Below are 84,492 nucleotides of genomic sequence, written 5' to 3'. Positions count from 1 at the left end.
TGATGACCATAGCGAGGTGGTCCCACTCCTTCCCATCCCGAACAGGACAGTGAAACGCCTCAGCGCCGATGATAGTGCGGGTTCCCGTGTGAAAGTAGGACATCGTCAGGCTACATTACCCCCCTAGGCCCTCGCCCCTCCACGGACGAGGGCCTTTTTGTTTGCTCGGGCGGAATACTCGAGTTCGCGAGTGGTCGCGCCGCGCAATAATTACTTGCTCGGGAAAGGCCGCCCTGTACCCCAGGCTTGGCGTCACTGCTTCTGAGCGCGTAATCGACCGGGCGTGCCGCGAGCTTTGTGCCTGTTCACACGGCGGCGGGACAGCGTGGCGGTCGGCCTGGTCTGAGCCGGCTCGAGACGACCCGGAGAGTAGGAGCAAACCGCGAGGCAAAGGCCCAGCCGATCGCGAGGGACCTGTGGTTGTTGGGGCGGAGCCGTTGGCGGCGATCCTCCACGACACATGCGATGGACCGACGGTGCCGCTTTTCGCGCGCTGGCCAGTGGCTCGCCGCGCCGGCCCCCACTCGTAGCGGCACCACCGCCTATTTCCGCAAGGCGCGGAAGCTGGAGGCGCCTTCGCTTCCACCCGCACTGGACGCGAAGCCCCTTCCCACCGCAGGTTGGGAGCCCGGATGCGGCTCATCAACCAAAATCCCTGGATGCTCCCCCAGCGCACCCTCAAGTCGATGACCCGCGCGGTCGGCGTCGGCGTGCACGGCGGACAGCGCGTCGAGATGACACTGCGGCCAGCGGCGGCTGACAGCGGCATCGTGTTCCGGCGCGTCGATCTGCCGGTCGCGGTGGAGATCAAGGCGCGCGCGCTGGCGGTTTGCGACACCCGAATGGCGACCGTGCTTTCTGCCAACGGCGAGCCCGACGGCCCGCAGGTGCGCACGGTCGAGCATCTGCTCTCGGCGTGCGCCGGGCTCGGCATCGACAACCTTGGCGTCGACATCACGGCCGAGGAAGTTCCGATCCTCGACGGCTCCTCGGCAGCGTTCGTCTACCTGCTACAGAGCGCAGGAATCGTTCTCCAGTCGGCACCGAAGCGCTTCATGCGGATCACCCGGGCGGTCGAGGTGCGCGAAGGCGAGGGTGCGTCGCTCAAGTGGGCACGCGTCGAGCCATTCGACGGCTATCGGCTTGCCTTCGAGATCGACTTCAATCATCCGGCGGTGAACCAGACCGGGCAGCGCGTCGTGTTCGACATGACCCCGCGAAGCTACAAGGCCGAGATCGCACGTGCGCGCACGTTCGGGTTCACCAAGGATGTCGAGCTGATGCGCGCGCGCGGGCTCGGGCTCGGCGGCAGCCTCGACAACGTGGTCGTGGTCGACGACGTCAAGGTGCTCAACAGCGACGGCCTGCGTTACGGCGACGAGTTCGTGAAGCACAAGATCCTCGACGCCATCGGCGACATGTCGCTCGCCGGCCATCCGCTGCTCTGTGCCTACAGCGCGTTCAAGTCGGGGCACGCGCTCAACAACGCACTGTTGCGCAAGCTGCTCGCCGATCCGGGCGCCTACGAGATCGTCACCTTCGAGAACGCGGCCGACGCGCCGAGCGGATTCGCGGAGTTGGCGCCGGCCTGGTAGCGAGCGACGGCGAAGATCGTCGAGAGGTGGGCGGTATCGCCCGTCGCATCCATGGCGCGAGCATCGAATCGTCGACGTCGCCAAGCTGACCCGGCGTGTCACGGGCCTCGACAATCCCAACACTGCTGTTCGGCGCGGCACCGACAGCAGCGCATCCATGGCGCAGGATGGCGCACCGTCGCGTCAATACAACCCCCGCAGCGTCCGTCAGCGCGAGACACCCGCAGCGTCCGTCGCGGCACGACCTCCCGCGCTTCGTCAGCTTCCCGGTCGCTGCCGCCGTACGCCATCATCATCGGCACTGCTCGCTGAACGCCCCGGCAGCCCTCTCACCCCCGCGGCACCTCTAGCCCAAGAAAGCCGATCACCTCCGGCAGGTGCTCCTCGAACTCGCTGATCGCGTGGTCGCTGCCCTCGAGCAGCTTGACCTGGCAGCCGGCGTAGCGCGCAGCCATCTCCTCCCACGACAGCACCTCGTCACCCTTCGCGATGATTGCCAAGTAGCGCTCGAGCCGCGTCAACGCTCGCGGATGAATCGTGCGCAGCTCGTCGACGTACTCGGGCCGGAACTCGAACGGCTGCTCGCTGTGCCATGCCTCGGTCACGCCGACATGGGCCTCGAGGTCGCGCGCCGGCTCGATCGCCGGGTTCAGCAGCACCGCACGGCAGCCGGTGCGCTCGGCATACGCGGTCGCGTAGAAGCCGCCGAGCGAACTGCCGATGACGGCGCTGCGCTCTGCCGGCCAGTCCCCCGTACCGTCGACGATCAGCGCCATCGCGTCGGCGGGCGACGCCGGCAGCTGGGGGCACCACCAGACGACGTCGGGCCGGTTCTCGGCGAACCACGCGGCCATGCGGCGCGCCTTGGTCGACTGCGGCGACGACTTGAAGCCGTGCAGGTAGAGAACGTGGCTGACCGGAGGTTGCATCGCGGTCGCTCCTGGCTTCATGCGGCGCGCGCGGCGAGCCGCTCGAGCAGCCGCGCGTGGATGCCGCCGAAGCCGCCGTTGCTCATGCAGAGGATGTGGTCGCCGGGACGTGCCGCGGCCGCCACGCGAGTGACGAGGTCGTCGATCGACGAGCCGACCGCCGCGCGGGCGCCCATCGGCGCGAGCGCCTCGACCGCGCTCCAGTCGAGGCCGCCGGCGTGGCAGAACGCGAGGTCGGCCTCTTCGAGCGCCCATGGCAGCTGCGCCTTCATGCTGCCGAGCTTCATCGTGTTCGAGCGCGGCTCGAACACCGCGACGATGCGTTCGGCGCCGACCTTGCGGCGCAGGCCGTCGATGGTCGTGCGGATCGCCGTCGGGTGGTGTGCGAAGTCGTCGTAGACCTTGACGCCGTTCACCTGGCCGCGCAGCTCGAGGCGACGCTTCACGTTGCCGAAGCTCCCCAGCGCCTTCGCGGCGACAGCCGGCTCGACGCCGACGTGGTCGGCCGCGGCGATCGCTGCGAGCGCGTTGAGCTGGTTGTGCTCGCCGAGCAGCGCCCACTCGATGCGCGCGACCTTGAGCGCGCCGCGCAGCACGTCGAACGCGTGCGGCTCGCCCCGCGCACGCAGCGCGCCGGGCTCCTCGCGCCGCGCGCCGAAGCGCAGCACCTCGCTCCAGCAGCCCATCTCGAGCACGCGCTGCAGGCTCGCGTCGCGCGCGTTCACCACGACGCGACCGCGCGCGGGGACGGTGCGCACGAGGTGGTGGAACTGGCGTTCGATCGCGGCGACGTCGTCGAAGATGTCGGCGTGGTCCAACTCGAGGTTGTTCAGCACTGCGGTGCGCGGCCGGTAGTGCACGAACTTGCTGCGCTTGTCGAAGAACGCGGTGTCGTATTCGTCGGCCTCGATCACGAACGGCGCACCGGCGGCAGGCGTCGATGTCGTGCCGACTCCACCGAGCCGCGCCGAGACGTCGAAGTTGAACGGCACGCCGCCGATCAGGAAGCCCGGCGCAAGCCCGGCCTGCTCGAGGATCCAGGCCAGCATGGCCGTGGTCGTGGTCTTGCCGTGGGTCCCGGCAACCGCGAGCACGTGGCGCCCCCGCAGCACGTGGTCGGCGAGCCACTGCGGGCCGCTGACGTACGGCGCGCCCGCGTCGAGGATGGCCTCCATCAGCGGGTTGCCGCGCTTGACCACGTTGCCGATCACGAACTGGTCCGGCTTGATCGCGAGCTGGCCGGCGTCGAACCCTTCGGTCAGCTCGATCCCGAGACTCTGCAGCTGGTCGCTCATCGGCGGGTAGACGTTGGCGTCGCAGCCGGTCACCGTGTGACCGCTCTCGCGCGCGAGCGCGGCGAGGCCGCCCATGAACGTCCCGCAGATGCCCAGGATATGGATGTGCATCGATCGATTCTAGAAAGGGCGACGCCGACGGGGGCCGCCGCGCGGGTGCAGCGACGTGCCTTAGTCGCCGAGCAGCGCGAAGCTCTCGCGGGCCGCCGCGAGGGTCGCCTCGATCTCGGCGTCGCCGTGGGCAGCACTCACGAAGCCAGCCTCGTAAAGCGCGGGCGCGAGGTAGACGCCGCGCTCGAGCATGGCGTGGAAGAAGCGGTTGAAGCGCGCCGCGTCGGTCGCGATCACCTGACCGTAGTTCTGCGGCAGCTCGGAGGTGAGGAAGAAGCCGAACAGGCCACCCTCGCTGTCGCCGGAGAGCGCGACGCCGGCGTCCTGCGCGGCGGCGCGAAGGCCGTCGACGAGCTGACGCGTACGCGCCGCGAGGCTGTCGAAGAAGCCAGGCCGCGCGATCTCGCGCAGCGTGGCCAAGCCGCAGGCGGTCGCGATGGGGTTACCCGACAGCGTGCCGGCCTGATAGACCGGCCCCAGCGGCGCGAGCCGCTCCATGATCCCGCGCCGCGCGCCGAAAGCCGCGAGCGGCATGCCGCCGCCGATCACCTTGCCGAACACGCTGATGTCGGGAACGAAGCCGGGGACCGCCTTTTCGTAGACGCTCTGTGCACCGCCGAGTGCGACCCGGAAGCCAGTCATCACCTCGTCGAAGATCAGCAGCGCGCCGTGCGTGTTGCAGAGCTCGCGCAGTCGCTTCATGAACGGCAGCGAGGCGCGCACGAAGTTCATGTTGCCGGCGATCGGCTCGACCATCACGCCGGCGATCGCGTCGCCATGCAGCGCGAACGCCTCCTCGAGCTGCTCGACGTTGTTGTATTCGAGGACCAGCGTGTGCTGCACCGTCTCGGCCGGCACGCCGGCGCTGGTCGGGTTGCCGAACGTGGCCAGCCCCGAGCCCGCCTTGACCAGCAGCGCGTCGGCGTGGCCGTGGTAGCAGCCCTCGAACTTGACGATGCCGTTGCGTCCGGTCGCGCCGCGCGCCAAGCGGATCGCGCTCATCGCCGCCTCGGTACCCGAGCTCACCAGCCGCAGCTGGTCGATGCTCGGCACCTGCGCGAGCACCGCCTCGACGAGCTCGGTCTCGCGCGCCGTCGGCGCCCCGAAGGAGAGGCCGTCGCCGAGCGCCTCGCGCACCGCCTCGAGCACGGCCGGGTGGCCGTGGCCGAGGATCATCGGGCCCCACGAGCCGATGTAGTCGACGTAGCGCTTGCCCTCGACGTCGATCAGCCACGCCCCTTCGGCGCGAGCGATGAAGCGCGGCGTGCCGCCGACCGCGCGGAACGCGCGAACCGGCGAGTTCACGCCGCCGGGGATCACGCGCTGGGCGCTGGCGAACAGCTGGTCGTTGAGGGAGCCGCTCGCGGCGACGTGGGGATCAGGCATGGCGGGTCTCGCGGTGCGGGCGGCCGGCGGACCATCGCGTGCGGGCGAGCGCACGCGGCCGCGGCGGCGCTGCGTCAGTGGACGTGGCGCGGGTTCTTCGGCGCGTCGGCGGCGGCTTCCTCGGCGGCCGGCGCCTCGTCGTCCTCGCTTTCCTCGGGCGGCAGCGCCCAGAAGAAGCGGTCGGGAATGACGTTGCCCATGCCCGGTCGGAAGCCCGCATCGAGCGCCTGGTCGAGAAAGGCGAGCGCCTCGCCGACCGCCGCATGCAACTCGACGCCGGTCGCGAGCAGCGCGGCGAGCGACGCCGACAGCGTCTCGCCGGCGCCGACGAAGCTCGCCTCAAAGCGCTCGAACTTCTCGCCGGTGATCGGGCCCTGCGACGACGCGAGCACGTTGTCGAGGTACTGATCGGGCAGCGGAATGCTGGTGACGAGCACGAACCGAGTGCCCTGCTCGTTGGCGGCGACCGCGAGCTCGCGCGACGACGGCGGGCGCTCGCCCTCCCAGTCGGGCAGCAGGAAGTCGGTGAGCGTCTGGTGGCTGCCGACCAGCACTTCGGTCTGCGGCAGCACGAGCTCGCGGAACGCATCGAGGTAGGCCTGCTGCTCGTCCTCCTCGACCCACGAGAGGTTCGGCAGGTAGGCGACGAGCGGCACGTCGGGGTAGTCCGACAGGATCTCGGCGACCGCCGACACGCCCTCGGTCGAGCCGAGGAAGCCCACCTTCCAGGCGGCGATGGTCACGTCCTCGAGGACGCTGCGCGCCTGCTCGACCACCACGTCGGCGTCGATCGGGTGGTGGTCGAACACCTCGGCGGTGTCCCGCATCACGATGCTGGTGACGATGGGCAGCGCGTGCGCGCCCATCGCCGCGATCGTCGCCACGTCGCCGGCGACGCCGCCGGCGCCGCTCGGGTCGCTCGCGTTGAAGCTCATCACGCAGGCCGGCGCAGGCTGCTCCGGCAGCGTCTGGGTGTCGGCTTCGGAAGCCGTCGAGGGAGCGGTCATGGGGGCGCGGGGAGGCTGCGGGGCAGGCACCTCAGGGGCTCGGTCGAACCTCTAGGCGAACGTGAAGAATGTTGCGTATGTGCCTACGGCCGTTTGGCTTTCTCGAAGAGGCCGTGCATACAATCTGGCTGCATTGTAGTGAAGGCAACGACGTGAACGTGAGCGAGCCAAAGACCTGGATGTGCCTGATCTGCGGCTGGATCTATGACGAGGCAACCGGCGATCCCGAGCATGACATCGCGCCCGGCACCCGCTGGGCCGACGTGCCGATGAATTGGACCTGTCCCGAGTGCGGCGCCCGTAAAGAAGACTTCGAAATGGTCGAAATCTGAGGCGACGCTTTTGTTGCGCGCTGCGCACCGTCGCCGAGGAGAACGTTCGTGAGCAATCCGGCCCCTGCCGAATCCGCTGGTCTGAAGGTGCTGGTCATCGATGACAGCAACACGATCCGGCGCAGTGCCGAGATCTTCCTGAAGCAGGGCGGTCACGAGGTCCTGCTCGCCGAGGACGGCTTCGATGCCCTCTCGAAGGTCAACGACCACGACCCCGACCTGATCTTCTGCGACATCCTGATGCCGCGTCTCGACGGCTATCAGACCTGCGCGATCATCAAGCGCAACCAGAAATTCGCCACTGTGCCGGTGATCATGCTGTCCTCGAAGGACGGGCTGTTCGACAAGGCGCGCGGTCGCATGGTCGGCTCCGAGGACTACCTCACCAAGCCGTTCACGAAAGACCAGCTGCTGCAGGCCGTGCAGCAACACCGGCGCAGCGCCTGAGCGCTGCCTGCGCCGTCGCGGCCTGCCGGGCCGCCGCTCCCCATCGAGGAACATTCATGCCGATTCAGAAGATTCTGGTGGTCGACGATTCGAAGACCGAGCTGCACCACCTGTCCGAGCTGCTCGGCAAGCGCGGCTTCAGCGTGCGCGTCGCCGAGAACGGCGAAGAGGCGATGAAGCGCCTGGGCGAGGAAACGCCCGACCTGATCCTGATGGACGTCGTGATGCCGGGGCAGAACGGCTTCCAGCTGACCCGCTCGATCACCCGCGACCCGCGCTATGCCGGCGTGCCGGTGATCATGTGCACGAGCAAGAACCAGGAGACCGACAAGGTCTGGGGCATGCGGCAGGGGGCGCGCGACTACATCGTCAAGCCCGTCGACGCGGCCGACCTCTTGGCCAAGATCCGCGCGTTCGACTGAGCCGCACGGGACTGCGATGGCCAACAAGCAAGCGCTGCGCGACCTGCAGAGCCGGCTCGCCGAGCGGCTGCAGACCGTCAAGACCGAGACCCGCGGCAGCAAGTCGTGGCTCGCGGTCGAGGCGGGTGGCGCCGGCTTCCTGTTCCCGCTGCGCGATGCCGGCGAGATCTTCCCGCTCGCTCCGGTGCTGCCGGTGCCGCACAGCCAGCGCTGGTTCCTGGGCGTCGCCAACCTGCGCGGCCACCTGCAAGGCGTGGTCGAGCTCGCGGGCTTTCTGGGCCTGCCGGCCGACGACGCGCGCGACCAGGCGCGGCTCGTCGGCTTCAACCCCGCACTCGACATCAACTGCGTGCTGATGGTCGACCGCCTCGCCGGGCTGCGCGGGGAGGACGAACTGACGAGCCACGACGCGCCAGGCGGCGCACGCCCGGCGTTCGCCGGCCCCGGCTACCGCGATGGCAACGGCCGGGTGTGGCAGGAGCTGAGTCTTGCCGAACTGGCGCGCGACGAATCGTTCCTGCGCATCGTGAATTGAGAACCTGAAGAGGTCGCTGATGAGCTTCAAGGACAAGATCAAGGGTTGGAACACGCGCGGCCCCGCCGGCGAGTCCGACACGATCGCGGCGGCGTCGGTCGACCCGTACGCGAGCGGCGTGGCCGACGAGGTCGAGACGGTCGAGCGGCCGGACGCCGGCGCGGCCCATGTCGGCCTGCCGGCGTTCGATCACGGCACGTCGATCATCTCGCCGGCGGCGTCGTCGGCCGGCGCGACGGACTTCGCCGACGTCTCCGACGCCGCCGAGCCGGCGCCGGCGGAGGCCGCCAGGCCGCTGCCGGTGATCGGCAAGCGCCCCATCGCCGAGCAGCAACGGATCCTGCTCGGCATGATCGCGCTCGGCGTGATCGGCGCGATCGTGCTCGCGATCCTCGCCTTCGCGACCGCCAGTCGCGGCTCGGCGCAGGTCGCGGCGACCGGCCAGGCGTTGATGCAGTCGCAGCGCCTCGCCAAGTCGGTGTCGCAGGCGCTGATCGGCAACCCCGCGGCATTCCCCGAGCTCAAGGACAGCGTCGACGTGCTCGCGACCAACGTGCGGGGCCTCAAGAGCGGCGACGCCAACATCGCCGCGGTGCCGTCGGGCGTGCAGGAGTCGCTCAACAGCGTGGTGCCGCTGGTCGACCAGAGCGAGAAGGCGGCGCGCGTCGTGCTCGCGCAGCAGAAGGCGCTGACCGACGTCAGCCAGGCGCTGCGCAGCATCAACCGGCAGTCGCAGGAGCTGCTCGAGGCGACCGAGTCGATCGTCGCCCTCAAGCTGCAGCGCGACGCCGGCTCCAGCGAGGTGGCCGTGCTCGGCCAGCTGCAGATGCTGACCCAGCGCATCGGCAAGTCGGCCAACGAGTTTCTCACCGGCGAGGGCGTCAACCCGGAGGCCGTGTTCCTGCTCGGCAAGGACCTCAACGCGTTCAACGAGATCACGAAGGGCCTGCTCGAGGGCAACCCCGGCATCGGCCTCGCGCCGACGCGCGACCCGCAGATCCGCGAGCGCCTGGTGGCTCTCTCGCGCCTCTACCAGGAGACGCGCACCCGCGGTGGCGTCATTCTCGACAACCTGCCGGCGCTGAACGCCGCCCGCGAAGCACAGAACACCATCATCCGAGACAGCGAGCCGCTGCGCCGCGGCCTGCAGACGGTGCAGGACCGGCTCGGCTCCGAAGCCGGCGTGGGCACGCTGACGCCGCTGCTGCTGGTGCTGTCGGTCGCGCTGGTCGCGCTCGGCGGCGCCGGGTTCCTGCGCCTCTTCGTGACCGAGCAGCGCCACCGCGCCACGCTCGCGCAGAACCGTCGCCTCGAGGCCGAGAACCAGGAGCAGGAAGCCAAGCGCGTCAACGACGCCAACCAGGCCGCGATTCTTCGCCTGATGAACGAGCTGCAGGGCGTCGCCGAGGGCGACCTCACGCAGCAGGCCACCGTGACCGAAGACATCACCGGCGCGATCGCCGATTCGGTGAACTACACCGTCGAGGAGCTGCGCACCCTGGTGGCGCAGGTGCAGGGCACGGTGAGCCGGGTGACCGCGACCACCGAGCAGGTCGAGGCCAACTCGACCGAGCTGCTCGCCACCTCGTCCGAGCAGCTGCGCGAGATCCGCGACACCGGTGAATCGGTGCTGCAGATGGCGCATCGCATCAACGACGTGTCGGCGCAGGCGCAGGAAAGCGCCAAGGTCGCCCGGCAGTCGCTCGAGGTCGCGAACTCGGGCCTGCGCGCGGTGCAGAACACGATCGGCGGCATGAACTCGATCCGCGACCAGATCCAGGAAACCTCCAAGCGCATCAAGCGCCTGGGCGAGTCGTCGCAGGAGATCGGCGAGATCACCGAGCTGATCTCCGACATCACCGAGCAGACCAACGTGCTCGCGCTCAACGCGGCGATCCAGGCGGCGTCGGCCGGCGAAGCGGGCCGCGGCTTCTCGGTGGTCGCCGAGGAAGTGCAGCGCCTGGCGGAACGCTCGGGCGATGCGACGCGGCAGATCGCGGCGCTCGTCAAGACGATCCAGACCGACACCCAGGACGCGGTGGGCGCGATGGAGCGCTCGACGCAGGGCGTGGTCGAAGGGACGCGCCTGTCGGACGCAGCCGGCTCGGCGCTCGCCGACATCGACCGCGTGTCGCGGCGCCTGGCTGACCTGATCGAGCAGATCTCGAGGCGCGCCCTGGCCGAAGCCGAGGAAGCCAACGTCGTCGCGTCGAACATCCAGCACATCTTCGCGGTGACCGAGCAGACCGGTGAGGGCACGCGCTCGACCGCGCAGATGGTGCGCGAGCTGTCGCGTACCGCCGAGGAGCTCGCGCAGTCGGTCGCCCGCTTCAAGATCGCCTGAGCCCGATGACCTTTCGCAGCGCCGACCGGCGCGCCCACGGACGGCGCGCCCACCCTTGAACACCGAGGTCACGATGGACAGCAGCCGCGACGACGCATTCGAACTCGAGGCACCCGCGGCGGCGTCGACCCACGACGACCTCAGCGCGGTCGCCTGGGTTCATGAGGAACTGCGCAAATCGCTCGACGGCGCGCACAAGGCACTGCGCCGGTTCCTCAAGGACAACGACACCGTCAGCGGCTCGGACATCGGCTCGGTCGAGCCCGGCATCCTGCGCACGGCGCGCGCGCAACTGCACCAGGGCGTCGGCGCGCTCGAGCTGGTCGGCCTGCCCGGCCCGGCCACGGTGCTGCGCGCGAGCGAGGCGGCGGTCCAGCGCAGCATCGCGCGCCCGCGCACGCTGAGCGCCGAACTCGTCGGCGACATCGAGCGCTCGTCGTTCGCGCTGCTCGACTTCCTGTCGCGCCTGCTCGCCGGCAAGCCGGTCTCGCCGCTTTCGCTGTTCCCGCAGTACCGCGCGGTGCAGGAGGCGATCGGCGCCGAGCGCGTCCATCCGGCCGACCTCTGGGCCGCCGACTGGCGCTGGCGCGACCTGCCGGACGACGACACGGCCCAGCCGCGCGCGGCGGATGCCGCCACCCGCGCCGAGCTCGAGGCCCAGCTGCTCGGGCTGATGCGCGGCGCCGCGCCGACCGAAGCGGCCACGCGCATGAGCGAGCTCTGCGCCGGCCTCGGCGTCACCGCCGCCGACCCGCAGGTGCGCACCTTCTGGAGCCTTGCCGCCGCGATGTTCGAGGCGCAGGGCGTGGGGCTGCTCGGCTTCGACGTCTTCAGCAAGCGCGTCGCCTCGCGCCTGCTCGCCCAGTTCCGCATCCTGCAGCGCGGCGACACCGACGTGTCGGAGCGCCTCGCGCGCGACCTGCTGTTCTTCTGCGCGCAGAGCGCCGCGCCGACGCCGGCGCAGCCGGCGCCGCGCCTCGCCCGCGTGCGCGACGTCTATGCGCTGCCCGACCCCGAACCGGTCGACTACCTGGCGAGCGGCCTTGGCCGCTTCGACCCGGCGACCATCACCCACGCGAGAAAGCGCCTCGCTGCCGCGAAGGAGGCGTGGTCGGCCGTCGCCAACGGCGAGACGCACCGCCTCGCCGGCCTGGCGGAGCCGTTCTCGCTGGTCGGCGATTCGCTGCGGCGCCTGTTCCCGTTCGGCGACGCGTTCGCCGGCGAGCTGCTGAACGCGGTCGCGCAGACCCAGCGGACCGACGGGGGGCCGCCCGCCGAGCTCGCGATGGAAGTCGCGACCAGCCTGCTTTACGTCGAGGCCGCGCTCGAGGACGGCGACTTCGACAACCCGGCGCACGCCGAGCGCGTGCAGCGCCTGGCCGAGCGCCTGGGCGCGGTGCGCCGCGACATGCCCTCGGAGCCGCTCGAGCCCTGGATGGAGGAGCTCTACCGCCGCGTCTCCGATCGCCAGACGATGGGCAGCGTGGTGCAGGAGCTGCGAGCCTCGCTCGGCGAGGTCGAGGCCTCGATCGACCGCTTCTTCCGTGATCCGTCCGACCCGGCGCCGCTCGCGCCGGTGCCGGCGCAGCTCTCCTCGATGCGCGGCGTGCTGTCGGTGCTCGGCATGGACCCGGCATCGAGTGCGCTGCTGCGCATGCGCGACGAGGTCGACGGCCTCGCCTCGACGCAGGTCGACCCGGAGCGCGTGCGCGCGGCCGGCGTGTTCGACCGCATCGCCGGCAACCTCAGCGCGCTCGGCTTCATGATCGACATGCTGAGCGTGCAGCCGCAGATGGCCAAGTCGCTGTTCGCGTTCGATGCCGAGTCCGGCATGCTCGCGCCGGTGATGGGCCGCAGCGCCGCCGCTCGGCCGACGCGACCGGCCGCCGCGCCGACCGGCCCGCGGCTCATCGAGCAGGCCCAGCAGATCGCGTCGATCTCTGCGCGCGACGACGTCGCCCTGCAGGATCTCTCGCTCGACCTCGAGCGCCTCTCGCACGAGGCGCAGGCCGCCGACGAGCGCGGCCTCGCGGCGGCCGTGTCGAAGGCCCAGCAGGCGTTGCACCGCGCCGGTGACGATGGCGAGGCCGCACGCGAAGAGCTCTCGGGCGCGCTCGGCGACTTCCTGGCCCACGCGAGCGCGCTCGACACGCAAGGCCCGCTCGGCGGGCCCGTCGCGCTGCCGCCGACGGCGCCGCCGCGTGCCGTCGAGAGCGTCGAGGACGACGTCGAGATGCGCGAGATCTTCCTCGAGGAAGCGCGCGAGGTCATCGGCGATGCGCAGACGGCGTGCGGCGAACTCGGCCACGCGCCGGACAACATCGCCCTCGTCACCACCGTGCGGCGCGCCTTCCACACGCTCAAGGGCAGCGCGCGCATGGTCGGCCTCGTGGACTTCGGCGAAGCCGCCTGGGCCGGCGAGCAGATCTACAACGCGCACCTCGCCGAGCAGGGCGCCGCCGCGCCGGCGCTGATCGAGTTCACGCGCTGGAGCCTCGGCTACCTCGCGGGCTGGGTCGACGAGATCGCCGCCGGCAGCGTGAGCGCGCACGATGCCGCGACCGTCAAGGCCGCCGCCGAACGACTGGCGGGTGCCGGCGAGGCGCCGTCGGCGCTGCCGGTTGCCGCGACGCCTTCGGCGTCCGAGCTGGCCGCCGAAGGCGACTGGACGCTCGAGAACTTCGATTTCGACGCGCCGATGGAAACGGTCGAGGCGGCCGCCGAGCCCGCCGATGCGGAGCCGACCGCACCGGCCGATCCGCTGTTCGCGCCGTTCGAGCTCGCCGACGCCGCGCCGGCCGCGCCCGAACTGCCCGCGTCGGACGCCCCGGCGCCGCGCGCCCCGGCACCGGTCGAAGTCGCCTCGCGCGGCGCACGGCCCTCGCTGCTGCTGCCGCCGGATCTGCCGAGCGCCGCCGACCTCGAGCTCGGCACGCCGCCGGCGGCGCCGGGGGGCGGCCGCGTGACGCTGCCCGAACCGCTGCCGGAAGTGGTCGAGATCGGCGAGAACGTCGAGTTCGAGCTCGATCTCGCCGGCCTCGAAGCCACGCCGGCCGGGCCGGCCACGCCGGTCGCGCGCACCGAGTTCATCGACGTGCCGGCGCTCTACAGCCCGTTCGAAGACACGCCCGTGCCGCCGCTCGAGCGCACCCTCGTCAACCCGCGCTTCGCGGATTCGTCATCGGTCGACCTCGACCTCGGCGAGTTCGGCGTGCCGCCGCTCGTCGAGCCGCTGACGCCGAGCGGTTCCGGCGACGCGCTGCCGACCCAGAGCGGCCTGCTGCTCGACCTTGGCAGCGGCGAAGCGAAGCCGGCGTCGACGGTCGACCTGCCGACCGCGTTCGACGACGCCGCCGCCCAACACGTCGATCTGTCGATCGGCGCCGACACCGCGCCGGCCGACGACGCGGTCAGGACGGTGGGCCCGCTGCGCATCGGCATCCCGCTCTTCAACATCTACCTGAACGAGGCCGACGAGCTGTCGCGTCGCCTCTCGACCGAACTGGCCGAGTGGGCGCACGAGGTCGATCGGCCGGTCGGCGAAACCGCGATCGCGTTCGCCCACTCGCTCGCCGGTAGCTCGGCGACGGTCGGCTTCGCCGATCTGTCGCAGCTCGCGCGCACGCTCGAGCACAGCCTCGCCCGTTCGCAGGCGATCGGTCACGGCGACGAGGTCGAGGCGCAGCTCTTCAACGACACCGCCGACGAGATTCGCGGGCTGCTGCACCAGTTCGCCGCCGGCTTCCTGAAGGCGCCGAGCCCTGAGCTGCTGGTGCGCCTGGCCGCGCACGAGCGCGATTCGGCGCTCGCGCTCGAAGCGAAGGCCGCGGCGTCGGAGCTGGAAGGCTTCGACACGCGCGCGGGCGTCGACGCCGCGATCGCGGCCGAGGACTCGTTCCTGATCTCGCTCGACCTGCCCGGGGAAGGCACGACCGATCCGGCGCACGTCGACGACGTGCGCGCGGCCGCTGCGGCTGCAACGAACGAAGCGCCGCCGGCCGCCGCGGCGGCGGATGACGAGCTGCGCGCTGCGACCGACATCGATGCGGCCGCGAGCGACGCGCGCACCGGCGCCGACGCGCTACAGATCGAGGCGACGCCGGCCGCGGCGGACCTGCACGACGACGCACCGGCCGGCAGCGACGCCGCGCCGATGGTCGACGCTGACGCCGACGCGCTCGAATTCGAGCTGTCGGGCCTTTCCACGCTGGAAAACGGGATGCCGGTCACCGAGCCGGCCGCGGTCGATGCCGCGGGCGAGCCGGCCGGAGCCGACCTGCCGGAAGCGGTCGACGGCTTTGCCGACCTGCCCGCCGAGGCTTTCGCCGCGCTCTTTGCCGGAGCACCGGTGGCCGATGCCGTGCAGCACGGCGCGCCGCGGACGAGCGGCGCGGTCGCCGACGCGAGCGCCGAGCGGCCGTCCGCCGATCACCCGGCCGAGCAGCCGACGATGGATCGTGCGGACGAACCTTCGTCGATCGATCTCGCCGACGGGCAGCTCGCGAGGGCCGCGACCGACGCGGCGCCGACCATGGCCTCGGGCGACGCGCAGCTCGAGGGCGCCGCTGAAGCGCGCGCCGACACCGCCAGTGCGCCGGTCGCCGATGCCGTGGCCGGCTCGTCCGATGAAACCGCCGCCCCGGCCGACGCGACGGCCGCACCCGTCGAGACCGCCACCGCGACCCCCGACGAAGCCACCGTCGACGCCGCCTTCGACCGCCTCGGCATGACCGAGCTGAAGCCGCTCGGCGCGCTGCCGGTCGAGCCTCAGCATGCCCCGCTCGAGCACTGGAGCGCGGCCGACGACGACGACGAGATCGACGCCGTCGACGCGGTGGACGACGAGCTGTTCGAGATCTTCGAGGAAGAGGCGATCGAGCTGCTGCCGCAGCTGGCCGCGCATCTGCGCGAGTGGGCCGACGAGCCCGCCGTCGGCGCTCACCCTGCCGCGTGCATGCGCACGCTGCACACGCTCAAGGGCAGCGCGCGCCTTGCGGGCGCCATGCGCATCGGCGAGATGGCGCACCGGCTCGAATCGGGGGTCGAACGCATCGCCGCGAGCGGCAAGGCCGACGCCGCGGCGATCGAGCCGCTGCAGGCCAGGAGCGACGCCATGTCGGCGGCGTTCGAGGCACTGCGCCAGGGCGGCGCGGTGCCGGTCGAGCCCGCCGAGACGCCGCGCAGTGCGGCCTTCGATGTCGAAGTGCCGGCGGCGAGCGAGCCGGCGCGCGCGGCGGCGGCGCCCCGCGCCGAAGCAGCCGCCGCCGGGCCGCTCGAGCCGCGCGCAGCCGCCCCGTACACCGGCGACGTGCAGCCCCTGCCCGCGATCGACTGGGCGCGCTTCCTCGACGTGGTGCCGGCCGAGAAGGTCGACGAGCGCCAGTCGGCGGCCTCGCAGTCGGCCGTGCGCGTGCGCGGGCCGCTGCTCGATCGGCTGGTCAACCAGGCCGGCGAGGTGAGCATCACGCGTTCGCGCATCGAGGCGGGCGTCGGCCAGATCAAGAGCTCGCTCGCCGACCTCGCCGAGAACCTCGAGCGCCTGCGCGGTCAGCTGCGCGACATCGAGCTGCAGGGCGAGCTGCAGATGACGTCGCGGATGGAAGCGGCCAAGGCCGCATCCCAGGAGTTCGACGCGCTCGAGTTCGACCGCTTCACGCGCTTTCAGGAGCTGACGCGGATGATGGCGGAGTCGGTCAACGACGTCGCCACGGTCCAGCGCACCCTGCAGCGCGGCCTCGAGAACACCGAGGACGAGCTGGTCGCGCAGGCGCGTCTCACGCGCGGGCTGCAGGACGACCTGCTGCGCACGCGAATGATCGAGTTCGAGGGCCTCTCGGACCGCCTCTATCGCGTGGTGCGCGTCACCGCCAAGGAAACCGGCAAGCAGGTCCGCCTCGACATCGTCGGCGGCTCGATCGAAGTCGACCGTGGCGTTCTCGACCGCATGGTCGGCGCCTTCGAGCACCTGCTGCGCAATTGCGTGACGCACGGCATCGAGACGCCGGCCGAGCGCAGCGCCGCCGGCAAGGACCCGACCGGCAGCATCGTGGTGGCGCTCTCCCACGAGGGCAACGAAGTCGGCGTCGAGTTCCGCGACGATGGCGCCGGGCTCGACCTCGAACGCATCCGCGCCAAGGCGGTCGCGATGGGACTGATCGGCGCGGCGAGCGAGCTCGACGACGCCGCGCTCGCCAACCTGATCTTCACGCCGGGCTTCTCGACGGCGTCGACCGTGACCGAGCTCGCGGGGCGCGGCGTCGGCATGGACGTCGTGCGCTCCGACGTGATCGCGATGGGGGGCCGCATCGAGACCGCGACCGAGCGCGGTCAGGGCACGTCGTTCAAGCTGATCCTGCCGCTCACGACCGCGGTCACGCAGGTGGTGATGCTGCGCTGCGGGTCGAGCCGCATCGCCGTGCCGTCGACGCTGGTCGAGATCGTGCGGCGCGCCGACGACGACGTGCTCGAGGCCTCGTATGCGAGCGGCGCCTTCGTCTACGAGGAGCGCGCGCTGCCGTTCTTCTGGCTCGGCGCGCTGCTGCAGATCAGCCCGCGTCCGGCTGAGCTCGGCGGGCGCACGAAGCCGATCGTGATCATCCGCAGCGCCCAGCAGCGCATCGCGGTGCACGTCGACGACGTGCTCGGCAACCAGGAAGTGGTGGTCAAGAACCTCGGCCCGCAGCTGTCGCGGCTGCCGGGTCTCGCCGGGGTGACGCTGCTCGCCTCGGGCGAGGCGGCGCTGATCTACAACCCGGTCGCCCTGGCGACGCTTTACGGCGATTCCGCCCGCGCCGCCTCGCGCATCGCCAGCGGCGCGCTGCCGCAGCATCCGGCGGCGCTGCTGCGCGCCGACGACGTGCGGCCGGCTGCCCCGCTGGTACTGGTGGTCGACGACTCGCTCACCGTGCGCCGCGTGACGCAGCGCCTGCTCGTGCGCGAGGGCTACCGCGTGGTGCTCGCCAAGGATGGACTCGACGCGCTCGAGCGTCTTGCCGAGGAAACGCCGGCGGTGGTGCTCTCGGACATCGAGATGCCGCGCATGGACGGTTTCGATCTGGTGCGCAACATCCGCTCGGACGCACGCTGGCCCGACCTGCCGATCGTGATGATCACCTCGCGCATCGCGCAGAAGCACCGCGACCACGCGGCCGAACTCGGCGTCGATCACTACCTCGGCAAGCCCTACTCGGAGGACGAGCTGCTCGCGCTGGTCGGGCGCTACGCCGGGAAGGCGCGCGCCGAACGCGCGCTCGCTTGAGGGATCGGGCACCGAGCGCCGGGCGCTTCGTGCGTCCGGCGCTCGTCTGCTGCAAAGGGCGCGCGTCCGGACCGCCTCGATCTTCCAGTCCGTCGATGGTTCGGTCGACGCTTACGCCCCGGGCCCTCGTCCCGCACGCCGGCTCGGATCAGCGCTTTTCCCTCACCACCGCGTAGCGCGCCAGCGTCTTCGCGCGCGCCTCCTCGTGATCGACCACGGGCTGCGGGTAGTCGCGGCCGAGTTCGAGGCGCGCCGCCTCGAGGTCGATCGGGCGCGCCAGCCAGGGCGCGTGGATCAGGTCGTCGGCGAGCCCGGCGAGCTCGGGCACGTACCGCCGGATGAACTTGCCTTCGGGGTCGAACTTCCGGCTCTGGGTGACCGGGTTGAAGATGCGGAACCACGGCTGCGCGTCGCAGCCGCTCGACGCCGCCCACTGCCAGCCGCCGTTGTTGGAGCCGAGCTCATGGTCGATCAGCTTGTCGGCGAAGTAGCGTTCGCCGGCGCGCCAGTCGATGCCGAGGTCCTTGATCATGAAGCTCGCGGTCACCATGCGCAGCCGGTTGTGCATGTAGCCGGTCTGGTTGAGCTGGCGCATGCCGGCATCGACGAGCGGGTAGCCGGTGCGGCCCTCGCACCAGGCGGCGAACAGCTCGTCGGCGTGCTTGCCGTGGGCCCAGCGGATGCGGTCGTAGGCAGGCTTGAAGCTCGCGCCGACGACGTGCGGGTGGTGGTGCAGCACCTGCTGGTAGAAGTCGCGCCAGATCAGCTCCGAGAGCCATACCTCGGCGCCGCGCGCCTTGGCGGGCGGCGCTGCCTCGATGCGGTCGAGCGCCATGCGCGCCGCCTCGCGGATCGAGAGCGTGCCGAAGCGCAGGTGCACCGAGAGGTAGCTCGGCCCCTTGATGGCGGGGAAGTTGCGCGCCACGTCGTAGTCGTCGATGCGGGTGCGGAAGTCGTCGAGCAGTGAATGCGCGGTCGCGCTCCGACCGTCGACGTGCCAGGCGTGCAGGTCGGTGGTCTCGAAGCCGATCGCGGCGAGCGGCGGCAGGAACCACGCCGCCTCGGGCGGTACCGGCGCGAGCGCGCCGGCATGGCGCGCGACCGGATACGCCGTCACGTAGAACGGCTCGAGCTTGTCGAGCCACGCGGTCTTGTACGGCGTGAACACGCTGTAGGGGCTGCCGCTCAGCGTGAGCACCTCGCTGCGCTCGAAGATCACGTGGTCCTTCGACGTGTGCAGGGCGATGCCCGCGCCGGCGAGCATGCCGCGCACCGCGGCGTCACGCTCGAGCGCGAACGGGTCGTCGTCGTGGTTGGTGTAGACCGCCTGCACGTGCAGTGCCTCGGCGATCCGCACGATCTCGTCGCGGCCGCGCCCGTGGCCGACGATCAGGCGCACGCCGTCGCTGCCGTTGTCGCGGCCGAGCCTCGCGAGCGCCTGGTCGAGCGCCGCGCAGGCGTCGTGGATGAACTCGACGCGGCGGTCGGCCCGCGGCAGGGGGTCGAGGATCTCCGTGTCGAAGACGAACGCGCACCAGACCTTGCGGGCCGCCTTGAGCGCGTGGAAGAGGGCTGCCTGGTCGTCGGCACGCAGGTCGCGGCGGAACCACACGAGTGCCGCGTCGAGCGGTTTGTCCATCCGGAAAGCGCCCTTTCAACGGCGAGGTGAGCGGCTGGCAGGGCAGCAAGCGGCAGACCCGCCCGCGATGCCCGAGCGCCGCGTCGGCTCGGCGGCGGACTATAAAATGCCCCGATGGCCCGCTCGTCGATCAACCTGACCAATCAGTTCCTGATCGCGATGCCCGGCATGGGCGACGGTACCTTCGCCGGCAGCGTGATCTACCTGTGCGAGCACACCGACAAGGGCGCGCTCGGGCTGGTGATCAACAAGCCGATCGACATCACGCTGAAGAACCTGTTCGAGAAGGTCGAGCTCTCGCTCGACCGCGAGGATCTCGCCGACGAGCCGGTCTACTTCGGCGGCCCCGTGCAGACCGAACGCGGCTTCGTCCTGCACGAGCCGCTCGATGCATCGGGCGATGGCTCGACGCGCTACAACTCGTCGCTGCGCATCGAGGGTGGCCTCGAGATGACGACCAGCAAGGACGTGCTGGAGGCACTCGCGAACGGCGCCGGCCCGAAGAAGGTGCTGGTCACGCTCGGCTACAGCGGCTGGGGCGCCGGCCAGCTCGAGGAAGAGATCAGCCGTAACGGCTGGATCAACGTCGGCGCCGATCGCGGGATCATCTTCGACACGCCGGTCGACCAGCGCTACGACAAGGCGCTCTCGCTGCTCGGCATCGATCCGCGCATGCTCAGCCCCGAGGCGGGGCACGCGTGAGCGAGGCGACAGCGGCTCCTGCTGTTCGCGCCGGCGCGCTGCCGCGCCTTATCGGTGGTGTCGTTCCGCTCGTCCTGCGCGCTGCGGCGCGCCGTCTCGCGTGAGCGCCCGCCCGGCGAGCGAGCCGATGAGCGAGCGCTCCTTTCTCGCGTTCGACTTCGGCACTCGCACCGTCGGCGTGGCGAGCGGCAACACGCTCACCGGCACCGCGACGCCGCTGACCAGCCTTGCGCTGCAGGGCGACGCGCGCTGGGGCGCGATCACCCGGCTGCTTGCCGAGTGGCGCCCCGACGCCATCGTCGTCGGCGTGCCGTTCCATCCCGACGGCGCGGCGCACGTCAACACGCGGCGCGCGCGCCGCTTCGCCGCCGACCTGGCGAGCCGCTACGGCCTGCCGGTGCACGAGGTCGACGAGCGCTACACCACCACCGCGGCACGCGAGCGCGGGGCGACGGACCTCGACGCGGCGGCCGCCGCGATCATCCTCGAGCAGTTCCTCGCGAACGGCTCATGAGGCCGCATGAACGCCGCCGCCCTCGACCCCGAAGCGCTCTACGCCGACCTTCTCGCGCGCGTGCGGCCGCTGGTCGCACCCGAGACCGCGCTGGTCGGCGTGTGGTCGGGCGGTGCCTGGATCGCCGAACGCCTGCAGCGCGATCTCGGCCTCGCCGGCGATGCCGGCGTCGTGTCGAGCGCGCTGCACCGCGACGACTTCTCGTCGCGGGGGCTCAGTGCCGGCGTCGAGCCGACGCGCCTGCCGTTCGACGTCGAGGGCCGCCGCATCCTGCTGATCGACGACGTCCTCTACACCGGCCGCACCATCCGCGCAGCCATCAACGAGCTCTACGACTTCGGCCGGCCGGCCGCGGTGACGCTCGCGGTGCTGGTCGACCGCGGCGGCCGCGAGCTGCCGATCGAGGCGCAGGTCGCCGTCGCGACGGTCGAGCTCGCGCCGGGCGAGCGTCTCTCGCTGGTGCGCGACGCCGCCGGCCGTTTCTCGTTCGAGCTCACCTGACCGCGCGCATGCCGCAAGCCCGCAACCCGCAGCTCAACGCTCACGGCGAGCTGATCCATCTGCTGTCGATCGAGGGCTTGCCGCGCGAGGTGCTGCACCACATTCTCGACACTGCGGGCACCTTTCTCAGCGTCAACGACCGCGAGGTCAAGAAGGTGCCGCTGCTGCGCGGCAAGAGCGTCTTCAACCTGTTCTTCGAGAACTCGACGCGCACCCGCACCACGTTCGAGATCGCCGCCAAGCGGTTGTCGGCCGACGTCATCAACCTCGACATCGCGCGCTCGTCGACCGCCAAGGGCGAGAGCCTGCTCGACACCATCGCCAACCTGTCCGCGATGCACGCCGACATGTTCGTGGTGCGGCACGGCGAGAGCGGCGCGCCGTACCTGATCGCCAAGCACTGCGCGCCGCACGTGCACGTGGTCAACGCCGGCGACGGCCGCCACTCGCACCCGACCCAGGGCCTCCTGGACATGTACACGATCCGCCACTTCAAGAAGGACTTCCACCAGCTCACGGTGGCGGTGGTCGGCGACATCGTGCATTCGCGCGTCGCCCGCTCGGACATCCACGCGCTGACGACGCTCGGCGCGCCCGAGATCCGCGCGGTCGGCCCGAAGACGCTGGTGCCCGGCGACCTGAAGGAGATGGGCGTGCGGGTCTGCCACGACATGGCCGAAGGCATCAGGGACGCCGACGTCATCATCATGCTGCGCCTGCAGAACGAGCGGATGAGCGGCGCGATGCTGCCGAGCGCGAGCGAGTTCGCCAAGACCTACGGCCTCACGCCCGAGAAGCTCGCACTCGCCAAGCCCGATGCCATCGTCATGCACCCCGGCCCAATCAACCGCGGCGTCGAGATCGATTCGGCGGTCGCCGACGGCGGCCAGAGCGTGATCCTGCCGCAGGTCACCTTCGGTATTGCCGTCCGCATGGCGGTGATGTCGATCATCGCGGGCAACGTCGCATGAAGCTCGCCGTCACCGGGGCACGGATCGTCGACCCGGCGAGCGGGCACGACGCGGTCGGCGACCTCGCGATCGACGACGGCCGCGTCGTCGCGCTCGGCACGCTGCCCGACGGCTTCGCCGCCGACCGCACGCTCGACGCGCGCGGCCGCGTGGTCGCGCCGGGCCTGGTCGACCTCGCGGTGCGCCTGCGCGAGCCGGGCCACGAGCACGAGGGCATGCTCGAGTCGGAAATGGCCGCCGCGGTCGCCGGCGGCGTCACCAGCCTGGTCTGCGCGCCCGACACCGACCCGGTGCTCGACGAACCGGGCCTCGTCGAGATGCTCAAGTTCCGCGCGCGCGGCCTCGACCTCGCGCGCCTGCATCCGCTCGGCGCACTGACGCGCGGCCTCAAGGGCGAGGCGCTCACCGAGATGGCCGAGCTCACCGAGGCCGGCTGCGTCGGCTTCTCGCAGGCCGACGCCGCGGTGCGCGACACCAACGTGCTGCTGCGCGCGCTGCAGTACGCCGCGACCTTCGGCTACACGGTGTGGCTGCGCCCGAACGATCCGTGGCTCGGCGGCGGCGTCGCCGCCAAGGGCGCGCTCGCGACGCGGCTCGGCCTCTCGGCGGTGCCGGTGATCGCCGAGACGATCGCGCTGCTGACGATCTTCGAGCTGGTGCGCGACACCGGTGCGCGCGTGCACCTGTGCCGGCTGAGCAGCGCGGCGGGCGTCGACCTGCTGCGGCGCGCCAAGGCCGAGGGGCTGCCGGTGAGCGCGGACGCCAGCATCCACCAGCTGCATCTGATCGATCACGACATCGGCTATTTCGACGCCGCGATGCGGCTGACGCCACCGCTGCGTCAGCAGCGCGATCGCGACGCGATCCGCCGCGCGCTCGCCGACGGCACCATCGATGCGCTGGTCAGCGACCACACGCCCGTCGCCGCCGACGCCAAGAACCTGCCGTTCGCCGAAGCCGAGCCGGGCGCGAGCGGGCTCGAGCTGCTGCTCGGCCTCGCGCTCAAGTGGGGCGACGAAACCGGCGAGCCGCTCGTGCGCACGCTCGCCACCGTGACCAGCCGTGCCGCCGGGGTGCTCGGCCGCAGCGGCCCGGACGCGGCCATCGGCCGGCTCGAGGTCGGCGCGCGCGCGGACCTCTGCGTGTTCGACGCCGGCGAGCGCTGGCGCGTCGACCCGTCGACGTTCGCGAGCCAGGGCCGGCACACACCGTTCGCCGGCCACGAGCTCCCCGGCCGCGTCGCGTTCACGCTGATCGGCGGCCGGATCGCGTTCGAGCGCGCGCGCTGAGCGGCGCGCCGGCGACTGCGTCCGATGAGGCGGCTGCGCGCCGTCTGGCGCCTTGCCCGTGCGATCGCCGAAGCGCTCGGCGGCGCCGTCATCTGTCTCGTGGTGTTCCCGTGGATCGATGCCGCCGCGCGCCGCGCTCACGTCGCGCGCTGGTCGCGCCGTGTGCTCGGCGTGCTGGGCGTGCGACTCGAGGTGAGCGGAACGCCGGCCGCGGGGCCGGTGCTGCTGGTCGCCAACCACGTGTCGTGGCTCGACATCCTCGCGATCGACGCCACCGAACCGGCGCGCTTCGTTGCCAAGGCCGCGCTGCGGCGCTGGCCGATGCTCGGACGCATGGCCGCCGCGGGGGGCACGCTCTTCATCGAGCGCGAGAAGAAGCGCGACGCGCTGCGCGTGGTGCACCAGGTCGCCGCCGCACTCGGCCACGGCGACCGCGTTGCGGTGTTCGCCGAAGGCACCACCAGCGACGGTCGCCAGCTGCTGCCGTTCCACGCCAATCTGCTGCAGTCGGCAGTGGCGAGCGGCGTCGCGCTGCAGCCGGTCGCGCTGCGCTACGCCGATGCAGCCGGTGCGTTCAGCGCTGCCGCGCCCTATGTCGACGACATGACGCTGGTCGAGTCGGCGTGGCGCATCGCCGCGGCCGAGGGCCTGATCGCGTCCGTGACCTACCTGCCGCCTTTGCCGACGCGCGGCGCCGATCGGCGCTTGCTCGCGGCGGCGTCGCGCGAGGCGATCGCCGACGCGCTCGGTTTGGCACCGGGCGACTGAGCCGGCACCGGGCGCATCCCGGCTGGCGCTGCTGGCGGCACGGCTCGTTGCGAACGCTCCGGATGCGCGAACGCCCGCGACAGCGGGCGTTCGGATCGTGTCGCGCCGCCGAGGCGCGGCGCCTCAGCGCGCCGGCTGAGCCGCGGCGCCCCCCCGAGCCGCAGCGACGGCGGCTTCGTCGAGGTAGTAGCTGCGGATCGGTTGCAGCTCGGCGTCGAGCTCGTAGACGAGCGGGATGCCGTTCGGGATGTTGAGGCCGACGATGTCGCTGTCGGACACCTTGTCGAGGTACTTCACGAGCGCGCGGATGCTGTTGCCGTGGGCGGCGATCAGCAGGCGCCTGCCGCTGCTGATAGCCGGCGCGATCTCGGCGTCCCAGTACGGCAGCACGCGCTCGACGGTGTCCTTCAGGCATTCGGTGAGCGGGATCTGCTCGGGCGAGAGGCGCGCGTAGCGGATGTCGCCGCGCTCGCTGCGCGCGTCGCCCGGCTCCAGCGCCGGCGGCGGCGTGTCGTAGCTGCGCCGCCACGCCAGCACCTGGGCATCGCCGTACTCGCGCGCCGTCTCGGCCTTGTTCAGGCCCTGCAGCGCGCCATAGTGGCGCTCGTTGAGGTGCCAGTCGGCGGTGACCGGCAGCCAGGTGCGGTCCATGCCGTCGAGCGCGTGCCAGAGCGTCCAGATCGCGCGCTTGAGGACCGACGTGTACGCGGCGTCGAAGTCGAAGCCGGCGGCCTTGAGCCACTGCCCAGCGGCGCGCGCCTGCTCGACGCCGGTCGGCGTCAGGTCGACGTCGGTCCAGCCGGTGAACCGGTTCTCGAGGTTCCAGGTCGATTCGCCGTGGCGCAGCAGGACGAGCTTGTGCATGTGAAGAGGGGAAAGGGAGGAAGGAGGCCCTGCGGACGGCAATGCCCGGCCGGGCAGCGCGACGGGAGCGGAATTCTATAATCGCGGGCTTCGCGCTTCCTCGACTGCCGCCCGTGAGCTTCTTCCTCGAGAACTGGTATCTCTTCGCCGTGGCGCTGGTCTCGGGCGGGCTCCTGATCTGGCCCATGCTGACGCAGGGCGCCGGCGGTGCCGCGGTGAGCGCGGCCGACGCGGTGCAGCTCATCAACCGCGAGCGCGCCGTGCTGATCGACATCAGCGAGCCGGCCGACTACGCGGCGGCGCACCCGGTCGGCGCCAGGAGCGTTCCGCTCTCGACGCTCGAGACGTCGCGCGATCTGCCCAAGAACAAGGCGCTGCCGGTGGTGGTGGTGTGCCGTACCGGCACGCGCGCACCCGGGGCGGTGGCGGTGCTCAAGAAGCTCGGTTTCGAGAACGCCCGCGCGCTCGCCGGTGGCCTTGCGGCCTGGCGCGCCGCCAACCTGCCCGTCGAGAAGACGGCCTGACGGAGATCGCCGTATGCAACCGGTCAAGATGTTCAGCACGGGCAGCTGCCCCTACTGCATTCGCGCGAAGGCGCTGCTGCGCGAGCGTGGCGTCGAGTCGATCGACGACATCCGGATCGACCAGCACCCGGAGCAGCGCGCGACCATGGTCCAGCTGACGCGCCGCTACACGGTGCCGCAGATCTTCATCGGGGACACCCACGTCGGCGGCTGCGACGATCTGGTCGCGCTCGACCGCCGCGGCGAGCTCGTTCCGCTGCTCGCCGGCACGCGATAATCCCGCGCCGGGCGAGCCCGCCCGGCTCCGCACTCCCCTCACGGACGACCCTCCGCGTGCATCGCGCAGCCGGGGCCTGCCCGTCCCACCTGCATCGAGACCCCCATGGCTGACGACACCCAGAACAACCCCACTTTCCAGATCCAGCGCATCTACCTGAAGGATCTGTCGCTCGAGCAGCCGAACTCGCCGCAGGTGCTGCTCGAGCAGGGCCAGCCGCAGGTCGAGATCAACCTCGCGCTCGGCGCGCAGGGCGTCGGCGAGGGCATGTACGAGGTCACGGTGACCGCGACCGTCACGACCAAGGTCAACGACAAGGTGCTGTTCCTGGTCGAGGCCAAGCAGGGCGGCATCTTCGAGATCCGCAACATTCCCGACGACCAGCTGCAGCCGATCATCGGCATCGCCTGCCCGGGCATCATCTATCCGTACCTGCGCGCGATCGTCTCCGACATCTGCACGCGCGCCGGCTTCCCGCCGGTGGTGCTGTCGGAGGTCAACTTCCAGGCCATGTACGAAGCCCAGCTCGCCCAGCAGCAACAGCAGGGTGCCGCGAGCGGGATCATCATGACCAACGGGTCGGGCGCCGCGAACGCCTGATGAACGTCGCGGTCCTCGGCGCAGGCGCCTGGGGCACCGCACTCGCGTCCCACGCAGCCGCGCGCCAGCCGACCCGGCTGTGGGCGCGCGACCCGCAGCAGGCGGCGCAGATGCGCGCGCTGGGCCGCAACCCGCGCTACCTTGCCGAGGTGGCGCTGCCGTCGGCACTCGAGGTCGGCTCCGACCTCGACGCCGCGCTCGCCCATGCGGCGGACGGCCTCGTCGTCGTCGCGACACCGATGGCGGCGCTCGCCGAGATGCTGCAACGCATCGGCAACCGCGCCGCCCGGCTCGTCTGGCTGAGCAAGGGTTTCGGGCAGCCCGGCGGGCGCCTGGGCCATGAAGTCGCGCGCGATCTCGGCTACACGCGTCCGTTCGGCGTGCTCTCCGGCCCGAGCTTCGCGCTCGAGGTCGCACGCGGCCAGCCGACCGCGCTGGTCGCGGCGAGCAGCGACCCCGCGCTGGCGTCCGCGGTCGTCGACGCGCTGCACGGCGCGGCGCTGCGCATCTACACCTCGAGCGATCCGGTCGGCGTCGAAGTCGGCGGCGCGGTCAAGAACGTGCTCGCGATCGCGACCGGCATCGCCGACGGCATGCAGCTCGGCCTGAACGCTCGCGCCGCACTCGTCACCCGGGGCCTGGCCGAAATGACGCGGCTCGGCGTCGCCCTCGGCGCCCGGCCGGCGACCTTCATGGGCCTCTCGGGGCTCGGCGATCTGGTCCTCACCGCGACCGGCGACCTCTCGCGCAATCGTCAGGTCGGGATCGCCCTTGCCGGCGGTCGACGCCTTTCGGAAATCCTCGCCGACCTCGGTCACGTCGCCGAGGGCGTCAGCAGTGCGCCGATGGTGCTGCGCCGTGCGCGCGACCTCGGCGTCGAGATGCCGATCACCGAAGCGGTGGTGCGGGTGCTCGACGGCGCGGTGAATCCGGCCGACGCGCTCGACGAGCTGATGCAGCGCGAGGTGCGCGCGGAGGGTTGAGCGTTGCGCGGCGGCCGCGGAGCGCATCGCGCACCCGGACGTCGGCCGATCGGGGTGCGCGTGGCCCGCTCGGCCCGGCGCGTTGCAGGGATCCCGAAGGCGGCAGCGACTCGTCGCCGTGTCAGCTGCCGCCGGCGTAGCCCGCCTGCCGCCACGCCTCGAACACCGCCACCGCCACCGCGTTGCTGAGGTTGAGGCTGCGCTGGCCGGCTCGCATCGGCAGGCGCAGGCGCTGCCCGTCGGCAAGGGCATCGCGGATCGCCGCCGGCAGGCCCGCCGTCTCGGAGCCGAAGACCAGCCAGTCGCCAGGTTGCCATGCCACCGCGTCGAAGCGACGCTCGGCCCGGGTCGTGAACGCGAACAGGCGCGCCGGCTGCGGATTCGCGCTCGCGAGGAACTCGCCCCACGATGCGTGCCGACGCACCTCGGCGTACTCGTGATAGTCGAGCCCGGCGCGCCGCAGCAGGCGGTCGTCCATCGAGAAGCCGAGCGGCTCCACCAGATGCAGCGCGCAGCCGGTGTTGGCGGCGAGTCGGATCACGTTGCCGGTGTTGGGCGGGATCTCCGGATGGACGAGGACGATGTTGAACATGGCAACGGGCGAGGGCTTCAGTCGCCCGGACGCGGCGTGCGCGCGAGCACCGCGACGCGCACGCGCCGGGCGCCGCTGCGCAGCAGCTCGCGTGTCGCTTCGGCCGCGGTCGCTCCGGTCGTCATCACGTCGTCGACGAGGACGACGTCGCGGCCGGCAAGCGCACTGCGCCGCCCGGGGTCGACCGCGAACGCGCCGCGCACGTTGGCGGCGCGCTCGGCGCGCGGCAGGGCGAGCTGGTGGGGGTTGTCGTTGACGCGCAGCAGGGTCGCGGCGTCGGCGCGGCAGCCGGTCGCGCGTGCGATCCGGCGCGCCAGCTCCCAGGCCTGGTTGTAGCCGCGTTCGCGCAGGCGCGCGGCACCGAGCGGCACCGGGATCAGCAGCGTCGCCGCATCGATCTCGCGCTCCAGGCTCCGCTGCATGAGGCGCGCGAACGCCGGCGCGAGCTCGAGCGCGTCATGGAACTTGAAGCGCGCGATCAGGCGGTCCCAGGGCGCGCCGTACGCGAAGGCGGCCCAAGTGCGCTCGAACGGCGGCGGGTCGACCGCACAAGCGGCGCAGGGCGGCTCGGGGGCGTTGTCTGCCGGCGCCGAACCGTTGCCGCCGACGCGGTCGAGCGCGCAGCGCGGGCAGGCGTGCCGTGCGGGCGCGAACCGCGCCTCGCAGGCGTCGCAGACGCGCTCGTCGGCCCAGTCGCGGCAAACCTCGCAGAGCGTCGGCAGCCGCCAGCGCGAGCCGAAGGGGCGGGCGGCGGCAGCGGACGGGTTCGGCACCGGGTCAATATACTGGCCCGATGCTGCCTTCGACCCGAGCCCGCGATGGCCGAGCCTGACGCGGGCCGGGCTGGCGAGCGTGGCCTCGCGAGCGCGGACCCCGGTGCAGCGCCCGCTCGGCGTGCTCGCATCGATGCCCGTGCGGTCGAAGCCCAGCGGCGTCGCCTCGCGCGCGTCGAGTCGCCGCCCTGGCTCCAGTCCGAGGTCGCGCGCCGCATGGGCGAACGCCTGCAGGTGATCCGCCTCAAGCCCCAGCGCATCGTCGACTGGTGGGGCGGGCTCGGGGCGAGCGCCGAGGTCCTCGCCAGCGCGTATCCGGACGCTCAGCGCGTGGCGGTCGAGCCCACACCCGAGTGGCTCGCGCGGGCCCGTCGCGCACAGGTACGGCCGTGGTGGAAGCCGAACCTGCGTCGCAGCGGCCCGCAAGCGTGCGCCGAGAACGAAGTCGCCGGCCCCGCACAGCTCGTCTGGGCCAATCTGGTGCTGCATGCCGTCGAGGATCCGCCGGCGCTCTTCGCGCGCTGGCATGCGCTGCTCGCGGTCGACGGTTTCGCGATGTTCTCGTGCCTCGGGCCGGCGACGCTGCAGACGCTGCGCGAGCTCTACGCCGAACTCGGCTGGGGAGCGCCGACGCTCGGCTTCATCGACATGCACGATCTCGGCGACATGATGGTCGAGGCGGGCTTCGCGGATCCGGTGCTCGACCAGGAGACGCTGACGATCCGCTGGGCCAGCAGCGAGCGCCTGCTCTCCGACCTGCGCGCGCTCGGCGGCAATGTCGCGCCGGATCGCTTCGCCGGTCTGCGCACGCCGCGCTGGCGTGCGCGCCTCGCCGATGCGCTCGAACAGCGCCGCGACGGCGATGGCGCGATCACGCTCGCATTCGAGGTCGCGTACGGGCACGGCTTCAAGGGCGCACCGCGCCTCGCGGCCGGCGCGCCCACCACCGTGTCGCTCGACGACATGCGGGCAATGGTGCGGGCCGGCCGACGCTGAGCGGGTACGCTAAAATCGCGGGTCTTGTCCGAGGGTCGCTTCGACCCGAGGCCGTGCTGCGCTCGTCGCAGCGTTGCTCCCTCAGGTCCAGTCCAGCGGCGATGTCAGCACTCAGTTCCCACGCTCCCCGCGGCTTCGCGCCGGCGCCGGCGCCGCTGCGGTTCGGGCGCGAGTCGGCATCGGGCGATGGCTCGGTCGAGTGGCTGCTCAAGCGCAACTGCTCGATCGCGCCGCGCCAGCTGCTCATGTTCTATCTGTCGCTGAGCGCGCTGTCGCTCGCGATCGCCACGTTCTTCTGGGTGCGCGGCGCACCCCTCGTGATGCCGTTTGCCGGCATCGAGATCCTGTCGGTCGGCGCGGCGCTCCTCGTCTATGCGCGCCACGCCACCGATCGCGAGCGCGTGCGTCTCGCAACCGACGTGCTCACCGTCGAGTGCACCATCGGCCTGCACACGGTGGCGGTCGAGCTGTCGCCGAACTGGGTGCGCGTCGAGCCGGAGCACGGTGACCGCTCGTGGATCGAGCTGTCGGATCGTGGCCGTCGCATCACGATCGGCCGCTTCATCCGCCCCGAGCACCGTCGCGCCTTCGCCAGCGAGCTGCGCTGGGCGTTGCGGCGCTGGCAATACGAATCACGCGCCGCCTGCTGAGCGCGCACGGCACGCACCGAGATCAATCGAATCACCCGAATGCCCAACATGAAGACGATGACGAAGCTCGCGAAACACCTGGGCCGCCTCGGCCCTGCCGTCGTCGCGAGCCTTGCCGCCATGGCGGCGCAGGCCGCCAACGACCTGCCCGGCGGCCCGGCGAACAATCAGCACGGCTTCCCGACGCCGTTCTCGCGCATCGCGGTCGAGCAGCAATGGCTGCACAACTTCGTCATGTTGATCTGCATCGTGATCTTCATCGGCGTGTTCGGCGTGATGTTCTATTCGATCTTCAAGCACCGCCGGTCGAAGGGAGCGCGCGCCGCCAACTTCCACGAGAGCACGACGGTCGAGGTCATCTGGACGGTGGTGCCGTTCCTCATCGTGATCGGCATGGCGCTGCCCGCGACCAAGACCGTCGTCGAGATGAAGGACACCACCGCGCCCGACCTCACCGTCAAGGCGACCGGCATCCAGTGGAAGTGGGGCTACGACTACCTGAGCGGCGAAGGCGCCGGCATCTCGTTCCTGTCGACGCTCGACCCGACGCACCGCGCAATGTCCGATTCGGGCCGGCCGTCGAACATCGACGACTACCTGTTCCGGGTCGACAACCCGCTGGTGGTGCCGGTCGGCCGCAAGGTCCGCGTCATCACCACGGCCAACGACGTGATCCACGCGTTCGGCGTGCCGTCGCTCGGCGTCAAGCAGGATGCGATCCCCGGCTTCGTGCGCGACACGTGGTTCCGCGCCGAGAAGGAAGGCGACTACTACGGCCAGTGCTACGAGCTCTGCGGCAAGGAGCACGCGTACATGCCGATCCACGTCAAGGTGCTGTCCCAGCAGGCGTACACCGCGTGGGTCGATACCAAGCGCAAGGAGGCCGCGGCCGCGGCCGACGACCCGTCGAAGGTGTGGGACCTCGCCGGGCTGCAGGCGCGCGGCGCGCAGGTCTACGCGGCCAACTGCCAGGTCTGCCACCAGGCCAACGGCAAGGGCGGCGGCGCGATCAAGGCGCTCGACGCGAGCCCGGTGGTCCTCGACGCCGACAAGTCCAAGCAGGTGCTCGTGGTGCTGCACGGCCAGAACAACGGCGCGATGCCGGCCTGGAAGCAGCTGAACGACACCGAGATCGCCGCCGTCGTCACGTACACCAAGAACCACTGGTCGAACGCGACCGGGCAGATCGTGCAGCCGGCGGAAGTCGCCGCGCTCCGCAAGTAAACGAGTACACAGCAAGGAACGCACGCCATGAGCGCAGTCATCGGTCATCCGGGCAGTCACCCTGCGCCGCACGATCACGCACACGACCACGACCACGACCACCACGCCCCGACCGGCTGGCGGCGCTGGGTCTATGCGACGAACCACAAGGACATCGGCACGATGTACCTGTTGTTCTCGTTCACCATGTTCATGCTGGGCGGCGTGCTCGCCCTGGCGATCCGCGCCGAGCTGTTCCAGCCCGGCCTGCAGCTCGTCAACCCGCACCTCTACAACCAGCTTGTCACCATGCACGGGCTCGTGATGGTGTTCGGCGCGATCATGCCGGCGTTCGTCGGCTTCGCGAACTGGATGATCCCGCTGCAGATCGGCGCCGGCGACATGGCGTTCGCGCGGATGAACAACCTGAGCTTCTGGCTGCTGATCCCGGCGGCGCTCATGCTCGCGACGTCGTTCTTCTTCCCGGGCGGTGCCCCGGCGGCAGGCTGGACGATCTATGCGCCGCTGACCCTGCAGATGGGGCCGTCGATGGACTCGGCGATCTTCGCGCTGCACATCATGGGCGCGAGCTCGATCATGGGCTCGATCAACATCATCGTCACGGTGCTGAACATGCGCGCGCCCGGCATGACGCTGATGAAGATGCCGCTCTTCTGCTGGACCTGGCTGATCACCGCCTACCTGCTGATCGCCGTGATGCCGGTGCTCGCGGGTGCGATCACGATGACCCTGACCGACCGCCACTTCGGGACCAGCTTCTTCAACCCGGCCGGCGGTGGCGACCCGATCATGTACCAGCACATCTTCTGGTTCTTCGGGCACCCCGAGGTCTACATCATGATCCTGCCGGCGTTCGGGATCATCAGCGCCGTCATTCCTGCGTTCTCGCGCAAGCGCCTGTTCGGCTACACCTCCATGGTCTACGCCACGGCGTCGATCGCCGTGCTGTCGTTCATCGTGTGGGCGCATCACATGTTCACCACCGGCATGCCGGTGACGGGCCAGCTCTTCTTCATGTACGCGACCATGCTGATCGCGGTGCCGACGGGCGTGAAGGTGTTCAACTGGATCGCCACCATGTGGCGCGGCTCGATGACGTTCGAGACGCCCATGCTGTGGGCCGTCGGCTTCATCTTCGTGTTCACCATGGGCGGCTTCACCGGCCTCATCCTCTCGGTCGCGCCGATCGACATCCAGCTGCAGGACACGTACTACGTCGTCGCCCACTTCCACTACGTGCTGGTCGCCGGCTCGCTGTTCGCGATGTTCTCCGGCTTCTACTACTGGGCACCCAAGTGGACCGGCGTCATGTACTCCGAGACGCGCGGCAAGATCCACTTCTGGACTTCGATCGTCTTCTTTAACGTCGCCTTCTTCCCGCAGCACTTCCTCGGTCTGGCCGGCATGCCGCGCCGCTATGCCGACTACCCGCTGCAGTTCACCGACTTCAACATGCTCTCGACGATCGGTGCCTTCGGCTTCGGTCTGTCGCAGGTGTACTTCCTGGTCGCCGTCATTCTGCCGGCGATGCGCGGCCGCGGCGCTCCGGCTCCGCAGCGCCCGTGGGACGGTGCCGAAGGCCTCGAGTGGGAAGTGCCGTCGCCGGCGCCGTTCCACACCTTCGAAACGCCGCCGCGCCTGAACGCGTCGGCGACCAAGGTCCTGCCGGGAGCCGCCGCGTGAAGACCGACGAGCAGCGCAAGAGCAATCTGCGGCTGGGCCTGATCCTGGCGTCGATCGCGCTCGTGCTGTTCCTCGGCTTCATCGCCAAAGGCGTCTGGCTCGCGTCGTGAGCCGGCCTGCCTCGAACCGCCATGACTCGCCCTGACCCGGCCGCCCGGGCTGACTCGATCCTCCGGTCCGACAACCGGCGCATCTTCACGAAGCTGGTCGTCATCACCGTCCTGATGTTCGGCTTCGGCTATGCGCTGGTGCCGATCTATCGGGCGGTCTGCAATGCGCTCGGGATCAACGTGCTGTCGGTCGCCGAGATCACCAAGTTCGGCAGCCGCCAGCCGGTGAACGGGCAGGTCGACGCCACCCGCACGGTGACGATCGAATTCGACGCGAATGCGCGCGGCCCATGGGAGTTCAAGCCCGCGCAACGCACGCTCGACGTGCATCCGGGCGAACTCGCCACCGTGATCTACGAGTTCCGCAACCCGCAGGACCGCACGATGGTCGCGCAGGCGATCCCGAGCTACGCGCCGCTGCAGGCTGGCTCGCACTTCAACAAGCTCGAGTGCTTCTGCTTTTCGGAGCACACGCTCAAGCCGGGCGAGTCGCGCCAGTGGCCGGTCACCTTCGTCGTCGACAACAAGCTGCCGCGCGACGTGCGCACGATCACGCTGTCGTACACGTTCTTCGAGGTCGGCGGCAAGGTGCCGCCGGCGCCCGACCAGGCGGCACGCACCAACGTCCCGGCGCCGGCGGGAGCACCGTCGTGACCGCCGATCACCCGCACGGGCAGCCGGCCGACACGTCGGCCGATTCGGGCGCCCGCACGCCCACGCCGCGCCGCAAGTCCTTCCTCGGCACCATGGCCACCGTTCCGTGGGCGTTCTTCGGCGTCGGCAAGTCGGCGACCCACAAGGACGAGTCGAACCCGATCAACCCCGTGCACGTCGTCGTGGCCGGGTTGATCGGTGCTGCGCTGTTCGTGCTAGTGCTGGTACTCCTCGTCAACTTCGTGCTGTCGAGCGGAGTCGCCCGCTGACCGCACCGTCCACGTTCCAGATCCTCAACCTTCCGTCGCGCCCGTCGCCGGTCCCCCTTCGAACCCCGTCCCAGGAGCAACCATGTCGGCCCTGACGCAGACCCAGCCCCACTATTTCATTCCATCGCCGTCGCGTCATCCGGCGATGCTGGCCTTCTCGATGCTGCTGGTGATCTTCGGCGCCAGCCGCTGGGTCAACGGCGCCGGCTGGGCCGGATGGCTCGTGCTCGCCGGTCTCCTGTTCTGGGCCTGGGTGCTGTTCCAGTGGTTCCGCGACTCGGTCGGCGAGAGCGAGGGCGGCCTCTACAGCAAGCGCATCGACGTCTCGTTCCGCTGGAGCATGAGCTGGTTCATCTTCTCGGAGGTGATGTTCTTCAGCGCGTTCTTCGGCGCGCTGTTCTACATGCGGGTGATCACGCTGCCGACGCTCGGCGGCCTCGACAGCGCGGTGCTCTGGCCCGACTTCAAGGCGGTCTGGCCGTCGGCCGCGCCGGGTTACACCGCTTCGCCGGGCAAGACCATCGAGGCGTTCGCGACCATGGGCCCGTGGCCGATCCCGACCATCAACACGCTGCTGCTGCTGTCGTCGGGCGTCACGCTCACCATCGCGCACCACGCGCTGATCGCCAACCGGCGCGCCCGCGCCGTCACCTGGATGTGGTTCACGGTGCTGCTCGGCATCCTGTTCCTGAGCCTGCAGGCCTACGAGTACTTCCACGCCTACAGCGAGCTCAACCTCAAGCTCAGCTCGGGTCCGTACGGTTCGACGTTCTACATGCTCACCGGCTTCCACGGCTTCCACGTGCTGGTCGGCATGCTGATGCTGCTGTTCATCACGATCCGGCTGATGCGGGGGCACTTCACCCCCGAGCGTCACTTCGGCTTCGAGGGCGCGGCCTGGTACTGGCACTTCGTCGACGTCGTCTGGCTCGGCCTGTACATCGTCGTCTACTGGCTTTGATCCGGCGCGGCGCTGCGCGCCGCGCCGTCTTCGCTGGCGGCGCCTGGGGCGCCGCCTGTTCGTTGGGTCAGCGGCCCAGCGGAATGCCGCTCGGCTGGATCCAGCCGAGTGCATACGCGGCGAGGATGCACAGCACCAGCAGGATCGACAGGCCGACGCGGACGGCGAGCGCGCGCATCATGTGGCCGCCCTTGGAGCCTTCGCCGCCGCCGCGCAGCATGAAGAAGCCGGCAGTTCCGAGCGCAGCGAGGATGGCGACGAACGCGAGGCCGACGATGATCTTCATGCGGCCGGATTATCGGCGCCGCCGCCTCGCGCGGTCGGAAGCGGCTTGAGCACCCCCGAGCCACGCTGGCGGCGTTGGACCGTGCTGGTCGCGACCGTGCTGGTGGTCGCGCTCACCGCGCGCCTGGGCATCTGGCAGCTCGATCGCGCGGCGCAGAAGACCGCGCTTCACGAGCTGCTGACCGCACGCGCCGCCCTGCCGCCGCTGCGCACCGCCGAGCTGGCCCACGATCCGCTCGGAGCGGCCGCGCAGCACTATCGGCCCGTGCAGCTCGAGGGCCGCTGGGTGCCCGAACACACGATCTACCTCGAGAACCGGCAGCTGAACGGTGTGCCCGGCTTCTTCGTCGTGACCCCGCTCCTGCTGGCGAGCGGCGACGCGGTGCTGGTGCAGCGCGGCTGGGTCGCGCGCAACTTCGCCGACCGGGCAGCCGTGCCGCCGGTGCCGACGCCCGCCGGTACGGTGACCCTCAGCGGGCGCGTTGCACCACCGCCGGCACGGCTTTACGACTTCGCTGGGGTCGCGAGCGGGGTGATCCGTCAAAATCTCGACCTCGCGCAGTTCGCCGGCGAAACCTCGCTGCGCCTGCTCCCGCTGTCGGTGTGGCAACTCGACAGCACCTCGACGCCGAGTGACGGTCTCAAGCGCCAGTGGTCGCTGCCCGTCACCGATGTCGACAAACACCATGGCTACGCCGCGCAGTGGTTCGCCCTCAGCGCGCTCGCCGCAGGACTCTATGTCTGGTTCCAACTCGTCAGGCCCCGGCGGCGCGCACGCGCCTGATCCGGGCCCGCTGCTGAGTTTCAGCGTGCATGCCGCTCCGTCGGTCGAGGCCGACGCAATGGCGCAGCGCACCGCCGGGGGCCGGCTGCAGATGGCGTTGGTGCTGCTGATCTGCGCGGCACCGGTGATCGCGTCGTACCTTGCGTACTTCGTGATCCGTCCCGACGCCCGCACCAACTACGGCGAGCTGATCGTGCCGCCGCGCGCCCTGCCGGCCGACCTGGTGCTGCGCGATCTCGACGGGCGCGCGGTTCCGGCGACCACGCTGAAGGACCAGTGGCTGCTCGTCGTGGTGTCCGACGCGGCGTGCGACGCGCGCTGCGAGCGCCACCTCTGGGTGCAGCGCCAGCTGCGAGAGATGGCCGGCCCCGATGCCGGCCGCATCGACAAGGTCTGGCTGATCGCCGACGCTGCGGCGCCGCGTCCCGAAACGCTCGCCGCGGTACGCGCCGGCGTGCCGGCGACGGTGCTGCGCGCGCCGCGGGAGGCGCTGGCGCGCTGGCTCGCGCCCGCGGCCGGTCATTCGCTCGACGAGCACCTCTACATCGTCGACCCGATGGGCAACTGGATGATGCGCGAGCCGATCGATGCCGACCCGAACAAGGTCAAGCGCGACCTGCAGCGCCTGCTCCGCGCGTCGTCGAGCTGGGACCGCGAGGGCCGCTGACGTGAACCTCGCGCCGCCGTCGTACGACTTCGGGCCCGCCGCCGCGATCCTCGCGCTCGGCCTCGCGCTCGCCTGCATCCCGATCGTCTCGGTCTGGCGGCGCCACCGCTCAGCCGAACGCCGCTCGGTGCTGCGCGCGCTGACGCTGGTCACGCTGTTCCTCACCTTCGACCTCGTCCTGCTCGGCGCCTACACGCGCCTCTCGGATTCCGGCCTCGGCTGCCCCGACTGGCCGGGCTGCTACGGCCACGCGAGCCCGCTCGGCGCCATCAACCACATCGACGCGGCGGCGACGCTGAGCCCCGACGGCCCGGTGACGCGCTCGAAAGCGTGGATCGAAATGGCGCACCGCTACATGGCGACTGCGGTTGGCGCGCTGATCGCGGCGATTGCCGGCTTCAGCTGGTTCTCGGCGCGCCGCCATCCGATCGGCGTCTCGCCGTGGTGGCCGACGCTGACGCTGTTCTGGGTCGCGCTGCAGGGCGCGTTCGGCGCCTGGACCGTGACGTGGAAGCTCTACCCGCTGGTCGTCACCGCGCACCTGCTCGGCGGCGTGCTGCTGGTGGCTCTGCTCGCCGCGCAGAGCGAGCAGTACCGGCTGGAGCCGCTCGCCGTGTCGCCGGCGCTGCGCGCCGGGCTGGTCGCGGTCGGCGTGCTGACGCTGGTCCAGGTCGCGCTCGGCGGCTGGGTCAGCACCAACTACGCGGTGCTCGCCTGCGGCAGCGACTTTCCCTCGTGCCTCGGCTCGTGGTCGCCGCCGATGAACATGCAGGAAGCGTTCACGCTGCGCCGTGAGCTCGGGCGCTCGGGCGATGGCGACTTCCTGCCCTTCGAGGCACTCACCGCCATCCACGTCACGCACCGCATCGGCGCGCTGATCGTGCTGCCGGCGCTGATGCTGCTGGCGTGGCGGCTGCGCGCGACCGGCGACCGCGCCGCGCGCCGCTTCGCCGGCGGGATCGTGGCCATTGCCGGCTGGCAGCTCGCGACCGGGGTCGGCAACTTCGTGCTGAGCTGGCCGCTGCTGGCGGCGGTGGGCCACACCGGAGGGGCGACGGCGCTTGTCGCACTGCTCGCGATCCTGCTGGTGCGCCAGTCGCGGGTGACGGCGAGCGTGGCGTCGCCGGCACCTGCTGCGCACAGGGTCTCCACCCAACCGGCGCGCTGACCGAATCGTGGAATCATCCGCCTCGACCATGACCGAGACCGTCGCCTCCCGCGCCGCGGCGCTGTCGATGCCCTCGCGCGCGCGTCAGTACGTCGTGCTGACCAAGCCGCGCGTGGTGCAACTGATCGTGTTCTGCGCGGCGATCGGCATGCTGCTCGCGAGCCCCGGGCTGCCCGACTGGCAGCCGGCGCTGGCCGGGGTCGCCGGCATCTGGCTGGTGGCGGCGGCTGCCGCCGCATTCAACTGCCTCGTCGAGCAGCGCATCGACGCGACGATGGCGCGCACCCGGCGCCGCGCCACCGCGACCGGCGAGCTCACCACCGGTCAGGCGCTCGCCTTCTCGGTGCTGCTGTGCGTCGTCGGCAGTGCGCTGCTGTGGGTGTTCGTCAACCCGCTGACCATGTGGCTCACGTTCGCCACCTTCGTCGGCTATGCAGTGATCTACACCGTGGTGCTGAAGCCGCGCACGCCGCAGAACATCGTGATCGGGGGCGCGTCGGGCGCGATGCCGCCGGTGCTCGGCTGGGCCGCGATCCGCGGCGAGGTCGGGCCCGAGGCGCTGATCCTGTGCCTGATCATCTTCCTTTGGACGCCGCCGCACTTCTGGGCACTCGCGCTCTACCGCGCCGAGGACTACCGGCGTTCGGGCCTGCCGATGCTGCCGATCACGCACGGCTCCGACTACACGCGGCTGCACGTGCTGCTCTACACGCTGATCCTGTTCGCGGCGAGCCTGCTGCCCTTCGTCTACGGCATGAGCGGCGCGATCTACCTGGCCGCGGCATGCGTGCTGGGCAGCATGTTCACCGCGTACGCGTGGCGGCTCTGGCGGGCCTACTCGGAACCGCTCGCGCGGCGCATGTTCCGCTTCTCGATCGTCTACCTCGCGCTGCTGTTCGCCGCGCTCCTGCTCGACCACTACGCGGCACCCGTCCTGTGCGAAGCCATCTACGACACCTCCTGCTGGGTCTGACCGTCGCGGCGGCAGCCGTCGCGAGCGGGTGCGACCGCCTCGGCGCCGCGCGCGCGCCGCAGTTCAACGGCACCGACATCACCGGCGCCGAGTTCGCGCGTCGGCTCGAGCTCCCCGATGCGTCCGGCAAGGTGCGCACGCTGGCCGACTGGAAGGGCAAGGTCGTGGTCGTGTTCTTCGGCTTCACCAACTGCCCCGACGTGTGCCCGACGACGATGGCCGAGCTGGCCCAGGTGCGCCAGGCGCTCGGCGCCGACGGCGGCCGGCTGCAGGTCGTCTTCGTCACACTCGATCCCGAGCGCGACACGCCCGAGGTGCTGCAGCGCTACGTGACCAACTTCGGGCCCGACTTCGTCGCCCTGCGCGGTACGCCCGAGCAGACCGCAGCGGTGGCCAAGGAGTTCAAGATCTTCTACGGCAAGGTTCCCGGCAAGACGCCGGGAAGCTACAGCGTCGACCACACCGCGGCATCGTTCGTGTTCGACCCACAGGGCCGCGCGCGCCTTTTCGAGAGCTACGGCCGCGGTGCCGAGGCCCTCACCGCCGATCTGAAGGCGCTGCTGGCGTCGAGCTGACCTCCGCTCGGTCGCCTCACGACCTTCCGGCACCATTGATAACGGCCCCCGCAGGGGCCGTTTGTCCACGCGCGCAGCCCCCCGATCAGGCGACCTCGGCGAGCGCCTTGCGCATCTTCTTCATGGCCGCGACCTCGATCTGGCGGATCCGTTCGGCGCTCACGCCGTACTCGCCCGCGAGTTCGTGCAGCGTCATGCCGCCCGAGTTGTCGTCGCGCACGTTGAGCCAGCGCTCCTCGACGATGCGGCGGCTGCGTGCGTCGAGCGAGTCGAGCGCGAGTGCGATGCCGTCGCCCGCCAGCCAGTCGCGGGCCTTCGACTCGATCACGCGGGTCGGCTCGGTCGCCTCGTCCGCCAGGTAGGCGATCGGGGCGTAGCTCTCCTCGCTGTCGTCGGTCTGCGGGTCGAGCGCGACGTCGCCTCCCGAGAGGCGCGTCTCCATCTCGAGGACTTCCTCGCGCTTGACGCTCAGCGTCTCCGCCAGCGAGTCGACCTCAGCCGGCGTGAGCGTCGAGCGGTGCGTGTCGGCCTCGGCGGCTTCGTCCTTCAGGCTCTGCTTGAGCGAGCGCAGGTTGAAGAACAGCTTGCGCTGGGCCTTGGTCGTCGCGACCTTGACCATGCGCCAGTTCTTCAGGATGTACTCGTGGATCTCGGCCTTGATCCAGTGGATCGCGTAGCTGACCAGGCGAACGCCCTGATCGGGGTCGAAGCGCTTGACGGCCTTCATCAGACCGACGTTGCCCTCCTGGATCAGGTCGCCGTGCGGCAAGCCGTAGCCCAGGTACTTGCGCGAGATCGACACCACCAGGCGCAGGTGCGACAGCACGAGACGGCTCGCCGCTTCGAGGTCGCCGTGGTCGCGCAGGCGCCGCGCCGCATCGACTTCCTCGGCGTGAGTCAGCAGCGGCACCCGGTTCGCGGCCGCGATGTATGCGTCCAGATTCCCCAGTGACGGGAGCATCGCCCACGGATCGCGGAGGGCGACAGCAGTGCTTGTGTTGTTCATGGCGGTTCTGACCTAGGGAAACCCCTTTAGTTCCGTCAGATATTAGCACTCGGGTCCCGAGAGTGCTTAACGAATGGCTGTCGCTTTGATTGTTTGGCCCAATCGTCCCGCTGAAGTGATTGCTGCCACGCGCAGGCCCGTCAGACTGACTGCACGGGAGTGAGTTCCCTAATGGAACGTCGTCTCCATGGCACCGAGCAGCTCATCGACCACGCCGAGCAGCTCGCCGACGTTGACGGGCTTGGTGAGGTAGTGCGCGGCGCCGGCCGCGAGCGCATCGGCGATCTGCTGCGTCAGCGCGTCGGCCGACACCACGACGACCGGCACCGTCGAGGTCGCCGGGTCGGCACGCAGCTCCCTCAGCAGGTCGAGGCCGTTGGCGTCCGGCAGATGCATGTCGAGGAGGATCAGGTCCGGACGCGTGGCGCGCACCACCGCGAGGCCCTCCCGCCCTGTCGTCGACACCGTCATGTCGATCTGCGGTCGCTGCGCGAGCACGCCGCGCATCACTTCGACGTTGGTTTCGTTGTCCTCGATGTAGTGGACGACGCGACGGTGGTACTCGGCGGATGCGCTCGCCAGCGCGTCCTCGAGCGAGTCGGCGAGCAGCGACTGCGCGGCCCCCGGCAGCGCGAGCACGAACGACGAGCCCTCGCCGGGCGCGCTCGCCGCGCGGATCGAGCCGCCCATCAGTTCGGCGAGGCGCTGGCTGATGACGAGCCCGATGCCGGTGCCCTGCAGCGCCGTCTTCTCGCGGCCGAGCCGGTTGAACGGCTGGAACAGCTCGCCGACCTGCGCCGGCGTCATGCCGAGCCCGCTGTCGCTGATCGCGACCTCGACCATGCCGCCGGCGCCACGGCCGGCCACGTGGATGCGGCCGCCGTCGACGTTGTACTTGACCGCATTGCTCAGCAGGTTGGTGAGGATCTGCTTGACCCGGGTGGCGTCGCCGAGCAGCCGGCTGCGGCCGGGGTCGAACTCGCGCGTGATGGCGATGCCGCGCTTCTCGGCGTCGCCCGACACCATGGCGACGCTCGATGCGACCAGGTCCTCGACCTCGAGCGCGACGATCTTCAGACGCAGGTTGCCCGACTCGATGCGCGAGAGGTCGAGCACGTCGTTGATCATCTCGAGCAGGTGCCAGCCGGCGCTCTGGATCTGCGCCACCCACGGGCGCTGGCCGGGCGCCAGCGGCGTGCGCTGGTCGAGCTCGAGCAACTGGGCGAAGCCGAGCATCGCGTTGAGCGGCGTGCGCAGCTCGTGGCTCATGCGCGAGAGGAAGTCGCTCTTGGCGCGGTTCGACGCCTCGGCCGCCTCGCGGGCGCGCTCGGCTTCCTGCAAGCGCAGGTGCTCGGTGATGTCCTCGACCACGCCGACGATGCGCCACGGCTGGCCGAGCGCGTCGCGCAGCAGCGTGACGGTGGTGCGGGCCCAGACCAGCGAGCCGTCCTTGGCGACGAAGCGCTTCTGGCGCCGGTACATCGGGATTTCGCCGAGCACCAGCCGGCTGGTCAGCTCGACGTCCTCGGCGATGTCCTCGGGGTGCGTGTAGTCGTGCGGCTCGAGACCGAGCAGCTCGGCCTCGCTGTAGCCGGTCATCTCGCAAAAGCGCGGGTTGGCCTGGATCACCCGGCCCGGCAGGTCGCTGTAGACGACGCCGATCGGCACGTTGTCCACGATGTTGCGAAAGCGCTGCTCGCTTTCGCGCAGCGCGGCCTCGGCGACCTTGCGCTCGGCGACCTCATTGACCAGCGCCGCGGTGCGCTCGCTCACCGCGCTTTCGATGCGGCGCGCGCGTCCGGTCACCGTGAGCAGCGAGGCGCCGAGCATGGTCGCCGACACCAGCCCGACCAGCGCCGCGGCCCAGGCGCTGCGATCGAAGCCGACCGGCAGGGCGCCCGGCCGCGCCGACACGTGCAGCTCCCAGTTGCGGTCGGCAAAGCGCAGCGGCTTGACCCGGCTGGTCGCGCTCGGCGTGGTCTCGCAGCCGGGCGGACCGGCCAGGCGCCGCGGCGTGCCCTCGGCATCGGCATCGACGACGCAGACGCGCAGGTACGGCGGCAGCTCGTTGGCGATGCTCGCCAGCTGGGTGTCGACCGGCACCGCGACGAAGGCGACGCCGCGAAATGCGTCCTCGCGCTCGGCTTCGTTGGTCGGGTTGCCGGCGTAGACCGCCTGCACGACCGCCACTCCGACGCGCTGCTCGCCCGGTCGACGGCTGCGCAGCTGGAAGCCTGCGCTCGCAATGGGCATGCCGCTGCGGATCGCCGCTTCCACGGCGTCGCCGGCGGGCTTCACCGACAGGACGTTCAAACCGAGCAGCTGCGGCCGCGTGCCGCGCGGCTCGGCGTAGCGCACGGGCAGCATGTCGCCGTTGGAGCGCTGCGCAACCGGGGGGATGCGCGCCGGCGCGTTGCCCGCGGACAGCAGCGACGCGTCGGCGAAGCGGTCGTAGACCCGCAGGCCCGCGTTGCCCTCGCCTCGCGCACGCGCCTCGAACGTTGCCACCTCGTCGCCGGGCACTCGCTCGGCCCAGCCCATCGCGCCGAGAACGCCGCCGCGCAGCCAGTTACGCGAGGCCAGCTCGACCGCGTGCTCCGAAAGCGCGGTCGAGACGTTGACGACGCTCTGCAGCGACTCGAGGGCGTGCAGCGGCTCCTGCAGGCGGGTGCGCAGGACGAGCGCGGCACTGTTGACGTCGTGCTCGAACCCGCGCTCGAAGCGCTCGGCGTTCCAGCGGCCCACTTGGATCACGGCAAGCGCGAGTGAGGCCGTCACCAGCGTCAGCGTCAGGCCGACCGACAGGCGCCGCGACGCCCACTCGCCGCGAGGCCGGCCGATCAGCGTGAGCGTGATCGGCGTCGCGATCAGCAGCCCCGCGAGGTCGCCGGCCCACCAGACCCCGCCGTTCAGCAGCAGTTCGCTGCCGCGGAGCGTGCCCGTCGCGGCGAGCGCGCTCGTCGCGAAGAGGGCGCTGATCCAACTTCCGACGGTGCACGCCAGGAAGAAGCGGCCGACGTCGCTCGGTGCCGTCAGCGTGAGCGGCTGGCTGACCCAGCGCCGGATCAGTGCGGCGACGCACGCGGTCTGAAGCGTCGCGCCGACCGCGGCCGCAAGCGGCAGCAGCGCGTGCACGCTGTCGACCGCGTCGTGGCGCGCCCCGTTGACGAGCGCCGCGGCGACGAACACGGCGACCAGCATGCGCGGGCCGTAGACCAGCACGCAGGCCAGACCGATGCCGGCGGCAGGAAAGAGAGGCGACGCGTGCCCTGGCGGCAAGGCGAGCTCGAGGGCGAGGACCCCGGCAACGAGGTAGGCGGCCGTTGCGACGACGGTCGCGAGACGCCAGCGGCGCCGTTCGTAAGGCATCAGCGCGCGCGCCACTCGGACTCGCTTCCCTGGGAGGGCGCGGCAGGAGGTGGCAGGGCGCTCGCGACGCGCCGCCCGGCTGCGGTGGCCGGCGCGGCCGGCCCTCGCACGAGGTCGATCTCGGGACGGATCACGCTCGTCGCGCCCGAAGGCAGGTGACCGCCGGCACCCGTGCGGCGGCTACACGTTGAACAGGAAGTTCAGGACGTCGCCGTCCTTGACGAGATAGTCCTTGCCTTCCGCGCGCATCTTGCCCGCTTCCTTGGCGCCCTGTTCGCCCTTGCAGGCGATGAAATCGTCGAAGGCGATGGTCTGCGCACGGATGAAACCGCGCTCGAAGTCGGTGTGGATCACGCCGGCAGCCTGCGGCGCGGTGTCGCCGACGTGGATGGTCCAGGCGCGGACCTCCTTCTCGCCGGCCGTGAAGTAGGTTTGCAGGCCCAGCAGCTTGAAGGCGGCGCGGATCAGGCGGTCGAGGCCGGGCTCGCTCTGCCCCATCTCCTCGAGGAACATGGCGCGGTCGGCCTCGTCCATGTCGGCGAGCTCGGCCTCCGTCTTGGCGCAGATCGCGACCACCGGGGCGTTCTGCGACTCCGCGTAGACGCGCAGGCGGTCGAGGTGAGGGTTGTCCTCGAAGCCGTTCTCGTCGACGTTGCCGACGAACATCGCGGGCTTGGCGGTGATCAGGCAGAGCGGCTTCAGCACCGCAAGCTCTTCCTTGCTGAACGCGATGGTGCGCACCGGCCTGGCGTCGTTGAGCGCAGGCAGGCACTTCTCGAGCACGTCGACGAGGCGCTTGGCCTCCTTGTCGTTGCCGGACTTGGCGACCTTGGTCTGGCGCGCCAGCGTCTTCTCGACGGTCGCGAGGTCCGCCAGGCACAGCTCGGTCTGAATCACCTCGATGTCGGAGATCGGGTCGACGCGGCCGGCGACGTGGACCACGTTCTCGTCGTCGAAGCAGCGCACCACGTTGACGATCGCGTCGGTCTCGCGGATGTGAGCCAGGAACTGGTTGCCGAGCCCTTCGCCCTTGGAGGCTCCCGCCACGAGACCCGCGATGTCGACGAACTCGACGATCGCCGGCACCACGCGCTCGGGCTTGACGATCGCCGCGAGCTGGGCGAGCCGCGGGTCGGGCACCTCGACCACGCCAACGTTCGGCTCGATCGTGCAGAACGGGTAGTTCTCGGCGGCGATCCCGGCCTTGGTAAGCGCGTTGAAAAGCGTCGACTTGCCGACATTGGGCAGGCCGACGATGCCGCATTTGAGACTCATGGGAAAGCGCGCCTTGGGGCAGGGTGGGTCGGCGATTTTACGACCCGCACCTACACTCGCCGGATGACAATCGACGCACCCACCCCCGGCGCCGAAGACGCCGCGTTCGCGCCCATCAAGCCGCACCAGAAGGACCTCGGCGGCGGATTTACGGTGCGGCGCCTGCTGCCGGCGGCATCCCGGCGCGCGGTCGGCCCGTTCGTGTTCTTCGACCACTTCGGGCCGATCAACGCGGCGCCGGGCGACAACCACGACGTGCGCCCGCACCCGCACATCGGCCTCTCGACGGTGACCTACCTGTTCGAGGGCGCGATGATGCATCGCGACTCGACCGGCGTGGTGCAGCGCATCGAGCCGGGCGCGCTCAACTGGATGACCGCCGGGCGCGGCATCGTGCACTCGGAGCGCACGCCGAAGGACCTGCTCGACCGGCATCGCCGCACCCATGGCCTGCAGCTCTGGACCGCGCTGCCGGCGGAGCACGAGCGTGTGGCCCCGTCGTTCCAGCATGCCGCGGTGGCCGACATTCCGGAGCGCCGCGACGACGGCGTGACGGTGCGGGTGCTGGTCGGGCGCGCGTTCGACCTGGAGTCGCCGATTCGCACCTGGTCGCCGACGCTGCTGGTCGACCTCGGCTTCGAGCGCGGCTCGGGTGCCGAGATCGTGGTCCCCGACGCCGCCGACGAGCGCGCGCTCTACGGCCCCGACGAAGGCTTCGAGCTCGACGGCAGCTACGTGCCGCCGCAGACGCTGGTGCCGCTCGCGCCCGGCCGCACGCCAGTACTCGCGTCGCCCCGCGGGGGCCACGTGGTGCTGCTCGGCGGCGCGTCGGTCGGGCCGCGCTTCATGGTGTGGAACTTCGTCGCCAGCGACCGCGAGCGCATTCGCGAGGCCGAGGCCGACTGGCTCGCGCAGCGCTTCGACCCGGTGCCGGGCGAGACCGAGTTCATCCCGCTGCCCGAGCGGCGCGTCTGACGCGCCACCTGCTCGGCAAGCGCCGCCCGCCCCGAGAGCGGGCCGGCGGCGCCCCGCGCGTCACTCGCCCTTGAACCCGGTCGCCTTGACCACCGCGGCCCAGCGCGTCGCTTCCGAGCGCACCATCTTCTCGGCATCGGCGCGGCTGGTGCCGAGCACCGAGAAGCCCGCCTCCTCGAGTTTCTGACGAACCTCGGGCGTGCGCGTCGCCGCGACGATCTGACGGTTGAGGGTGTCGAGCACCGGCGCCGGCGTTCCGGCGGGCACGAAGAACGCGAGCCACGCCGAGAAGTCGATCTTGGGCATGCCGAGCTCGGCAAAGGTCGGCACGTCGGGCAGCAGCGGCGAGCGCTGCTGCGCGGTGGTGGCGAGCGCGCGCACCTTGCCGCCCTTGACCTGTGCGCTGCCGAGCGCGGTGGTGACGAACGCGCCCTGCACGTCGCCGGCGACGATCGCGGTGACCGCATCGCCGGTCGAGCGATAGTGGATCGGCTCGATCTTGAAGCGGCCGGCCTCGGCGAACATCTCGGCGCCGAAGTGGCCCGGGGTGCCGGCACCGAAGGTCGCGAAGTTGGTGCGGTCCGAGCGGCTCTGCGCCGCCTTGATGAACTCGGCGACCGTCTTCACCGGCGAATTCACCGGCACCACCAGCAGGAAGTCGGCGCGCGCCACCTCGGAGACGATCGCGAGCTCCTTGGCCGGGTCGTACGGCAGCTTGCTGAAGGCCGGCGGCGCGATGCTGATCGAGCCGACTTCGCCGAGCAGCAGGTTGTAGCCGTCGGGCGGGCTCTTCGCGACCGCCTGCGCGGCGATCTGGCCGCCCGCGCCGGCACGGTTGTCGATGACTATTGGCTGCTTCAGGTTCTCGCCGAGCTTCTGCCCGACGAGGCGCGCCACGACGTCGGGCGCCGTGCCCGGCGGGAAGCCGACGATCAGCCGGACCGAACGATCCGGATAGGTCTGCGCCTGCGCGAGGCCGGTTGCGCCGACGGCGCCGATCAGGGCCGCGGCGACGAGGCTGCGGCGGCGGGCCGAGAACCGGCGGGGGCGGGTGGGGTGCTGGGTCATCGTCGTCTCCTGGGGTTGATCGTTGGCGTCGGCGCGGTGCTCGTGCTCGCCGCGACGTACTGGTCGATGGTCGGCCGGATCGGGTTCAGCGCCCGGTGTAGTTCGGCGCGCGCTTTTCCATGAACGCGCGCGGTCCCTCGCGCGCATCGTCGGACGCCATGACCATGCGCTTGCTCTCGTCCTCGAGGCGAAAGCCTTCGGCGAGCGGCAATCCGCTCGCGGCGACCGCGGTGTGCTTGACGCGCTGCACCGCCAGCGGCGCGTTGGCGGCGATCCGGCGCGCGAGCTCGAGCGCCTTCGGCATCACCTCGGCGGCGGGGACGATGTGGCCGACGAGGCCGATGCGGCGCGCCTCGGCCGCATCGATCGGCTCGCCGACCAGCAGCAGCTCCATCGCCGCAGTCCAGCCGATCTGCCGCGGCAGGCGGACCATCGACCCGGCGAACGGCAGCACGCCGCGCCGCACCTCGGGCAGCGCGAACGTCGCGTGCTCGGCGGCGACGCGGATGTCGGTGCCGAGCACCATCTCCATGCCGCCGGCCATGCAGGCGCCGTTGATGGCGGCGATCAGCGGCTTGTCGATCGGGAATTCGCGCAGCGACGCCGCCGCCATCACGAACGGCTCGTCGAGAACGCGGCGGTCCCACTCGTCGGCCGGCGCGCGGTCGCCGCTGATCAGCGGCAGCATCGATCCGAGGTCGCCGCCGGAGCAGAACGCCTTGTCGCCGGCCCCGGTGAGGATGCCGACGCGCAGGGCCGGGTCGGCGACGAAGTCGGCCACGGCGTCGGCGAGGCGGCACACGAGCTCGGGCGTCAGCGCGTTGCGCGCGGCGGGGCGATTGAGCGTGAACGTCGCGATCGCGCCGTCCTTCCGGTACAGCAGCGGCAGCATCTCGCTCACGGCGTCACCTTGCTGCCCGACGCGCCTTCGAGCTCGGCGACGAAACCGTCGCGCAGCTCGAACTTGCGGACCTTGCCGCTCGGCGTCAGCGGAAAGCTCTCGACGAAGCGGAAGTACTTGGGCAGCTTGTGCCGGCTCATGTTGGCCTTGCAGTGGTCGCGCAGCTCGTCTTCGGACAATTGCATGCCGGCGCGCAGCTGCACGAAGGCGGCGGCCTCCTCGCCCATGTACGGATCGGGCACGCCGACCACCTGCGCCTGCTGGATGGCCCGGTGGCGCATCAGGAAGTTCTCGACCTCGGCCGGGTACACGTTCTCGCCGCCGCGGATGATCATGTCCTTGATGCGGCCGACGATGCGCACGTAGCCGTGCGCGTCGATGGTGGCGAGGTCGCCGCTGTGCAGCCAGCCGTCTCCGTCGATCGCCTCCGCGGTCTTCTCGGGCATCCTGTAGTAGCCGCTCATCACGCTGAACGTGCGCACCAGCAGCTCGCCGGGCGTGCCGAGCGGCACCACCCGACCCTCGGCATCGACGATCTTCAGCGCGATGTGCGGCAGCGGGATGCCGACCGTCGCCGACTTGAGCCCGAAGCTGTCGCTCGCCAGCGTGCCGGTGACCATCGGCCCGGCCTCGGTCATGCCGAAGCCGATCACCGGGTCGGCGCCGAAGCGCGCCTTGACCTGCTCGAGCACCGGCACCGGGATCGGCGTGCCGCCCGAGATGACGATGCGCACGCTCGAGGCATCGAACTCGGCGACGCGCGGGTGCTGCAGCATCGCGATGAGCATCGTCGGCACGCCGTGCAGGATGGTCGCGCGCTCCGCGGCGACGAGCTCGAGCAGCTTGAGGGCGTCGAAGTGGATCGCCTTGATCAGCGTGGCGCCGTGCACCAACAGGCCGAGCACGTCGACCACGTTGCCGGCGGTGTGGAAGAACGGCATCGCGGTGACCATGCGGTCGCCCGGCTGCAGACCCGCGCGCATCCCGAACAGGCGCGCGTTGTTGATGGTGCCGCGATGCGTGATCATGGCGCCCTTGGGCGCGCCGGTGGTCCCGCTCGTGAACTGGATCTGCGACGTGTCGCGCGGTCGCACCGCAGCCTGGCGCTCGCGCAGCACGCCCGCGTCGACCGCGTTCCCGGCCTCGAGCATGGTCGCGAACGGCATGAATCCGGCGCGCTCGCGTTCGCCGAGCAGCACGGCGCAGCGCAGCTGCGGAAAGGCGTCGTTCGCGATCGGCTGCCGCAGCGGCTCGTCGATCGCCGCGAGCTCGGGCACCAACGCGGCCAGCGCGTCGGCATAGGCGTTGCCGCGGTACTCGGCCATCAGCACGATCGTGTGCACGTCGGCCTGGCGCAGCAGGTACTCGAGCTCGCTCGAGCGCACATTGGTGTTCACCGTCACCAGCACGGCGCCGATCTTCGGCACCGCGAGTTCGAGCAGCAGCCACTCGGGCACGTTGGTCGCGAGCACCGCGACCTTGTCACCGGCGCCGACGCCGAGCGCGATCAGGCCCCGCGCGACCGCATCGACGCGCTCGCGCAGTTCGCGAAAGCCGAGTCGCAGGTCGAGGCCGATCTCGGGGTAGCGATAGACCACCGCCTCGCGGTCGCCGAGCGCCTCGGCCTGGCGGTCGACGAGCTCGCCCACGGTGAGGTCGAGCAGCTCGACGCCGGCGCTTTCGGCGTCCCATTCGGAGCGGTTGTCGCGGATGGCCATGGTGCGGAAGTGTGGGTGCTCGAGGCGCCGTCGCGCCTCAGCGCTGCGGCATGTCCTTGACCGAATAGCCGAGGCTCACCGTCGCGTCGGCGGGGATCGGCGGCATCGAGTCGTTCCAGCGCTGCCAGTGGTCGCGCATGCGAGCGAGGCGCTCGGGCTCGAGCGGCGCGCGATTGGCGCGCTCGCGCTCGTCGGCGTCGATGTCGAACAGGTATTCGTGGCCGTCGACCTGCAGGTACTTCCAGCGCCCATGGCGCAGGGCGCGCTGGCCGCGGTGATTCATGCGCCAGTGCATCGGCCGCTCGAACTCGGGGCCGCCAGCGAGGACGTCGAGCAGCGAGACGCCGTCGAGCGGATGCTCGGGCGCCGCGGCGACACCGGCGGCGTCGAGGAGCGTCGCGCTCCAGTCCATCGTGAGGCAGTGCTGCGCGCTGACGCGGCCCGGTCCGATCAGCGCCGGCCACTGGGCGATCCACGGCACCCGGATCCCGCCTTCGGTGAGGTCCATCTTGCCGCCGACGAGCGGCCAGTTGTCCGAAAAGCGCTCGCCGCCGTTGTCGCTGGTGAAGACGACGAGCGTGTCGTCGAGCACGCCGGCGTCGGCGAGCGCGCCGAGCACGCGGCCGATGCCTTCGTCCATGTGGTGGATCATCCGGCGATAGGTGTGGATGTTGCCGCCGGCGAGGTCGAACAGGTTGTCGCGAACGACCAGCGCGCGGCCGGCGTCGTCGCGCGTTTCCCACGGCCAGTGCGGCGCGGTGTAGTGGAGGCTCAGCAGGAACGGCGCGTCACCCGACGCGAACTCGCGCACCGTCACGACCGCGCGGTCGGAGAGCAGGTCGGTGAGGTAGCCCTCGTGGTGGACTTCTTCGTCGCCGTCCCAGAGGTCGTGCACGCCGTTGCCCGAGCAGTGGCTGAAGTAGTCGACGCCGCCCGACATGGGTCCGTAGAAGTGCTCGTAGCCCGAGCGCAGCGGTCCGAAGTGCGGCGGCAGGCCCAGGTGCCACTTGCCGACCAGCGCGGTGCGGTAGCCGGCGTCGCGCAGCAGCGACGCGATCGTCGGCTGGTCGGCCGGCAGGCCCAGCGTGGTGCTGCCGCGCGAGTTGTTGCGGATCGGCTCCTCGGCGGCGCCGCGCAGCCGGTACTGGTAACGCGCGGTCATCAGCGCGAAGCGGGTCGGCGAGCACACCGGCGAGTTGGCGTAGCCCTGCGTGAAGCGGATGCCGTTCGCCGCCATGCGGTCGAGCGTGGGCGATACCGGTCCGAAGTCGGCCGGCCGGCCGCCGTAGCAGCCGAGGTCGGCGTGGCCGAGGTCGTCGGCGACGATGAACACGACGTTGGGGCGGCGAGCGCTGCGCGGGCGGACGGTCATGGCGATCGGTGTTCGGCGTGGCGGGCGAGCGGCCGGTCGCCGCTCGGCCCGCAAGGCTACCCCGAGGCGTCAGCTGACTTCGCAGCTGAAGCTCGCCGCCGACTCGATGCTGCCGCTGCCGCGGTACTTCGCGAAGGTCGGATACGGGCAGAGCGGCCGCGTGCGGTTCGGGAACCATGCGTGGTTCGCGGGCGCGCCGGCCAGCAGCGAGTCGGGCGCGTTGCCCTTCTCGACCCACTCGACCATCGGCGTCAGCAGGTCGACGAGGTCGGTCGAGCGGCCTCCGGGGCCGTGCACCGCGCCCGGCATCAGGAAGAGGCGCACGAACGCCTGCGCCGCCGTCATGCCGCCGTTGTTCGCGGCGAGCCGCTCGACGTAGTCGACGGTGTCCTTGGCCGAGAAGATCGGGTCGGCGAGGCCGTGCACGAACATCAGCTTGCCGCCGCGCGCCTTGTACGCCGTGAGGCGGTCGTCCCGATAGGTGTCGTAGATCGACGAGGTCCACGCCATGCGCGCCGGGTCGGTGTCGAAGTTGAAGGCGAGGCCGTTGAAGGTCGGGTCGGGCGGGGTGAAGAACTCCCAGCGCAGCGCGTCCTGCATCAGCGTGACGTAGCGCGAGTCGGGCGTCGCGGTGGTCGACGAGCCCAGCGCCCAGGCGCGCCAGCCCGCGGTCGAGATGCCGGGGTCGGTGACCTGCCCGACGTAGAGCGAGGTGCCGGCGGAGTTCACCGGTCCGCTGAAGAGGCGCCGCAGCGCGGTGACCTGCGGTGCGGTCAGGCAGGTCGCCGTCTTGGCGCCCGGGCACTGCAGCACCACGGGGTCGAAGTGGCAGGCCTTGAAGTTGTTGACCATGCCGTCGGCCGTGCCGTCGAGCGCATCGCACTGCTCGAGGATCTTGGCCGCCGTAAGGTTGAGGTCGGCGTCGCTGTACGCCTTGCTGAGGATCGGCGCGCCGTTCTCGACCGGCGCGATCGCGGTGAACTGGATGTGGTTCCACATCGCGCCGATGGTTCCGCCGCTGGCCACGCGCATTGCCGGGTACGACGCGATCACGCCGTCGAAGTAGCTCGGGAACCGCTGCGTGAACATCATCCCCTGGCGCCCGCCGCCGGAGCCGCCGATGAAGTACGACTTGTCGGGTCCGCGGCCGTAGCGCTTCGCGATCAGCGCCTTGGCGTTGACCGCGGTCACGTCGAACGCGTTGTAGGCGTGGTCGACGCGGGCGATCGAGTCCGAGCCGAAGTCGGCGCCGGCGCCGCCGGTGTGGCCGCCGTCGGTGCTGACGACCGCATAGCCCTGCTGGATCGCCGGCACCATCGCCGTGATCGGGCCGACGTTCGGGCCGACCGCGTTGCCGACGCTGCCGTCGTTGCCGCCGCCGCCGACGAAGACCAGGCGGCCGTTCCAGTTGTCGGGCATGCGCAGGCGAAAGCCGATCTGGAACGTCTTGCCGTTGATGCCGATGCGCTCGTTGGTCTTGCCGTCGACCACACAGTGCGCGTTGAGGGCGGTGCCGGCCACCGTGGCAGCGCCGTCGGCGTTGTGCTGGGCGGCAAGCGTGGTCGCCGCGAGACCGGCGCTCGCAACGTTGGCGCACGCCTCGGTCGCGTTCAGCGGCACTGCCGCGGCGTCGTCGTCGCCGTCGCCGCCGCCGCAGCCGGCGAGCGCGGCGAGGATCGAAAGGCCGAGCACGGCCGGGGAAAGGTGCAGGCGGGTCATGGTGTTGCCTCGTCGAACAGGTGGCCACGGATGCTAGGGAGGCATCGCGCGGCGCCTGTCATCCCGGAGAACGACAGGGAAACCCCGAGGCGCGGCGCCGCTCGGCGCGGCCTCCGCCCGCCACGGCTGGCAAGCGCGGTGGCGGATCCGCGCCCAGTTGCGGAGCCGCTGCCGCAACCAGGCTGTGTCGAGCGCGTCGGGCGCGGCGGCGTGCCGCCACGGTCAGTGCGTCGGCTCGCCCGTGTGCATCGCGAGGCTGAACAGCTCGCTGCGGAAGTGGATGCCCAGACGATCGAACGCGCGATTGCGGTAGGTCTTGACGGTCGCAACCGACAGGCCCAGGTCGCTCGCGATGCCGTCGTGACTCCAGCCGCGCAACAGGCGCTCGCAGATCTGGGTCTCGCGCGCGGTGAGGCCGGGGCAGCGCCGGCGCAGCCGCTCGAGCGCGTGGGCGAGCGGCGCGACCGCGGGCTCGTCGGCCTCCGGGCACGCCTCGACGCCGAGCCGCGCCGCCAGCTCGATGTGCCGCGTCACGCAGGCAAGCAGCCAGCGTGCGGCCGATTGCGCCCATTCGAACTCGGCGTCGTCGAAGCGGCGCTGGTGCTCGTGGCGATAGAGGTTGACGGACATCAGCCCGCCGTCCGGCTCGGCGAGGATCAGCGAAAGGCGCTCGCGCATGCCGTAGCGCAGGTAGATCTGCTCGCGGTGCGCCGCGCCGAGCTCGTCGGCCGACCAGTGCGTCATGATCGCCGGAGCGCCGGGCGCCGCCTCATGGACGGGGTCGAAGCTCGCGTCGGCCTGGTAGAGGCCGGCGCGATAGACGCGGAAGCACTCGCCGGTGGTGTCGGGGATGCCGAAGCTGCCCGACGCGTGCAGGCGCGGCGGCTGGTGCCGGTGCACCCGGTAGATCGACCACGAGTCGACCGGCAGCGCGGCATTGAGGCTGGCGAGCGCCTCGGTGCCGAAGTTCGCGGTGCCGATGCTGCCGATCACGCCGGCCAGCGCGTCACCGGGCGCGCGCGCGGCATGGGCGCGCGCGGGGGCGCCGTCGGCGTCGAGGATCCATCGGTGCATGCGTCGTCTCCGCGTCGTGCGGCCGGCCCACGACGGCCGCGATCGACGAGCTCTGCGAGCCGGGAGCCGGGCGCTCCGCTCGCGACCGGTCGTTCTACCACGGCCCGCCCCCCTCGCGGTGCGCTCGACGACGGCTTGGCGCAGGCGGGCGCGACGCTCCGCAGGTCGCAACGGCGCGCCGCGTCGCGGGGGCCGGCTCGGCCGCTTCCTACAATCGCCGGGTGACGACGGCCATCGATGTGCAGGTGCGGGGCAGCGGGATCGTCGGCAAGGCGCTCGCGCTCGCGCTCGGCCGAATCGGCGTGACGGTCGCGCTGCAGGCCGAGCCGCGCCGCGCCGACGCTCCCGAGGACGTGCGCGCCTATGCGCTCAACGCCGCGTCGGTGCGGCTTCTCGCCAGCCTCAAGGTCTGGGACGCGCTCGCCCCGGGCGACGCGACGCCGGTCTACGACATGCGGGTGCGCGGCGACGACGGCGCGAGCGCGCTCGAGTTCTCGGCCTGGCAGCAGCGCGTCGGCGAGCTCGCCTGGATCGTCGACGCCGCCGCGGTCGAGCGCGAGCTCGACAGCGCGCTCCGCTTCGCGCCGCACGTGAGCGTCGGCACGGCGCTGCAGCCCGCGGCGCTGACCGCGATCTGCGAGGGGCGGGCGTCGGCCGGGCGTGCCGAGCTCGGCGTCGCCTTCGACGAGCATCCCTACGGCCAGCGCGCGATCGCCGCGCGCCTGACGGCGAGCGCGCCGCACGCCGGCACCGCGCTGCAGTGGTTCCGCTCGCCGGACGTGCTGGCGCTGCTGCCGATCGACAAGCCGCGCGGCGGCGCCTCGTACGCGCTGGTCTGGTCGCTGCCGGACGCGCGCGCCCGGGCGCTGCTCGACGCCGACGATGCCGGCTTCGTCGCCGAGCTGATGGCGGCGACCGGCGGCGCAGCCGGCGAGCTCGCGCTCGCGTCGCGGCGCGCGGCCTGGCCGCTGAGCGTGGGGCAGGCGCGCAGCTGGTGCGGGCCGGGCTGGGTGCTGCTCGGCGACGCCGCGCACGTGATCCATCCGCTCGCCGGGCAGGGCCTCAACCTCGGCCTCGCCGACGTGGCGGCGCTCGTCGACGTGATCGCCGCGCGCGAGCCGTGGCGGCGCCTCGGCGACGAACGGTTGCTGCGCCGCTACGTGCGGCAACGCGCCGCGCCGACGTGGGCGATGCAGCGCACCACCGACGCCCTGTGGCGTCTCTTTTCACACGATGCCGACGCATTCAAGGGCCTTCGCAACCAGGGCATCGGCGCCGTCAATAGAATCACGCCGCTCAAGCGCTGGCTGACCGCCCAGGCGCTCAACTCCTGAAAGCGCCCCATGTCCAAGACCCTTCGCTGGCTCGCCGTCGCCGCTGCCGCGGCCCTGCTGGGGCAACCCGGCTTCGCGCAGGACGCGCAGATCCGCAAGGCCATCGCCGAGCGCCTGCCCGACTTCCCGCGCATCGACGAGATCACGAAGACGCCGATCCCCGGCATCTACGAACTGCGCGTCGGCACCGACGTGCTCTACACCGACGAGCAGGGCACGTACCTCATCGAAGGCCAGCTGATCGACACGCGCACGCGCGCGAACCTTACCGAGCAGCGCATCGCCAAGCTCACCGCGATCGACTTCTCGAAGCTGCCGCTGAAGGACGCGATGGTCTGGAAGCAGGGCAACGGCTCGCGCAAGATGGCCGTCTTCGCGGACCCGAACTGCGGCTACTGCAAACGTTTCGAGCGTGACCTGCAGCAGGTCAAGGACGTCACCGTCTACACCTTCCTCTATCCGATCCTCGGCCCCGACTCGTCGGAGAAGTCGCGCAACATCTGGTGCGCGAAGGACAGCACCAAGGCGTGGCGCGACTGGATGCTCGAGGGCACGCCGGCGCCGGCCGCCAACTGCGACACCTCCGCATTGCAGCGCAACACCGCGCTCGGTCAGCGCCATCGGGTGCGCGGCACGCCGGGCCTCGTGTTCGAGGACGGCACCCACCTGCCAGGCGCGGTCGGCGTCGAGCAGATCGAGCGCCAGCTGCTCGCGAGCCGCTCGAAGGGCGAGCTCGGCGCGAGCGCCGGCCGGCCGGTCATCCCGAACTGACGCCGGCGCCGCGTCAGCGCCAGGCAGCGCTGCAGCGACCGTTGGCGCCGCGCCGACGCCGTGGCGCCCCTGCCCGACGGGCAGTGCACGTCACCCTCGTCGGCTGCGGCCTTGCCGAGCGCCGAGGCTGCTGAGCCGGCGACCTGGGCGTTCAGCGCAAGCCGAGCAGATAGTCCGCCATGAGGCGCGCGTGCGCCTCGCCGACGCCGAGGTTGGGCATCGCGGTGCGCGGGTCGATGCCGCGCGGATCGCGGATCCAGCGCACCAGGTTCTCGGACGTGTTCGGAAGACCGCCCGCAAGCAGGCTGCGGCGGGCAAGGCCGGCGAGCGGCGGCCCGACCTGCAGATTCGACCCGGCGATGCCGGGCACCACGTGGCAGGCGGTACAGGCGTACTGCTGCAGCGCGATGCGCGCGGCGTCGTCGCGGCTGGTCGGCGTCGACGGCGTCGAGGCGGTCGCACTGCCTTCGCTTTCCTCGCAGCGCGCGGGCTCCGCGACCGCGGCGGCGTAGGCGCTCGGCGACAGCAGCGGCAGGCGCTCGACGAACGCCACGGTCGCCCAGATGTCGTCGTCGGCAAGGCGCAGCGCCCACGCCGGCATGCCGCTCATCTTGATGCCGTTGCGGGTGATCCAGTAGACCTCGGCCGGGCGCCAGTGGCGTGCGGCGTCGATCAGCGAACCCGGTAGCGGCTGCATGCTCTTGCCGACGGCGCCGGGCGCCACGCCGGGCGCGCCGTGGCACTGCACGCAGTGCTCGCGAAAGCATGCGGCGCCGCGCGCGACCACCGCCGGCGCGGTCAGGTCGGGCACCGCGATGTCGCGCGCGCGCAGCTGCACCGACCGGCGCATCGTGGTCTCGAGCAGCGAGTAGACGCTCTGCGTGTGCGCCGTCGTCGCGCTGATGTCATAGAGTCCGCCGTACACCACCGCCGCGGCGGTACCGAACCCGAGGGCGGCGCCCGCCGCCAGAACGATCAGAAGAGTCTTCATTGGCGGTCATTTCCAGGCGCGGAGCAGGTCGGTCGACGGACGGAGGGCGCGGCGCGTCATGGCCGTGCCGCCACGCCGCTCGCCGGTGCGCGGCCGCGTGACGCCGCATTCTTGCCGCTCGCGCGCGCTCGCGGCGCTGCTCGCGGCGGCGGCGCTTGCCGGCCTCGCCGGTTGCGAGCGCCGTCCGCTCGCCGACGCACGGTTCACGCAAGTCCCCGAAGCCGACCCGACGCGCGGCCAGGCGCTGCTCGCGCAGTACCAGTGCGGAAGCTGCCACGCGATCCCCGAAGTGCCGGCGTCCGAAGGCGCCGCCGGCCCGACGCTCGCCGCGTTCGGCCGGCGCAGCTACATCGCCGGCGAGGTGCCCAACCTGCCCGCCAACCTGATCGCCTGGATCGAGTCGCCGCAGGCCCTGGTGCCGGGCACGCCGATGCCGGACATGGGCGTCTCGCCGCGCGATGCGCGCGACATCGCGGCCTACCTGATGAGCCTGCGATGAACCCGGCGTCGGTCTTCGCGCCGGCGAGCCTGCAAGCTGCGCGGCTCACGGAGATGACCTGGCTGCTCATCGGCCTGACGACGCTCGTCGCGCTGGTCACGCTCGCCTGCGCCGCGCTCGCGCTGCGCCGGCGCCGCCGCGACGTGCCGGTCGCCGCCTGGATCGTCGGCGGCGGGCTCGTCATGCCGATCGGGGTGCTGAGCGCGCTGCTGCTCTACGGGACCTGGCGCACCGACGCCGCGAGCGCGGCGCTCGCGCCGAACGCGCTCGTCGTCTCGGTGACCGGCCGCCTCTGGTGGTGGGAGATCCGCTACGTCGACCCGGCGAGCGGCCGCAGCGTCGCCGTCGCCAACGAGCTGCGCCTGCCGGTCGGCCGGCCGGTGCGCCTTGCGCTCGCGAGCGCCGACGTGATCCACAGCTTCTGGGTGCCCGAGCTCGGCGGCAAGGTCGACCTGGTGCCCGGGCGCCTGCACCACGTCTCGATCGACGCCGTGCGGCCCGGCGTCTACCGCGGCCCGTGCGCCGAGTTCTGCGGCACCCAGCACGCGCGCATGACGTTGCACGTGGTCGCCGAGGAGCCGGCGGCGTTCGACCGCTGGCTCGCGGGCCAGGCCGTCGACGCGGGCGAGCCCGCCGGCGCCGCCGCGCGCGGCCGCGTCGCGTTCGCCGAGCGCGGCTGCGCCGCCTGCCACACGGTGCGCGGCGTCTCCGAGGCACGCACCGTCGGCCCCGATCTCACCCACGTCGCGAGCCGGCTCCACCTCGGCGCCGGCGTGCTGCGCAACGAGCCCGGCGCGTTCGGGCGCTGGATCACCGGCGTGCAGGCGCTCAAGCCGGGCGCCCACATGCCGGCGCTCGACGGCGCCGATGCGGCGACGGTCGACGCGCTCGCGGCCTATCTGGAGACGCTGCGGTGAGCGCCGACGACGCCGCACTGCCGAACCGCCTGCCGCGCCCGTCCGGCGAGCGCGAGGCGCTCGAGCGCGCCTGGTTGATGCCGACGGGCTGGCGCCGCCCGCGCGCGGTCAACAACACCTACATCGGCAAGCTGTACATCGGGACCGCGCTGCTGTTCCTGGTGCTCGCCGGCGTGCTGGGCCTCCTGATGCGCGCGCAGCTCGCGGTGCCGGGCAACACCCTGCTCGCGCCCGACACCTACAACCAGGTCTTCACCATGCACGGCACGGTGATGATGTTCCTGTTCGCGGTGCCGGTGGTCGAGGCGTTCGCGGTCTACCTGCTGCCCAACATGCTGGGCGCGCGCGACCTGCCGTTCCCGCGTCTTTCGGCGTACGCGTACTGGGCCTACGCGTTCGGCGGCCTCGCGTTCTTCTGCACGCTCTTCTTCGGCCTCGCGCCCGACGGCGGCTGGTTCATGTATCCGCCGCTCACCAGCCGGGTGCACTCGCCGGGGCTCAACGCCGACTTCTGGCTGCTCGGCATCGGCTTCATCGAGATCAGCGCGATCGCCGGCGCGATCGAGCTGATCGTCGGCATCCTGATGACGCGCGCGCCGGGCATGTCGCTGGCGAAGATGCCGGTCTACGCGTGGGCCATGCTGGTCGTCGGTCTGATGATCGTGTTCGCCTTCCCGGCGGTGATCGCGGGCACTGCGCTGCTCGAGATGGAGCGCGCGTTCGACTGGCCGTTCTTCGTCGCCGAGCGTGGCGGCGACCCGCTGCTCTGGCAGCACCTGTTCTGGTTCTTCGGCCACCCGGAGGTCTACATCATCTTCCTGCCGGCGGCGGGCATGGTCTCGGCGATGCTGCCGGCACTGGTCGGCAAGCCGCTCGCCGGCCACGGCGCCATCGTCGCCGCGCTGGTCGGCACCGGCGTCATCAGCTTCGCGCTGTGGGCGCACCACATGTTCACCGCCGGCATCGGTCCGCTCTCGGCGATGCTGATCTCGGCGGCGAGCCTGTCGGTTGCGGTGCCCGCCGGGCTGCAGGTGTTCGCGTGGATCGCGACGCTCTGGCGCGGCCGCGCACGCGTCAACACGCCGACGCTGTTCGTGCTCGGGTTCCTGTTCACCTTCGTGATCGGCGGTCTCACCGGCGTGATGGTCGCGATGGTGCCGTTCGACTGGCAGGCGCACGACACCTACTTCGTCGTCGCGCACCTGCACTACGTGCTGATCGGCGGCGTCGTCATGCCGCTGCTCGCCGCGCTCTACTACTGGCTGCCGCTGCTCGGCGGCCATCCGCTGTCGGAGCGGCTGGGTCGCTGGGTGTTCGGGCTCGTGTTCGGCGGTTTCCACGTCACCTTCTTCCCGCTGCACATCGCGGGCCTCCTGGGCATGCCGCGCCGCGTCTACACCTACGACGCCTGGGTCGGCCTGGAAGCGGTCAACCTCGTTTCGTCGCTCGGCGCGGTCGCGCTCGGCGCCGGCTTCGCGCTGCTCGCGTTCGATCTCGCGCGCACGCTGCGCCGGCCGGAGCGGCCGCACGGCAACCCGTGGAACGCCGGCACGCTCGAGTGGATTCCGTCCGAGGACTACGCGACGCGCAGCGTGCCGCAGGTGACGTCGCGCTACCCGCTCTGGGACCGGCCGACGCTCAGCGAGGAGGTGGTCGCCGGCGCGCACTGGCTGCCAGGCACGCCGACCGGCCTGCGCGAGACGCTGGTCACCAGCCCGGCGGCGGCGCGCCTCTCGCACCTCATCGTGCTGCCGCGCGACAGCTGGCTGCCGGTGCTGGCCGCGCTCGGCACGGCGGGCTTCTTCCTGCTGCTGACGGTGAAGTGGATGGTCACCGCGTTCGCGTTCGGGGTGCTCGCGATCGTCACCACGCTGATGTGGCTCTGGCACAGCGACCGCGACCCGGGCCTCGCCAGCGCCAGCGTCGGCGAAGGGGTCAGCGTTCCGGTCGGCGCGCACGGCCTGCGCTCGCACTCGTGGTGGGCGAGCGTGATCCTCGTCGTCGTCGACGCGACGGTGCTCGCCTCGATCGTGTTCGCGCACATCCACGTCGCGATGCGCGGGGCGGTGTGCCCGCCGCCGGGCGCCGCGCTGCCACCGCTCGGCACCACAGCGCTCGGCGCCGCCGCGTTCGTCGCGAGCTCGCTGTTCGTCGCGCTGGCCGGGCGCGGCGCGGCGCGCGCGACGCCGTCGCGCTGGCGCGGCGGCTGGCTCGTCGCGGCCGCGCTCGCCGCCGTGGCCGGCTTCGCCGCGCTGCTGCTCGCGCATCAGAGTGCCGGGCTCGCGCCGCGCGCCACCGCCTGGGGCGCCACCGTCGCCGCGCTGCTCAGCTACCTCGGCTTTCACGTCGTGCTGATGCTGTTCTTCGCCGCCTACCTGGGCGCGCGCATCGGGTGCGGCCTCGTCACGCCGCGCCAGCGTGCAACGCTCGAGAACGTCGCGCTGCTCTGGCACGCGAGCACTGCGCAGGCGCTCGCCGTCGCGTTCGTGCCGTACGCGGTCGCGGCCTGGCTCTGATGGATCGCGCCGGCGACCGCTTCTTCGCGCGCACCGCGGTGGTCGCCGCGCCGTTCGGCGTCTGGGCGCTGCATTTCTTCTACAGCTACGCCGCCGTCCCGGTCGGCTGTCGTGCCGGCTGGGCGACGCGCGACCTGTTCGGCGCATCGCTGCTGCGCTGGGCGCTCGCCGGAGGCAGTGTGCTCGCGCTGGTCGCGGTCGCCGCGCTGGCCTGGCAGGCCTGGCGCGCGCTGCGCGCCGAGCCGCTGGTGTTCTCGGTGCGGGTGCAGGCTCTCGCGGCGCTGCTCGGCGCGCTCGCGGTCGTGTGGACCAGCGTTCCGGCGTTCGTCGCGTCCGGGTGTCCGGCGGGCTGACGCGGCCCTCGCCGACGCGCCGTGCCGGCGTCGCACGCTAGCCTGCGTCGTCCTCCGGTCGAGCGGAGGGAGTCCCGCGTCTGGAGCCCGAGATGAACCGCCCCCTGATCCTGCTCGCTGCCCTGGCGCTCGCCGGCTGCGCCGAATCGTCGAAGCTGCCGTGGAGCAGCAGCATCGGCCCGGACCCCACCCTGCCGGCGCCGACCCGGCGGCTGATCCCGACCGTCGACATCGCCCCCGCCGTCGGCTGGCCCCAGGGCGGCAAGCCCGTCCCCGCGGCCGGGCTCCAGGTCAACGCGCTGGCGACCGGCCTCGTCCACCCGCGCTGGCTGCACGTGCTGCCGAACGGCGACGTGCTCGTGGCCGAGTCGAACGCGCCGCCGAAGGAGGGTGGCGGCTTCAAGGCGTGGATCATGAAGAAGGTGATGGAGCGCGCCGGCGCCGGCGTGCCGAGCCCGAACCGCATCACCCTGCTGCGCGACGCCGACGGCGACGGTGTCGCCGAGGTGAAGAGCGTGTTTCTCGAAAACCTGATGTCCCCGTTCGGGATGGCGCTGGTCGGCAACGACCTCTACGTGGCGAACGCCGACGCAATCGTCCGCTTTGCTTACGAGCCGGGCGCGCTGCGCCTCGCCGGCCCGGGCAGCAAGGTGGTCGACCTCCCGGGCGGGCCGATCAACCACCACTGGACCAAGAACGTCATCGCCAGCAGGGACGGCAGCAGGCTCTACGCGACGGTCGGGTCCAACAGCAACGTCGGCGAGAACGGCCTCGCCAACGAGGACGGTCGTGCCGCGATCTGGGAAGTCGACCCGAAGGCCGGCACCAAGCGCCTGTTCGCGAGCGGCCTGCGCAACCCGAACGGGCTGGCGTGGGAGCCGGAGAGCGGCGCGCTCTTCACGGTGGTCAACGAGCGCGACGAGATCGGCAGCGATCTGGTCCCCGACTACCTCACGTCGGTGAAGGACGGCGCGTTCTACGGCTGGCCGTACAGCTACTGGGGCCAGCACGTCGACGCCCGCGTCGAGCCGCCCCGGCCCGACCTCGTCGCGCGTGCCGTCAAGCCCGACTTCGCGCTCGGCACCCACGTCGCGCCGCTCGGCCTCGCGACCGCCGAAGGCGCGGCGCTGCCGGCGCCGTTGCAGCGCGGCATGTTCGTCGGCCTGCACGGCTCCTGGAACCGCAAGCCCCTGAGCGGCTACAAGGTCGTCTTCGTGCCGTTCGCGGCTGGCAAGCCGACCGGGCAGCCGATCGACGTGCTGACCGGCTTCGTCGACGCCGACGAGAAGGCCCAGGGGCGCCCGGTCGGCGTCGCGATCGACAGGCGCGGCGCGCTGCTGGTCGCCGACGACGTCGGCAACACGGTGTGGCGGGTGACCGCAGCGGCTGGGGCGGGGGCGAGTGCCGCCATCGCCGCGGACCCTGCAGCGAGCACGTCGGCGCCCGCGGTGGCATCGTCAGCGGCCCGACCGGCAAGCACCGCCTCGCATGGACGCTGACGCCGCGGACGGCGAAGCCGCGAAGCCGGCGACCGAGAGCCGGCCGCAGGTCCGCTCGGCGGGCTTCGCGGCGCTCGCGCTGCTCGGGGTGGGCCTCTGCGTCGCGGTGGTCTTCCCGCTGCTGGCGCCGATCCTCTGGGCGATGGTGCTGGCGATCGTGGTGCGGCCGCTCCATCGCCGCCTCGAAGCACGGATCGAGCGACCGTGGCTCGCGGCGGCGCTCGCGACCGTGCTGGTGGCGCTGCTGGTGGCGCTGCCGTTCGCCCTGGTCGCGTCCGAGCTGCTCATCGAGTCGGCCGACGCCCTCGAGCGCCTGCGCGGCGGCGAGGCCACGCGCATGTGGCAGGAGTCGCTCGCCAAGCACCCGCAGCTCGCGTCGCTGGTCGAGAACGTGAACCGCCGCTTCGACGTCAAGGCGATCCTCGGCGACCTCACCGGCGGCGCCGCGCGCGTGCTGCGCAGCGTGCTGACCGGCTCGGTCGCCGCGGTGACCGGCTGGCTGATCATGGTGTTCATCCTGTTCTACTTCCTGCGCGACCGGGTGCGCGTGCTCGCGACCGTCGAGCGCTTCCTGCCGCTCACCAAGCCCGAGTCGCGCGAGCTGTTCGACGTGACCGCCGACACCGTGCATGCCACCTTCTGGGGAACCATGGGCGTCGCCGTGCTGCAGGGCGTGCTCGGCGGGCTCGCGTTCTGGTGGCTCGACCTGCCGGCGCCGGTGCTGTGGGGCGCGGTGATGGGCGTGCTGTCGGTGCTCCCGGTGCTCGGCGCCGCGATCGTCTGGCTGCCGGTCGCGGGTTTCCTGGCCATGCAGGGCCGCTGGTGCGACGCGGCGATGCTGGCGGCGTTCGGCACCATCGTGATCGGCCTCGCCGACAACCTGGTCTACCCGCTCGTCGTGAAGGACCGCATCCGGCTGCACGCGGTGCCGGTGTTCGTCTCGGTGCTCGGCGGGCTGGTGCTGTTGGGCGCCTCCGGGATCATCCTCGGGCCGCTGCTGCTCGCGGTCACCGATGCGCTCGTCAAGATGTGGCGGCGCCGGATGACGAGCCCGGAACCGGTCGATGCGCCCAAGCCGGTGGAGGAGCGGCAGCGCTGATCGCGCGCGACGCGGGCGCGGCTTCGGTGGTGGCCCGCGCTTGAGCCGCTGGGGAACCGCCGCGTCGGGCCCGGCCGCGGGCAGGGCCGAACGACCGGCGGCCGGCCGCCGCGGCGACCGACTTCTAGAATGGCCCGGCCCTTTCCCTGCCGCCGACTGCGACCACGCGACCCCGTGCTGCCGTCATCGCCGCATCCCGCGCGGGCCACGCGCCGAACCGCTGCGAAGTCGCCGGTCCGGCACGATCACCGCGCCGCGGCGTATCGGCCACGATCGCACGCAACCACATCCCCCTCATGATCAGCTACCGCATCGACGTCGCCGACGTCCACGCGCACCAGTTCGGCGTCGCGCTGAGCGTCTCGACTCCGGCGCGCGAGCAGCGCGTCTCGATGCCGGCGTGGATCCCGGGCAGCTACCTGATCCGCGAGTTCGGCCGCCATGTCTCGGCGCTGATCGCCACCCAGCGCGGCGTCGCCGTGCCGCTGCGCCAGCTCGACAAGGCGACCTGGATCGCGACCTGCGACCCGGCGACGCCGCTGGTCCTGACGTATCGCGTCTACGCGTTCGACACCTCGGTGCGCGCGGCCTTTCTTGACGCCGATCGCGGCTTCTTCAACGGCACCAGCGTGTGTCTGCGGGTCGAAGGCCGCGAGAACGACGAGCATCGTCTCGAGATCGGCGCACTGCCTGCAGGCTGGCAGGTCGCGACCACGCTGCGCCCGGCGCCGATCCCCAAGGGCGGCAGCGCGTATCGCGCCGGCGACTACGACGAGCTGGTCGACCATCCGGTCGAGCTCGGCCGGTTCTGGCGCGGCAGCTTCGTCGCGCGCGGCATTCCTCACGAGATGGTGGTCGCCGGCGCCTGGCCCGACTTCGACGGCGAGAAGCTCCTCGAGGACACCCGGCGCATCTGCGAGACCGAGATCGCGTTCTGGCATGGCGAGGCCGCGGTGGCGCCGTTCGAGCGCTACCTCTTCCTCGTCAATGCGGTCGACGACGGCCATGGCGGGCTCGAGCACCGCGCCAGCACCGCGCTGCTGGTGCCGCGCCGCGACCTGCCGCGGCGCGGCGCCGACGCGGCGGCGAGCGCCGACGGCTACGTCGGGCTGCTCGGGCTCGTCAGCCACGAGTACTTCCACACCTGGAACGTCAAGCGGCTGCGGCCGCGCGACTTCACCCGGCTCGACTACACGCGCGAGAACTACACGGAGCTGCTCTGGTTCTTCGAGGGCTTCACGTCGTACTACGACGACCTGTTCGTGCTGAGGAGCGGCCTTGTCGACCCCACGCGCTACCTCGGAATCGTCGCCAAGAACGTTGCCGGCGTGCTCGGCACGCCGGGCCGCCTGCTGCAGCCGGTCGCGCAGGCGAGCTTCGACGCCTGGGTCAAGTACTACCGGGCCGACGAGAACACGCCCAACGCGACGATCAGCTACTACGCCAAGGGCGCGCTGGTCGCGCTCGCGCTCGACCTCACGCTGCGCACCGAAGGCCGCGGCAGCCTCGACGCGGTGATGACGCGGCTCTGGCAGACCAGTGCCGGCGGCCCGATCGACGAGGCCGACATCGCGGCGGCGCTCGAGCAGGTCGGCGGCCGCTCGTACGGCCACGAGCTCGCCGCCTGGGTGCACGGTACCGGCGAGCTACCGCTGCGCGCGCTGCTCGAGCGCATCGGCGTCGAGTGGCGCCTGCAGCCCGCGACGCTCGCGCAGCGCCTGGGTGTGCGGGTGGCCGAGAGCCCGCTCACCGGCGTGAAGATCAGCCACGTGCTGCGCGGCGGCGCCGGCGAGCGCGCCGGCCTCTCGGCGGGCGACGAGCTGCTGGCGGTCAGCGGCTGGCGCGTGCGCCGCCTCGACGACGCGCTGCGCGTCTGGCCGGCGAGCGGCGACGCGACGCTGCTGGTCGCGCGCGACCAGCGCGTGCTCGAGCTCGCGGCGACGCTTCCGGGCACCGATCACGCCTCGGTGGCGGCCGGCCTCGTGCTCAAGCCCGCAGCCGACCCGACGCCGGCGGCGCTCGCGCTGCGGCGGGCGTGGCTCGGCGGCTGAGCGCCGCTCGCGCCGGCGCGCCCACGGCGCGCCAGGCGCCCCGCGCGGGCCCGCGGCGCCGCGCCGCGTTTCTCGTCGTCGTCGCCGCGGTGGCGTTGCTGCACGCCGTCGTCACCCGGCACATCGGCGCCGAGATGGCGGCGTTCGCCAGCCCCGCGCCGGCGATCGCCCGCATCGAAGTCGCCTACGTCAAGACGCTCGAGCTCGAGACGCCGGCGCCGGTGGTCGTCGCGCCGCCCGCGCCGCCAGCGCCAGCCCCGCGTGCGCCGCGTGCTCCGCGGGCGCCGCGCGGCGCGTCGAGCCCGGCGCCGACCGAGGTGCCGGAGCCGCCGCTCCCCGAGCTTGCAGAGGCGGCGTCGGCGCCGCAGCCCGAACTCGCGGCCGCCTCGGCGCCGGCGTCCGGCGTCGACGCAGCGGTGGCCGCCGCCGCATCGGCTGCGGCGCCGGCCGTCGCCGCTGCGGGCCCTGCCGCCGATCCTGCCGCGTCGCCGGCCAGCGCCGCCCTCGCGAGCGAGGATGCGGCCTCCGGACCGCGCGTCGCCGGCGCGGCGTCGGCGCCGGCCGGCGCGGTCGCCTTCGAATGGCCGGCGTCGACGCGCGTCACCTACCTGCTCACCGGCAACTACCGCGGTGCCGTCAACGGCAGCGCGCAGGTCGAGTGGATCCGCGTCGGCATGCAATACCAGGTCCACATCGATCTCGTCGTCGGGCCGCGCGCGACACCGCTGATCGCGCGCCAGATGAGCAGCGCCGGCGCGCTCGGCGACGGCGGCCTCGTCCCGCAGCGCTACGACGAGACCACCGACGTGATGTTCCGGCCGACGCGGCGCAACGCCGTGCGCTTCGACGACGAGGCCGTCGTGCTCGGCAACGGCACGCGCGCCGAGCGCTGGCCCGGCATGCAGGACACGGCGAGCCAGTTCATCCAGCTGACGTGGCTGTTCACCACCCAGCCGCACCTGCTGACGCCCGGCAACCGCGTCGTCATGCCGCTCGCGCTGCCGCGCGGCGCCGATCGCTGGACCTACGACGTGCTCGGCGAGGAGACGCTCGCGACGCCGTTCGGCCCGGTGCCGGCGTTTCACCTCAAGCCGCTGCGCGGCATCGCCAGGCGCGGCGACCTCAGCGCCGAGATCTGGTTCGCCCCGGGCTTGCGCTACCTTCCGGTGCGCATCCGCATCGAGCAGGATGCCGAGACGTACATCGACATGACGATCTCGAAGAAGCCCGAGCTCGCCGGCGGCTGACCCGCGCGGCCAACCAACCGAACAGGAACCCCATGAGCGCGACGACCGAGTACGAGACGATCCGCACCGAACTGCACGGCGAGGGCGCGCGCCGCGTCGCCCTCGTCACGCTGAACCGGCCCAAGCAGCTCAATGCCCTCAACGACCGGCTCATGACCGAGCTCGGCGCGGCGCTGAAGGCGTTCGACGCCGACGACGGGGTCGGCTGCATCGTGATCACCGGCAGCGAGAAGGCGTTCGCCGCGGGGGCCGACATCTCCGAGATGAAGCCGCTGACCTTCATCGACGCCTATCGCACCGACTTCATCAGCCGCAACTGGGAAACGATCCGCTCGGTGAGGAAGCCGGTCATCGCGGCGGTCGCCGGCTACGCGCTCGGCGGCGGCTGCGAGCTCGCGATGATGTGCGACTTCATCATCGCCGCCGACACCGCGAAGTTCGGCCAGCCCGAGATCAAGATCGGCATCTTCCCCGGCGCCGGCGGCACCCAGCGCCTGCCGCGCGCGATCTCCAAGGCCAAGGCGATGGACATGATCCTGACCGGCCGCAACATGGACGCCGACGAGGCCGAGCGTGCCGGGCTGGTCTCGCGCGTGGTGCCCGCTGCCGCTCTCATCGCGACCGCGCTCGAGGCGGCCGAGACGATCTGCGGCTACGGCGCGCCGAGCGTGACGATGGCCAAGGAATGCGTGAACCGCGCCTACGAGGGTACGCTCGCGGACGGCGTGGCGTTCGAGCGGCGCCTGTTCCACGCGGTGTTCGCGACCGCCGACCAGAAGGAGGGCATGGACGCCTTCCTGACCAAGCGGCCGCCGCAGTTCCGTCACGAGTGAGGACGCCACCATGACCCCGGTCGAACGCGAGACCCTGCTGCAGACGCTGCAGCGCCGCTTCGAGAAGAACATGGTCCGCCACCGCAGCCTGGCATGGGCCGACGTGCGGGTGCGCGTCGAGGCGAGCCCGTCGGCCCTGCGCGCGCTGCACGCCATGGAGGCGAGCGGCGGCGAGCCCGACGTGATCGGCGGCGCCGTCGACGGCCGCTTCACGTTCTGCGACTGCTCGGCCGAGAGCCCGGTCGGCCGACGCAGCCTCTGCTACGACCGTGCCGCGCTCGACGCGCGCAAGGAAGCCAAGCCGCGCGGCAGCGCACTCGAGATGGCGGAAGCAATCGGCATCGAGCTGCTCGACGAGGAGCGCTACCGCGCGCTGCAGGCCGTGGGCGAGTTCGACCTCAAGACGTCGAGCTGGCTCGCCACGCCCGCCGACCTGCGCGTGCTCGGCGGCGCGCTGTTCGGCGACCGCCGCTACGGCCGCGTCTTCGTCTATCACAACGGCGTGCAGTCGTACTACGCGGCACGCGGCTTTCGGGGCTGGCTGCGGGTGTGAGGGCGACGGCATCGGCCCGGCCAGCGACCGGGCGCTCGACGTTCCGGCACGCGCTCGCGCTCGATGTCGCGAGTGCGCTGACACCGCCCTGGCTCAGCCTCGACTGACCATCCGCCCGCCCCCTCGCGCCGCCCACGTCCGCCCTGCCGCCGCTGCCGCATGTCCGCTCCATCGCTCCCGATCGCCCTCGTCGCGCGCGACGCCCCCGAGCGCGTCAAGCCGTCGAACTACCCCGAGCCGTTCGCCTCGCGCATGGCCGGGCGCCACAAGCATCCGCTCGGCGACCTGTTCGGGCTCGCCAACTTCGGCGTGAACCTGACCCGGCTCGCGCCGGGTGCGGTGTCGTCGCTGCGCCACTCGCACAGCCGGCAGGACGAGTTCGTCTACGTGCTCGAAGGCCACCCGACGCTGCACACCGACGAGGGGCTGACGCGCCTCGCGCCCGGCATGTGCGCGGGGTTCCGCGCGGGGACGGGCAACGGCCATCGCCTCGTCAACGAAACCGCCGAGGCGGTGGTCTACCTCGAGATCGGCGACCGTACGCCGGGCGACGAGGGCAGCTATCCCGACGACGACATCCAGGCCGTGCTGGTCGACGGCCGCTGGAGCTTCGAGCACAAGGATGGAACGCCGTACTGAATCGATGCCGCGCGTGCCACGAGTGCCGCGCGTGCTGCGTGCGCTCGGCGCCGGCATCGCCCTGAACCTGGTCGCGCTCGGCGCGCTCGCCAACCCGACGCAGCGCGACGGCACCTGGTGGCTGGGCCTCGAGCCGGCCCAGCAGGTCGCCTATGCGACCGGCTTCCTCGACGGCAACACCTACGCGGCGTTCGCGGTCGCCGGCACGCTGCGGCAGACGCGCGGCATGGCCGACCCGGCGCGCGGCGAGATCGCCGCGGAGGTGGTGCAGCGCAACGTCGAGGCGATCCAGGGCGAGGTCGACGGCGTCGCCCCGGAGCAGCTTGCCGCAGCGGCCAACCGCATCTACGCCGACGAGCGCAACCGCGGCGTCTCGGTCGCCGAAGTGTTCTACGCCGGCGTGCGCACGGTGCGCGGCTGGGGCGACGCCGAGATCGAGCGCTTCCTGCAGACGCGGCGCCGGAGCGTGCTCGCGCGCTGAGCGCCGCCGCGCAGCGTCGCCCGCGTCTGCGGCCTCAGGCCGCCAAACGCTCCAGCGGCGGCAGCTCCGCGGTGCTCGTGGCGTCGGCCGCGGCTTCCTGCATCACCGGCCCGCCGAGCGCGTCGATGAGGTCGGGCAGCATGTGCTGCAGCTCGCCGGTGGTGATCGCGACGTCGGCGTCGAAGCCGTCGTCGCCGCCGTCCTTGAGGCTGCTCTTCTCCACCACCACGTCGAGCAGGCTGATCTTCTTCAGCGTCAGGGCGTCGGTGAGCACGAACGAAACCCGGCTGTTCCACGTCATCGCCAGCTGCGTCGGCAGCTTGCCTTCGCGGATGTGCCCGCCGACCTCGTCGATGTCGAGCGTGTGACGGGCGTAGCGCACCACCGCCTTCTCGCTGTCGGGCTGCTTGAGCTCGCAGTCGCGGTCGACGCTGAAGCGGGGCGGTGCTTCCTTCTCGCTCAGCCACGCCGACATCGCGGTCGCCGGCGCGAGCGCGGTCTGCAGGGGGCTGAGGCGCAGGGTGTCGAACGCGTCCAGGAGCTGCGTGACCACGGCGTCGGCCTTCTTGAGGCTCGATGCACCGATCACCACCAGCGCGTTCTCGCGGTCGATCCAGACCAGCGTGGTCGAGCGCTTCGGGAACGCGCGCGGCAGCAGCTCGTGGACGATCTGCTCCTTGAGTTCGCGGATCGCGTTCTTGCCCTTGGGCCGGCGTCCGGTCTCGGACTCGATCTGCGCCAGGCGGGCGTCGAGCTGCTCCTTGATCACCGCGCCCGGCACCGCCTTGGTCTCGGTGCAGAGCTTGAGGATCAGCTGCCCGCCGACGCTCTCGAGCAGGGCGGCGTGCCTGTCGGCGCGCGGCGGCACCCAGCCCGTCGAGAGCGGCTGCGTCGGCGTGCATTCCAGGAAGCGCGCGCGGTCCATGCGTTCCTCGAGGTATTCGTGCGTGGGGGCGTCCCAGGCGTCGATGCGGTAGACGAGCGCGTTCTTGAACATGGCGGGGCGAGGTGAACGGGGAGCGGATTCTAGGAGCCGCCCGATGCCCCTCCGGCGGCTCTCCCGGCGCCTGCGGTGTACACGCGTGGCAGGTTGCGCGGCCGGGCCGACCCACAATGCACCCGTGACGACCCTGCTCGCAACCCTGATCGAGGCGTCGGCGCGGGCCGCCGCGACGCGCAGCCGCATCGCCAAGCGCGACGCCATCGCCGGGCTGCTGCGCGAGGCCGAGCCCGCCGAGGTCGGGATCGCGGTCGCCTGGCTGGCCGGCGAGACGCGGCAGGGCCGCATCGGCGTCGGCTATGCGACGCTCGCCGCCTTGCGGGCGGCCCATGCGGCCGAGCCGACGCTGACCCTGGTCGAGGTCGACGCCGCGTTCGAGCGCTACGCATCGACCGCCGGCAAAGGCTCGGCGGCCGAGCGCAGCTCGCTGCTGCGCGGCCTCTTCGAGCGCGCGACCGCGTCGGAGCAGGACTTCCTGGTGCGCCTGCTCGTGGGCGAGCTGCGCCAGGGCGCCCTCGAGGGCGTGATGCTCGACGCGATCGCCGCGGCCAGCGGGGTTCCGCTCGCCGACGTGCGGCGCGCCGCGATGGTGACCGGCAGCGTCGCCGAGGCCGGCCGCGTCGCCATCGCCGAAGGCGCGGCCGGGCTCGCGCGCTTCGCGGTCGCGCTGCATCGCCCGATCCAGCCGATGCTCGCGCAGCCGGCCGACGGCGTCGCCGACGCACTGGAGCGCCTGGGTACCGCCGCGGTCGAGTGGAAGGTCGACGGCGCCCGCGTCCAGGCCCACAAGACCGGCAGCGAGGTCCGCGTCTACACGCGCAACCTCAACGACGTCAGCGAGTCGGTGCCGGAGATCGTCGAGGCGCTGCAGGCGCTGCCCGCCGACGAGCTGATCCTCGACGGCGAGGCGGTCGCGCTCGCCGCCGGCGGCGCGCCGCAGCCCTTCCAGGTGACGATGCGCCGTTTCGGCCGCAAGCTCGACGTCGCCCGGATGCGCGCCGAGCTGCCGCTCGCGGTGTTCTTCTTCGACTGTCTGCACGCGGGCGACGTCTCGCTGATCGACCGGCCGGCGCGCGAGCGCTTCGACGCCCTCGCCGCCGCCGTGCCGCCGCCACTGGTGGTGCCGCGTCTCGTGACCGCCGACGTCGGCGCGGCGGAGGACTTCTACGCCGACGCGCTGGCGCGCGGTCACGAGGGCGTGATGGTGAAGGCGCTCGACGGCCGCTACGGGGCCGGCAGCCGCGGCGCCGGCTGGCTCAAGGTCAAGCGCGCGCACACGCTCGACCTGGTGGTGCTCGCGGCCGAATGGGGCAACGGCAGGCGCCGCGGTTGGCTCTCCAACCTGCACCTGGGCGCGCGCGACCCGGCCGGCGGCTGGGTCATGCTCGGCAAGACCTTCAAGGGCATGACCGACGCGCTGATCGAGTGGCAGACCCACGAGCTGCTGGCGCGCGAGAGCGGCCGCAGCGGGCACGTGGTCCATGTGCGGCCGGAGCTCGTCGTCGAGATCGCGTTCAACGACCTCCAGGAGAGCCCGCAGTACCCCGGCGGGCTCGCGCTGCGCTTCGCGCGGGTCAAGGGGTACCGGCCCGACAAGCGTGCCGACGAGGCCGACACCATCGACACCGTTCGCGCGCTGCACGCCGCGCAGCTGGCGCGCGGGTCCTGACGCCGATGCCGCGCGTCTGGCTCGGGTGGCTCGCGCTGGCGCTCGGCTGGGCGCTGCTGGCCGGCCCGGCGCGTGCCGCCGACCAGAAGCCGCTGGTCGTCGGCTCGAAGCGCTTCACCGAGTCGTACGTGCTCGGCGAGATCCTCACGCAGACGCTGATCGCCGCCGGCCGTCCGGCGGTCCACAAGGCCGGGCTCGGCAACACCGGCATCCTCGAGCAGGCGCTCGCCAGCGGCGCGGTCGACCTTTACCCCGAGTACACGGGGACCATCGTGCGCGAGCTGCTGAGGCGCGACGGCAACCCGACGCTCGACGAGCTGAACCGCTGGCTCGCGGCGCGCGGGCTCAGGGCGGGCGTGCCGCTCGGCTTCGGCAACACCTATGCGCTCGCGATGACCGCGGCGAAGGCGCGTGCGCTCGGCATCACCCGCATCTCGGACCTTTTCCGGGCCGGCGCTCCCAAGCTCGCGCTCGGCCTCTCGCACGAGTTCCTCGAGCGCGCCGACGGCTGGCCGGCGCTCGCCCGTGCGTACGGCGCGCGCGCCGCGCCGCTCGGGCTCGACCATGGCCTCGCCTACGACGCGCTGCTCGCCGGGCGCGTCGACGTGATCGACGTCTATTCGACGGACGCCAAGCTCGGGCGCCTCGGCCTCACCGTGCTCGCCGACGACCGCGGGTTCTTCCCGGCGTACGACGCGGTGGTGCTGATGCGTGCCGGTGTCGATGCGGCGCCGCTCGCGCGCCTCGCCGGCGCGATCGACACCCGCACCATGATCGCGATGAACGCGGCGGTCGAGCTCGACCGGCGCAGCTTCGCCGAGACGGCGGCGACGTTCCTCGCCGGCGGGTTCGCGGGGCGGGGCGCTGCGGGCGCCCCGACGGCGGGCGATTCCGCAGCGGGAACGCCGCCGGTGCGCGCCTCCGCGCGCAGCGACGCGCCGTCGCCCCGGGGCGCACCGGACCTCGTCGCGCGTGTTTTCGCGCCCGACTTCGCGCGGCTCGCCGGCGAGCACCTGCTGCTCGTGTTCGGCTCGCTCGCCCTCGGCGTCGCGGTCGGCGTGCCGCTCGGCGTCGCGGCGTGGCGCTGGCCGCGCGCCGAGCCGGCGCTGCTCGGCGCGGTCGCGGTGCTGCAGACGATCCCGTCGCTCGCGCTGCTCGCCTTCCTGATCGCCTGGCTGGACCGCATCGGCGTCGTTCCGGCGCTGGTCGCGCTGTTCCTCTACGCGCTGCTGCCGATCGTGCGCAACACGCACACGGGCCTGCAGGGCGTCTCCGCGGGCATGGCGCAGGCGGCGGCGTCGCTCGGCCTCACGCCGCGCCAGGCGCTGCTCCACGTGCAGCTGCCGCTTGCCGCGCCGACGCTGCTCGCCGGCGTGAAGACCGCGGCGGTGATCAACGTCGGCACCGCGACGATGGCGGCGTTCATCGGCGCCGGCGGCTTCGGCGAGCGCATCGTCGCGGGCCTCGCGGTCAACGACAGCCGCGTCATGCTCGCCGGCGCGCTGCCGGCGGCGGCGCTGGCGCTGCTGGTGCAGGCCGTCTTCGACCTCGCCGAGCGCCGTGTTCGTGGCGCCCGGCGGCGCTGACGAGGCCGCCCCGCGTCGCAGGAAGGCCTGGGCGACACTCGCGTGCGAACCGGGCCGGCGAGCAGGACCGGATCTCCACCACCTCGAACAGGGACGACGCATGACGAGCGTGCGCAAGGGGCAGGCACCCGGACAGCTGGCGCGTGACGAATTCGGGCGGCGCTTTCGCGCGTCGTTCGAGGACCCGGCGTTCGGCGGCGAAGCCGAGGCGATCGGCCGCCTCGAGCAGATCGCCTGGGAGGCCTACGCGGACGGCCGCAAGGCGCCGCTCACGCGCAAGGCCGGTCCGGGCTATGCCGACCCCGACTACGACCTGTCGGTCGAGTGGATCGAGGCCCGCGCGCGCATCGATCGGGCGCGCGAGGTCTGGGCCGATCCGCGCAGCGCGACGCGCGCGCTCGTGATCTGCGGCTCGCCGCGCAACGACGGCACCTGCCCGGGCGAGATGTCGAAGACGTTCCGCCTCGCCCGGCTGGCGAGGGATGTTCTCGCCGCCGAGGGCGTGGAGGTCGATTTCCTCGACCTCAGCCTGCTCACGTCGGAGTACCGGCGCCGGATCCATCCCTGCAAGGCGTGCGTCTCGACCGCGATGCCGCTGTGCCACTGGCCGTGCAGCTGCTATCCGAACCACTCGCTCGACCAGACCAACGACTGGATGAACGAGATCTACGAGCGCTGGACCGCCGCGCACGCGATCGTGATCGTCACGCCGACGCACTGGTACAGCACGTCGAGTGCACTCAAGCTGATGATCGACCGCCTGGTCTGCGCCGATGGCGGCAACCCCGACCCGACGTCGACGCACGGCAAGAAGCCCGACGAGGCCAAGGCACTCGAGCTTGCCGGCTGGGACTATCCCAAGCACCTCGCGCACCGGGTCTATGGGCTGGTGGTCCACGGCGACGTCGCCGGGATCGAGGGATCGCGGCGGGCGCTCTCCGACTGGCTCGACTGGATGGGCCTGATCTCGGCCGGCGATCAGGCGCGGCTCGACCGCTTCATCGGCTACTACGAGCCGTACGCGACCAGCCACGAGAGCCTCGACCAGGACGGCGCCGTTCAGGAGGAGTGCCGCAACGTGGCGCGGGCGGTGGCCCGCGTCACCGCCGCGCTGCGCCGCGGCGAGCTCGAGGTGCAGACGCACAGCCTGCCGCGACCGCGCCCCAAGTAACGCCGTCCGCGGGCGGGCGCGCCGGCCGCCGCCCGAGCTCGCATAGACTGCCGGCAGTGAATCTGCCTGCTTCTGCCGCGGTGCCGTGTGCTGCATCGACATCGGTCATTGCGGCGCTGCGTGCCGCCACCGCCGAGCGCCACGCAGCCATCGAGCGCCTGCTCCGGCTCGATGCCGATTTCGACCGCGACCACTACGCCCGCGTGGTCGCCGGTTTCGATCGCTTCGTGCGCGGCTGGGAACCGCTGATCGCCGCCGCGCTGCCGGGGCTCGCCGGCTGGCTCGCCGCTCGCTCGCGGCGGGCGTTCCTGCAACGCGACATGGCCGCCCTCGGCAACGCCGCGCCGCGCGAGCCCATGGCGCTGCCGAGGCTGCACATCGACAGCGCCGACGCCGCCTGGGGCTCGCTCTACGTGCTCGAAGGCTCGGCGCTCGGCGGGCAGGTGATCGCGCGGCGCGTCGGCCGCGAGCTCGGCATCACGCCGGCGACCGGCGCCGCCTACTTCGCCGGCTGGGGCATCGAAACCGGCGCGCGCTGGCGCGCCTTCTGCGAGCGCCTCGAAATCGAGGTCGGGCCTGCCGCGGAGGCGCGGCAACGCGCCGGCGCCGGTGCCCGCGACACCTTCGACGCGCTGCTCGGCATCTTTCGACTTACGCTGAATGAACCCACCCGTTGACCTCGACCACTGCGCGACCGAGCCGATCCACATCCCCGGCGCGGTCCAGCCGCACGGCTGCCTGATCGCATTCGATCCGGCCACGCTGCGCATCTCGAACCTGAGCGCCAATTGCGCCGAGTTCCTGCCGCTCGCCGGTGCCGGCGCACTCGGTCGTACGGTGCACGACTGCGTGCCGGCAGCGGTCGGCCAGTGGCTGGGCGACGCGTTGCCGCTGCCGGCCGCCGAACGCGAGGCGTTCCGCTGGCGCGGCGACGGGCGCAACCTCGTTGCCGTGCTGCACGTGACCGACGGACTCGGGCTTCTCGAGGTCGAGCCCGACGCCGAGGACGATTCGCCGGCGATCGCCCGCGCGGTCGAGCGGGGTTTGCGGCGCCTCGCCGGATCGGAGTCGCTCGGGCCGCTGGTCGCCGAAACCGTGCGCCTGGTGCGCGAGCTGACCGCGTTCGACCGCGTCATGGTCTACCGCTTCGACGCCGACGGCCACGGCTCGGTGATCGCCGAGGCCAAGGCCGACGAGCTCGAACCCTACCTCGGGCTGCACTATCCCGAGTCGGACATTCCACGCCAGGCGCGCGAGCTCTACCTGCGGCAGTGGTTTCGCGCAATCCCCGACGCGCGCTACACGCCAGTGCCGCTGGTGCCGCCGCTGCGCGCCGACACCGGCCGGCCGATCGATCTCACCGACTGCTCGCTGCGCAGCGTCTCGCCGGTGCACCTCGAGTACATGGCCAACATGGGCGTGCAGGCATCGATGAGCGTCTCGCTGATCGTCGACGGCCGGCTCTGGGGCCTGGTCAACGCGATCCACCGTACGCCGCTCGGTCTCACGCCGCGCCTTCGCCAGGCCTGCGAGTCGGTCGGCCGGCTCGTCTCGTTGCAGCTCGCCGCGCTGGAGGCGATCGAGATGCAGCGCGCCGAAGCTGGCCACGCCGGCACGATGAACCGCCTGGTGGCAGCGATGCGCAAGACCGACGCCGACGTCTTCGGGGGCCTGCTCGCCGAGCCGGACGCACTGCTCGACGTGATGCACGCCGAGGGCGCGGCCGTGGTGGTCGACCGCGAGGTCCGCGGGTGCGGCATGGTGCCGGCCGACGCCGAGGTGCGGCGGCTGGCGGAATGGGCGGCTTCGCAAGCCACTGACGGCGTGTTCCGGAGCCACGAGGTGCCGGGCGGCGGCGACGGCTACCCGAGCGGGCTGCTCGTCATCGCACTGCCGACGCCCGATCTGCGCTGTGCGATGTGGTTCCGTCCGGAAGTGGTGCAGACCGTCAGCTGGGGCGGCGACCCGACGAAGATCGTCGAGGCGGCGTCGCCGGATGGCGTGCCGCGCCTGCATCCGCGTCGCTCGTTCGCGCTCTGGCAGCAGACGCTGCGCGGCCACGCGCTGCGCTGGAGCGCCGCCGAGATGCGCGCCGCGGCCGACCTGCGCCGCTCGGCGATCGAGATCGACCTCGCCGCCAAGTTCCGCCGCGAGCAGGAGGCGGTGCGGGTACGCGACGAACTCGTCGCGGTGGTGTCGCACGACCTGCGCACGCCGCTTTCGGTGGTGACGATGCAGTCGTTCCTGATCCAGCGCCTGCTCGACGAGGACGGCACCGAGCGCTCGAAGCGGATGCGCGCCAGTTCCGACGTGATCCAGCGCGCCGCCGACCGCATGTCGAAGCTGCTCGTCGACCTGCTCGACCTCGCCAAGATCGAGGCGGGCCGCTACCAGGTGACGCCGACGCGCCAGCCGGTCACGACCATGCTGGAGGACGTGTGCTCGTTGCTGCAGCCGGTCGCGGGCGTGCGCCAGATCGCCCTGGTTTCGGCGTTGCTGCCCGAGGTCGAGGTGATGGCCGACCCGGAGCGGATGTTCCAGGTGCTCTCGAACCTGGTCGGCAACGCGATCAAGTTTTCGCCCGACGGGGGGCAGGTGACCATCGGCGCAACCGCGCGTCCCGGCGACTGCGAGATCTGGGTCGAGGACCAGGGCCCCGGCATCGACCCGGAACAGCTGCCGCACCTGTTCGATCGCTACTGGCAGGCGCCGGGCAATGGCGGCTCGCGGGGCTTCGGCCTCGGGCTCTACATCTCGCGCGGCATCGTGGTGGCTCACGGCGGGCAGATCCGTGTCGAGAGCACGCCGGGCAAGGGCAGCCGCTTCCTGTTCACGCTGCCGTACGCGTAAGCCGCGGCGACGGCCGGTCGCGGCGGGCGAGCTGCCGTGGCGCCGACGCACAATGCCGGCTCGCGTCGACCCCGGCGCCCCGAGCTCGCGAAAGGACATCCATGCAAGGCGATCCCCAGGTCATCCGTCTCCTCCAGGCCCAGCTGAAGAACGAGTTGACCGCGATCAACCAGTACTTCGTGCACTACCGGATGTTCAGGCACTGGGGCTTCGAGCGCGCCGCGAAGAAGGAGTACGAGGAGTCGATCGGCGAGATGAAGCACGCCGATGCGCTCATGGAGCGCCTGTTCACGATCGGCGCGCTGCCGAATCTGCAGGACCTCGGCAAGCTGCTGATCGGCGAGACCTTGCTCGAGGCGCTCGGCTGCGACCTGCAGTCGGAGCAGGGCGCCCAGGTCACGCTCAAGGAGGCCATCGCCGAAGCCGAGCGCGCGCGCGACTACGTCTCGCGCGACCTGCTCGAGAAGATCCTCGAGGACACCGAGGAGCACATCGACTATCTCGAGACCCAGCTCGAGGTCGCCGCCAAGGTGGGCGAGCAGAACTACCTGCAGTCGCAGCTGTACGAGGAATGAGCGTGGCCGGCGGCGGCGTGACGGACGTCACGCGGGCTGCCCGGGCGTGTCGGCCAACGCGCCGCAGGGACTTTGTCGAATGCGAACGATTCGCATTACACTGGCCCCATGATCGTATGTCTCTGCCACGACGTCTCGCATCACGACATCGCCCGCGCCGTCGATGAAGGCTGCGCCAGCTTCGACGAACTGCAGGACGAACTGCGCGTCGCGACCGCGTGTGGCGCCTGCCACGACTGCGCGCATCGTGTGTACCACGAGGCGGTCTGCGGCCCGAAGCAGGCCGCGCAACGCACCGGCCAGCCCGCGCCGGTCGCCCGTCACGAGCAGCGGCCGCGGCCGCCGATGCGTCAGCTGATCCGCATGCCGGTGTCGGGCGCATGGAACGGCGCCGAGTCGCGTGCCGGCACGCCGGCGCTCGACGCCGCCTGACGTCCGGCCGGTGCCTTGACGGCGCGCTGCAGCGCGCGGTTGTCCTCACGGCGGAAGTTCGTTCCGCCGACACCCCGGCCGGTGCTACCTAGGCTGAGGCCAGCAGCCGATCCGGCGGCTGCTTCGCACCCGCGGCGCGCGGCCCCTCTTTGCGCATCCGGGCCCAGCAGGCGTCGACGAACGCCGCCATGACCTTCGTGTAGTACGGGTGCTGCTCCGAGCGCCACTCGGGGTGGAACTGGAAGCCCCACGCGAACTGTCGACGGTCGTGCCAGCGGAACGCCTCGATCAGACCGTCGTCGGCGTTCGCCTCGACGACGAGCCCGCCGCCCAGCCGCTTGACGCCTTGCGAGTGCAGCGAGCTCACCGCGAAGCGCTGGCAGCCGGTCAGGCGCTCGAGCTCGCCGCCCGCGACCAGGTTGACGTGGTGGCGCTCGGCGTACTGCTCGTCGAGCGACTCCTCCGGGTTCTCCCAGTGCACCAGCGAACCGGCGAGGGCCTGCAGGCTCTGGTGCATGCTGCCACCCATCGCGACGTTGATCTCGTGCGAACCGCGGCAGACGCCGAGCAGCGGAATGCCGCGCTCGATGCACAGGCGCACCAGCGGCAGGGACACCGCCTCGCGGGTGTCGTCGTACGTCATCGACGGGTCGGCGGGCTCCTCGCCGAAGTGCCGCGGGTGGACGTTGGTCGCCGAGCCGCCGAGGAAGACCGCGTCGACGCCGTCGAGCATGAGTCCGAGCCGCCCCGGCGGCACGTGCGGGAAGCTGACCGGCTGCATGCCGAGGCTCAGCACCGCGCGAGTGCCGCCCTCGTCGACCAGCGTGTAGGGCTGGCAGTGGCCGTGTTCGTTGGTGAGCTGGCGATGGCTCGCGACGACCCACACGCACGGCACGCGCTCGGGCGCAGGCGGCTCGGCGCGGCTCATCGGCAGCCGCCGTTGCGCTCGCGGCAATGCTCGCGGCACGCGTCGGCGAACGCGCCCAGCGTGCGCTGGTAGAACGGAATGCGCTCGTGGTGCCATTCGGGGTGCCACTGCACGCCGTATCCGAACGCCTTCGCACTCGCCACGCGCACCCCCTCCACCAGCCCGTCGGGCGCGCGCGCCTCGGCGACCAGCCCGTCGCCGAGCCGCTTGATGCCCTGACCGTGCAGCGAGTTGACGAGCGCGCGGGTGCCGCCGGCCCATTCGGCGAACGCGCTGTCGGGTTCGAGGATCACCTCGTGGCGTTCGGCGAACTGCACGTCGAGGTCGACGTCTTCCGGCTCGCGGTGGTCCAGCAGCCCGGCCTCGGTGTGCAGCTGCTGGTAGAGGCTGCCGCCGAGCGCCACGTTCATCTCCTGCAGCCCCCGGCAGACGCCGAACAGCGGCGTGCCGGCGGCGATTGCCTCGCGCACCAGCGCCATCGTCAGGCGGTCACGGCGCGGGTCGAGCATGTCGGTCTCGAGCGCCGATGCGCCGAAATGGGTCGCCTCGACGTTGGACGGCGATCCGGTCAACAGCACGCCATCGACCAGCGGCAGCAGGTCGGGCACGTCGGCGGCCCCCGCCATCGGGTAGAGCACCGGCTGCAGGCCGAGCTGGCACACCGCGGCAGCGTATCGATCGGCGAGCACGGTGTAGCCGCCCGGATCCGAGAGATCGAGGTTGCGGTGGCAGGCCGGCAGCCAGACGAGCGGCTTGTGGTTGGGCATCCCGCGATGGTGCGGCAGCGCGCCCACGGGCGCGGCTGCCGGGTGCCGATTCCTGCTGTCGGACGACGCCGACAGTGCGCTGCCGCGCGCGAGCGCGGCAGGAGTGCGTCAGCCCTCGTGGCGCAGCGACGGAAACAGGATCACGTCGCGGATGCTCGGGGAGTCGGTGAGCAGCATCACCAGCCGGTCGATGCCGATGCCGCAGCCGCCGGTCGGCGGCATGCCGACCTCGAGCGCGCGCACGAAGTCGGCGTCGTAGTACATCGCCTCCTCGTCGCCGGCTTCCTTGTTGGCGGCCTGGGCGCGAAAGCGCGCCGCCTGGTCCTCGGCGTCGTTGAGCTCCGAGAAGCCGTTGGCCATCTCGCGGCCGGTGATGAAGAGCTCGAAGCGCTCGGTGATCGACGGATCGGCGTCCGACGCGCGGGCGAGCGGCGACACCTCGACCGGGTAGTCGACGATGAACGTCGGCTGCCAGAGCTCGCCCTCGACCACCGCCTCGAACAGGCCGAACTGCAGCTCGGCGAGGCTCCAGTGCGCCGGCGCCGGTTCGCCCGCGCCCTGCAGGCGCTCGCGCAGCACCGCCGCGTCGCCGGCTTCGGCGTCGGAGAGGCCGGCGTGCCTGACGAGCGCCTCGCGAACGGTCATGCGCGCGAATGCGGGCGCGAGGTCGACCTCGCGCCCGGCGTAGGTGAGGGTCGCCGACCCGACCGCCTCGACCGCGGCGTGGCGCAGCACCGCCTCGGTGAAGTCCATCAGGTCGTGGTGGTTCCAGTACGCCGCATAGAACTCCATCATCGTGAACTCGGGGTTGTGGCGGACCGACACCCCCTCGTTGCGGAAGCTGCGGTTGATCTCGAACACGCGCTCGAAGCCGCCGACGATCAGGCGCTTCAGGTAGAGCTCGGGCGCGATGCGCAGGAACATCTGCTGGTCGAGCGCGTTGTGATGCGTGACGAACGGCCTGGCGTTGGCGCCCCCGGGAATGGGGTGCAGCATCGGCGTCTCGACTTCCATGAAGCCGTTGTCGACCATGAAGCCCCTGATCGACGCCAGCAGGCGGCTGCGCGCCATGAAGCGCGCGCGAGCGTCGCCGTCGGTGATCAGGTCGACGTAGCGCTGGCGGTACTTCTGCTCGGCGTCGGCAAGGCCGTGGAACTTGTCCGGCAGCGGGCGCAGGCTCTTGGTGAGGAGCTTCAGCGACGACAGGCGCACCGAAAGCTCGCCGGTGCGCGTCTTGAAGAGGGTGCCTTCCGCGCCCACGATGTCGCCGAGGTCGAGATGCTTGAAGCGGTCGTACGCCTCCTCGCCGAGCGCGTCGCGCGCCGCGTAGAGCTGGATCCGGCCGGTCGCGTCCTGCAGGGTGCCGAAGCTCGCCTTGCCCATGATGCGCTTGAGCATCAGCCGGCCTGCGATCGACACGGCGACGCCGAGCGGCTCGAGCGTCTCGTTGTCCATGACGCCGTACCGGCTCGCCAGGGCGGCGGCGCGGTCGCGCGGCTTGAAGTCGTTGGGGAACGCCGGACCGGCGCTGCGCAGCGCCGCCAGCTTGGCGCGGCGCTCGGCGATCAGCGCGTTCTCGTCGACGAGGGGAGGGGCAGGGTTCTGGGACATGGGCACTCGCGGGCGGCCGGGCATTCTAGGGGCGGGGTCCGGCGCGGCCGGGCGGCCCGGTGCCGATGCCACAATCCGCGCCACCTTGGCCCCCATGTCGTCCGGCTCGTCACGTCTGCGCTCGCAGGCCTACTTCATCGGCCTCGCGGCGATCAACGCGCTGCACCGGGTGCTGCCGTTCGCGCTGCGGCCGCTGCTCTACCGGGCGTGCGGCTTCCGCATCGCGCGTTCGGCGACGCTGCAGGGCGGGGTGCGCTTCTTCCACGTCGGCCGCCTCGAAATCGGCGACGGCACGCTCGTCAATCGCGGGGTCTACCTCGACAACCGCGGCGGACTCACGATCGGGCGGCATGTCTCGATCGCGCACGACGCGCGCATCTACACGATGGGCCATGACATCCGCGACGCCGACTTCGCCGCCAAGGCGAGGCCGGTCCGCATCGATGACCATGCCGTGCTGTTCGCCGGCGCGATGCTGATGCCGGGGGTGCACGTCGGCGCCGGCGCGGTGGTGCTCGCCGGCGCGGTGGTGACCCGGAGCGTCGCGCCCGGGCGCATCGTCGGCGGCAACCCCGCCGTCGACATCGGCGCGCGCGGCATCGAGCCGACGTACCGGCTCGACCGGCGCTACTGGTTCGCGCATTGACTCGGCGCGACGCGACGACGCCGGCCGGAAGCGATGCGGCGACGCCACCCGCGGGTGCCGATCGCGAGCCCGCCGCGCCGCCAGCCGGGACGCAGCCGCGCGTCGCCCTGATCGACGGCGGCTCGTTCGTGCTGCCATACGACCACCGGGTCGCGACGGCGCTGGCGGGGCAGGGCGTCGGCGTCGACTTCCACGGCTCGCGCACCGCCTACAACGCCGAGTTCCTCGACGCGATCGCAGCACTGCCGGGTGCCCGGGTGACGAGCCGCAGGGTCTCGGGGACCACGGCGTCGCGCCTGCGCGGCGGCGTCGAGTACGCGCGCCTCTGGCTCGGCGTGTGGCGCGCGCGCCGTCGCTACGGCGCGGTCAATCTGCAGTTCAGCGTGCTCTGGCCGGTCGAACTGCCGTTCTGCGGAGCGCTCGGGCGACGCTTCGTCCTCACGGTGCACAACCCGGTGCCGCACGGCTTCGCCGGACAGCGCCATCGGCCGACCGCGTGGCTGGCGCGGCTCGCGGCTCGGCTGGTGTTCGTCAGCACGTTCTCGCGCAACGACTTCATTGCGCGCTACGGCGAGCGCTTCCGCGCCAAGTCGGTGGTGCTGCCGCACGACCTCCTGCCGCTCGCTCCCGGTCTGCCGCGCGTGCCGTACGTGCGCTGGCGCGCGCCCGAGGCGCTGGTGTTCTGGAGCACCGTCAAGCCGTACAAGGGCGTCGACCTGTTCGCCGACCTCGCGCGCTCGCGCACGTTGCGAGCCAGCAGCCTCGGCCTCGAGGTGGTCGGCGCGTGGGACGCGGCACTGGCACCGCTGCGCACCGAACTCGCCGGGCTCGGCGTCACCGTCGTCGATCGCTTTCTCGACGGCGCCGAGCTGCTTGCGCTGCTCGCCCGCCCGGTCGTTTTCGTGCTGCCCTACCGCGAAGCGTCGCAGTCCGGCGCGCTCTACACGCTGCTGCACCACGGCTGCCTGTTCATGTGCAGCGACGTCGGCGACCTCGGCGACTTCATGCGCCGGAACGGCCTCGAATCGATGCTGCTCGCCGATCGCAGCGCGGCGGCGGTCGAGGCGTGCCTGGCGCGACTTGCCGCCGACCCGGCGGCGGTGCTCGCGGCGTTCGCCGGCGCGCAGGCCGCGACTGCGGCGGCGGCGACCGCGGCGATGCCGCTGCGCGCCGCCTACGGGCTCGCGGCATGACGAGCCGCCGGCTCCCGCCGCGCGGAACGGCCCACGGCGACTGCGCCCGCAGCGCGCGCCGTCGCACCGGCGCGCGCTGCGACAATCGCGCCGCCCCTGCAGGGAGCCCGGTCCGGGCGCTCGCGGGCAGCGCAGCCTTCGCCCCGT

At 71.7% G+C, this 84,492-nt stretch carries 77 protein-coding genes and 1 rRNA gene; 55 read left to right on the top strand and 23 right to left on the bottom strand.

Annotated features, from left to right (window positions below; genetic code table 11):
• Together rrf and lpxC are read left to right on the top strand one after the other, a co-directional pair.
• Positions 1-111: ribosomal RNA gene (gene rrf, locus HQN59_RS14965) — 5S ribosomal RNA — on the top strand; the annotation flags it as partial.
• A gap of 548 nt (positions 112-659) precedes the next feature.
• The gene (gene lpxC / locus HQN59_RS14960; protein ID WP_176069900.1) at positions 660-1,595 is read left to right on the top strand and encodes a UDP-3-O-acyl-N-acetylglucosamine deacetylase; all 936 of its coding nucleotides are present in this window, start codon (positions 660-662) and stop codon (positions 1,593-1,595) included.
• A 329-nt stretch (positions 1,596-1,924) separates the two neighbouring features.
• Here lpxC and HQN59_RS14955 read toward each other — a convergent pair whose 3' ends face one another.
• From HQN59_RS14955 to thiD, 4 genes are all read right to left on the bottom strand, one after another.
• Positions 1,925-2,524 (bottom strand): YqiA/YcfP family alpha/beta fold hydrolase, encoded by a 600-nt coding sequence (locus HQN59_RS14955; protein WP_176069899.1) that lies wholly within the window; start codon positions 2,522-2,524, stop codon positions 1,925-1,927.
• Positions 2,525-2,541: 17 nt separating this feature from the next.
• Positions 2,542-3,930 (bottom strand): UDP-N-acetylmuramate:L-alanyl-gamma-D-glutamyl-meso-diaminopimelate ligase, encoded by a 1,389-nt coding sequence (gene mpl / locus HQN59_RS14950; RefSeq protein ID WP_176069898.1) that lies wholly within the window; start codon positions 3,928-3,930, stop codon positions 2,542-2,544.
• A gap of 60 nt (positions 3,931-3,990) precedes the next feature.
• The gene (gene hemL, locus HQN59_RS14945) at positions 3,991-5,316 is read right to left on the bottom strand and encodes a glutamate-1-semialdehyde 2,1-aminomutase (protein WP_176069897.1); all 1,326 of its coding nucleotides are present in this window, start codon (positions 5,314-5,316) and stop codon (positions 3,991-3,993) included.
• 74 nt (positions 5,317-5,390) lie between these two features.
• Positions 5,391-6,323 (bottom strand): bifunctional hydroxymethylpyrimidine kinase/phosphomethylpyrimidine kinase, encoded by a 933-nt coding sequence (gene thiD / locus HQN59_RS14940; protein WP_246294920.1) that lies wholly within the window; start codon positions 6,321-6,323, stop codon positions 5,391-5,393.
• Between the two features lie 179 nt (positions 6,324-6,502).
• Here thiD and HQN59_RS14935 point away from each other — a divergent pair, with 179 nt between their 5' ends.
• The 6 genes from HQN59_RS14935 (at position 6,503) to HQN59_RS14910 (ending at position 17,661) form a co-directional block, all read left to right on the top strand.
• Positions 6,503-6,655, top strand: coding sequence for a rubredoxin (locus tag HQN59_RS14935; RefSeq protein ID WP_217704163.1), 153 nt, complete (start codon positions 6,503-6,505; stop codon positions 6,653-6,655).
• Positions 6,656-6,703: 48 nt separating this feature from the next.
• On the top strand, positions 6,704-7,102 hold the full coding sequence (locus HQN59_RS14930; protein ID WP_176069896.1) for a response regulator: 399 nt from the start codon (positions 6,704-6,706) through the stop codon (positions 7,100-7,102).
• 56 nt (positions 7,103-7,158) lie between these two features.
• Positions 7,159-7,524 carry a response regulator gene (locus HQN59_RS14925; protein ID WP_176069895.1) on the top strand — a complete coding sequence of 122 codons (366 nt, stop codon included), beginning with the start codon at positions 7,159-7,161 and terminating at the stop codon, positions 7,522-7,524.
• A gap of 16 nt (positions 7,525-7,540) precedes the next feature.
• Positions 7,541-8,059: a chemotaxis protein CheW gene (locus HQN59_RS14920; protein WP_176069894.1), complete on the top strand. Its 519-nt coding sequence runs from the start codon at positions 7,541-7,543 to the stop codon at positions 8,057-8,059.
• A 19-nt stretch (positions 8,060-8,078) separates the two neighbouring features.
• Positions 8,079-10,403: a methyl-accepting chemotaxis protein gene (locus tag HQN59_RS14915; protein WP_176069893.1), complete on the top strand. Its 2,325-nt coding sequence runs from the start codon at positions 8,079-8,081 to the stop codon at positions 10,401-10,403.
• 73 nt (positions 10,404-10,476) lie between these two features.
• Positions 10,477-17,661 (top strand): FimL-related protein, encoded by a 7,185-nt coding sequence (locus HQN59_RS14910; RefSeq protein WP_176069892.1) that lies wholly within the window; start codon positions 10,477-10,479, stop codon positions 17,659-17,661.
• A gap of 148 nt (positions 17,662-17,809) precedes the next feature.
• Here the strand turns inward: HQN59_RS14910 and HQN59_RS14905 are convergent, their stop codons facing one another.
• Positions 17,810-19,300 (bottom strand): cryptochrome/photolyase family protein, encoded by a 1,491-nt coding sequence (locus HQN59_RS14905; RefSeq protein WP_176069891.1) that lies wholly within the window; start codon positions 19,298-19,300, stop codon positions 17,810-17,812.
• Positions 19,301-19,414: 114 nt separating this feature from the next.
• On the opposite strand from HQN59_RS14905, the gene HQN59_RS14900 reads away from it, so the two are divergent.
• From HQN59_RS14900 to HQN59_RS14875, 6 genes are all read left to right on the top strand, one after another.
• Complete coding sequence (locus HQN59_RS14900) at positions 19,415-20,002, top strand: YqgE/AlgH family protein (protein ID WP_176069890.1); 588 nt, start codon at positions 19,415-19,417, stop codon at positions 20,000-20,002.
• Between the two features lie 127 nt (positions 20,003-20,129).
• The gene (gene ruvX / locus HQN59_RS14895) at positions 20,130-20,516 is read left to right on the top strand and encodes a Holliday junction resolvase RuvX (protein ID WP_176069889.1); all 387 of its coding nucleotides are present in this window, start codon (positions 20,130-20,132) and stop codon (positions 20,514-20,516) included.
• A gap of 6 nt (positions 20,517-20,522) precedes the next feature.
• The gene (gene pyrR, locus HQN59_RS14890) at positions 20,523-21,017 is read left to right on the top strand and encodes a bifunctional pyr operon transcriptional regulator/uracil phosphoribosyltransferase PyrR (RefSeq protein ID WP_176069888.1); all 495 of its coding nucleotides are present in this window, start codon (positions 20,523-20,525) and stop codon (positions 21,015-21,017) included.
• Positions 21,018-21,025: 8 nt separating this feature from the next.
• Positions 21,026-21,988: an aspartate carbamoyltransferase catalytic subunit gene (locus HQN59_RS14885; RefSeq protein ID WP_176069887.1), complete on the top strand. Its 963-nt coding sequence runs from the start codon at positions 21,026-21,028 to the stop codon at positions 21,986-21,988.
• Positions 21,985-23,277: a dihydroorotase gene (locus tag HQN59_RS14880; RefSeq protein ID WP_176069886.1), complete on the top strand. Its 1,293-nt coding sequence runs from the start codon at positions 21,985-21,987 to the stop codon at positions 23,275-23,277. Before HQN59_RS14885 ends, HQN59_RS14880 begins: the two co-directional genes overlap by 4 nt.
• Before the next feature lie 24 nt (positions 23,278-23,301).
• On the top strand, positions 23,302-24,045 hold the full coding sequence (locus HQN59_RS14875) for a lysophospholipid acyltransferase family protein (protein WP_176069885.1): 744 nt from the start codon (positions 23,302-23,304) through the stop codon (positions 24,043-24,045).
• 123 nt (positions 24,046-24,168) lie between these two features.
• Here HQN59_RS14875 and gpmA read toward each other — a convergent pair whose 3' ends face one another.
• On the bottom strand, positions 24,169-24,909 hold the full coding sequence (gpmA, locus tag HQN59_RS14870) for a 2,3-diphosphoglycerate-dependent phosphoglycerate mutase (RefSeq protein ID WP_176069884.1): 741 nt from the start codon (positions 24,907-24,909) through the stop codon (positions 24,169-24,171).
• A 113-nt stretch (positions 24,910-25,022) separates the two neighbouring features.
• Between gpmA and HQN59_RS14865 the strand changes: the two genes are divergently transcribed.
• The 4 genes from HQN59_RS14865 to HQN59_RS14850 all read left to right on the top strand — a co-directional run bounded on the left by HQN59_RS14865 (position 25,023) and on the right by HQN59_RS14850 (position 27,293).
• On the top strand, positions 25,023-25,433 hold the full coding sequence (locus HQN59_RS14865; protein WP_176069883.1) for a rhodanese-like domain-containing protein: 411 nt from the start codon (positions 25,023-25,025) through the stop codon (positions 25,431-25,433).
• Positions 25,434-25,446: 13 nt separating this feature from the next.
• Positions 25,447-25,710, top strand: a complete 264-nt coding sequence (grxC, locus tag HQN59_RS14860) for a glutaredoxin 3 (RefSeq protein WP_176069882.1) — start codon at positions 25,447-25,449, stop codon at positions 25,708-25,710.
• A gap of 105 nt (positions 25,711-25,815) precedes the next feature.
• Complete coding sequence (gene secB, locus HQN59_RS14855) at positions 25,816-26,310, top strand: protein-export chaperone SecB (protein ID WP_176069881.1); 495 nt, start codon at positions 25,816-25,818, stop codon at positions 26,308-26,310.
• Entirely contained in the window at positions 26,310-27,293 is a 984-nt protein-coding gene (locus HQN59_RS14850) for an NAD(P)H-dependent glycerol-3-phosphate dehydrogenase (protein ID WP_176069880.1), read from the top strand. Before secB ends, HQN59_RS14850 begins: the two co-directional genes overlap by 1 nt.
• A 121-nt stretch (positions 27,294-27,414) precedes the next feature.
• Here HQN59_RS14850 and trmL read toward each other — a convergent pair whose 3' ends face one another.
• Together trmL and HQN59_RS26830 are read right to left on the bottom strand one after the other, a co-directional pair.
• Entirely contained in the window at positions 27,415-27,885 is a 471-nt protein-coding gene (gene trmL / locus HQN59_RS14845; RefSeq protein ID WP_176069879.1) for a tRNA (uridine(34)/cytosine(34)/5-carboxymethylaminomethyluridine(34)-2'-O)-methyltransferase TrmL, read from the bottom strand.
• A gap of 17 nt (positions 27,886-27,902) precedes the next feature.
• Positions 27,903-28,658 carry a phosphoribosyltransferase family protein gene (locus HQN59_RS26830; RefSeq protein ID WP_176069878.1) on the bottom strand — a complete coding sequence of 252 codons (756 nt, stop codon included), beginning with the start codon at positions 28,656-28,658 and terminating at the stop codon, positions 27,903-27,905.
• A gap of 45 nt (positions 28,659-28,703) precedes the next feature.
• On the opposite strand from HQN59_RS26830, the gene HQN59_RS14835 reads away from it, so the two are divergent.
• From HQN59_RS14835 to HQN59_RS14805, 8 genes are all read left to right on the top strand, one after another.
• Entirely contained in the window at positions 28,704-29,654 is a 951-nt protein-coding gene (locus tag HQN59_RS14835; RefSeq protein ID WP_246294919.1) for a class I SAM-dependent methyltransferase, read from the top strand.
• A gap of 101 nt (positions 29,655-29,755) precedes the next feature.
• Complete coding sequence (locus HQN59_RS14830; RefSeq protein WP_176069877.1) at positions 29,756-30,304, top strand: DUF2244 domain-containing protein; 549 nt, start codon at positions 29,756-29,758, stop codon at positions 30,302-30,304.
• Between the two features lie 48 nt (positions 30,305-30,352).
• Positions 30,353-31,528, top strand: coding sequence for a cytochrome c oxidase subunit II (coxB, locus tag HQN59_RS14825; RefSeq protein WP_176069876.1), 1,176 nt, complete (start codon positions 30,353-30,355; stop codon positions 31,526-31,528).
• A gap of 27 nt (positions 31,529-31,555) precedes the next feature.
• On the top strand, positions 31,556-33,211 hold the full coding sequence (ctaD, locus tag HQN59_RS14820; protein ID WP_176069875.1) for a cytochrome c oxidase subunit I: 1,656 nt from the start codon (positions 31,556-31,558) through the stop codon (positions 33,209-33,211).
• Complete coding sequence (locus tag HQN59_RS25815; protein ID WP_342451213.1) at positions 33,208-33,321, top strand: cytochrome oxidase small assembly protein; 114 nt, start codon at positions 33,208-33,210, stop codon at positions 33,319-33,321. The genes ctaD and HQN59_RS25815 overlap by 4 nt, the downstream gene beginning before the upstream one ends.
• Before the next feature lie 21 nt (positions 33,322-33,342).
• On the top strand, positions 33,343-33,975 hold the full coding sequence (locus tag HQN59_RS14815; RefSeq protein WP_176069874.1) for a cytochrome c oxidase assembly protein: 633 nt from the start codon (positions 33,343-33,345) through the stop codon (positions 33,973-33,975).
• Entirely contained in the window at positions 33,972-34,244 is a 273-nt protein-coding gene (locus HQN59_RS14810; RefSeq protein WP_342451212.1) for a DUF2970 domain-containing protein, read from the top strand. The genes HQN59_RS14815 and HQN59_RS14810 overlap by 4 nt, the downstream gene beginning before the upstream one ends.
• Positions 34,245-34,326: 82 nt before the next feature.
• Positions 34,327-35,205 carry a cytochrome c oxidase subunit 3 gene (locus HQN59_RS14805; protein WP_176069873.1) on the top strand — a complete coding sequence of 293 codons (879 nt, stop codon included), beginning with the start codon at positions 34,327-34,329 and terminating at the stop codon, positions 35,203-35,205.
• A 67-nt stretch (positions 35,206-35,272) separates the two neighbouring features.
• On the opposite strand, the gene HQN59_RS14800 is transcribed toward HQN59_RS14805, so the two are convergent.
• A complete protein-coding gene (locus tag HQN59_RS14800) occupies positions 35,273-35,491 on the bottom strand; it encodes a twin transmembrane helix small protein (RefSeq protein ID WP_176069872.1) in 219 nt (72 codons plus the stop codon).
• 45 nt (positions 35,492-35,536) lie between these two features.
• Between HQN59_RS14800 and HQN59_RS14795 the strand changes: the two genes are divergently transcribed.
• From HQN59_RS14795 to HQN59_RS14775, 5 genes are read left to right on the top strand one after another with little or no spacing between them, the layout of a single operon-like run.
• Positions 35,537-36,274, top strand: coding sequence for an SURF1 family protein (locus tag HQN59_RS14795; RefSeq protein ID WP_217704137.1), 738 nt, complete (start codon positions 35,537-35,539; stop codon positions 36,272-36,274).
• A complete protein-coding gene (locus tag HQN59_RS14790) occupies positions 36,228-36,941 on the top strand; it encodes an SCO family protein (RefSeq protein ID WP_176069870.1) in 714 nt (237 codons plus the stop codon). The genes HQN59_RS14795 and HQN59_RS14790 overlap by 47 nt, the downstream gene beginning before the upstream one ends.
• 1 nt (position 36,942) lies before the next feature.
• Positions 36,943-38,109 carry a COX15/CtaA family protein gene (locus HQN59_RS14785; RefSeq protein ID WP_342451211.1) on the top strand — a complete coding sequence of 389 codons (1,167 nt, stop codon included), beginning with the start codon at positions 36,943-36,945 and terminating at the stop codon, positions 38,107-38,109.
• A gap of 28 nt (positions 38,110-38,137) precedes the next feature.
• The gene (cyoE, locus tag HQN59_RS14780) at positions 38,138-39,082 is read left to right on the top strand and encodes a heme o synthase (RefSeq protein ID WP_176069868.1); all 945 of its coding nucleotides are present in this window, start codon (positions 38,138-38,140) and stop codon (positions 39,080-39,082) included.
• Entirely contained in the window at positions 39,046-39,657 is a 612-nt protein-coding gene (locus HQN59_RS14775) for an SCO family protein (protein ID WP_176069867.1), read from the top strand. Before cyoE ends, HQN59_RS14775 begins: the two co-directional genes overlap by 37 nt.
• A gap of 85 nt (positions 39,658-39,742) precedes the next feature.
• Here the strand turns inward: HQN59_RS14775 and rpoH are convergent, their stop codons facing one another.
• The 3 genes from rpoH to ychF form a co-directional block, all read right to left on the bottom strand.
• Positions 39,743-40,663, bottom strand: a complete 921-nt coding sequence (gene rpoH / locus HQN59_RS14770) for an RNA polymerase sigma factor RpoH (RefSeq protein ID WP_176069866.1) — start codon at positions 40,661-40,663, stop codon at positions 39,743-39,745.
• Between the two features lie 168 nt (positions 40,664-40,831).
• Positions 40,832-44,032, bottom strand: a complete 3,201-nt coding sequence (locus HQN59_RS14765) for a PAS domain S-box protein (RefSeq protein WP_176069865.1) — start codon at positions 44,030-44,032, stop codon at positions 40,832-40,834.
• A gap of 180 nt (positions 44,033-44,212) precedes the next feature.
• Positions 44,213-45,307: a redox-regulated ATPase YchF gene (ychF, locus tag HQN59_RS14760; protein WP_176069864.1), complete on the bottom strand. Its 1,095-nt coding sequence runs from the start codon at positions 45,305-45,307 to the stop codon at positions 44,213-44,215.
• Positions 45,308-45,370: 63 nt separating this feature from the next.
• Here ychF and HQN59_RS14755 point away from each other — a divergent pair, with 63 nt between their 5' ends.
• Positions 45,371-46,282, top strand: coding sequence for a pirin family protein (locus HQN59_RS14755; protein WP_176069863.1), 912 nt, complete (start codon positions 45,371-45,373; stop codon positions 46,280-46,282).
• A 60-nt stretch (positions 46,283-46,342) separates the two neighbouring features.
• Here HQN59_RS14755 and HQN59_RS14750 read toward each other — a convergent pair whose 3' ends face one another.
• From HQN59_RS14750 to HQN59_RS14725, 6 genes are all read right to left on the bottom strand, one after another.
• Positions 46,343-47,350: a Bug family tripartite tricarboxylate transporter substrate binding protein gene (locus HQN59_RS14750; RefSeq protein WP_176069862.1), complete on the bottom strand. Its 1,008-nt coding sequence runs from the start codon at positions 47,348-47,350 to the stop codon at positions 46,343-46,345.
• Positions 47,351-47,435: 85 nt separating this feature from the next.
• Entirely contained in the window at positions 47,436-48,242 is an 807-nt protein-coding gene (locus HQN59_RS14745; RefSeq protein ID WP_176069926.1) for an enoyl-CoA hydratase-related protein, read from the bottom strand.
• Between the two features lie 5 nt (positions 48,243-48,247).
• Positions 48,248-49,969: an AMP-binding protein gene (locus HQN59_RS14740; protein ID WP_176069861.1), complete on the bottom strand. Its 1,722-nt coding sequence runs from the start codon at positions 49,967-49,969 to the stop codon at positions 48,248-48,250.
• A 37-nt stretch (positions 49,970-50,006) separates the two neighbouring features.
• Complete coding sequence (locus HQN59_RS14735; RefSeq protein WP_176069860.1) at positions 50,007-51,341, bottom strand: sulfatase family protein; 1,335 nt, start codon at positions 51,339-51,341, stop codon at positions 50,007-50,009.
• 69 nt (positions 51,342-51,410) lie between these two features.
• Positions 51,411-53,060 (bottom strand): tannase/feruloyl esterase family alpha/beta hydrolase, encoded by a 1,650-nt coding sequence (locus tag HQN59_RS14730; RefSeq protein WP_176069859.1) that lies wholly within the window; start codon positions 53,058-53,060, stop codon positions 51,411-51,413.
• 222 nt (positions 53,061-53,282) lie between these two features.
• The gene (locus tag HQN59_RS14725; protein ID WP_176069858.1) at positions 53,283-54,134 is read right to left on the bottom strand and encodes a helix-turn-helix transcriptional regulator; all 852 of its coding nucleotides are present in this window, start codon (positions 54,132-54,134) and stop codon (positions 53,283-53,285) included.
• Positions 54,135-54,355: 221 nt separating this feature from the next.
• On the opposite strand from HQN59_RS14725, the gene HQN59_RS14720 reads away from it, so the two are divergent.
• On the top strand, positions 54,356-55,468 hold the full coding sequence (locus tag HQN59_RS14720; protein ID WP_176069857.1) for an FAD-dependent monooxygenase: 1,113 nt from the start codon (positions 54,356-54,358) through the stop codon (positions 55,466-55,468).
• Between the two features lie 9 nt (positions 55,469-55,477).
• A complete protein-coding gene (locus tag HQN59_RS14715; protein WP_176069856.1) occupies positions 55,478-56,239 on the top strand; it encodes a DsbC family protein in 762 nt (253 codons plus the stop codon).
• 151 nt (positions 56,240-56,390) lie between these two features.
• On the opposite strand, the gene HQN59_RS14710 is transcribed toward HQN59_RS14715, so the two are convergent.
• Positions 56,391-57,230: a c-type cytochrome gene (locus tag HQN59_RS14710; protein WP_176069855.1), complete on the bottom strand. Its 840-nt coding sequence runs from the start codon at positions 57,228-57,230 to the stop codon at positions 56,391-56,393.
• 58 nt (positions 57,231-57,288) lie between these two features.
• On the opposite strand from HQN59_RS14710, the gene HQN59_RS14705 reads away from it, so the two are divergent.
• The 12 genes from HQN59_RS14705 (at position 57,289) to HQN59_RS14650 (ending at position 69,917) form a co-directional block, all read left to right on the top strand.
• Positions 57,289-57,729 (top strand): c-type cytochrome, encoded by a 441-nt coding sequence (locus HQN59_RS14705; protein ID WP_176069854.1) that lies wholly within the window; start codon positions 57,289-57,291, stop codon positions 57,727-57,729.
• Positions 57,726-58,646 carry a cytochrome c oxidase subunit II gene (locus HQN59_RS14700; RefSeq protein ID WP_176069853.1) on the top strand — a complete coding sequence of 307 codons (921 nt, stop codon included), beginning with the start codon at positions 57,726-57,728 and terminating at the stop codon, positions 58,644-58,646. Before HQN59_RS14705 ends, HQN59_RS14700 begins: the two co-directional genes overlap by 4 nt.
• Entirely contained in the window at positions 58,643-61,162 is a 2,520-nt protein-coding gene (locus HQN59_RS14695; RefSeq protein ID WP_342451210.1) for a cbb3-type cytochrome c oxidase subunit I, read from the top strand. Before HQN59_RS14700 ends, HQN59_RS14695 begins: the two co-directional genes overlap by 4 nt.
• A complete protein-coding gene (locus HQN59_RS14690) occupies positions 61,162-61,515 on the top strand; it encodes a hypothetical protein (RefSeq protein ID WP_176069852.1) in 354 nt (117 codons plus the stop codon). The genes HQN59_RS14695 and HQN59_RS14690 overlap by 1 nt, the downstream gene beginning before the upstream one ends.
• Positions 61,516-61,607: 92 nt before the next feature.
• Positions 61,608-63,014, top strand: a complete 1,407-nt coding sequence (locus tag HQN59_RS14685) for a PQQ-dependent sugar dehydrogenase (RefSeq protein ID WP_176069851.1) — start codon at positions 61,608-61,610, stop codon at positions 63,012-63,014.
• A complete protein-coding gene (locus tag HQN59_RS14680; RefSeq protein WP_176069850.1) occupies positions 63,004-64,113 on the top strand; it encodes an AI-2E family transporter in 1,110 nt (369 codons plus the stop codon). Before HQN59_RS14685 ends, HQN59_RS14680 begins: the two co-directional genes overlap by 11 nt.
• A gap of 296 nt (positions 64,114-64,409) precedes the next feature.
• On the top strand, positions 64,410-66,164 hold the full coding sequence (locus HQN59_RS14675; protein ID WP_176069849.1) for a M61 family metallopeptidase: 1,755 nt from the start codon (positions 64,410-64,412) through the stop codon (positions 66,162-66,164).
• The gene (locus HQN59_RS26150; protein ID WP_176069848.1) at positions 66,149-67,411 is read left to right on the top strand and encodes a DUF3108 domain-containing protein; all 1,263 of its coding nucleotides are present in this window, start codon (positions 66,149-66,151) and stop codon (positions 67,409-67,411) included. Before HQN59_RS14675 ends, HQN59_RS26150 begins: the two co-directional genes overlap by 16 nt.
• A 32-nt stretch (positions 67,412-67,443) precedes the next feature.
• Positions 67,444-68,244, top strand: a complete 801-nt coding sequence (locus tag HQN59_RS14665; RefSeq protein ID WP_176069847.1) for an enoyl-CoA hydratase — start codon at positions 67,444-67,446, stop codon at positions 68,242-68,244.
• Positions 68,245-68,254: 10 nt separating this feature from the next.
• Entirely contained in the window at positions 68,255-68,797 is a 543-nt protein-coding gene (locus tag HQN59_RS14660; RefSeq protein ID WP_176069846.1) for a DUF4256 domain-containing protein, read from the top strand.
• Between the two features lie 159 nt (positions 68,798-68,956).
• The gene (locus tag HQN59_RS14655; RefSeq protein ID WP_176069845.1) at positions 68,957-69,436 is read left to right on the top strand and encodes a cupin domain-containing protein; all 480 of its coding nucleotides are present in this window, start codon (positions 68,957-68,959) and stop codon (positions 69,434-69,436) included.
• Between the two features lie 13 nt (positions 69,437-69,449).
• Positions 69,450-69,917 (top strand): hypothetical protein, encoded by a 468-nt coding sequence (locus HQN59_RS14650; protein ID WP_176069844.1) that lies wholly within the window; start codon positions 69,450-69,452, stop codon positions 69,915-69,917.
• 34 nt (positions 69,918-69,951) lie between these two features.
• Here HQN59_RS14650 and HQN59_RS14645 read toward each other — a convergent pair whose 3' ends face one another.
• Positions 69,952-70,914, bottom strand: a complete 963-nt coding sequence (locus HQN59_RS14645; RefSeq protein WP_176069843.1) for a recombination-associated protein RdgC — start codon at positions 70,912-70,914, stop codon at positions 69,952-69,954.
• A 124-nt stretch (positions 70,915-71,038) separates the two neighbouring features.
• Between HQN59_RS14645 and HQN59_RS14640 the strand changes: the two genes are divergently transcribed.
• From HQN59_RS14640 to HQN59_RS14610, 7 genes are all read left to right on the top strand, one after another.
• Entirely contained in the window at positions 71,039-72,586 is a 1,548-nt protein-coding gene (locus HQN59_RS14640) for an ATP-dependent DNA ligase (RefSeq protein WP_217704135.1), read from the top strand.
• A 5-nt stretch (positions 72,587-72,591) separates the two neighbouring features.
• Entirely contained in the window at positions 72,592-74,172 is a 1,581-nt protein-coding gene (locus HQN59_RS14635) for a glycine betaine ABC transporter substrate-binding protein (protein WP_176069841.1), read from the top strand.
• Positions 74,173-74,272: 100 nt separating this feature from the next.
• On the top strand, positions 74,273-75,343 hold the full coding sequence (locus tag HQN59_RS14630; protein WP_176069840.1) for a flavodoxin family protein: 1,071 nt from the start codon (positions 74,273-74,275) through the stop codon (positions 75,341-75,343).
• A 56-nt stretch (positions 75,344-75,399) separates the two neighbouring features.
• On the top strand, positions 75,400-76,020 hold the full coding sequence (locus tag HQN59_RS14625; protein ID WP_176069839.1) for a biliverdin-producing heme oxygenase: 621 nt from the start codon (positions 75,400-75,402) through the stop codon (positions 76,018-76,020).
• The gene (locus tag HQN59_RS14620; protein WP_176069838.1) at positions 76,004-78,193 is read left to right on the top strand and encodes an ATP-binding protein; all 2,190 of its coding nucleotides are present in this window, start codon (positions 76,004-76,006) and stop codon (positions 78,191-78,193) included. Before HQN59_RS14625 ends, HQN59_RS14620 begins: the two co-directional genes overlap by 17 nt.
• Before the next feature lie 101 nt (positions 78,194-78,294).
• Positions 78,295-78,768, top strand: coding sequence for a bacterioferritin (bfr, locus tag HQN59_RS14615; protein WP_176069837.1), 474 nt, complete (start codon positions 78,295-78,297; stop codon positions 78,766-78,768).
• A gap of 108 nt (positions 78,769-78,876) precedes the next feature.
• Positions 78,877-79,200, top strand: coding sequence for a (2Fe-2S)-binding protein (locus HQN59_RS14610; protein WP_176069836.1), 324 nt, complete (start codon positions 78,877-78,879; stop codon positions 79,198-79,200).
• An 88-nt stretch (positions 79,201-79,288) separates the two neighbouring features.
• Here HQN59_RS14610 and HQN59_RS14605 read toward each other — a convergent pair whose 3' ends face one another.
• The 3 genes from HQN59_RS14605 to lysS all read right to left on the bottom strand — a co-directional run bounded on the left by HQN59_RS14605 (position 79,289) and on the right by lysS (position 82,530).
• Positions 79,289-80,128, bottom strand: a complete 840-nt coding sequence (locus HQN59_RS14605; protein ID WP_176069835.1) for a gamma-glutamyl-gamma-aminobutyrate hydrolase family protein — start codon at positions 80,126-80,128, stop codon at positions 79,289-79,291.
• The gene (locus HQN59_RS14600) at positions 80,125-80,895 is read right to left on the bottom strand and encodes a gamma-glutamyl-gamma-aminobutyrate hydrolase family protein (protein WP_176069834.1); all 771 of its coding nucleotides are present in this window, start codon (positions 80,893-80,895) and stop codon (positions 80,125-80,127) included. The genes HQN59_RS14605 and HQN59_RS14600 overlap by 4 nt, the downstream gene beginning before the upstream one ends.
• Positions 80,896-81,003: 108 nt before the next feature.
• Positions 81,004-82,530 carry a lysine--tRNA ligase gene (lysS, locus tag HQN59_RS14595; protein ID WP_425342729.1) on the bottom strand — a complete coding sequence of 509 codons (1,527 nt, stop codon included), beginning with the start codon at positions 82,528-82,530 and terminating at the stop codon, positions 81,004-81,006.
• A gap of 61 nt (positions 82,531-82,591) precedes the next feature.
• On the opposite strand from lysS, the gene HQN59_RS14590 reads away from it, so the two are divergent.
• Both HQN59_RS14590 and HQN59_RS14585 read left to right on the top strand, forming a co-directional pair.
• Positions 82,592-83,152 (top strand): acyltransferase, encoded by a 561-nt coding sequence (locus HQN59_RS14590; RefSeq protein ID WP_176069832.1) that lies wholly within the window; start codon positions 82,592-82,594, stop codon positions 83,150-83,152.
• A complete protein-coding gene (locus tag HQN59_RS14585) occupies positions 83,149-84,345 on the top strand; it encodes a glycosyltransferase (protein WP_176069831.1) in 1,197 nt (398 codons plus the stop codon). Before HQN59_RS14590 ends, HQN59_RS14585 begins: the two co-directional genes overlap by 4 nt.
• Positions 84,346-84,492: the final 147 nt, after the last annotated feature.

It is taken from the genome of Rhizobacter koreensis (assembly GCF_013366375.1).
Taxonomy (GTDB): Bacteria; Pseudomonadota; Gammaproteobacteria; order Burkholderiales; family Burkholderiaceae_C; genus Schlegelella_A; species Schlegelella_A koreensis.
The sequence above is the reverse complement of the archived record's forward strand: the minus strand, read 5'-3'. Positions and strand labels throughout refer to the sequence as shown.

What these genes read in the sequence shown, in the direction of transcription:
- lpxC (WP_176069900.1), top strand. Translation starts at nt 660, where the DNA reads ATGCTCCCCCAGCGCACCCTCAAGTCGATGACCCGCGCGGTCGGCGTC.
- HQN59_RS14955 (WP_176069899.1), bottom strand. Translation starts at nt 2,524, where the DNA reads ATGCAACCTCCGGTCAGCCACGTTCTCTACCTGCACGGCTTCAAGTCG.
- mpl (WP_176069898.1), bottom strand. Translation starts at nt 3,930, where the DNA reads ATGCACATCCATATCCTGGGCATCTGCGGGACGTTCATGGGCGGCCTC.
- hemL (WP_176069897.1), bottom strand. Translation starts at nt 5,316, where the DNA reads ATGCCTGATCCCCACGTCGCCGCGAGCGGCTCCCTCAACGACCAGCTG.
- thiD (WP_246294920.1), bottom strand. Translation starts at nt 6,323, where the DNA reads ATGACCGCTCCCTCGACGGCTTCCGAAGCCGACACCCAGACGCTGCCG.
- HQN59_RS14935 (WP_217704163.1), top strand. Translation starts at nt 6,503, where the DNA reads ATGTGCCTGATCTGCGGCTGGATCTATGACGAGGCAACCGGCGATCCC.
- HQN59_RS14925 (WP_176069895.1), top strand. Translation starts at nt 7,159, where the DNA reads ATGCCGATTCAGAAGATTCTGGTGGTCGACGATTCGAAGACCGAGCTG.
- HQN59_RS14920 (WP_176069894.1), top strand. Translation starts at nt 7,541, where the DNA reads ATGGCCAACAAGCAAGCGCTGCGCGACCTGCAGAGCCGGCTCGCCGAG.
- HQN59_RS14915 (WP_176069893.1), top strand. Translation starts at nt 8,079, where the DNA reads ATGAGCTTCAAGGACAAGATCAAGGGTTGGAACACGCGCGGCCCCGCC.
- HQN59_RS14910 (WP_176069892.1), top strand. Translation starts at nt 10,477, where the DNA reads ATGGACAGCAGCCGCGACGACGCATTCGAACTCGAGGCACCCGCGGCG.
- HQN59_RS14905 (WP_176069891.1), bottom strand. Translation starts at nt 19,300, where the DNA reads ATGGACAAACCGCTCGACGCGGCACTCGTGTGGTTCCGCCGCGACCTG.
- HQN59_RS14900 (WP_176069890.1), top strand. Translation starts at nt 19,415, where the DNA reads ATGGCCCGCTCGTCGATCAACCTGACCAATCAGTTCCTGATCGCGATG.
- ruvX (WP_176069889.1), top strand. Translation starts at nt 20,130, where the DNA reads ATGAGCGAGCGCTCCTTTCTCGCGTTCGACTTCGGCACTCGCACCGTC.
- pyrR (WP_176069888.1), top strand. Translation starts at nt 20,523, where the DNA reads ATGAACGCCGCCGCCCTCGACCCCGAAGCGCTCTACGCCGACCTTCTC.
- HQN59_RS14885 (WP_176069887.1), top strand. Translation starts at nt 21,026, where the DNA reads ATGCCGCAAGCCCGCAACCCGCAGCTCAACGCTCACGGCGAGCTGATC.
- HQN59_RS14880 (WP_176069886.1), top strand. Translation starts at nt 21,985, where the DNA reads ATGAAGCTCGCCGTCACCGGGGCACGGATCGTCGACCCGGCGAGCGGG.
- HQN59_RS14875 (WP_176069885.1), top strand. Translation starts at nt 23,302, where the DNA reads ATGAGGCGGCTGCGCGCCGTCTGGCGCCTTGCCCGTGCGATCGCCGAA.
- gpmA (WP_176069884.1), bottom strand. Translation starts at nt 24,909, where the DNA reads ATGCACAAGCTCGTCCTGCTGCGCCACGGCGAATCGACCTGGAACCTC.
- grxC (WP_176069882.1), top strand. Translation starts at nt 25,447, where the DNA reads ATGCAACCGGTCAAGATGTTCAGCACGGGCAGCTGCCCCTACTGCATT.
- secB (WP_176069881.1), top strand. Translation starts at nt 25,816, where the DNA reads ATGGCTGACGACACCCAGAACAACCCCACTTTCCAGATCCAGCGCATC.
- HQN59_RS14850 (WP_176069880.1), top strand. Translation starts at nt 26,310, where the DNA reads ATGAACGTCGCGGTCCTCGGCGCAGGCGCCTGGGGCACCGCACTCGCG.
- trmL (WP_176069879.1), bottom strand. Translation starts at nt 27,885, where the DNA reads ATGTTCAACATCGTCCTCGTCCATCCGGAGATCCCGCCCAACACCGGC.
- HQN59_RS14835 (WP_246294919.1), top strand. Translation starts at nt 28,704, where the DNA reads ATGGCCGAGCCTGACGCGGGCCGGGCTGGCGAGCGTGGCCTCGCGAGC.
- HQN59_RS14830 (WP_176069877.1), top strand. Translation starts at nt 29,756, where the DNA reads ATGTCAGCACTCAGTTCCCACGCTCCCCGCGGCTTCGCGCCGGCGCCG.
- coxB (WP_176069876.1), top strand. Translation starts at nt 30,353, where the DNA reads ATGAAGACGATGACGAAGCTCGCGAAACACCTGGGCCGCCTCGGCCCT.
- ctaD (WP_176069875.1), top strand. Translation starts at nt 31,556, where the DNA reads ATGAGCGCAGTCATCGGTCATCCGGGCAGTCACCCTGCGCCGCACGAT.
- HQN59_RS14815 (WP_176069874.1), top strand. Translation starts at nt 33,343, where the DNA reads ATGACTCGCCCTGACCCGGCCGCCCGGGCTGACTCGATCCTCCGGTCC.
- HQN59_RS14805 (WP_176069873.1), top strand. Translation starts at nt 34,327, where the DNA reads ATGTCGGCCCTGACGCAGACCCAGCCCCACTATTTCATTCCATCGCCG.
- HQN59_RS14800 (WP_176069872.1), bottom strand. Translation starts at nt 35,491, where the DNA reads ATGAAGATCATCGTCGGCCTCGCGTTCGTCGCCATCCTCGCTGCGCTC.
- HQN59_RS14790 (WP_176069870.1), top strand. Translation starts at nt 36,228, where the DNA reads ATGTCTGGTTCCAACTCGTCAGGCCCCGGCGGCGCGCACGCGCCTGAT.
- cyoE (WP_176069868.1), top strand. Translation starts at nt 38,138, where the DNA reads ATGACCGAGACCGTCGCCTCCCGCGCCGCGGCGCTGTCGATGCCCTCG.
- rpoH (WP_176069866.1), bottom strand. Translation starts at nt 40,663, where the DNA reads ATGAACAACACAAGCACTGCTGTCGCCCTCCGCGATCCGTGGGCGATG.
- HQN59_RS14765 (WP_176069865.1), bottom strand. Translation starts at nt 44,032, where the DNA reads ATGCCTTACGAACGGCGCCGCTGGCGTCTCGCGACCGTCGTCGCAACG.
- ychF (WP_176069864.1), bottom strand. Translation starts at nt 45,307, where the DNA reads ATGAGTCTCAAATGCGGCATCGTCGGCCTGCCCAATGTCGGCAAGTCG.
- HQN59_RS14755 (WP_176069863.1), top strand. Translation starts at nt 45,371, where the DNA reads ATGACAATCGACGCACCCACCCCCGGCGCCGAAGACGCCGCGTTCGCG.
- HQN59_RS14750 (WP_176069862.1), bottom strand. Translation starts at nt 47,350, where the DNA reads ATGACCCAGCACCCCACCCGCCCCCGCCGGTTCTCGGCCCGCCGCCGC.
- HQN59_RS14745 (WP_176069926.1), bottom strand. Translation starts at nt 48,242, where the DNA reads ATGCTGCCGCTGCTGTACCGGAAGGACGGCGCGATCGCGACGTTCACG.
- HQN59_RS14740 (WP_176069861.1), bottom strand. Translation starts at nt 49,969, where the DNA reads ATGGCCATCCGCGACAACCGCTCCGAATGGGACGCCGAAAGCGCCGGC.
- HQN59_RS14735 (WP_176069860.1), bottom strand. Translation starts at nt 51,341, where the DNA reads ATGACCGTCCGCCCGCGCAGCGCTCGCCGCCCCAACGTCGTGTTCATC.
- HQN59_RS14730 (WP_176069859.1), bottom strand. Translation starts at nt 53,060, where the DNA reads ATGACCCGCCTGCACCTTTCCCCGGCCGTGCTCGGCCTTTCGATCCTC.
- HQN59_RS14725 (WP_176069858.1), bottom strand. Translation starts at nt 54,134, where the DNA reads ATGCACCGATGGATCCTCGACGCCGACGGCGCCCCCGCGCGCGCCCAT.
- HQN59_RS14715 (WP_176069856.1), top strand. Translation starts at nt 55,478, where the DNA reads ATGTCCAAGACCCTTCGCTGGCTCGCCGTCGCCGCTGCCGCGGCCCTG.
- HQN59_RS14710 (WP_176069855.1), bottom strand. Translation starts at nt 57,230, where the DNA reads ATGAAGACTCTTCTGATCGTTCTGGCGGCGGGCGCCGCCCTCGGGTTC.
- HQN59_RS14705 (WP_176069854.1), top strand. Translation starts at nt 57,289, where the DNA reads ATGGCCGTGCCGCCACGCCGCTCGCCGGTGCGCGGCCGCGTGACGCCG.
- HQN59_RS14700 (WP_176069853.1), top strand. Translation starts at nt 57,726, where the DNA reads ATGAACCCGGCGTCGGTCTTCGCGCCGGCGAGCCTGCAAGCTGCGCGG.
- HQN59_RS14690 (WP_176069852.1), top strand. Translation starts at nt 61,162, where the DNA reads ATGGATCGCGCCGGCGACCGCTTCTTCGCGCGCACCGCGGTGGTCGCC.
- HQN59_RS14685 (WP_176069851.1), top strand. Translation starts at nt 61,608, where the DNA reads ATGAACCGCCCCCTGATCCTGCTCGCTGCCCTGGCGCTCGCCGGCTGC.
- HQN59_RS14680 (WP_176069850.1), top strand. Translation starts at nt 63,004, where the DNA reads ATGGACGCTGACGCCGCGGACGGCGAAGCCGCGAAGCCGGCGACCGAG.
- HQN59_RS14675 (WP_176069849.1), top strand. Translation starts at nt 64,410, where the DNA reads ATGATCAGCTACCGCATCGACGTCGCCGACGTCCACGCGCACCAGTTC.
- HQN59_RS14665 (WP_176069847.1), top strand. Translation starts at nt 67,444, where the DNA reads ATGAGCGCGACGACCGAGTACGAGACGATCCGCACCGAACTGCACGGC.
- HQN59_RS14660 (WP_176069846.1), top strand. Translation starts at nt 68,255, where the DNA reads ATGACCCCGGTCGAACGCGAGACCCTGCTGCAGACGCTGCAGCGCCGC.
- HQN59_RS14655 (WP_176069845.1), top strand. Translation starts at nt 68,957, where the DNA reads ATGTCCGCTCCATCGCTCCCGATCGCCCTCGTCGCGCGCGACGCCCCC.
- HQN59_RS14645 (WP_176069843.1), bottom strand. Translation starts at nt 70,914, where the DNA reads ATGTTCAAGAACGCGCTCGTCTACCGCATCGACGCCTGGGACGCCCCC.
- HQN59_RS14635 (WP_176069841.1), top strand. Translation starts at nt 72,592, where the DNA reads ATGCCGCGCGTCTGGCTCGGGTGGCTCGCGCTGGCGCTCGGCTGGGCG.
- HQN59_RS14630 (WP_176069840.1), top strand. Translation starts at nt 74,273, where the DNA reads ATGACGAGCGTGCGCAAGGGGCAGGCACCCGGACAGCTGGCGCGTGAC.
- HQN59_RS14620 (WP_176069838.1), top strand. Translation starts at nt 76,004, where the DNA reads ATGAACCCACCCGTTGACCTCGACCACTGCGCGACCGAGCCGATCCAC.
- bfr (WP_176069837.1), top strand. Translation starts at nt 78,295, where the DNA reads ATGCAAGGCGATCCCCAGGTCATCCGTCTCCTCCAGGCCCAGCTGAAG.
- HQN59_RS14610 (WP_176069836.1), top strand. Translation starts at nt 78,877, where the DNA reads ATGATCGTATGTCTCTGCCACGACGTCTCGCATCACGACATCGCCCGC.
- HQN59_RS14605 (WP_176069835.1), bottom strand. Translation starts at nt 80,128, where the DNA reads ATGAGCCGCGCCGAGCCGCCTGCGCCCGAGCGCGTGCCGTGCGTGTGG.
- HQN59_RS14600 (WP_176069834.1), bottom strand. Translation starts at nt 80,895, where the DNA reads ATGCCCAACCACAAGCCGCTCGTCTGGCTGCCGGCCTGCCACCGCAAC.
- lysS (WP_425342729.1), bottom strand. Translation starts at nt 82,530, where the DNA reads ATGCCCGGCCGCCCGCGAGTGCCCATGTCCCAGAACCCTGCCCCTCCC.